This window comes from Saccharothrix mutabilis subsp. mutabilis, from assembly GCF_039521145.1.
Lineage (GTDB): Bacteria > Actinomycetota > Actinomycetes > Mycobacteriales > Pseudonocardiaceae > Actinosynnema > Actinosynnema mutabilis.
In genome coordinates this window covers 55,993-164,954 of the sequence record NZ_BAAABU010000017.1, presented here as the reverse complement: position 1 = coordinate 164,954, position 108,962 = coordinate 55,993, and the positions used below count along the sequence as shown (strand labels likewise).

95 protein-coding genes and 1 pseudogene are annotated in these 108,962 nt (G+C 73.0%); 50 read left to right on the top strand and 46 right to left on the bottom strand.

The window, feature by feature from the left end:
* Positions 1-120 precede the first annotated feature (120 nt).
* The 4 genes from ABD126_RS28670 to ABD126_RS28655 form a co-directional block, all read right to left on the bottom strand.
* Positions 121-1,104, bottom strand: coding sequence for an aldo/keto reductase (locus tag ABD126_RS28670; RefSeq protein WP_343937082.1), 984 nt, complete (start codon positions 1,102-1,104; stop codon positions 121-123).
* Positions 1,105-1,135: 31 nt separating this feature from the next.
* Positions 1,136-2,260, bottom strand: a complete 1,125-nt coding sequence (locus ABD126_RS28665; protein WP_343937081.1) for a cytochrome P450 family protein — start codon at positions 2,258-2,260, stop codon at positions 1,136-1,138.
* The gene (locus tag ABD126_RS28660) at positions 2,257-5,616 is read right to left on the bottom strand and encodes a non-ribosomal peptide synthetase (RefSeq protein ID WP_343937080.1); all 3,360 of its coding nucleotides are present in this window, start codon (positions 5,614-5,616) and stop codon (positions 2,257-2,259) included. The genes ABD126_RS28665 and ABD126_RS28660 overlap by 4 nt, the downstream gene beginning before the upstream one ends.
* 408 nt (positions 5,617-6,024) lie before the next feature.
* Positions 6,025-6,255, bottom strand: coding sequence for a DUF2268 domain-containing putative Zn-dependent protease (locus ABD126_RS28655; RefSeq protein ID WP_343937079.1), 231 nt, complete (start codon positions 6,253-6,255; stop codon positions 6,025-6,027).
* 204 nt (positions 6,256-6,459) lie between these two features.
* On the opposite strand from ABD126_RS28655, the gene ABD126_RS28650 reads away from it, so the two are divergent.
* Positions 6,460-6,879, top strand: coding sequence for a hypothetical protein (locus ABD126_RS28650; RefSeq protein ID WP_343937078.1), 420 nt, complete (start codon positions 6,460-6,462; stop codon positions 6,877-6,879).
* A 52-nt stretch (positions 6,880-6,931) separates the two neighbouring features.
* Positions 6,932-7,354 (top strand): hypothetical protein, encoded by a 423-nt coding sequence (locus ABD126_RS28645; protein WP_343937077.1) that lies wholly within the window; start codon positions 6,932-6,934, stop codon positions 7,352-7,354.
* Positions 7,355-7,525: 171 nt separating this feature from the next.
* Here the strand turns inward: ABD126_RS28645 and ABD126_RS28640 are convergent, their stop codons facing one another.
* On the bottom strand, positions 7,526-8,473 hold the full coding sequence (locus tag ABD126_RS28640) for a DMT family transporter (RefSeq protein WP_343937076.1): 948 nt from the start codon (positions 8,471-8,473) through the stop codon (positions 7,526-7,528).
* On the opposite strand from ABD126_RS28640, the gene ABD126_RS28635 reads away from it, so the two are divergent.
* The gene (locus ABD126_RS28635) at positions 8,472-9,878 is read left to right on the top strand and encodes an aminotransferase-like domain-containing protein (protein ID WP_343937075.1); all 1,407 of its coding nucleotides are present in this window, start codon (positions 8,472-8,474) and stop codon (positions 9,876-9,878) included. The two genes, ABD126_RS28640 and ABD126_RS28635, sit on opposite strands and share 2 nt — an antisense overlap.
* Positions 9,879-9,926: 48 nt before the next feature.
* Here ABD126_RS28635 and ABD126_RS28630 read toward each other — a convergent pair whose 3' ends face one another.
* Both ABD126_RS28630 and ABD126_RS28625 read right to left on the bottom strand, forming a co-directional pair.
* Positions 9,927-10,349 carry an SSI family serine proteinase inhibitor gene (locus ABD126_RS28630; protein ID WP_343937074.1) on the bottom strand — a complete coding sequence of 141 codons (423 nt, stop codon included), beginning with the start codon at positions 10,347-10,349 and terminating at the stop codon, positions 9,927-9,929.
* Positions 10,350-10,560: 211 nt separating this feature from the next.
* Entirely contained in the window at positions 10,561-11,517 is a 957-nt protein-coding gene (locus ABD126_RS28625; RefSeq protein WP_343937073.1) for an EamA family transporter, read from the bottom strand.
* A 48-nt stretch (positions 11,518-11,565) separates the two neighbouring features.
* On the opposite strand from ABD126_RS28625, the gene ABD126_RS28620 reads away from it, so the two are divergent.
* Positions 11,566-12,096 (top strand): CGNR zinc finger domain-containing protein, encoded by a 531-nt coding sequence (locus ABD126_RS28620; RefSeq protein ID WP_343937072.1) that lies wholly within the window; start codon positions 11,566-11,568, stop codon positions 12,094-12,096.
* A gap of 101 nt (positions 12,097-12,197) precedes the next feature.
* Complete coding sequence (locus tag ABD126_RS28615; protein ID WP_343937071.1) at positions 12,198-12,848, top strand: hypothetical protein; 651 nt, start codon at positions 12,198-12,200, stop codon at positions 12,846-12,848.
* Here the strand turns inward: ABD126_RS28615 and ABD126_RS28610 are convergent.
* The 14 genes from ABD126_RS28610 to ABD126_RS28545 form a co-directional block, all read right to left on the bottom strand.
* A complete protein-coding gene (locus tag ABD126_RS28610) occupies positions 12,845-13,528 on the bottom strand; it encodes a Crp/Fnr family transcriptional regulator (RefSeq protein ID WP_343937070.1) in 684 nt (227 codons plus the stop codon). The genes ABD126_RS28615 and ABD126_RS28610 overlap by 4 nt on opposite strands.
* A gap of 254 nt (positions 13,529-13,782) precedes the next feature.
* The gene (locus ABD126_RS28605) at positions 13,783-15,138 is read right to left on the bottom strand and encodes a permease prefix domain 1-containing protein (RefSeq protein ID WP_343937069.1); all 1,356 of its coding nucleotides are present in this window, start codon (positions 15,136-15,138) and stop codon (positions 13,783-13,785) included.
* Positions 15,135-15,494, bottom strand: a complete 360-nt coding sequence (locus ABD126_RS28600; RefSeq protein WP_343937068.1) for a PadR family transcriptional regulator — start codon at positions 15,492-15,494, stop codon at positions 15,135-15,137. The genes ABD126_RS28605 and ABD126_RS28600 overlap by 4 nt, the downstream gene beginning before the upstream one ends.
* A 400-nt stretch (positions 15,495-15,894) precedes the next feature.
* A complete protein-coding gene (locus tag ABD126_RS28595) occupies positions 15,895-18,588 on the bottom strand; it encodes an RICIN domain-containing protein (RefSeq protein ID WP_343937067.1) in 2,694 nt (897 codons plus the stop codon).
* 162 nt (positions 18,589-18,750) lie between these two features.
* Positions 18,751-19,350: a hypothetical protein gene (locus ABD126_RS28590; protein ID WP_343937066.1), complete on the bottom strand. Its 600-nt coding sequence runs from the start codon at positions 19,348-19,350 to the stop codon at positions 18,751-18,753.
* Entirely contained in the window at positions 19,347-19,877 is a 531-nt protein-coding gene (locus tag ABD126_RS28585; protein ID WP_343937065.1) for a hypothetical protein, read from the bottom strand. Before ABD126_RS28585 ends, ABD126_RS28590 begins: the two co-directional genes overlap by 4 nt.
* The gene (locus ABD126_RS28580) at positions 19,874-21,169 is read right to left on the bottom strand and encodes a hypothetical protein (RefSeq protein ID WP_343937064.1); all 1,296 of its coding nucleotides are present in this window, start codon (positions 21,167-21,169) and stop codon (positions 19,874-19,876) included. The genes ABD126_RS28585 and ABD126_RS28580 overlap by 4 nt, the downstream gene beginning before the upstream one ends.
* The gene (locus tag ABD126_RS28575; RefSeq protein WP_343937063.1) at positions 21,166-23,304 is read right to left on the bottom strand and encodes a hypothetical protein; all 2,139 of its coding nucleotides are present in this window, start codon (positions 23,302-23,304) and stop codon (positions 21,166-21,168) included. Before ABD126_RS28575 ends, ABD126_RS28580 begins: the two co-directional genes overlap by 4 nt.
* Complete coding sequence (locus ABD126_RS28570; protein ID WP_343937062.1) at positions 23,301-25,010, bottom strand: hypothetical protein; 1,710 nt, start codon at positions 25,008-25,010, stop codon at positions 23,301-23,303. Before ABD126_RS28570 ends, ABD126_RS28575 begins: the two co-directional genes overlap by 4 nt.
* A gap of 7 nt (positions 25,011-25,017) precedes the next feature.
* Positions 25,018-25,329 (bottom strand): hypothetical protein, encoded by a 312-nt coding sequence (locus tag ABD126_RS28565; RefSeq protein ID WP_343937061.1) that lies wholly within the window; start codon positions 25,327-25,329, stop codon positions 25,018-25,020.
* Positions 25,326-27,425: a hypothetical protein gene (locus tag ABD126_RS28560; RefSeq protein WP_343937060.1), complete on the bottom strand. Its 2,100-nt coding sequence runs from the start codon at positions 27,423-27,425 to the stop codon at positions 25,326-25,328. Before ABD126_RS28560 ends, ABD126_RS28565 begins: the two co-directional genes overlap by 4 nt.
* Before the next feature lie 15 nt (positions 27,426-27,440).
* On the bottom strand, positions 27,441-30,923 hold the full coding sequence (locus ABD126_RS28555; RefSeq protein ID WP_343937059.1) for a penicillin-binding transpeptidase domain-containing protein: 3,483 nt from the start codon (positions 30,921-30,923) through the stop codon (positions 27,441-27,443).
* A gap of 777 nt (positions 30,924-31,700) precedes the next feature.
* The gene (gene ligA, locus ABD126_RS28550; protein WP_343937058.1) at positions 31,701-33,686 is read right to left on the bottom strand and encodes an NAD-dependent DNA ligase LigA; all 1,986 of its coding nucleotides are present in this window, start codon (positions 33,684-33,686) and stop codon (positions 31,701-31,703) included.
* 122 nt (positions 33,687-33,808) lie between these two features.
* Positions 33,809-34,774 carry a glutathione S-transferase family protein gene (locus ABD126_RS28545; protein ID WP_343937086.1) on the bottom strand — a complete coding sequence of 322 codons (966 nt, stop codon included), beginning with the start codon at positions 34,772-34,774 and terminating at the stop codon, positions 33,809-33,811.
* Positions 34,775-34,994: 220 nt separating this feature from the next.
* Between ABD126_RS28545 and ABD126_RS28540 the strand changes: the two genes are divergently transcribed.
* From ABD126_RS28540 to sph, 5 genes are all read left to right on the top strand, one after another.
* Positions 34,995-35,321: a DUF6204 family protein gene (locus ABD126_RS28540; protein WP_343937057.1), complete on the top strand. Its 327-nt coding sequence runs from the start codon at positions 34,995-34,997 to the stop codon at positions 35,319-35,321.
* Between the two features lie 201 nt (positions 35,322-35,522).
* Positions 35,523-38,171 carry a helix-turn-helix transcriptional regulator gene (locus ABD126_RS28535; protein ID WP_343937056.1) on the top strand — a complete coding sequence of 883 codons (2,649 nt, stop codon included), beginning with the start codon at positions 35,523-35,525 and terminating at the stop codon, positions 38,169-38,171.
* A gap of 44 nt (positions 38,172-38,215) precedes the next feature.
* Positions 38,216-38,890 carry a S1 family peptidase gene (locus ABD126_RS28530; protein WP_343937055.1) on the top strand — a complete coding sequence of 225 codons (675 nt, stop codon included), beginning with the start codon at positions 38,216-38,218 and terminating at the stop codon, positions 38,888-38,890.
* A 148-nt stretch (positions 38,891-39,038) separates the two neighbouring features.
* Positions 39,039-39,926 (top strand): trypsin-like serine peptidase, encoded by an 888-nt coding sequence (locus tag ABD126_RS28525; RefSeq protein ID WP_343937054.1) that lies wholly within the window; start codon positions 39,039-39,041, stop codon positions 39,924-39,926.
* Between the two features lie 212 nt (positions 39,927-40,138).
* On the top strand, positions 40,139-41,071 hold the full coding sequence (gene sph / locus ABD126_RS28520) for a sphingomyelin phosphodiesterase (RefSeq protein ID WP_343937053.1): 933 nt from the start codon (positions 40,139-40,141) through the stop codon (positions 41,069-41,071).
* Between the two features lie 3 nt (positions 41,072-41,074).
* On the opposite strand, the gene ABD126_RS28515 is transcribed toward sph, so the two are convergent.
* Positions 41,075-42,595 (bottom strand): AbfB domain-containing protein, encoded by a 1,521-nt coding sequence (locus ABD126_RS28515; protein ID WP_343937052.1) that lies wholly within the window; start codon positions 42,593-42,595, stop codon positions 41,075-41,077.
* 391 nt (positions 42,596-42,986) lie between these two features.
* Positions 42,987-43,538: pseudogene (locus tag ABD126_RS28510) on the bottom strand (sugar-binding domain-containing protein); the annotation flags it as partial.
* A gap of 524 nt (positions 43,539-44,062) precedes the next feature.
* Between ABD126_RS28510 and ABD126_RS28505 the strand changes: the two are divergent.
* The 3 genes from ABD126_RS28505 to ABD126_RS28495 all read left to right on the top strand — a co-directional run bounded on the left by ABD126_RS28505 (position 44,063) and on the right by ABD126_RS28495 (position 46,615).
* Positions 44,063-45,052, top strand: a complete 990-nt coding sequence (locus ABD126_RS28505; RefSeq protein WP_343937051.1) for a LacI family DNA-binding transcriptional regulator — start codon at positions 44,063-44,065, stop codon at positions 45,050-45,052.
* A gap of 18 nt (positions 45,053-45,070) precedes the next feature.
* The gene (locus tag ABD126_RS28500) at positions 45,071-45,820 is read left to right on the top strand and encodes a class I SAM-dependent methyltransferase (protein ID WP_343937050.1); all 750 of its coding nucleotides are present in this window, start codon (positions 45,071-45,073) and stop codon (positions 45,818-45,820) included.
* Positions 45,821-45,937: 117 nt separating this feature from the next.
* Positions 45,938-46,615 carry a Crp/Fnr family transcriptional regulator gene (locus ABD126_RS28495; protein WP_343937049.1) on the top strand — a complete coding sequence of 226 codons (678 nt, stop codon included), beginning with the start codon at positions 45,938-45,940 and terminating at the stop codon, positions 46,613-46,615.
* 6 nt (positions 46,616-46,621) lie between these two features.
* Here ABD126_RS28495 and ABD126_RS28490 read toward each other — a convergent pair whose 3' ends face one another.
* Positions 46,622-46,828, bottom strand: coding sequence for a hypothetical protein (locus ABD126_RS28490; RefSeq protein ID WP_343937048.1), 207 nt, complete (start codon positions 46,826-46,828; stop codon positions 46,622-46,624).
* 289 nt (positions 46,829-47,117) lie between these two features.
* On the opposite strand from ABD126_RS28490, the gene ABD126_RS28485 reads away from it, so the two are divergent.
* Positions 47,118-47,801: a S1 family peptidase gene (locus ABD126_RS28485; RefSeq protein WP_343937047.1), complete on the top strand. Its 684-nt coding sequence runs from the start codon at positions 47,118-47,120 to the stop codon at positions 47,799-47,801.
* Positions 47,802-47,838: 37 nt separating this feature from the next.
* Here ABD126_RS28485 and ABD126_RS28480 read toward each other — a convergent pair whose 3' ends face one another.
* Complete coding sequence (locus ABD126_RS28480) at positions 47,839-48,501, bottom strand: response regulator (protein WP_343937046.1); 663 nt, start codon at positions 48,499-48,501, stop codon at positions 47,839-47,841.
* Complete coding sequence (locus ABD126_RS28475; RefSeq protein WP_343937045.1) at positions 48,498-49,601, bottom strand: sensor histidine kinase; 1,104 nt, start codon at positions 49,599-49,601, stop codon at positions 48,498-48,500. Before ABD126_RS28475 ends, ABD126_RS28480 begins: the two co-directional genes overlap by 4 nt.
* A gap of 129 nt (positions 49,602-49,730) precedes the next feature.
* Here ABD126_RS28475 and ABD126_RS28470 point away from each other — a divergent pair, with 129 nt between their 5' ends.
* The 5 genes from ABD126_RS28470 to ABD126_RS28450 all read left to right on the top strand — a co-directional run bounded on the left by ABD126_RS28470 (position 49,731) and on the right by ABD126_RS28450 (position 52,689).
* Complete coding sequence (locus tag ABD126_RS28470) at positions 49,731-50,120, top strand: hypothetical protein (RefSeq protein WP_343937044.1); 390 nt, start codon at positions 49,731-49,733, stop codon at positions 50,118-50,120.
* Positions 50,121-50,202: 82 nt separating this feature from the next.
* Positions 50,203-50,484 carry a DUF4287 domain-containing protein gene (locus tag ABD126_RS28465; RefSeq protein ID WP_343937043.1) on the top strand — a complete coding sequence of 94 codons (282 nt, stop codon included), beginning with the start codon at positions 50,203-50,205 and terminating at the stop codon, positions 50,482-50,484.
* 27 nt (positions 50,485-50,511) lie between these two features.
* Positions 50,512-50,835, top strand: coding sequence for a Cd(II)/Pb(II)-sensing metalloregulatory transcriptional regulator CmtR (gene cmtR, locus ABD126_RS28460; RefSeq protein ID WP_343937042.1), 324 nt, complete (start codon positions 50,512-50,514; stop codon positions 50,833-50,835).
* Positions 50,832-51,473, top strand: a complete 642-nt coding sequence (locus ABD126_RS28455) for a cation efflux transmembrane domain-containing protein (protein WP_343937041.1) — start codon at positions 50,832-50,834, stop codon at positions 51,471-51,473. The genes cmtR and ABD126_RS28455 overlap by 4 nt, the downstream gene beginning before the upstream one ends.
* 76 nt (positions 51,474-51,549) lie before the next feature.
* A complete protein-coding gene (locus tag ABD126_RS28450) occupies positions 51,550-52,689 on the top strand; it encodes a serine hydrolase domain-containing protein (RefSeq protein ID WP_343937040.1) in 1,140 nt (379 codons plus the stop codon).
* A gap of 77 nt (positions 52,690-52,766) precedes the next feature.
* On the opposite strand, the gene ABD126_RS28445 is transcribed toward ABD126_RS28450, so the two are convergent.
* Positions 52,767-53,339, bottom strand: a complete 573-nt coding sequence (locus tag ABD126_RS28445; RefSeq protein ID WP_343937039.1) for a TetR/AcrR family transcriptional regulator — start codon at positions 53,337-53,339, stop codon at positions 52,767-52,769.
* A gap of 70 nt (positions 53,340-53,409) precedes the next feature.
* On the opposite strand from ABD126_RS28445, the gene ABD126_RS28440 reads away from it, so the two are divergent.
* Together ABD126_RS28440 and ABD126_RS28435 are read left to right on the top strand one after the other, a co-directional pair.
* Positions 53,410-53,565 (top strand): hypothetical protein, encoded by a 156-nt coding sequence (locus tag ABD126_RS28440; protein WP_343937038.1) that lies wholly within the window; start codon positions 53,410-53,412, stop codon positions 53,563-53,565.
* A 171-nt stretch (positions 53,566-53,736) separates the two neighbouring features.
* Positions 53,737-54,378 carry a class I SAM-dependent methyltransferase gene (locus tag ABD126_RS28435; protein WP_343937037.1) on the top strand — a complete coding sequence of 214 codons (642 nt, stop codon included), beginning with the start codon at positions 53,737-53,739 and terminating at the stop codon, positions 54,376-54,378.
* A 52-nt stretch (positions 54,379-54,430) separates the two neighbouring features.
* Here the strand turns inward: ABD126_RS28435 and ABD126_RS28430 are convergent, their stop codons facing one another.
* The 3 genes from ABD126_RS28430 to ABD126_RS28420 form a co-directional block, all read right to left on the bottom strand.
* Positions 54,431-55,126 (bottom strand): helix-turn-helix domain-containing protein, encoded by a 696-nt coding sequence (locus ABD126_RS28430; protein WP_343937036.1) that lies wholly within the window; start codon positions 55,124-55,126, stop codon positions 54,431-54,433.
* Positions 55,127-55,239: 113 nt separating this feature from the next.
* Positions 55,240-55,557, bottom strand: a complete 318-nt coding sequence (locus ABD126_RS28425) for a winged helix-turn-helix domain-containing protein (protein WP_343937035.1) — start codon at positions 55,555-55,557, stop codon at positions 55,240-55,242.
* Positions 55,554-56,528, bottom strand: a complete 975-nt coding sequence (locus ABD126_RS28420; RefSeq protein WP_343937034.1) for a hypothetical protein — start codon at positions 56,526-56,528, stop codon at positions 55,554-55,556. The genes ABD126_RS28425 and ABD126_RS28420 overlap by 4 nt, the downstream gene beginning before the upstream one ends.
* Before the next feature lie 185 nt (positions 56,529-56,713).
* Between ABD126_RS28420 and lanKC the strand changes: the two genes are divergently transcribed.
* From lanKC to ABD126_RS28405, 3 genes are all read left to right on the top strand, one after another.
* A complete protein-coding gene (lanKC, locus tag ABD126_RS28415; protein WP_343937033.1) occupies positions 56,714-59,293 on the top strand; it encodes a class III lanthionine synthetase LanKC in 2,580 nt (859 codons plus the stop codon).
* A gap of 304 nt (positions 59,294-59,597) precedes the next feature.
* On the top strand, positions 59,598-60,140 hold the full coding sequence (locus tag ABD126_RS28410) for an RNA polymerase sigma factor (RefSeq protein ID WP_343937032.1): 543 nt from the start codon (positions 59,598-59,600) through the stop codon (positions 60,138-60,140).
* A gap of 70 nt (positions 60,141-60,210) precedes the next feature.
* Positions 60,211-60,960 carry a tetratricopeptide repeat protein gene (locus ABD126_RS28405; protein ID WP_343937031.1) on the top strand — a complete coding sequence of 250 codons (750 nt, stop codon included), beginning with the start codon at positions 60,211-60,213 and terminating at the stop codon, positions 60,958-60,960.
* On the opposite strand, the gene ABD126_RS28400 is transcribed toward ABD126_RS28405, so the two are convergent.
* From ABD126_RS28400 to ABD126_RS28375, 6 genes are all read right to left on the bottom strand, one after another.
* A complete protein-coding gene (locus ABD126_RS28400) occupies positions 60,939-61,535 on the bottom strand; it encodes a TetR/AcrR family transcriptional regulator (protein ID WP_343937030.1) in 597 nt (198 codons plus the stop codon). The genes ABD126_RS28405 and ABD126_RS28400 overlap by 22 nt on opposite strands.
* A gap of 2 nt (positions 61,536-61,537) precedes the next feature.
* Positions 61,538-62,356 (bottom strand): ATP-binding cassette domain-containing protein, encoded by an 819-nt coding sequence (locus ABD126_RS28395; protein ID WP_343937029.1) that lies wholly within the window; start codon positions 62,354-62,356, stop codon positions 61,538-61,540.
* Positions 62,353-64,137: a dipeptide/oligopeptide/nickel ABC transporter permease/ATP-binding protein gene (locus ABD126_RS28390; protein WP_343937028.1), complete on the bottom strand. Its 1,785-nt coding sequence runs from the start codon at positions 64,135-64,137 to the stop codon at positions 62,353-62,355. Before ABD126_RS28390 ends, ABD126_RS28395 begins: the two co-directional genes overlap by 4 nt.
* A complete protein-coding gene (locus ABD126_RS28385) occupies positions 64,134-65,075 on the bottom strand; it encodes an ABC transporter permease (protein WP_343937027.1) in 942 nt (313 codons plus the stop codon). The genes ABD126_RS28390 and ABD126_RS28385 overlap by 4 nt, the downstream gene beginning before the upstream one ends.
* Before the next feature lie 57 nt (positions 65,076-65,132).
* A complete protein-coding gene (locus ABD126_RS28380; RefSeq protein ID WP_343937026.1) occupies positions 65,133-66,662 on the bottom strand; it encodes an ABC transporter substrate-binding protein in 1,530 nt (509 codons plus the stop codon).
* Positions 66,663-67,118: 456 nt separating this feature from the next.
* Positions 67,119-68,090, bottom strand: a complete 972-nt coding sequence (locus tag ABD126_RS28375) for a methyltransferase family protein (protein ID WP_343937025.1) — start codon at positions 68,088-68,090, stop codon at positions 67,119-67,121.
* A 144-nt stretch (positions 68,091-68,234) separates the two neighbouring features.
* Here ABD126_RS28375 and ABD126_RS28370 point away from each other — a divergent pair, with 144 nt between their 5' ends.
* Genes ABD126_RS28370 through ABD126_RS28345 form a run of 6 tightly spaced genes read left to right on the top strand, consistent with a single transcriptional unit; the run spans position 68,235 to position 74,147 of the window.
* A complete protein-coding gene (locus ABD126_RS28370) occupies positions 68,235-68,945 on the top strand; it encodes an SDR family NAD(P)-dependent oxidoreductase (RefSeq protein WP_343937024.1) in 711 nt (236 codons plus the stop codon).
* 34 nt (positions 68,946-68,979) lie between these two features.
* Positions 68,980-70,077 carry a zinc-binding dehydrogenase gene (locus tag ABD126_RS28365; RefSeq protein WP_343937023.1) on the top strand — a complete coding sequence of 366 codons (1,098 nt, stop codon included), beginning with the start codon at positions 68,980-68,982 and terminating at the stop codon, positions 70,075-70,077.
* Positions 70,078-70,094: 17 nt separating this feature from the next.
* Positions 70,095-71,051 (top strand): aldo/keto reductase, encoded by a 957-nt coding sequence (locus ABD126_RS28360; RefSeq protein ID WP_343937022.1) that lies wholly within the window; start codon positions 70,095-70,097, stop codon positions 71,049-71,051.
* 5 nt (positions 71,052-71,056) lie between these two features.
* Positions 71,057-72,022 carry an alpha/beta hydrolase gene (locus ABD126_RS28355; protein ID WP_343937085.1) on the top strand — a complete coding sequence of 322 codons (966 nt, stop codon included), beginning with the start codon at positions 71,057-71,059 and terminating at the stop codon, positions 72,020-72,022.
* A complete protein-coding gene (locus ABD126_RS28350) occupies positions 72,019-72,981 on the top strand; it encodes an alpha/beta hydrolase (protein ID WP_343937021.1) in 963 nt (320 codons plus the stop codon). The genes ABD126_RS28355 and ABD126_RS28350 overlap by 4 nt, the downstream gene beginning before the upstream one ends.
* Complete coding sequence (locus ABD126_RS28345) at positions 72,978-74,147, top strand: multidrug effflux MFS transporter (RefSeq protein ID WP_343937020.1); 1,170 nt, start codon at positions 72,978-72,980, stop codon at positions 74,145-74,147. The genes ABD126_RS28350 and ABD126_RS28345 overlap by 4 nt, the downstream gene beginning before the upstream one ends.
* Here ABD126_RS28345 and ABD126_RS28340 read toward each other — a convergent pair.
* Complete coding sequence (locus ABD126_RS28340) at positions 74,144-75,091, bottom strand: NAD(P)-dependent alcohol dehydrogenase (RefSeq protein ID WP_343937019.1); 948 nt, start codon at positions 75,089-75,091, stop codon at positions 74,144-74,146. The genes ABD126_RS28345 and ABD126_RS28340 overlap by 4 nt on opposite strands.
* A 69-nt stretch (positions 75,092-75,160) precedes the next feature.
* Between ABD126_RS28340 and ABD126_RS28335 the strand changes: the two genes are divergently transcribed.
* On the top strand, positions 75,161-75,799 hold the full coding sequence (locus ABD126_RS28335; RefSeq protein ID WP_343937018.1) for a TetR/AcrR family transcriptional regulator: 639 nt from the start codon (positions 75,161-75,163) through the stop codon (positions 75,797-75,799).
* Between the two features lie 10 nt (positions 75,800-75,809).
* Here the strand turns inward: ABD126_RS28335 and helR are convergent, their stop codons facing one another.
* Positions 75,810-77,978 carry an RNA polymerase recycling motor ATPase HelR gene (gene helR / locus ABD126_RS28330; protein ID WP_343937017.1) on the bottom strand — a complete coding sequence of 723 codons (2,169 nt, stop codon included), beginning with the start codon at positions 77,976-77,978 and terminating at the stop codon, positions 75,810-75,812.
* Between the two features lie 868 nt (positions 77,979-78,846).
* Here helR and ABD126_RS28325 point away from each other — a divergent pair.
* A complete protein-coding gene (locus ABD126_RS28325) occupies positions 78,847-80,955 on the top strand; it encodes a M6 family metalloprotease domain-containing protein (protein WP_343937016.1) in 2,109 nt (702 codons plus the stop codon).
* Between the two features lie 32 nt (positions 80,956-80,987).
* Here the strand turns inward: ABD126_RS28325 and ABD126_RS28320 are convergent, their stop codons facing one another.
* Positions 80,988-81,767 (bottom strand): LysR family transcriptional regulator, encoded by a 780-nt coding sequence (locus tag ABD126_RS28320; protein WP_343937015.1) that lies wholly within the window; start codon positions 81,765-81,767, stop codon positions 80,988-80,990.
* Between the two features lie 69 nt (positions 81,768-81,836).
* On the opposite strand from ABD126_RS28320, the gene ABD126_RS28315 reads away from it, so the two are divergent.
* A complete protein-coding gene (locus ABD126_RS28315; RefSeq protein WP_343937014.1) occupies positions 81,837-82,577 on the top strand; it encodes a CTP synthase C-terminal region-related (seleno)protein in 741 nt (246 codons plus the stop codon).
* Here ABD126_RS28315 and ABD126_RS28310 read toward each other — a convergent pair.
* Together ABD126_RS28310 and ABD126_RS28305 are read right to left on the bottom strand one after the other, a co-directional pair.
* On the bottom strand, positions 82,498-82,884 hold the full coding sequence (locus tag ABD126_RS28310; protein WP_343937013.1) for a DUF4345 domain-containing protein: 387 nt from the start codon (positions 82,882-82,884) through the stop codon (positions 82,498-82,500). The two genes, ABD126_RS28315 and ABD126_RS28310, sit on opposite strands and share 80 nt — an antisense overlap.
* A gap of 59 nt (positions 82,885-82,943) precedes the next feature.
* Positions 82,944-84,116: a thiolase family protein gene (locus ABD126_RS28305; RefSeq protein WP_343937084.1), complete on the bottom strand. Its 1,173-nt coding sequence runs from the start codon at positions 84,114-84,116 to the stop codon at positions 82,944-82,946.
* Positions 84,117-84,543: 427 nt separating this feature from the next.
* Between ABD126_RS28305 and ABD126_RS28300 the strand changes: the two genes are divergently transcribed.
* The 12 genes from ABD126_RS28300 to ABD126_RS28245 all read left to right on the top strand — a co-directional run bounded on the left by ABD126_RS28300 (position 84,544) and on the right by ABD126_RS28245 (position 95,630).
* Positions 84,544-85,032, top strand: coding sequence for a MarR family winged helix-turn-helix transcriptional regulator (locus tag ABD126_RS28300; RefSeq protein ID WP_343937012.1), 489 nt, complete (start codon positions 84,544-84,546; stop codon positions 85,030-85,032).
* Positions 85,033-85,130: 98 nt separating this feature from the next.
* On the top strand, positions 85,131-86,603 hold the full coding sequence (locus ABD126_RS28295) for an MFS transporter (protein WP_343937011.1): 1,473 nt from the start codon (positions 85,131-85,133) through the stop codon (positions 86,601-86,603).
* A gap of 34 nt (positions 86,604-86,637) precedes the next feature.
* Positions 86,638-87,006, top strand: coding sequence for a pyridoxamine 5'-phosphate oxidase family protein (locus ABD126_RS28290; RefSeq protein ID WP_343937010.1), 369 nt, complete (start codon positions 86,638-86,640; stop codon positions 87,004-87,006).
* Between the two features lie 159 nt (positions 87,007-87,165).
* Positions 87,166-87,840 carry a glycoside hydrolase family 11 protein gene (locus ABD126_RS28285; RefSeq protein ID WP_343937009.1) on the top strand — a complete coding sequence of 225 codons (675 nt, stop codon included), beginning with the start codon at positions 87,166-87,168 and terminating at the stop codon, positions 87,838-87,840.
* Positions 87,841-88,166: 326 nt separating this feature from the next.
* A complete protein-coding gene (locus ABD126_RS28280; RefSeq protein WP_343937008.1) occupies positions 88,167-89,303 on the top strand; it encodes a branched-chain amino acid ABC transporter substrate-binding protein in 1,137 nt (378 codons plus the stop codon).
* Entirely contained in the window at positions 89,300-90,190 is an 891-nt protein-coding gene (locus tag ABD126_RS28275; protein WP_343937007.1) for a branched-chain amino acid ABC transporter permease, read from the top strand. Before ABD126_RS28280 ends, ABD126_RS28275 begins: the two co-directional genes overlap by 4 nt.
* A gap of 2 nt (positions 90,191-90,192) precedes the next feature.
* Positions 90,193-91,128, top strand: a complete 936-nt coding sequence (locus ABD126_RS28270) for a branched-chain amino acid ABC transporter permease (protein WP_343937006.1) — start codon at positions 90,193-90,195, stop codon at positions 91,126-91,128.
* Entirely contained in the window at positions 91,125-91,889 is a 765-nt protein-coding gene (locus tag ABD126_RS28265) for an ABC transporter ATP-binding protein (protein ID WP_343937005.1), read from the top strand. Before ABD126_RS28270 ends, ABD126_RS28265 begins: the two co-directional genes overlap by 4 nt.
* Positions 91,886-92,590 (top strand): ABC transporter ATP-binding protein, encoded by a 705-nt coding sequence (locus ABD126_RS28260; RefSeq protein WP_425542896.1) that lies wholly within the window; start codon positions 91,886-91,888, stop codon positions 92,588-92,590. Before ABD126_RS28265 ends, ABD126_RS28260 begins: the two co-directional genes overlap by 4 nt.
* Before the next feature lie 58 nt (positions 92,591-92,648).
* Entirely contained in the window at positions 92,649-93,551 is a 903-nt protein-coding gene (locus ABD126_RS28255) for a dihydrodipicolinate synthase family protein (protein WP_343937003.1), read from the top strand.
* On the top strand, positions 93,548-94,948 hold the full coding sequence (locus ABD126_RS28250; protein ID WP_343937002.1) for an aldehyde dehydrogenase (NADP(+)): 1,401 nt from the start codon (positions 93,548-93,550) through the stop codon (positions 94,946-94,948). The genes ABD126_RS28255 and ABD126_RS28250 overlap by 4 nt, the downstream gene beginning before the upstream one ends.
* A 25-nt stretch (positions 94,949-94,973) precedes the next feature.
* Positions 94,974-95,630 (top strand): GntR family transcriptional regulator, encoded by a 657-nt coding sequence (locus tag ABD126_RS28245; protein ID WP_343937001.1) that lies wholly within the window; start codon positions 94,974-94,976, stop codon positions 95,628-95,630.
* A gap of 257 nt (positions 95,631-95,887) precedes the next feature.
* On the opposite strand, the gene ABD126_RS28240 is transcribed toward ABD126_RS28245, so the two are convergent.
* On the bottom strand, positions 95,888-96,838 hold the full coding sequence (locus tag ABD126_RS28240) for a LysR family transcriptional regulator (protein WP_343937000.1): 951 nt from the start codon (positions 96,836-96,838) through the stop codon (positions 95,888-95,890).
* Positions 96,839-96,902: 64 nt separating this feature from the next.
* Between ABD126_RS28240 and ABD126_RS28235 the strand changes: the two genes are divergently transcribed.
* From ABD126_RS28235 to ABD126_RS28215, 5 genes are read left to right on the top strand one after another with little or no spacing between them, the layout of a single operon-like run.
* On the top strand, positions 96,903-98,582 hold the full coding sequence (locus tag ABD126_RS28235; RefSeq protein WP_343936999.1) for an ABC transporter substrate-binding protein: 1,680 nt from the start codon (positions 96,903-96,905) through the stop codon (positions 98,580-98,582).
* The gene (locus ABD126_RS28230) at positions 98,579-99,490 is read left to right on the top strand and encodes an ABC transporter permease (protein ID WP_343936998.1); all 912 of its coding nucleotides are present in this window, start codon (positions 98,579-98,581) and stop codon (positions 99,488-99,490) included. The genes ABD126_RS28235 and ABD126_RS28230 overlap by 4 nt, the downstream gene beginning before the upstream one ends.
* Positions 99,487-100,464 (top strand): ABC transporter permease, encoded by a 978-nt coding sequence (locus ABD126_RS28225; protein ID WP_343936997.1) that lies wholly within the window; start codon positions 99,487-99,489, stop codon positions 100,462-100,464. The genes ABD126_RS28230 and ABD126_RS28225 overlap by 4 nt, the downstream gene beginning before the upstream one ends.
* Positions 100,461-101,270, top strand: a complete 810-nt coding sequence (locus ABD126_RS28220) for an ABC transporter ATP-binding protein (RefSeq protein WP_343936996.1) — start codon at positions 100,461-100,463, stop codon at positions 101,268-101,270. Before ABD126_RS28225 ends, ABD126_RS28220 begins: the two co-directional genes overlap by 4 nt.
* Before the next feature lie 41 nt (positions 101,271-101,311).
* Positions 101,312-102,307 (top strand): ABC transporter ATP-binding protein, encoded by a 996-nt coding sequence (locus ABD126_RS28215; protein ID WP_425542894.1) that lies wholly within the window; start codon positions 101,312-101,314, stop codon positions 102,305-102,307.
* A gap of 144 nt (positions 102,308-102,451) precedes the next feature.
* On the opposite strand, the gene ABD126_RS28210 is transcribed toward ABD126_RS28215, so the two are convergent.
* From ABD126_RS28210 to ccrA, 4 genes are all read right to left on the bottom strand, one after another.
* The gene (locus ABD126_RS28210) at positions 102,452-105,298 is read right to left on the bottom strand and encodes a LuxR C-terminal-related transcriptional regulator (RefSeq protein ID WP_343936994.1); all 2,847 of its coding nucleotides are present in this window, start codon (positions 105,296-105,298) and stop codon (positions 102,452-102,454) included.
* 225 nt (positions 105,299-105,523) lie between these two features.
* A complete protein-coding gene (locus ABD126_RS28205) occupies positions 105,524-106,384 on the bottom strand; it encodes a 3-hydroxybutyryl-CoA dehydrogenase (protein ID WP_343936993.1) in 861 nt (286 codons plus the stop codon).
* A complete protein-coding gene (locus tag ABD126_RS28200) occupies positions 106,381-107,364 on the bottom strand; it encodes a 3-oxoacyl-ACP synthase III family protein (RefSeq protein ID WP_343936992.1) in 984 nt (327 codons plus the stop codon). The genes ABD126_RS28205 and ABD126_RS28200 overlap by 4 nt, the downstream gene beginning before the upstream one ends.
* A 5-nt stretch (positions 107,365-107,369) precedes the next feature.
* On the bottom strand, positions 107,370-108,704 hold the full coding sequence (ccrA, locus tag ABD126_RS28195) for a crotonyl-CoA carboxylase/reductase (protein WP_343936991.1): 1,335 nt from the start codon (positions 108,702-108,704) through the stop codon (positions 107,370-107,372).
* Positions 108,705-108,962: the final 258 nt, after the last annotated feature.

Sequence of the window (108,962 nt, the reverse complement as noted above, 5' to 3'; positions counted from 1 at the left end):
AAACTTTTTGGCCCAACCCCGGGAAAATGTGGTAGCCCTTCGGGCGGGCCATACGGAGATGACACAAGCAAGAAGCCCGGCTTGGGTTGTGTCCCCTTCGGTGGACTGCCCGCTTGGCGGCTAGTGTGCCGAGTCCAGGTGGGTGCGTTGGTCTTCGGTGAGGGTTAGGTCTACTGCTTCCAGGCTTTCGTTGAGTTGTGCTGTTGAGGATGCGCCGATCAGCGGGATGACCGGGAGGTCGCCGCCGATCATCCAGGACAGGACTACCTGGTTGGCTGTTGCTCCTGTTTCGCGTACGACCTCGTTGAGGGCAGCCAGGCGGGCCTTGGTGCCGGCGTGGTCGTGTAGTTCGCCCAGTGGGCGGTCCTTGCGGACGTAGGCGCCGGAGAGCAAGGGGGTGTACGCGACCAGGGTCAGGTCTGGACGGTCGCGTAGGTAGGTCATCAGTTCCGCGCTGAACAGGCCCTGGTCGCCGTCCTTCGAGCGGCGGCCTGGGATGTCGGCTCGGGCTCGGAGGTAGGTGTGGTGGTATTGCAGTACCTCGTAGGAGGGCAGGTTGGCGGCGGCGGCCAAGGTGCGCCAGCGTTCCAGGCGCCACGACCAGTGGTTGGACGCCCCCAGCATGGCCACCTCGCCGTTCGCCACCAGCTCGGCGAACGTCCTGACGATCTCCTCCTGCGGCACGGTCAGGTCGTCGGTGTGGGCGTAGAGCAGGTCCAGGCGGTCCACGCCCAGGTTTTCCCGGCTGCGGGCCGCGGACGTGCGGATCGCCTCCGGGGTCAGGCCCTCCAGGTTGAAGAAGTCCCGGCCCGGGACCTTCGGCCGGCCGCCGAGCTTGGTGGCGATCACGACCTCGTCGGTGATGCCCCGGCTGCGCCGCCACCGGCCCAGCAGGGCCTCGCTCTCGCCGCCCTGCGTGCCGTTGACCCAGAACGCGTAGTTGTTCGCCGTGTCCAGGAACGTGCCGCCGGCCTCGACGAAACGGTCCAGCACCGCGAAGGACCGCTCCTCGTCGACGACCGTGCCGAACAGCATCGCGCCTAACGCCAGCACGCTGACTTCGCGCTGGTGCTGCGGATCTGTGCCGATCTTCCGATACTTCATGGTCTCCCCTGTGCGCATGAACGGTCGCCGATCATGGTGCCGGGTTTCCGTCCACGGCCAAAAACAAGTGGTCCAGGCCCACGTACGCGAGGTTCGGGCCCCATTCCACGGCGTTGTCCGCCAGGGCCGCGTGCGGGAAGCGCCGCACGAAGCGCCGGAGCACGGTGGCCGCCTCCAGCCTGGCCAGGGGCGCGCCGACGCAGTAGTGGGCGCCGTGGCCGAAGACCAGGTGGCGGTCGGCTCGTTCGGCGACCGGGGCCAGGTCGTTCAGGTCCGCGTCGAACAGGCCGCCGCCGGCCAGGGAGACCAGGACGAGGTCGCCTTCGTTGAGGGACAGGCCCTCGAACTCGAACGTCTCCGCGACCACCCGGCCGACGTTGCGCAGCGGTGGGCGTTTCTCCAGCACGGACTCGACCAGGGACTCGACCTCGCCCGGACGGTCCGCTGCCACCCGGTCCCACAGCGCGCGGTCGTCCAGCACCGCCAGCAGGCAGGAGCCGATCAGGGACGCGGTGGTCTCCAGGCCGCCGAACAGGATCATCGACCAGGTCGCCGTGGTGCGGGCGCGGTCTTCCTCGGTGTCGCGGGGGAAGCCGTCCAGGGCGGGTGACGCGGCGAGGGCCCCGGTCATCTCCAGCATCACCCGGTGGGCGGCTTCGGCGTGGTCGCGGCGGTACATCGCCGCGATGAAGCCCGACAGCGTCTTCGACCACGTGTGCAGCACGGCCGGTTCCTGCGGCACGCCGACGATGTGGCCCATCACCCGCCCGGACACGCCCTCGGCCACGGTCGGCACGGCGTCGTGCGCCGGGTCGGCGGCCAGGTCCTCCAGGCACGCGTCCACGATCTCCTCGACGCGCCCGGCCAGCGAGCGCGTGAAGGACGCGGAGAACAGCCGCTGCATGGGTTTGCGCAGCGCCGCGTGCTCCTCGCCGTCGGTGTGCACGAACCACAGGCGCAGGAACTCCGTCAGCGCCCGGTGCTCCCGCCGCGACTCCTCGGTCATGTACAGCTCGCCCAGCCGCTTGGACGTCTGCGACGAGAACCCCGGGTGGTTGAGCACGACGCGGGCCACGGCCGGGTCGGAGACGACCCAGCACTCCAGCCCGTCGTCCCACTCCATGCCGCGCACGTCGTCGCGGACGGCCCCGGTCACGACTTCGCCGCCTCGATGAGCTTGTTCAGCCCGGCCGGGGTGGGCGCGAGCAGGAAGTCCCGCAGCCGCACGGACACGCCCAGCTCGTCGCGGATCAGCCGGAGCAGCTTCACCGCGCCCATCGAGTTGCCGCCGACGGTGAAGAAGTCGGTCTCGCCGGTCAGCTCGACGGGCTTGTCCAGCACCCGCGCGAACAGCGACGGCGCGGTGCCCAGCGGGTTGGCCGCGGGGGCGGCGGCGCGCTGCCCGGCCGGGGCGGCGACGGCGGCCAGCGCGCGGCGGTCCACCTTGCCGTTGCCGGTCACCGGCAGCCGGTCCACCACCGCCCACAGGGTGGGCACCATGTAGGCGGGCAGCCGGTCGGCGACCAGGTCGCGCAGCTCGTCGGTGCCGACGGGGCCGGCGGGCACGATCGCCGCGAGCAGCCGCTTGTCGGCGCTGTCCCCGTCGGTGACGACCACGGCCGCGTCGCGCACCCGCGGGTCGGTGGTCAACACGTCGGCGATGGCGGACAGCTCGATGCGGAACCCGCGCAGCTTCACCTGGTCGTCGCGGCGGCCGAGGAAGCGCAGGCGGCCGGCGCGGTCGACGCGCACCAGGTCGCCGGTGCGGTAGAGGCGGTCGGGGACGTCCGGGGAGAAGTGGCCGAACCCGCGCGCCGACTCGGCTTCGTCGTCCACGTACCCGTGCGCCAGGCCCTCGCCGGCCGCGTACAGCTCGCCCACCGCGCCCGGCGGCACGACGCGGTGCCGGCGGTCCAGGACGTGCACGCGCGTGCCGGGCAGCGGGGTGCCGATGGGCAGCGGGCCGTCCACCTCCGCCGGGGACGTCACCGAGTGGGTCGTGGTGAACGTGGTGTTCTCGGTGGGGCCGTAGCCGTTGGTCACGACGATGCCGGGGTGGCGCTCCAGCACCCGCGCGACGTGGGCGTGCGGCACCACGTCGCCGCCGGTGACGAGCTGCCGCAACCCGCCCAGCCCGGCCGGCGCGAACTCCTCGACCAGCCGGAACAGGCCCGCGGTGAGCCACGCGACGGTGACGCCGCGCTCCAGCAGGAACCCGCTCAGCTCGCTGGGCGAGGGCAGGCCGGCGGGGTGCACCTCCAGCGCCGCGCCGCCCGCGAGCGGCCCCCACAGCTCCAGCGTGGAGGCGTCGAAGGCCAGCGGGGACAGCCGCAGCACCCGGTCCTCGGGTCCTAAGTGGACGAAGTCGGGCTCGTGCACCAGGCGCACGACCGCCCGGTGCGGCACGGCGACGCCCTTGGGCAGGCCGGTGGAGCCGGAGGTGAAGGCGATGTAGGCCAGGTCGTCCGGCCCGGTCGCGGTCGGCTCGGCGGCCGACGCTTCCCAGGACGGTTCCCAGGTCGCGCAGGCCGGCACGCCCAGGTGGGAGACGTCCTTGGTGGCCAGGACGGCCTTCGGCGCGGCCTTGGCCAGGATGTGGCGGACCTGCGCCTCGGGCTGGGCCAGGTCCACGCCGACGTACGCCGCGCCCGCCCACGCGATGCCCAGCACGCCCACGACCTCGGCGATCGACCGGTCCAGCGCGACCAGCACCCGGTCGCCGCGGCCGACGCCCAGCTCCCGCAACCGCCGCGCCTGCTCGGCCGCCGCGCCGGCGAGCTGCGCGTAGGTCAGCTCCAGGTCGCCCTCGCGCACGGCGACGGCGTCCGGGGTGCGTCGCGCGGCGGCGCGGAACAGGCCGTCCGCGGTGGTCGCCGGGAACTCCCGCCGGGTCCGGTTGACCGCGTCGAGCACGGCCCTGCGCTCGGCGGACAGGCAGCGCAGGTCCTCGACCTTGCCGGTGGCCGTGGCCAGTTCCCGCACGGCGGTGGTGTAGTCGTCCAGGAACGCCCGCGCGTCGGCGGCGTCCCACAACGCGGTCGCGAACTCCAGCTGCGCGCCCAGCGTCGGACGGGAGCGGCCGAACAGCAGCGACAGGTCGAACTGCGCGCCGCCGCCGTGGCCCTCCTCGACGCGCAGCACCACGTCGCCGGCCTCGATCCGCTGCGGCACGAGCTGGTCGTGCATGCCGAAGGACACCTGCACCAACGGGTGCGCGCTCAGCCCGCGCTCCACGCCCAGGCGGGTGACCAGCTCGTCGAACGGCAGCGCGCCCGCCTCGATGCTGCGCGCCAGCGAGTCCTGCACCGCGCGCAGGTAGTCCGCCGCGGGCGCGTCGTCGTCCACCTCCACCAGCACCGGGACGAGGTTGCCCGCGACCGCGATCAGGTCGGCCAGCTCGGCGGTGTCGCGGCCGTAGAGGGACACGCCGACCAGCAGCCGGTCCACGCCCGTCCACCGGCTCAGCGCGAGGCCGTAGGAGGCCAGGAGCAGGGCGAAGGTCGTGATGCCGAGGTCGTGGGCGCGGGTCTCGGCCAGGGTGGTCAGCTCGGCGTCGAGGTCGAGCGGGATGCGCTCGCCCGCCGGGTCCTGCACGGTCGGGCGCGGCGCGTCGGTGGGCACCTCCAGCACGGTCGGCACGCCGTCGAGGTGCTTGAGCCAGAACTCGGCGAGGCGGTCCCACTCGCCGCTCGCGCGGTCCTGCTCGTGTCGGCGCAGCAACGCTTCCGTGGTGGGCGCGGGCGTCGTCCTGACCGGCTCGCCGGCGCTGAGCGCCCGGTAGTTGGTGAACAGCTCGTCCAGCAGCAGGCCGACCGCCCAGCCGTCGAGCAGGACGTGGTGGGCGACCAGCACGACGGCCTGCCGGTCGGCGCCGGTGACGAACAGGTAGCGCAGCGGGGGCGCGGCGGTGAGGTCGAACGGGATCCGGCCGTGCTCGGCGGCGGTGGCGCGGACGAACCCCTCGAAGTCCGGGCCGTCGTGGGCGATGTCGAGGATGTCCGGGGTGACCCGGTCCAGCACGACCGGCTTGACCTCGCCGTCCTGTTCGCGCAGGAGGGTGCGGAGGGTGGCGTGGCGGTCGGCGGCGGCCTGCGCGGCGCGGGCGAACACCGCGCGGTCCAGCGTGCCGCTGTCCACGTGGGAGGTGAAGACCAGGTTGTAGGTCGAGCCGCCGAGGACGTTCTCGATCAGCCACATGCCGCGCTGCGTCGGGGTCAGGGTCGCCGCCGGCGGCGCGTCGCCGGTCGTGGTGGCGCCGTTGGCGGTCGGGCCGTCGCCGTTGGTGGTGCCGCCGGCGCCGTTGGTGGTGGCGCCGGCGAGGACCGTGGCCAGCGGGGTGGACGACAGCAACTCCGCCACGGACAGCCGCAGCCCGAGCCGTTCCTGGGCCAGCGCGGTCAACCGCATGGCGCGCAGCGAGTCACCGCCCAGGGCGATGAAGCTGCGGTTGGCGAACCCCGCCCTGTCCGTCGCCGGTCCGAGGACCGAGAGCGCGTACTCGTCCAGTGACATGCCGACCTCCGGGTCTTGAGTGGAACTGCTGCCGGGCGAGAACCGCGCGGTCACCCACGCGGGGAATGCGCCGATAACGGCGCCGCGGCACCCCGACGGCAGTGGGCGCGGGAGGAGGGAGTTCCCCGAAGGTGACCGAAAACCCGAGGCCACGAGCCCGTGCGGCGGCCGTGTTCCGGTGTACGCGCCATTGCGCAATGTCCCCTAGCGAGTCACACAACTCCCCCGATGTCAACGACTCTAAAAGCGCTCTCCGAAGGGTGTCAACACTGCCCGTTCGGCCCGGCGAAGCATTCTCGGCAGGCAGGAATTCCACGTGACGGACGAATGTGTGAAAAGTATCCCGTACGGACTCCCGAACATTGTCGAATGCGTTCTCGCGCGAATACCAGGAATGGCCGGCGGACCTCAACGCCGACCTTCGTGAAGGCGCAGCCGCAGCGCGGTGTCGATCACGTCCCGGCTGTCGGCCGGCAGCGCCTGCGCCGCGGTCCGGCCGGTGGCGGCGAGGTAGGCGTCCACGAGCCGGTTGCCGGCCGCGCAGCCCGCGCCGGTGGGCAGGCCGACGGGGGTGCCGCCGTAGCGCAGGGCGGTCTCGTCACCGTGCACCCAGGCGGTGAAGTTCCGCGTGCCGGTCACGTCGAGTCCGGTTAGGACTTTCGCGACACCGCGTCATCCGTCAGGTGCGGCACACCGATGCGGGCGAAGCTGGACCGTTCAGTCGCCGCAGGCTCAAGCCCGTTGTGGACGGTCGGGTGTGCCGCAGGCCACAGCCGCCGGCTGTCACGTCCGACGCCCGCTCCCCGGTCCCTTGTCGTGACCGGACTCGGGAAGGAGCGGACGATGCCCAACGGTGTGATCGTCAAGTCGGTGGTGGTGCTGGGCGCGGTGACGATGCTGGCCGCCGGCGTCTGGGGCCGCGTGGACCCGGCGGGTTTCGCCCGGTTCACCGGTTGGCCCAACCACGAGCACTTCCTGCACGACGCTGGGGTGTTCCAGATCGGGATCGGGCTGATGATGCTGTCGGCGCTGTGGTGGCGGGACGTGATCGCGGTCGTGCTGGCCGGTTTCTGGGTGACCAGCGCCCTGCACGCGCACAACCACGCGGTGGACCTGGACCTGGGTGGCAAGCCCACCGACCCGTGGCTGCTCGCGGGTCTGGCGGTGCTGGGGCTGGCGGCCTGGGTGGCGCGCGTGCGGCGCCTGCGGCGGGAAAGGGCGGCGGGAGAGGGCGGTGTGAGCGGGCACGTCACAGCGCGGTAACGGTTCGCGCGGCGGGGCCCGGCGCTTCGGTCGCCGATGTTTGCTGTGCGCCATGAACAAGAAGGTCACGTCCGTGCTGCTGGCCCTGGGCTGCGCCGCCTCGCTGGCGGCGTGCTCCAGCAGCGACGACAAGTTCGTCGAGGAGCTGAAGGCCGCCGGCTTCAGCAACGTCGGCGAGCCGCGCAGCGAGTCCGACAGCAAGAAGAAGAAGTCCAAGAAGGTCGGCAAGCGGACGGTCAAGACGTCCGACAAGGTCCTTGAGGCGACCGTGCGGGTCAAGGGCTGCGACCTGGAGTTCGAGAAGGTGGCCGGGCAGTCCGGCTACTGGCTGGACGAGCTGCACGTCAACGGGCAGGAGCCGGACTGGCCGGGTTACCCGGAGAACCTGAAGCAGGCCGACGTGGTGGCGCTGCTGGCGGGCAACCAGCCCAAGCCGGACGGGTTCAAGGACTGCTACAAGCCCAACGAGGCCTGACCCGCACGGGGCTCGGCCGCTCGCCGGCGGTCGGACGGCCGCCGGGGTCGGACGACCGCCGGGGTCGGCCGCGCTCGGCGAGGCGTTCGCTCGCCGCCGGGGCGATCGCGAAGGTGGCGCAGTTCCAGCTCGGGCATCGCGCTCCTCGGTCCCCCGCGGCGGCGGGCGAGCCTATGCCGCCGCCCGTGGGCCGACCAACACCGGTTCGTCCTTTGTGGACACTCGACGGCGCACGGCCGTCCCCGCGCACACCACGACGACCAGGCCGCCCAGCACGGTCGGCCAGGTCAGCTCCTCCCCGAGCAGCCACGCCGCCCACGAGATGGTCAGCACCGGCTGCACCAGCTGCACCTGGCTGACCCGCGCCATCGGCCCGATCGCCAGCCCCCGGTACCAGGCGAAGAACCCCAGGAACATGCTGACCACCGACAGGTACGCGAACGCGGCCCACTCGACCGGCGTCCCCACCGGCGGGTGCCGCACCGCCGACACCGCGGTCAGCACGAGCATCAGCGGCGCGGACAGCACCAGCGCCCACGACACCGTCTGCCACGACCCCAGTTCGCGGGACAGCAGCCCGCCCTCGGCGTACCCGATGGCGGCGGCGAGGACCGCGCCGAACAGCAACGCGTCCGACCAGTGCAGCCGCCCGAAACCCCCGCCCTGGACCGACGCGAACCCCACCGCGGCCAGCGCGCCGAGCCCGGCGGTGACCCAGAACGACACCGGCGGGCGCTCCCGGCCCCGCACGACGGCCAGGACCGCGGTCGCCGCCGGGAGCAACGCGATCACCACCGCGCCGTGACTGGCCGGGGACGTGGTCAGCGCGTAGGAGGTCAGCAGCGGGAACCCGGCCACCACGCCGCCCGCGACGACGGCCAGCCGCGCCCACTGCCGTCCCGTGGGCAGCCGCTGGCCGGTCAGCGCGAGCGCGCCCGCCGCGAGCACCGCCGCCACGACCGCCCGGCCCGCGCCGATGAACAGCGGCGAGAACGCGCCGACGGCGATGCGGGTGAACGGGACGGTGAACGAGAACGCCGCCACGCCGAGCAGTCCCCACCACGGACCGGTGGATAGCGGTGTCGTTCGGTCCAGAGTAGCGCTACTGTTCCCTGACATGTCCAACGATAGCACCGGTCGGATCGTCGCCGGCCTGCGCGCGTGGATCGCCCAGGCGCCGCCGGGCGCGCGGTTGCCGTCCACGCGGGCGCTGGTGGCCGAGTACGGGGCGAGCCCGGTGACCGTCCAGAAGGCGCTGCGCGCGCTGGGCGCGTCCGGCCTGGTGGAGAGCAGGCCGGGGGTCGGGACGTTCGTCCGCGCGGCGCGCACCGCCCGTCCGCCGGACTTCGGTTGGCAGACCGGCGCTCTGCGCGCCCCGCACGCCCGCATCCCGACCCGGTCGGCCGCGCTGCGGACCGGCCCGGCCGACGCCATCGCCCTGCACTCCGGCTACCCGGACCGCGCCCTGCTGCCCGAACGGCTGGTCCGCGCCGCGCTCGCCCGCGCCGCCCGGGGTGAGGCGGCGCTGGCCCGGTCCGACGCCGCCGGGCACCCCGAGCTGCGGGCGTGGTTCGCCACCGAGCTGGGTGCCGCTACTCCGGTCGGGGTCACGCCGCCCGCGGCGCGCGACGTCGTGGTGCTGCCCGGCAGCCAGAGCGGTCTCAGCTCGGTCTTCCGCGCGCTGGCGGGGTTCGGGCAGCCGGTGCTGGTGGAGTCGCCGACCTACTGGGGCGCGATCCTGGCCGCCGCGCAGGCGGGCGTGCGGGTGGTGCCGGTGCCCGGCGGACCGGCCGGGCCGAACCCGGACGAGCTGGCGCGGGCGTTCGAGGAGACCGGGGCGCGGCTGTTCTACGCGCAGCCGAACTATGCCAACCCGACCGGCGCCCAGTGGTCGCCCGAGGTGGCCGCGCGGGTCCTGGACGTGGTCCGGGCGCGCGCGGCGTTCCTGGTGGAGGACGACTGGGCGCACGACTTCGGCATCGACACCACGGCGCGGCCGGTCGCGGCGCACGACGACGCCGGCCACGTGGTGTACCTGCGGTCGTTGACCAAGAACGTGTCGCCGTCGGTCCGGGTCGCCGCCGTGGTCGCCCGGGGGCCGGCGCGCGACCGCGTCCTGGCCGACCGGGGCGCGCAGTCCCTGTACGTGAGCGGGTTCCTGCAAGCAGCCGCCTTGGACGTGGTCACGAACCCGGGGTGGCGCACCCACCTGCGGTCGTTGCGGCACCAACTGCGCGCCCGTCGCGACCTGATGGTGGAGAGCCTGGCCGCGCACGTGCCGCGGGCGCACCTGGACCACGTGCCGCCCGGCGGCCTGAACCTGTGGGTGCGGCTGCCCGACGAGACCGACCTCGACCGGTTGACCGCCGACTGCGAGGCGGCGGGCGTGCTGATCGCGGCGGGCACGGAGTGGTTCCCGGCGGAACCGTCGGGGAGTTACCTCCGCCTGAACTTCGCGGGACCCGATCCGGAACGTTTCCCCGATGGCGCCCGCGTGATCGGTCGGGCGCTTTCGCGAATGTGACGCCGCGAGGGCCCCGCCCTTACCCGGGACCCCCGCCGGTAAACTCCGTCAGATGTTCCACACTTCTCCGGCAGTTGCCGCGAAGACGCAGTGATTGCCGTAGGTGTTCTTGTACCTGACCGGCTCGTCGCCGTACCAGCCGACCGCGCGGACCGTGACGGGCGCGTACTCCAACGTGCACGCGACGCCGCTCTCGTGGTCGGTCGCGCTCAGGTCGCCGTCGGCGGCGGCCAGCTCCGCGCACGCCTCGACGGGGTTGTCGTGCTTGCCGCCGACGGGGTCGCAGGTCAGGTAGCCGAAGCGCGTGCCGGAGTGCACGGGGTCGGCGTCGGAGAAGGTGACGCTCAACAGCAGCCGCACCTCCGGCGCGGTGGTGGAGCCGGGGGTGGCGGCGGACGCCGCGGCCGGCATGGACACGCCGGCCAGTGCCGCGGCGGTGGTCGCGAGCACGGCTAGCAGCTTGCGGGACATGGTTCTCCCTCGAACGGATTCGGCGTTCTTCTCGACTCGACCGGTCGGGCCGGGTCCGAAATCGAGCCTAGAAATACGAACAACCGCGCTCAAGGTGAGCAAACTCGCACGCCACACCATCGGACCACCCGTTGCTGTGAAATCCGTGAAGTACACCGACCGGTGGCGGGACGCATTGCCCGGAACGGCTCAACGAGCAGGTTTTCCCATTTTAGGTTTCCTTGATGTGTGAATCACCGGTGGTTTGGGTGGGGCGTTCGCCGAGCCGGACGGTGACCACGCCGAGCAGGGTCAGCACGCCGCCCGCCAGCTGCACCGGGCGCGGCGCCTGGGCCAGCAGCAGCCACGCGAACACCAGCGCCATCAGGACCTCGGTCAACGCCACGAACGACGCCAGCCGCGACCCCAGCCGCCGGGTCGCCGCGATGCCGGTGACGTAGCCGAGCGCGGCCGTGACGACGCCCAGCACGAGCACGGGCGCCCACCACGGCGCGGTGAACCCGTCGAACGCCACGGACCGGGTGGTGGCGGTCAGCGGGACGACGCCCAGCGCGCCGGCCAGCAGCAGCACCACCCCGCCGAGCAGCAGGCCGCCCGCCGCCAGCGCGGTCCCCGGCAGGCCGTCCCGGTCGTGCGCGGACAGCACGAAGTACGCGGCCGCGCCGACCATCGCGCCGAGCGCCCACAGCACGCCGGCGGTGTCCACGTCCGCGCCCGAGAGCAGGTCGAGCACGAGGACAAGCCCGCCGAGCGCGAGCGCCGCGCCCAGGACGGTCAACCGGCCGGGCCGCTGGCCGTGGCGCAACCACAGCCACACCACGACGGCGACCGGGGCGGTGTACTCGACCAGCAGGGCGACGCCGACGTCCATGCGCGCCACGGCGTTGAAGTAGGCCAGCTGGCACCCGGCGACCGCGACCAGGCCGTACCCCGTGACCAGCGGGAGGTTGCGGCGCACCAGCCGCCAGTCGCCACGCAGTTGGACCAGCGCGGCGGGCAGCAGCACCACGCCCGCGAGCAGCACCCGGACCGCCACGGCGGCGGCGGAACTCCAGCCCGCCTCCATGAGCCCGCGCCCCATCGGTCCCGACAGGCCGAACGACGCCGCGGACAGCACCGCGAGGCCGATCCCGGGGCCGAGCCGGGCGGCGCTTCTGTCATGGGTCATGGTGGCCATGACTCATGACCGTATGGACCGCCCTGGTAATCTGTCAACGTGGTCTTCGCCCATGACACGGTGGCGTCGCTGCTCGCGGCGGTCGAGCTGGTGAACACGGCGGTCGAACCGGACACCCTGACCGAGCAGGACCAGGTGGACGCGTTCTTCGCCCGCCACGGCTACACGGGCGCGCGCACGAGGGACGCGGCGGAGCTGGCCGCCGTCCGAGCCCTGCGGGCCCCGCTGCGCCGGCTGTTGACCAGCGACCGCGACACGGCGGCGAGGCTGGTCAACGAGACCCTGGCCGCCCACCGCGCCGTGCCGCAGCTGGTGCGCCACGACGGGCTGGACTACCACATCCACGTGGTGCACCCGGACACGCCGTTCGCGGACCGCATCGCCGCCGAGACGGCCATGGCGATGATCGACGTGATCAGGTCCGACGAGCTGAGCCGCCTGGCCGTGTGCGCGGACGACACGTGCGACGGCATCGTCCTGGACCTCTCCCGCAACCGCTCCCGCCGCTACTGCAGCACGGCCTGCGGCAACCGGGTCGCCGTGGCCGCGTACCGGGCCCGCAAGAAGTAGCCCGGGTGTCGCATAGTCGCCATGTGCGGTCTTCGCCCTGTTGAAGCTTCCCCGTCCGGTGCAGGCTGTTCGGTGACCTGTCCCGACCGGAGCGAGGTGTCGTGGCCAAGACCGTCAAGCGCCCGGAACCGACCTGGAAGCCCGCCGCCGCCGGCGCGGTGACCGCGTTCGTGCTCGGCGTGGCCGTGGCGTTCCTGCTGGGCGCGTGGACGTCGGGCCCGGACGCGACCGAGCGCCGGATCGCCGAACTGCGGGAGGCGGAGGCCCAGCGGGACGTGGCGCAGATCGGCGCGCTGACCGACCTGGCCCGGGGCACCCGCGACCGGCTGACCCCGGTCCTGACCGGCATGGCCGAGGCGGCTCCGGCGGACGCCTCCACCGGCGTGGTGCCCGGCGCGGAGGAGGTCGCCGGGTGGCGTGACGTGGTGGCGGCCGAGCTGCGCCGGTACTCCGAGACGCCGTCGGCCGGCAACGGCGTGAACGTCGCCCGGACCGCGCTGGCCACCTCCGTCCGGCAACTGGCGGTCGCGGTGGGCGGGTTCGAAGCGGCGTTGACCGCCCCCGACCCGCTTCGCGGCCGGCTGGTCGGGCTGGCGTCGGAACAGCGCACCCTCGCGCTCGGCACGTGGTCGGTCGGCGCCCTGCAGCTCGACGTGATCAACATCGAGGCGGGCAAGGGGCACGTCCACGTGCAGCTCGACCCCCGCTCCGCACCGCTGGACGCCGAACCCGAGGGCAGCGCCCGCCGCTAGGCCGGCGAGTCGGCGAAGTCGTGCAGCCGGCCCAGGTCCGGGATCAGGACGCCCCGCCGCGGGCTGGTCTCGACCACGCCGGCCGTGCGCAGCTCCGAGAACGCCTTCTCCGCCGTGCGCGGCTTCATCCCCGCGATCGACGCCAGCTCGATCTTGGTCAGCGGGTACCCCAGCGCCCAGCCCCGGGGCGTGTGCAGGCCGTGCAGCCCGACCAGGTGCAACAGCACGCGCGCCACCCGCGCCCCCGCCGGCAGCGACATCTCGCGGCGCAGCTCGTTGGCCCAGCGCAACTGCTCGTTGCCGATGCGGACCAGTTCGACCAGGACCTCGTCGTGCCGGCTCAGGAAGCGGGTCAGCTCGTCGGGCGGGATGCGCCGGCCGTCCACCGGCCCGGTGGTCACCACGCCCGCCGACCTGGGCTTGCCGTCCAGCGCGGCCATCTCGCCGACCAGGTCGCCGCGCCCCTTGACGGCCAGGAGCCCGGTGTCGCCGCCGGCGTCGGTGGCCACGACCTTGACCGCGCCGTCGAGCACCAGCACCGCGAAGCCGTCCCGGTCGCCCTCCCGGATCACCAGGTGGTTGGCCGGGTAGGTGACGGGCGCGCCCAGGGCGAGCACCAGTCGGCGCGTGCCTTCGGTGAGCCGGCCCAGGAGGCTGCGGCTCGGCCAGGTGTCCCCCATCGGCTCGGGCTCCGTCGTGGTCAGTCGATGTCGCGTGGCAACTCTCGCACAGCCCGGGGCCTGTTGTCGCCGGTGTGACGGGGGTGGGAGCCGGGCCGACCCCCAGCCGGCCCGACCCCCGGGACGGCCGGCCCGCCCGAGCGCACCCGTCCCCCCTGAGAAGAGCGAAGTGCGCTCGCCCGAGTACACCGGCCACCCGATCGGGTGCCACCCGGCGGTGGCCCGCCGGGTGGCCGCGGGGTCGGTCCCCCCCTTCAGAGGTAGCCGAACACCGGCGGGAAGATCAGCACCACGACCCACGCCCACACCGCGAACACGGGGAGGTAGTTGGTCTGCCAGCGCTCCACCGCCGCGAACGGCGCCTTGCGCCGGACCAGGCCCAGCACCAGCCACGCCGACCAGGCGAGGTTGGCCAGCAGGATGACGTTCTCGCCCAACGCCGCCGCCTTGTTCGGCGTGGTGCCGAACTCGGTGATCCGGCCGGTGATCTCCAGCAGCACCAGCACGTCGATGAGCAGCGCGCTGACCACCAGCGCCAGTTGCAGCTTGTCGAACAGGCCGGCCGGGGCCAGCGGGTCGCGCGCCGAGATCGAGTAGAGCAGCAGCGCCAGCACCACGACCAGCAGCAGGTCGAACAGGATCAGCGCCTCGCGCTCGACGTCGATGCCGGACGTGGTCACCACGAGCGTGACGAGGAACCCGAGCAGCACCGCGGTGAACAGCGGCGTGAACAGCCGCCCCAGCACCGGCGCGATGTTCTCCACCACGCTCTGCTTGGCCTCGACCAGCCACCCGGCCACGACCGCCGCCGCGGCGGCGCCGCACGGTGCCAGCCACTGCGAGACGAAGGTCTCCGGGGAGGTCCCGATCGCCTCGAACGTGCCGAACACGAAGGCGATCAGCACGCCGCCGCCCAGCCCGATCAGCACGTAGTAGACGAACCACTCCCCGGTGAACCGCACGAAGTCCATCCGCCGGCGCGGCGAACGCGGGTCGTCGGACACGTAGGCCACGCCGACCGCGAACCACAGCGCGATGGGCAGGTGGATGGCGGTCAGCACGACGGACTGGGAGTTCTCGGCCAACGGGTAGGCGTTGGCCGCCACCGCGCCCACCGCGAACAGCCCGACCAGCACCCCGACCACCGCAAGGCCCGCCCGCCGTCGCCAGGCCAGGAACCCGGCCAGCCAGGGCAGGGCGAACAGGCTCGCGTTGGTGGCGTAGAAGGCGGCGTCCTCGTCCAGGCCGGCCCCGAACAGCGCGGGCAGCTTGACCGACAGCGCCGCGCCGACGGCACAGGCCACCAGCACCAGCAGCTCACGCCGCTTGCCGGGGTCCGCGGGGTCCTGGGAGTCCCCGGTGAGCACGAGCTGCTTCCACAGCCGTTCGGAGTGCTCGCGGGCGAACTCGCGGGACAGCTCGTCCAGGCTGCCCATCCGCTTGACCGCCACCAGGAACGCCTCGTCGTCGCGCAGGCCGGCGGCGGTGAGCTCCTCGACGGACCCGCGCAGGTGGTCCTCCAACTCCTCGACGTCGGCCCCGCGCAGCTCACGCCGGCGCCGCACGTAGGAGCGCCACTGGGCGAACTGGGCCTCCAGCTCGTCGCTCATGCCGGCACCCCCGCGACGAACGGCCGGGAGTCCCCGCGCCAGATCTCCTTGAGGGTGTCCACCACGGTGTCCCACTGCCGCCGTTGCTCAGCCAACTCAGCCAACCCGCTCTCGGTGATCCGGTAGTACTTCCGCCGCCGCTCACCGGCCACGGACTGCCAACTCGACTCCACGTGCCCCAGCCGTTCGAGGCGGTGCAGGAGGGGGTAGAGCAGCCCCTCGGTCCAGTCGAGCTCCCCACCGGACAACTCGCTGATCCGCCGGAGGATCGCGTACCCGTAACTGTCCGCCTCGGCCAGGATCCCCAGGACCATCGGCGTGGCCGAGGCGGCCACAAGATCTTTGGCGACTTTCACCGCACCTCCACCCTAGATGTGCGATGCATAGTAGTTCTAGGTATCGCCGGGCCGCAACGCACCCCCTGCGGCTGGGGCTTGCGGGGCACGGCTTTTCGGCTGCCGGCGGCGCGGGTGCGGCGGCTGCGCTGGGAGTGCGGCGGGCCGAGGTTGCGGCGGCCGGGTCGGGCGGCGGGCGGCAGGCCGGGGATGCGGCGGCCGAGTCGGGCGGCGGGCCGCGCGAGGCGGCGCGGGGCCGGCCCGGGGCGGGCGGCGGCCGGGTTGAGCGGGCATTGCGGCTGGCGGCAGGGCGGAGTGGGCTCGCTGTGGACAGCGCAACGCCCGCCACGGCGGGTGGCGGGCGTTGCGCACTCGACGGGCCGACGACGGACGGGCAGGGGGCCGTCCGCCGTCGGGGTCATCACCGCAGGGTCCACCTCTGCAGCGCCGCACCCGTGTCGACGACCTGCACGAGCCCGTTCGCCGACCCGGTCCCCGTGGGCGCCAGGCTCAACCCGCTGTGCTTGGCCGTGAACGCGTACCCGTCCGCCGTCCCGCTCACCCGCCACCGCTGGCTGTCCGCACCGCTGCACGTCTGCTGGGCCACCACCGCCCCCGCCGACGTCGAACTCCCGGCCATCCCGGCGCACAACCCGTTCCCGACGTTGCGGATCTCGTAGGTCCCGTCCGCCTGCGCCGTCAACTGGAACCGCTGGTTGTTGCCACCGTGGTAGGAGTACTGGATCAGCTGCGTCCCCACCGTGGTCGAGCTGGCCGGCACGTCCACCACCAACCCCGACCCGTTGTTGGACAGCGTGTAGATCCCGTTGGCCGGCGGCTGGGGCGCCGGGATCGCCTGCGGCGTCGGCAACGTGGCGCCCGTGGCCGTCACCGTGAACGCGGCGGCCGTCGACTGCGCACCGGTCCGCACGTGCAGCACCCCACCGCTGAAGTGCCACCCGGTCGCCGCCGCGTCGTAGTCCGCCTGGCTGGTGTACCGGGTCAACGCGCACGACCCCAGCGTCACCGACGACGGCGCGCCGGCCACGTGCACGGCCAGCTCGTACCCGCGCGACGACGGCTTCCCGGTGTAGCTCCCGTTCGAAGCCCCCACCGTCACGGTCACGTTCCCGCTCCCGCCGGTCGGCGCGGACACGGTCACGTTCTGCTTCGCGTAGGCCCCCGAGGCGAACTGCCGCGTCACGCCGTCGTCCTCGTACAGCTCGAACGACGAGTTCCCGCGCGGGTACACGTCGAACGTGATGGGCGTGCGCGGCTTCTCGCCGCTGTGGTTCATCTGCGGCCACATCGGCACGATCGCGCCGCCCTTGACGAACAGCGGCAGCCGGTCCAGTGGTGCGCTGTAGCCGTCGAACGTCCCCGGTCCCTGGTACACCGTCCCGGTCCAGTAGTCCGTCCACGTCCCGGCCGGCAGGTAGATCCCGCTGCGCGTGGTCCCCGCCGACGTCACCGGCGCGACCAGGAACGCGTCACCGGCCATGAACTGCTGGCTGGTCTGGTTCCCGCGCGCCACCGGGTCGTTCGGGTATTCCAGCACCATCGCCCGCGTGGTCGGCACGCCGGTCTCGTGCGCCACCCGCGACATCGTGTAGAAGTACGGCATCAGGCGCATCTTCAGCTTCAGGTACTTCCGGTTGACCGCCTGGTGCGCCGCGTCGAACCGCCACGGCTGCTTGTCGTGGTACCCCGCCGACGGGTTGGTGTTGCCCCACCCCGACATCGACATCATGACCGGCGTGAACGCCTTCCACTGGAGGTCGCGCGAGTACGTGTCCGGGCTGCCGGCGTAGATGCCGTCCACGTCCCCGGCCGCGTAGTTCAGCGCCGACAGGCCCGCGCCGGCGATCGACGGGACGTGGAAGCGCATGTTGTTCCAGTCGCCCTCGGTGTCACCGGTCCACACCACGGCGTTGCGCTGCGTCCCGGCCCAGCCGTCGACGGTCCAGACGAACCGCCGCGCGTCGCTGTTGCCCTCGATGCCCGCCACCGCCGACGCCACGCCGTCGAACGCGCCCTGGTAGCCGCCGCCGACCCACGCCACGTCCGTCTTGACCATCCGGGTGCCGGCGGTGCCGACCTCCCAGGCGATGTCGGACAGCGACCGCTGCGTCCACAACCCGGTCTGGAAACCCCTGCTCTTCAACGCGGTCACGGTCTGCGGCAGGTCCACGTACTCGCAGCCGTAGCCGTCGTTGGGCAGGAACCAGCCCGACGGCATGTCCGCCGCCCGCGCCTGGTCGGCGTACTTCACCACGTCCGGCGTGCGCACGTGGTCGAGCCGGTTCTTGGTGCCGGTGTAGGTGGGGCTGCTTGAGTTCCAGCAGTCCGCGTGCCCCATCTCGAAGCCGTAGATCGGGGCCAGGAACGGCTTCCCGGTGACGTCGGTGTACCGGTCGAGGACGTCCTTGAGCCCGCCCGCGAAGTACACCGCGTCGAACCGGTTCTCGTTGTGCGTGGTCTGGACGGTCGGGCCGAACGCGTAGCTGCCCGGGGCCCACGTGTTGCGCACGACGCCGTAACCGTTGGTGGACATGTAGAACGGGGCGGGGCTGGCGTTGTCGCCCTCGTTCCAGTGGTTGTCGATGGCGACCGGGACGGTCAGGTCGCGCAGCGCCCAGCTGCCCAGCCGCAGGCCGGTGCCGTAGAACTGCTCGTCGGCCTGCCGGGTCAGGCGTTGGCGCGCCTGCCCGTCACCCCACGACAGGCCGGACGACTCGGCCCAGACGAGTGTCGTGTTGTCCTTTTTGTACAGTGCGAACTTCAGCGGGCTCTTGTAGGCGCGCAGGACGACCGCGGAGGTCTCGATCTTCTGGTACGTGCCGGCGTCGCTGACCGTGACCGGGACCGTGCCGAAGTTGGTGCCGGTGAGGATCTTGCCGTTGCCGGGGTCGGTGTAGGAGCCGCCGGGGGCGAGGTGGAGGCGGAAGACGTCCGGTTGCAGGAAGCTGACGCGGACCTGGTCGGCGCCGGCGGTCAGGGTCACCGTGGCACCGGTTTGACTGGTGCCGGTCAGGTTGCCGATCGTCGTGGTGGCGGCTTGCGCGCCCGGCGCGTGGAGACCGAGCGCGAGCAGGGGCGCGACCAGGGCGGTCACGAGGAGTCGTCTGGGCGACTGAAGTCCCATCACACTGTTTCCGATCATTCTGTGGCAGGGGGATGAGCAGAAGTGCACGAAAACAGGGTGAACTGTACTCAAACTTCCACCCCCGCACCCAGAGCCCGCGCGGCGGGATCGATTTGGCGGATGACCCGATGTCTAGGTGAGCGCCGCGCGCAGGTGCACGGCGGCGACGACCGAGCGCGCCCCGGACCAGCGGTGCCCGTCCAGGCGGACGGCCAGCGTGTGGACGTGGTGCGGGTCGAGGGTGCCGACCTGCGTGCACACGTCGGGCAGGGAGATGCCGTCCACGTCGTGGTGGGTGGGCGCGTGCACCAGGCGACGGAGGGCGGCGCTGCGGGCGCGGGCGGCGGACCCGTCGTCGGGGTGGCGGGCGCGTTCGCGGGCCCAGGCGGTGCCGAGCAGGAGCGGCGCGGCGTTCCAGGCGGTCACCGCCGACTCGGTGGTCACCCGGGGCGCGGACAGCTCCACCCGGTCCTGGGCCAGCGCCGCCCACACCAGCACGACCCCGGTCCGGAACGACGCCACCATCGACGGGTCGGCCGCCACCGAGCCCAGCGTGGACAGCGCGCTGTGGGTGACGTCCTCTACCCGCCGGGCGCGCAGCGGCAGCACCACCACCAGGAGGTCGAACCCGGCCGTGACCTCCGTCGGCGCGGCGGCGCGGGCGTCCGGGCCCAGCGCGGCGACGACCCGGCCGGCCAGCGGCCCGCCGTAGGCGTCCAGGACCCCGATCACCCGGTCCCCGTCATCAGGAACAGCTCGACCTTGACCGTCCCCGGCCCACCCTCGTCACCGAGGAACGGCCGGATCTGCTGCTCCCGGGGCAACTTCGGCACGTGCCCGACGACGGCTCGCATGAGTTCGCGCGACACGTCCGGTCCGCTCGTCCCGCCCCGGGGCACGCCGAACAGCTGCACCAGCCCGACGCGCTGGTTGGGCAGCACGCGGGCGTCCAGCTCACCGCGGAACGCGTCGAGCACACCCGCGCCGCCCGGCGGGACGGCCACGAAGAACACCACCGACTCCAGCACCAGCCCTTCCTGCTGCACCCCCGACGGCGGCGCGGTGGGCGAACTCGGCGAGGACGAGGACGAGGACGACGGCGAGGGCGAGGGCGAGGGCGAGGGCGTGGGCACGGCGGAGCGGGACGGGTGCGGCTCCGAGCCGAACGCGATCACCACGAGCACCAACGCCAACTCGGCGAACAACCACCCCGCCGCGCCCAGCCCGCCGTCCCCCTCGCGCCGGTGCCGCCGCCTCACGCGGGACGCTCCCCGACCGGCACCTCCGCGACCGGCACCTTCGCGACCGGCACCTCCGCGGCTGGCACCTCCGCGGCCGACACCTGGGCAGCCGGCGTCCCCGCGGTCGGCTCCTCCCGCGGGAACTCGTCGGCTCCGTGCGGTCCGCCGTTGGTCGCGCGCAGGCCGTCCACCACCATCGCCATCCAGTTGGCCTCGCGGATGGCCGTCCGCAGCTGCTTGCCGGCCTCGTGCAGGGTCCCGGTCGCCGCGCCGAGGTCGCGGGCCGCCGACTCCACCCGCGCCGCCGCCTCGGCGAAGGGCTGCTCCGCCGTCCCGACGGCCGCCCGCTGCTCCGCCGTCACCGCGGCCACCTGCCGCGCCTGCCCCGCCACGACATCGGCCCGCGCCAGCACGTCCTCCGCCCGCACCACCGCCGCACCCGCCGACGACACCGCCCGCCCGACCTCGTCCACCAGCTCGGTCACCGACCGGACCGCGACCTCCAGCACCTCCGCGCCCCGCCCGATCCGCTGCTCGACGTCGGCCAACCGGGTCACGTGGGCACCCAGGTGCGGCAGGCCGTCGAGCAGCCGGGACACCGCGTCACCCAGCTGTTCCACCGTCACCACCGCCGCGTCCAGCCGCTCGGCCGCCCCGCCGAACCGGCGCGCCGCCGACGTCAGCTCCACCGCGAGCCGCCGGGTCTGCTCGCCCTGGTCGGTCACCGGGCGCGCGGCCCACAACGTCGCCAGCGGCTCGACCAGGTCCGCTTCCAGCCGGTGCACGACCCGGTCCGCGCGGTCGGCGCGGCGGCGCGCGCGGGCGGGCTTGACGTAGCGGACCATCAGCACGGCCACGGTCACCACGATCAGCACCGACAGCAGCAACGGGCTCAGCGGGGGCGGCAGGCTCAGCCAGTAGGCGAAGAACGGTGGCCGCTCCCCCAGGTCCGCGCTGAGGTCGCCGGCCAGGTACATCGCCTCGGCCACGCCCAGCAGGCCCCACGTGATCGCGACGGGCAGCAACGCCAGCACGCCGCCGGGCTGCGCCACCGGCACGTCGCACACCGCCCGCAGCAACCCGGGTTCCCGCAACCGCCACAGCTCGGCGTCCCGCTCCACCAGGGGACTGCCGTTGACCACCGCCCACGCCTGCCGCTTGGCGACGTCGAACAACGCCACCAGGTGCGCCAGGTGCGGGGGCCGCACGCCGGACGCCCCGTGCACCCCGGTCAACTCGATCACGGCCCGGTCGGTGAGGTGTTCGACCTGTTGCGCGGCCTCGGTGGCGTTCATGGTCCCCCGGCTCATCGGTGGAACATCTGCTGCACGGCCAGGGCCAGGCTCACCAGCAGCGTCAGGAACACGACGAAGGCGAGGACGACACCGGCGTTGCGCTGCCACAGCAACCGGCGGCCGTGGTCCACGGCGTGCCTGCCGCTGCGCTCCTCGGCGTCGACTTCCCGCTCCCCGGCGTCGGCCCGCCGCTCCTGGACCCCAACTTCGCGTTCCCGGACCTCGGCTTCCCGCTCCCGAGCCCCGGCTTCGCGCTCCCGGGCCTCGGCCTTGCGCTCCCGGGCTTCGGCCTTCCGCTTCGCGCCGCGCGCGCCGTCCCGCCCGAGCAGCGCGCGGTGGTCCCGGTGCAGTTCGCGGTACTCGCGTTCCCAGTGCTCGGCGGCCTCGCGCGCCGCCGCCTCGGCGGCCCGCCACCGGTCGCGGTCGGCCCGTTCCCGGTGCGTCTCGCCGACCGCGGCGCGCACGACGTCCAGGAAGACCGCGAAGCAGCTCGCCGGCTCGGCCGACCGCGCCGCGATCCCCACGCACAGCGACGACAGCTCCAGCGAGGGCGGCTCCCCTGGCCCGAACGCGCCGGCCCCCAGCGAGGCGACCACGTCCCGAACGCCACCGTCCTCTGTGGACCGCAACGCGTCGAGCAGCCACCCGGACGCCTGCCCGGCGAACCGCTGCCGCCCCAGCACGGCCCGGAACAGCTGCCGCCGCTCGGACTCGGCGCCCACCCGCCCGAGCCAGGCCACCGCCACCCCGGCCGACAGCGGCGGCACGGCCGCCACCAACCGGAGCAGGACCTCTGCGGGCTCCGCGGACCCGGACAGCAGCCGCTCCCCCCGCGGCCCGAGGTCGCCGAGCGCCGTGACCTCCTCGACCACGGCCGCCTCGGTCACCGGGAACAGGTCGGCCAGGTCGGCGTCGCGGGAGTCCAGGCCCAACGCCTCGAACCACGGCCCCAGCGCGCGCACGTCACCGGTCAGCGACCGCGCGAGCTTGACCCGCTCGTCCCGCGTCGGGCACAGCCGCCGCGCCAGCTCCGCCGACCGGTCGAACCACACCGGGTCGTCGGTCGGCAGCCCGAGCCCGTCGGGGTTCTCCCGCACCAGCAGCCGGAAGACGGTGTCGGCGAACTCCCCGGCCAGTCCCATCGCGGTGCCGCACAGCCACTCCACGGCCCGCGACGGGTTCACCAGCAGCCACGACACCAGCTGCGGCTCGTTCTCCGCCCGCAGCACCCGCTCCTCACCCCGTTGCAGCGCCGGCCACACCTGGCCGGCTTCCAGCCGCCACAGCTCGTTCTCCACCACCGCGGACACCAGCGCGCCGATCGTCGGCAACGGCCGGTAGCGGTCCACGGCGGCCGGCTCGCGCACGCGGGCCGCCAACCACCGCACGGCGGCGGCGGTGTCGTCGTACTCGTCGTCCACAGTGGACGGCAGCGCCAGCTTCCGGTCCAGCCACCGGTCGACCCGGTCGGCCGTGGCGGTGCCGCGCAGCGCCGCGGGCCACGCGCCGGTGACCCGGGGCAGCCGCGGGTTGCCCGGCGCCGCCGCCAGGAACGTCGTCCACACCCGCTCCCGCGCCACCGCGTGCGGCAGCACCCGCAGCGCGCCCGCGATGGCGGCGGCGACCTCGGTCTCGGCACCGTCCACGCGCACGGCGTCGTGCCCCTCGACCAGGCCGGTGAGCACCCGCACCAGGGTCACGGCGTCGGCGGCGCCGCCCAGCGGTTTGGCGTCGGCGGCGCCCACCGGCTCGGGGTCGGCGGGCAGGCCCGCGGTCGCGAGCCCCCACGGCAGCAGCCCGTCCCCGGAGGCCACCGCCGCCACGCAGCTCTCCCACAGCCGCCACGCGTCGGTGCCGTCCGCCGGGGCGAACAGGAACTGGCACACCCCGGTCCGCCCGAACCGCCCGCCGCACACCTGCACCGAGAAGCACCACCACGACCCCGACCCGGGCACCGGCACCACCCGCAGCCCCAGCGCCGAGCGGGCGTCCAGGTCCGGCGTCGGCTGCGGCACGCCGTCGGGCGCGTGCACCAGGTCCTGCGCCACCGACCGGAACGGGCCGGGCGCGCGGCGCAGCCCGCCGTCGTCGACCGGGCTGAACCCGCCGCCCGCCACCCCGCCCCACTGCACCAGCTCCACCGGGATCACAGCTGCACCCCCGCGAGCAGGCCCAGCTTGAGCTGGGTGAGCGCGGCCGACGGGTCGCCGGCCGCCGGGAACTCGTGGCCGCCGTCGAGCTCGAACCGGTCCAGCGTACCCGGCGAGAGCACCGGCACGTCCCCGAACGGCGAGCACAGGTAGAACCGGACCTCCCGCCACCGCTGCTCGAACAGCTGCCGCACGGTCTGCCCCATGCCCAGCCCGTAGACCAGGCCGCAGGTCAGCGCCGACATCACCAGGTCGCGCCGGCGCAGCAACCCGCCCTCGCCGGGCGTGAGCGACGCGGCGACGTGCTGGTCGATCGAGGGCACCGGGATCCGGCGGGTCAGCTCGGTCTCCGAACCGCCCGCGTCCACGGTGATCCGGTCCTGGCCGCCGTCGTGGATGAGGTTCCACAGCCGTTCGCCGTCGCTGTAGTGCGCGACCAGCTCGCGCGCCACGTGCCGGGCGATCTCCTCGCGGATCTCGGGCACGTCCAGGTCCTGGGTCAGGTCGCGGACCAGCGCGGTCCACGCCGCCTGCTCCACCACCGCCTCGTGCCCGATCGGCCCGGCGCACCGGTTGGACACGTCCACCAGGTAGTCGGCCACCCCGGTGACCACGGCGTCGGTCCGGCCCAGCTCGGTGAGCCGCCTGCCCTGCCGGACCGCGTGGGTGATCAGGTCGGCCTTGGTCAGGCACACCAGCAGCTTGCGGGTCGCGCCGTCGTCCTTGCCGAAGTCGCCCTGGGCGGTGAGCCGGTCGGCGATGTCGCGTTGCTGCACCCGCCGCCGGGACCGGGCGCGGGCGACGTCGCCGAGGGTCTCGTGGTCGGGGCGGATGCTGCTGCGGGTCAGCCGGTCGGCGTCGCCGGGCGGCAGGAACCGGGTGAAGGAGCCCTCCACGACCGGGTCGATCGTCCACAGCAGGCTGTCGTACTTGGCCAGGGCGCGCTGCCGGTACTCCTGGTCGTAGGTCTCGGCCTTGAAGAACTCGCCGGGCAGGTCGGCCACGGAGGTGATGACGACCCGGCCGCGCACGCTGTAGCGCTGCACGATCGGCTGGCGCACCACCGCGCCCCAGCGGTCGGGGCTGGCGCCGAGCAGCTCGGTGTGGATCTGCCGGATCTGCGACACCAGGTCCTCGCCCAGGACGTCCCAGAGGAACTGCGCGGGCACCATCTCCTGCAGGCTGGTGGGGTCCAGCGGCACGTTGTCGTAGACGGTGGAGTCGTACTCGCGGCGCAGCGCCTTCATCGGCCGCTCCTCGAAGGCGGTGCCGCTCATCTTCACCGGCGGCGCGCCGGTGCGGGAGTCGCGGCCCGCCGGCGGCAGCGACAGGTCCTGGTTGAGGGTGCGCAGCAGCAGGTAGCTCTTGCCCGCGGCGACCGCGCCGACCGCCGCCGCGCTGCCGAACCGGTCGATGCGGGCGGTGGTGCGGCGCACGCCCTGGAGGTGGTGGTCGAAGAACAGGTGGCCGTCGCCGCACAGCCAGTAGACGTCCTGCGCCTGCGTCGGGTCGTACCCCGGGGACTGCCAGTGCTTGCCGGGGCCGCCGTGGTCGTCGAACAGGCTCAGCCGCCACTGCGGTCGCCCGCCGGGTCCGGGCGCGACGGCCAGGTGCAGGCTGGGCGGTCCCTGGGTGGGCGCGACGCCGAAGTCGTGGCCGCACGCCGGGCAGGCGTCGAACGGGGCGAGGTTGCGCGGTTCGGTCATCGCGGGGTCATCCGATCTCGGGCAGCAGCAGGGCGAGGAGCACGAGCACCGCGGCGACCGGGACGGCGTGCAGCAGCCCGACCCGCAGGCCGTGCCGGCGCCCCGCGGCCTCCGCGCGCGCCAGGTGCCCGCGCAGGTAGGGCTCGGCGACGGGTTTGGCCCGGCGGCTCTGCGGCTGGGCGTAGGAACCCCAGTCCGCGACCAGCACGGGCAGGTTCTCGTGCTCGGCGCTGTCGGCGACGGTGTCGCCGTGCCACACCGGCCGCATCCGCGCGCGCAGCCCCCGGGGCAGGGACGCCGCGACCTCCGGGTCGCTCACAGGACCCCTCCCGTCTTCAGGCTGACCACCAGGATCAGCACCAGCGCGGTCGCCACCGCCAGCACCGAGCGGGACGCGTTGCGGTAGGCGGCCAGCGCCAGCGCGGCCTGTTCCGCCCGCAGTTCGCGGATGAGCGCCTCCCGCGCGCCGACGGCGATGTTGTGCCGGCTGCGCACGCCCTCCCGGATGCGGCGCAGCTCCCGGTCGTGGGGCGGGGCGTAGTGGTCGTCCTCGGGCACGACCCGGGCGCACGCGTCCACCGGGCACGTCGGGTGCCCGCAGCCGGGGCCCGGCCGGTCGTGCTCGGCGATCAGCCGCTCGATCCACTCCGCCAGCCGGAACTCCGGGTCGGCGAACACGCCCCCGCCGAACGGGGCCGCGAGCTGTTCGGCGAACGGCCGCCAGCGCGGCTCCCGCGACCACCAGTTGGTCAGGTACTCGACCACCCGCGGGTGGGAGTCCACGACCCGCTCCCGGCCGCCCTGCTTGTCCAGCAGGCCGCGCAGCCGGTCCGGGCTGGCCACGGCGGCGATGGTGACCAGGACGAACCCGAAGCGGTCCAACGCCCGCAGGTCCACCCAGTCGCCGCGCTCCCACTGGGCGCGGTAGTCGGCGGAGGTGTACTCGTCGGTGGCGCGGGCGTCGCGCGCCGGGCAGCGCACCGGGCCGAGGGAGTCACCGTCGATGAGCACGTAGCCGTCGTGGCCGTCGGCGCGGGCCAGGCGGCGCACGTTGGCGGGCTTGATGTCGCCGTGCGCGATGCCCAGCGAGGCGTGCATGAGGTCCAGGCCGCGGGCCAGCCGGCGCAGGTCCTCCAGCGGGCCGCGACCGGGCACCGGGCGCTTCTCCTGGCCCAGCCAGCCGACCTCGTCCACCCACGGCGAGGCGACCAGCACGCACGTGTCGGCGTCGGGCTGGTCGGCGACGCCGAACCACGCGGCCAGCCGGGCGGCCACCCCGCCGGGGATGCGGTCGCCCGCGTCGACCAGGTTGGTCCGGGCCGGCGCGGGCAGCGCCAGGGACAGCAGGTGCACCGGGGCGATCACCCACGGCGGCACCCGGTTCGACCCGCCGACCGCCCCGTTGGCGCGTTCGACGTTGCCGATCTGGGCTTCCAGGAACGCGCGCAGCATCGCCGCGTCCTCGGGGGTGTCGCAGCGGTAGACCTTGACGTGCCACACCTCCTCGCCGCCGGGCTCCAGCGACTCGGCGCGGGTGTAGAGGACGCGCACGCGCAGCTGGTGCGGCTCGCCGCTCGGGGAGCGGCCGGTGAACTCGCGCGCGCCGGCCACGAGACCCGCCGGCGGCGCGGCGACGTGGACCCGCCGGAACGCGCCGCCGCCGGTGACCCACGCCGCGACGCCCGTGCCGTCGCCGGTGTCGGTGGCCCCGCCGGTGCGCAGCTCGGCGAACCGGTCGTGCAGCTCGTAGTCGATGGCGGCCACGGCGTCGCCGGTCGCCTCGCGGACCACGATCCGGCCGCGCGGCGGGACGCCGGCGCCGGTCGGCCGGCCGTGCTCGACGCGCTGGCCGCCCACCGCGACGATGTAGCGGCGGTCGTGGCCGGTGCGCCGCACGTGCAGGGTGCCGCGGACGTTGCGCAGCTCGACCAGCGCCGCCCGCGGCACGGCCTGGGCCTCGTCGGGGAAGACGATGCCGCCGGGCCCGTTGCGCGACACCGGCACCCAGCCCGCCGACGGGCGCAGCAGGTGCGGGAAGGTGAACCGGCCCAACTTGAGGGTGAGGACCAGTTGGTCCTCGTCCTGGTCCTCGTCGGGCTCCTCCTCGGCGAGGGGCGCGCTGGGCTCCTCACCGGCCGCGTCGACGACCGGCACGACCTCGACGGTGAAGCCGGGGTCGGGCAGGTCGCGGTCCACGGTCACGGCCAGGCGCGGGATCGCGCCGGGGTACTCGCGGCGCTGGTCGTCCACCGAGGCGCGCAGCTCCTGCTCGGCCACGGCGGAGGGCGACCAGGCCACCCGGACCACCACGTCCACCGCCGTCGGCGCGCCGGTGGCGTGCCCGGCCAACCACCTGCTCAGCTCCCGCCGCACCGCGCGGCCCAGTGCCGCCTCCCGCCGGTCGTCGTCACTCATCGCGCGCACCGCCGCTCATCCGCGTCCCTCCACGATCGCGCCGATCACCGCGTCGGCGAGCCACCGGGCCCGCGCCGCGCCCCGCGCCTCGTCCGCCGTCTCCACCGCCACCGCGAAGGCCACCGGGCCGCGCGCGGTCGTCACCGAACCCACCAGCCACGCGATCTGGCGGGCGAACTCGCCGGGCGGCGCGTCCCCGCCGCCGTGCAGGTCGTGCGTGCCGGTCTTGACCCGCAGGTCGTGGCCGGGCCGCCGGGTCAATTGGTCTGCCGTGCCGAACTCGACCGTGCCCGCGAGGCCGTCGGTCAGCTCCCGCGCCTGCTCGGGCGAGAGGACCCGGCGGACTTCCGGGACGACCTCCGTGCGGGGGCGGCCGTGGGGCTGGGTCGTGGCGTCGACCAGGCGGGGTTGGACGAGTTCGCCGCCGTTGGCGATGCCGCCCAGCACGGCGGCCAGGTGCAGCGGGGTGCCCTCGACGTGCCCGCCGCCCAGGACGCTGTTGGCCAGGTCCGCGCCCGAGGACTCGCGCGGCACGCGGGAGTCCACGCCCAGCGCCGTGCCGGCCACCCACGCCGGGCCGCGCTCGGCGTCGACCGGGACGGCGGCGAACCCGAAGTCCGCGGCGGTGTCCCGGATCAGCGACCACGGCAGGTCCATCGCCAACCGCACGAACGCGGTGTTGCACGACACGGCCAGCGCGTCGGCCACCGTGATCACGCCGGACCCGCCGCGCTCGCACGTCCCGCGCGGCGAGTTCTTCACCGGTTCGGCGCGGCCGGGGACGGGCAGTTCGGCGGGGGCCGCGACGCGGTCGGTGATGTGCTTGCCGGGCTGGCGCAGGTAGGCCGCGGCCACGACGACCTTGAACGTCGAGCCGAGGCCGTAGTTGCGGCTCAGCGCCCGGTTGTCCGACCGGGACGGCAGGGCGACGTCCGCGCGGCGGTCCACGTACCGCAGGCGGTCGGCCCGCGACTCGGCCGACTCCGGCGCGGGGCCGGGCAGCAGGCGCCAGTCCCAGCACCTGTTGTCCACCTCGTCGTCGGGCCGGCACTCGGCCGCGCGACCTTCGTCGATGCCCTGGTCGGTGAGGGGACCGGGTTGGTGCTGCTGCTCGAACCGGGTGCGCTGGGCGGCGTCCGGTTCGCGGTTCGGGGCCTCGGGTTCTTCGAAGGGTCCGGGGGCGGTCGCGGCGGCGAGCACGCGGCCGGTCACGGGGTCGAGCACCACGATCCCGCCCGCGAGCCGTTCGTCGCCGTCGTGCAGCGCGGACGCGGCGGCGCGCTGGAGGCCCGGTTCGACGGTCAGCTCCACGACACCCGGCTCCGCCTCGCCCGCGGGGAGCAGGGGGTTGGCCAGGCCGCTGCTGCCGTCGACCAGGTCGCCCAACGCGCCGTCCACCGCGCCCGCCCGGTCACCGGCCTGGACCAGGCCGCCGAGGTCGGCCAGCGAGATCACGGGGTCGCCGATGGGCGTCCACGCGGAGTTCTCGCGGTCGCGCCGGTACTGCGGGACGCCGCCGACGCTCAGGACGACGGTGGTGCGGCGCATCGCGATCCGGTCGGTGGAGCACCGTTCGGGGTCTTCGCGCGGCTGCTCGGCGCGGCAGTAGGGACGGTCGGTGGCGTGCCCGCGGTACGGCCACGCGGTGATCGCGGCGCCACCCACCAGGCACACCACCGCGACCAGGACGACCGGCGCCGACAACGCCCGCCCCGGCGCGGCGGACCGGCCCGGCACCGCCGACCACGATCCACTCGGGACCCCGGCTGTCTTTCCGCGGTCGGCACCGGAGGTCAGGCGGTAGCTCGACCACAGCGCGAGGACCACCGCCGCACCCAGCGCCAGCGTGGACTGCCCGCCGCGCGACAGGAACGGCGCGGTGAACCCCGAGTGCGGCACCCACGCGATGGTGGCGAGGAAGACGTACCCGAACTGCACCACCAGCAGCGCCGCCAGCCCGATCGCGAACAGCCGCGCCGCCGTGGGTCCCCGCGCGCCGGACCGCTGTTCCGCCTCGCGCGCCACGCGGGCCAGCGCGGTCGCGAGCAGCGCCAGCAGCACGCCGAGCAGCAGCACCACGACGCCGCCGAGCTTGGCCCACACCACCGCGATCACCAGGTCGCTCTCCCCCAGCGGCACCTGGCCGGACGCGGTGTCGGGCAGGCCCCGCCCCCACAGGCCGCCGTCGGCGATGGCGGCCATGCCCTGCGCGATCTGCGACCGCCGGTTGGCCGCCGCGCCGTCGAGCGGGAGCCGGCACACCGCCGCGCCGTCCGGCGTGCCCGCGACGACCGTGCCCGCAGGCGGCTCGACGCACGTGTTCGTCCACCCGTACTCCCACGGGTGGGCCATCGCCTCGACCCGGTCGGTGGCCTTGTCCACGACGGTCAGCGCCAGCACTCCGACCAGCACGGTGCCCGCGAGCGCCACCAGGTACCAGCGGGTGTGCACGGCCAGTTCCGCCCAGCGCCGCACCCCCCGGTGCCGCGGCGACGAGCGGCGGACGCCGTCGGCGACCAGGAACAGCATCAGCACCAGGGTCGCCGCGAACAGGCCGATCAACGGCCCGAGGTCGCTGCGCAGCACGCTGCCCAGGCACACCGCGACGAACAGCGCGACCGGGTAGACGAGGTGCTCCCGACCGCGCAGGTGCTGCCCGGGCCGCCCGAACCGGTGCGCGAACCCGGCCAGCACGACCGCGAGCAGCCCGAGGTAGGCGACCTTGCCGTACTCCGACACCGCGATCCCCCGGAACGCCAGGCGGTCCGGCCGGTCGAACCAGGCCACGAAGAACACCGCGAACACCAGGCCGACCGCGGTCCACCAGCGCACCGGCGCGGGCACGGGCACGGGCACGGGCGGCACCCACCCGGCCACCTTCGCCGCCGCTCGACCGACCACCCGCCGCGGCCCGGCCACCCGCCGCACCGCGGACAGCCGGTCCAGCGCGAGCGGCACGGCCACCAGGGCGAGCAACAGCACCAGGGGCAACAGCACGGCCCCGCGCGCCTCGACGAACGCGTCGCGCGCGAAGGACGCGCCGAACCCGGCCGCCGGGTTCGGCAGCACGACCAGGCGGACGGTCAGCAGCAGCCCGAACTCCAGCACCAACGCGCCCGCCAGCACCGCGGCCAAGGCCACCGAGGACACCTCGTGATCGCCACGCCGGCCATGCGCCCGTCGCAGCAACCGCACCGCGCACACCACGAGCAGCGCCACCGCGACACCGACGGTCAGCCCGTAGACGACGTTCAGCGTGTCGGAAGCGACCCAGAACCCCAGCCACACCAGGAACAACGGCCACACCAACGCCCGAGCCGGCCCCGCCACCCACCGCCGCCACCAGGCCGCCTCGGGGTCGGTCGCCGGCACCACCGCCACCCGCACCGACCCGCGCAGCAGCCCGACCACGCCCACCACGCCGAGCACGAGCCCGGCCGACAGCAGCAGCCGGCTGATCCCGCCCGTGCCGAACACAGCGGACAAGGCACCACCCATGAAAAGGATTCCTCCGCGGCGGTCGTGCGAACGCTGGAAAACCCCGCGCCGTCGAATTCGGCGGCCGGTGATCACCCAGCCTGTCGTTCCCGCGCGGCCCCACGTTACCGGAACCGGAGACCCATTTTCGAGCCAGCCCTGCCAGCGGAAACCGTTGCGGCGACAGGAATCCACATTAATGCGGACAGGGTCGCGGAAAACCCTGCTATCGCGCGAGGAAATATCACCGTCCTATGTATTCGCCGGAGAAGGACTTGGCCGCCGGCCGCCGACGGCGGACCATTCATGCGGTCGAGGGGGAGAGCACATGCTCGTCTTCGTGTGCGCGCTGCGGCGCGACGCTGACCGCTCCCGTGTCGCGCTCCCGGCGCACGCGCACCAGGAGTTCGGGCACGAGTTGCTGCCCTCGTTGGTCGAGCCCGGGACCTACGCCGTGGAGCCGGCGCACTCGGGCGCGCCGTGGCGGCGGTGGGAGGGCGGGTGGGCATCCCGCCGGTCGACCCGAAAGGCCGCTGGGACCCGCGGTGGGAGGCGGCGGTCGGGGCGGCCCTGGCGCACTTGCCGGTCGCGTCGGAGGGCCGGCCGGTCGGCGTTCCGGACGGCCTGATCACGACCACGTTCGGCCCCGCGCTCGCCGCGTTGCTGCCGAAGGGACCGCCGGAGCGGAACTGGACCTGGTCGGGCCCGGCCTCACCGACCGCGAGCCGGACAGTGGCTGCGCCGGACCTACGACCGCGTGCGGGAGCGCCCGTACTCGCCCCCGTTCTAGACCGCCCGCTACACGATGCCGGCGGCGATCAGCTGCTGCCAGATCTCGCCCTGGTCGACCACCGCCACCCCCAGCTTCTCCGCCTTGGTCAGCTTGCTCGCGCCCACGTCCGCCCCGGTGATCAGCAGGTCCGTGTTCGCCGACACCGAGGACGCCGTGGTCGCGCCGGCCTTCTCGCACAGGCGCTGGAAGGTCGGGCGCGGGACCTTCTCGCCCGAGCGCGGGTCGTTGATCGCGCCCGTGACCACGACCGTCTTGCCGGCCAGGGGCGCGTCCGAGGCGACCACCGGCGGCAGGTCCTCCTCGCGCACGTCGAGCGAGACGCCGCGCTCGCGCAGGCGTTCCAGCTCCGGGCGCAGGCGGGTGAGGTGCTCGTGCAGGGACGCCGCGACCTTCGGGCCGATGTCCTCCACCGCCACCAACTGCTCCTCGGACGCGTCCGCGACCTCCTCCAGCGAGCCGAAACCCGCTCGGCACAGGCGGGTCGCGGTGCCCTCGGACGCCATCGGGATCGCCAGGCCGATCAGCGCCCGCCGCAGGCCGACCCCGCGGCTGGCGTCGATCGACTCGACCATGCGCGCCGCGGACACCTCGCCGATGCGGTCGAACTCCAGCAACTGCTCCTGGGTCAACCGGTAGAAGTCCGACGGGTGCTCCAGCAGACCGGCCTCGGCCAGCCGTTCGATCCACTTCGGACCGACGGCCTCGATGTCCGCCGCCGCGCGCGAGGCCCAGTGCACCAGCCGCCGCACGGTCTGCGCCGGGCAAGCGAGGTTGGTGCAGAACAACTCCCGGCTGTTGCCCTGCTCGACCACGGCCTGGCCGCACGACGGGCACGCCACCGGCGGCACGATCTCCCGCTCCGCCCCTGTCCGCGCGGACTCGTCCAGCACGCCCGCCACGAACGGGATCACGTCGCCCGCGCGGCGCACCAGCACCGTGTCGCCGATCCTGATGCCGCGCGCCCGGATCACCTCCTGGTTGGCCAGGGTGGCGCGGGTGACCGTGGTGCCGCCGACGAACACCGGCTCCAGCACCGCGACCGGGGCGATCTTGCCGGTCTTGCCGACGTCCCACACCACGTCGGCCAGCACCGTGGTCTTCTCCTCGGCGGCGAACTTGTAGGCCAGCGCGCCGCGCGGCGAGCTGGACCGGGTCCCGGCGGCGGCGTAGGCGTCCCGGTCGGCCAGCCGCAGCACCGCGCCGTCGAGGTCGTAGTCGAGGTCGTTGCGCTGCTGCTCGATCTCGGCGATGACCGCCTGCGCGGCCTCGGCGTCGGAGCAGTGCCGCATGTCGGCGACGGCGAACCCGAGTGTTCGCAGGCCCTGTTCGAGGTCGGTGGCGGCGGTGCCGGCGTCGAGGTCGAAGGAGAAGAACCGGAGGCGGCGCTCGGCGACGGTGGCCGGGTCCTTGGCGCGCAGGGTGCCGGCGGCGGCGTTGCGCGGGTTGATCAGCGGCCGGTCCGGGTGGGCGGTGTTGAAGGCGGCGAAGGTGGAGCGCAGCATCACGGCCTCGCCGCGCACCTCCACCCGGCCGGGCGCGTCGATCCGCTCGGGCACGCCGTCGACCAGCGCGCGGACCAGCACCGTCACGTCGTCACCAGTCGTGCCGTCGCCCCGGGTGACCGCCCGCGCGAGCCGCCCGTCCTCGTAGACCACGGCCAACGACAGGCCGTCGAGCTTGGGCATCACCACGACCGGCTGGCCGGGGAACCGGTCGAAGAAGGCGGCCACCTGCTCGGGCTTGGTCGCCTTCTCCAGCGACAGCATCGGCCGCGAGTGCCGGACCGGCGCGTGCAGCACCGCCGGCGCGCCGACCTGGTCCAGCGGGTTGGGGTCGGGCGCGAACTCGGGGTGCGCCTGCACCAGCTCCCGCAACTCGTCCTCGATCGCGTCGTACTCCGCGTCCGCCACCTTGGGCGAACCCCGGTAGTACGCGTCCCGCAGCACCACGACCTGGTCAGCGAGTTCCTGAATGCGCTCCCGAACGTCCACGGGCAAGACGCTACCGGGCACCACCGACAATTCCGGGCCGAACGCCCCGACCGGGTCGCGTGTGGACGGCGCGGCGGCGGCTCGGGGCGGAGGGGTGGCTCGGGGCGGGTCGGGGCGGAGGGTCAGGAGGGCGTGGCGGTCGTCAGCCCGGTCGGCACGCGCTCGCCGTCGCGCACCGGGCCGGGCGGGGTGCCGTCGCCGAACGGTCGCCCGCCCAGCGCCTCGCGCCCGTGCGGGGTCGTCCAGCCGGACAGGTCGGGGCCCTTGGGGACGATCCCGGACGGGTTGATGTCCTTGTGCACCACGTAGTAGTGCTGCTTGATCTGCTCGAAGTCCACGGTGTCGCCGAAGCCCGGCGTCTGGAACAGGTCGCGCGCGTAGCCCCACAGGTTCGGCATCTCGGCGAGCTTGTTCCGGTTGCACTTGAAGTGGCCGTGGTAGACCGGGTCGAAGCGGACCAGCGTGGTGAACAGCCGCACGTCGGCCTCGGTGATCGTGTCGCCGACCAGGTAGCGCTGCCCCGCCAGGCGCTCCTCCAGCCAGTCCAGCGCGGTCCACAGCCGGTCGTAGGCCTCGTCGTAGGCCTCCTGGCTGCCGGCGAAGCCGCACCGGTAGACACCGTTGTTGACCTCGGTGAACACCCGCTGGTTGACCTCGTCGATCTCGTCGCGGCGGTCCTCGGGCAGCAGGTCGGGCGCGCCCTCGCGGTGGAACTCGCGCCACTCGGTGGACAGGTCCAGGGTGATCTGGGCGAAGTCGTTGGTGACCACCGCGCCGGTCGTGGTGTCCACGACGGCGGGCACGGTGATGCCGCGCGGGTACTCCGGGTCGCGCTTGAAGTAGGCCTCCTGGAGGCGTTCGATGCCCAGCACCGGGTCCCGGCCGCCGGGGTCGAGGTCGAACGTCCACGAGCGCGCGTCGTGCGTGGGGCCGGGCAGGCCGAGCGAGATCGCGTCCTCCAGGCCGAGCAGCCGCCGCACGATGATCGACCGGTTGGCCCACGGGCACGCCCGCGCGGCGACCAGCCGGTACCGGCCCGGCTGCACCGGGAACCCGTCGCGGCCGTCGGCGGTGATCCGGGTCGTGATGTAGCGGGTGTCCCGGGTGAAGGCCTTGCCCTTGACCGAGTAGGTGCCGCCGGTCGCGTGCTCGGGGTGGTCGTTCGTCTCGCTCACGAATCCGAGCCTACGCGGTTCCGCGCGGCTCCACCCGGCGGCGCGGGGTGTGCTCGGCGGCCCTCCGCACGCCCGCGTGAACACGCGGATTCTCGTTTGCGGTGGGCCGGTCGGTTCGCCGACGATCACGGCCATGCCCGAGCACACCTACCGCGTGCTGGTGCGCGGCCGGTTCACCGACCTGGACGACGCCGGCCGCGCCCGCCTCCTCGCCGCCGCCGACCGGCACAACGTGCTGACCGGCGGGTTCAGCGCGGAAGGCGCGCTGTCCTACGACCGGAGGCTGGACTTCTTCAGCTACCGGGTCCAACTGCGCGCGGAGGTCCGCGACACCGACCGCGAGGTGTGCGCGGAGGGCATGCGCCGGGCCGCCCAGGCGGTGGAGGCCTACGAAGTCGACTTCCGCGACCTCAAAGCCACCGCCACCGACATGGACCAGATGAAGATCCGCCGCCGCTGACCGACCGCCACTGATCGGTCGCCACCGACCGACCGCCACCGACCGCTACCAGTGACCGGCCGCCACCGACCGACCGCCACCGACCGCTACCAGTGACCGGCCGCCGCCAACCGACCGCCGCCGGCTCGCCCGCTTTTGTCGGTCCCCCGTGGGACAATGGTGACGGGGGCCGGAGGCCGCGACCGGTACCGTCGAGAAGCCATGGACCTCCTCGGCCGTGACGACCTCCTCGCCACCGCGCGGGCCGCACTCGCGCGGGGCGGTGTCGTGCTGCACGGACCGCTCGGCATCGGCAAGTCCGCCGTCCTGGAAGCCCTGCTCCCCCACGACGCCCCGGTCCTGCGCAGCGCCCCCGCCCGAGCCGACCGCGACGTCCCCTACCTGGTCTTGGCCGACCTGCTCACCAGCTACCCGAGCACCGACGCCGGCACCGACCCGGGCACCGCCGGCACGGACCCGGGCACCGCCGTGGACCTGCCGCCGCCGCAACGCCGAGCCCTCGACCGCGCCCTGCGCCGCCGCACCGGTGAACCGGACCCGCTCGCCCTCCGCCAAGCCGTCCTGACCGTCCTCCGCGCCCGCCACCCCCTGGTCGTCCTCGACAACGCGCAGTGGGTGGACCCCGCCTCGGCAGCCGTCCTGACCTACGCGACCGCCCGCGCCGGAACCCGCCTGCTCGTCGCCACCCGCGACCCCGCCCGGTGGGACGGCGAGGCGATCGAGGTGCCGCCGCTGTCCACCGCCGCGACCGCCGAACTGATGTCCCGCCACGGCCACGTGGACACCCACCTCGCCGCCGGCAACCCGTTGTACGCCATCGAACTCGCCAAATCACACGGCACGATCTCCACCCGTATCAACCACCTCGTCCGCGAACAGCTCGACGGACAGCCCACCTCCACCCTCCTCGTCGCCGCCCTGCTCGACCGCCCGACCGAACGCCTCCTGGTCCACTGTGGACAGGACCACGACCTCCGCGACTGCCCCCTGACCCGCGTGGAAGCCGACGGCGAGATCACCTTCCGGCACCCGCTCATCCCCGCCGCCCTCCCCGAAGTCCTGCCACCCGAGGAGGTCCGCGCCGCCCACGCCCGCCTGGCCGACCTGGTGACCGACCCCGTCCAACGCGCCCGGCACCGCGCGCACGCCGTCACCGGCTTCCACGAACCCACCGCCGTGGACCTGCTGCGCGCCGCCGGCACCGCCCGCCGCCGGGGCAGGCCCGACCAGGCCGCCGAACTGGGCCGCCTCGCCGCCGACCGCACCCCGCCCACGCCACCGGCCCGCGCGACCGGCCGCAAGCTGCGCGCCGCGCGGGACGCCCTCCGGGCCGGGTGCCCCGACCTGGCCACGGACCTGGCCCGCGAGGTGCTGCGCTCCCCGGACGCGCCCCGCCCGCACCGGGTCCGCGCCCGGCTGGTCATGGTCGACGCGGTCGGCTACGCCCGCACGGCCGTCGCCGCGATCATGGGCGAGGCGCTCACCCACGCCCGTGGCGACGCCGCCCTGGAAGCACCGGCCGAGTACCGGTTCGCGGTGCACTCGGCCGCCGGCGGCGACTTCCGGACCGCCGCCCGGCACCTCGCCGACGCCGTCCTGCTCGCCCGCACCGCCGGGGACGTGCCCACCGAGGTCATGTCCCTGTGCTCGCTCACCCTGTGCCAGGCCGCCCTGGGCGACACCACCGCCGCCGGCACCCTCGACCTGGCCCGCCGGATCGCGCCCGAACGGCTGGTGACCGCGCACGTCGGCACGCGGTGGGCCACCGCCCGCCTCGACCTTTTCGCCGACCGCCTGGACGCGGCTGAGGAGCACCTGACGGCGCTGCTGGACCACGCGGCCGACCGCGGCACCCGGTCGGAGGTGGTCGGCATGACGTGGGCCGCCGTGGAGGTGTGGGTCGCCCTGGGCCGCTGCCGGCAGGCCCGCCACCGCGCCGGCGAGGTGCTGCGGCTGGCCGAGGAGCTGGGCTGCGACCTCGCCGTCGCCTACTACGGGGCCGCGCTCGCGGAGGCGCACGGCGGTGACCCGGCCGTCGCGGACGCCCTCGCCCGCAAGGGCGCGTCCCGGGCCGAGGCCGACGGCGACCACTCCTTCCTCGCGCGCAACCTGCACGTCCGGGGGCTGGCCGCGTTGACCGCGGGACACCCGGAGCAGGCGGTGGACCCGTTGCACCGGGCGGTGGAACTCGAACTGGGCATGGGTGTCGTGGACCCGGCCGTCTTCGCGGTCCGGCCGGACCTCGCCGAAGCCCTGGCCCTGTCCGGTCGCCTGCCGGAGGCGGCGGGGCTGATCGGCGGCGCGCGGGCGTGCGCGGTGCGGCTGGGCCGGCGGGGCGTGGTGGCCGCGCTCGACCGGGCCGACGGCCTGCTCCGGTTGGCGCTCAGGGACCACGCGGGCGCGGAGGTGTCGCTGAAGCGGGCCGTCGAAGCGCACGAGGACCTCGGGCAACCGGTCCAGCTGGGGCGCAGCCTGCTGGCCCTGGCCGTCGCCGAACGCCGCCGCAGGCGTCGGGGGTCCGCCCGCCGGCTGCTCGACCGGGCGCGGCTGGTGTTCGCCGGGTGCGGCGCGCCGAGCTGGGCCGACCGCGCGGCGGCGCTGCTGGGCGACACCCCGGACGGACCGACGCTGACCGGGTTCGAGACGCGGATCGCCCGCCTGGTCGCCGGCGGCGCGAGCAACCCGGAGGTGGCCGCGCGGCTGACCATCAGCGTCAAGACCGTCGAGGGGGCGCTGACCCGGATCTACCGCAAGCTCGACGTCCACAACCGCACCCACCTGGCCGCGAAGCTCACCGCGCGGGAGCGGGAATCCCCCGTTTCCGGGTCGGGGGTCGAGCCGCCACCCTGACCCTCGCCTGTCCCACCCTGCCCAGCGGACGAGGAGATCCCTGCATGCGTCCCTTCCTCCTGGCCTGCGCGCTGATCTGCGCGGTCTTCACGCCACCGGCGAGCGCCGCCCCGAGCGGCGACGTCGAACCGATGATCATCGGCGGCTCGTACGTCACCTCGGCCCCGTGGGCCGCCGCGGTCTACCGCAACGGCTCCTTCACCTGCTCCGGCACGATCATCTCGGCCCAGTGGGTGCTCACCGCCAAGCACTGCGTCGGCTCGGGCCTGACCGTCCGCGTCGGCAACGTCCACCGCGCCCAGGGCACGCCCAGCTCGGTCAGCCAGTACGTCAACCACCCGCAGGCCGACCAGTCCCTGCTCCGGCTCTCGACGCCCGTCCAGACCAGCCAGTACTCGCGGCTGGCCGACGCCAACCCGCCGACCGGGTCCACCAACCAGATCTACGGCTGGGGCTACACCAGCCGCTCGGGCCCGGTGTCGTCGCAGCTCAAGACCGCCGACGTGCGGCTGACCTCGATCTGCCGCGACTACTACGGCGGCCAGGCGCTGTGCAGCAGCCGCATCACCGGCAACGCGTGGTCCGGCGACTCCGGCGGCCCGCAGATGTACAACGGCCTACAGGTCGGCGTCGCCTCCACGGCGGACGGCACCTCGACGCAGCAGTACAGCAGCGTCTCGGCCACCCGCGCCTGGATCCGCTCCACCTCGGGCGTCTGAGCCCGCTCCCGCGACCCCCGGTGTCCACTGTGGACACCGGGGGTCGCGGGCGTTGTCACCCGTTCGCCGGAGCCCCACCCGCGCGGTCTTGAGTAATTTTCACGTCACGGTCCCCTGCCGTTGATCGACCCACGAGAGGTGGAAGATCATGAACCGTGCCGTGAAACGCCTGCTCACGCTCGCGGGCGCGTTGACCCTGTCCCTGGCCGCCGTGCCCGCCGCGCAGTCCGCGCCCGGCACCTACTGGACGCCGGAACGGATGCGCTCCGCCGTCCCGCTCGACACCCTCACCGTCAGCCCGGCCAAGCTGCGCGGCGTCGTCCCGACGGGCGCGCCCACCGCGGTCGAACCGCTCGCCTTCCCCAACGGCGGCACGGCGTGGACCGGCGGCGGAGCCGTCGTCAAGACCGCCGGCCGGGTGTTCTTCACCTACCAGGGCCGCAACGCCTCGTGCAGCGGCAACGCCGTGACCAGCGGCAACAAGAGCACGGTGATCACCGCCGGGCACTGCGTGAAGCTCGACGGCGCGTACCACACCAACGTCGCCTTCGTGCCCGCCTACGACAACGGCAACACCCCGTACGGCACGTGGAACGCCCGCGCCACCTTCGCGACCCCGCAGTGGGACGCCTCCGAGGACATCAACTACGACATCGGCGCGATCGTCGTCGGCCAGGTCGGCGGGCAGTACCTGACCGACGTGGTGGGCGCCCAGGGCATCGCGTTCAACCAGGCCAAGGCGGACAACATGTACGCCTACGGCTACCCCGCCGCCTCCCCGTACGACGGCAGCAAGCTCATCTACTGCAGCGGCCGGACGTTCAACGCGTTCCTGAGCAACGGCATCGGCATGACCTGCAACATGACCGGCGGCGCGAGCGGCGGCCCGTGGTTCAAGACCTTCTCCGAGGCGACCGGCACCGGCACCCTCAACTCCGTGAACAGCTACAAGATCAACCTTTTCCCGAACTGGATGTTCGGCCCGTACTTCGGCACCGACGCCCAGAACCTCTACACCAAGGCGCAGGCCGCCTGAGCGCGTAGACCGGTCGCCCTCCCTCCACACCGGGATCGCCGCGTGGAGGGAGGGCGACCGCGAACCGGGGGCCACTCGAATGGCCGCCGACCCGAAACTCCCGCGAGGTGCGACAGGAGCACGCGCTGCCGTTGATCAAGAGCTGAACACCCGACGACAGGCTCCCCAACGCCCTTGTGCGGCCCGAGCCCGGCCGTGCACGATCACCGACCATGAAGACGCGAATCCTGCTCACGTCTTGCCTCGTGGCGGCCCTGGCCGCGACCGGCACCCCGGCGACGGCAGCGCCGACCGCGCCCAAGATCGCCTCCTACAACGTGTTCATGCTGTCCCGGGCCCTCTACCCGAACTGGGGCCAGACGACCCGCGCGGACCTGATCGACCGGCAGGACGTCCTGGCCGGTCAGGACGTCGTGGTCCTCCAGGAGCTGTTCGACAACACCGCCGGCGACCGCCTGCTGACCAACCTGTCCGACACCTACCCGCACCGGACCCCGACGGTCGGCCGCACCCGGTCGGGCTGGGACGCCACGGTGGGCGGCTACCGCGACTCGGCGGCCGAGGACGGCGGGGTCGCGATCGTCAGCCGGTGGCCCATCACCCGCCGCGTCCAGCACCTGTACCGGGACGGCTGCGGGGCCGACTGGATGGCCAACAAGGGCTTCGCCTACGTCCGGCTGGCCTCCCCGAGCGGCCCGGTGCACGTCATCGGCACCCACATGCAGTCCGAGGACCCGGGCTGCACCACCTCGGCCGCAGCGGTCCGCGCCCGCCAACGGGCCGAGATCGCGGCCTTCGTCACGGCCGAACGCATCCCCGCCGGCGAGCCGCTGTACGTGGCGGGCGACCTGAACGTCATCAAGGGCACCCCGGAGTACTCGGCGATGCTGACCGACCTCAAGGCGGCGGCACCGACCCACACCGGCCACCCGTACTCGTGGGACTGCGCGGACAACAGCGTGTGCCGCGACCAGTACGGCGCGGAGTACGCCTCGGAGCACTTGGACTACGTGCTCACCGTCCAGGGACCGGCACTCGCCAACGAGACCCGGCGGGTCAAGAGTCCCGTGTGGACGGTGACCTCCTGGTTCGAGACGTACTCCTACACCGACTACTCGGACCACTACCCCGTGTTCGCCTACTGACGGCTACGGGGCCCAGGGCGGGGCGACGGCCCAGCTGCTGTCCGCGGTCAGGGTCTGCGGGCGGTTGAACTCCGCGCCGTCGCCCGAGGCGATGTGGACCGCCGCGTTGAAGTGCCGCAGGTACCACCCGACCAGGTTGATCGACTCGAACGTCACGCCCGTGCCGCCGAGCCCGGGCCGGGCGCAGAAGGTGGCGTCGGCCTTGAACAGGGCCGAACCGTCGTCTGGCGAGTTCCGCACCCGGGAGTCGGCGTGCCGCAGGTACTGGCCCGGGTAGTTGACCGACTCGAACGAGTAGCACGACGAGTCCGCCAGGCCCCGCCGCACGGTGTAGGTGGCGTCGGCCTTCAGCAAAGCGCTGCTGCCGGCGTCCACCACCTCCGTGTACGCCAGGCTGCCCGAGTGCCGCAGGTACCGGTCGGTGTAACCCCAGGTCGTCACCCGCAGCGACTGCCGGGCGTCCGTGGCGAGCAGCACCGAGCTGCGCCACAGGGCGGGCGCGGCGGTCTCCCACGTGGCGTCGGCGGCGAAGCTCGTGGCGGTGTCCCAGGGGTTCGGGCCCCCGCTGCGCGCGAGGTACACGTCCTCCGCGTAGTGGCGCAGGTAAGCACCCGGGTTGTTCAGGGACTCGAACGACGCGCCGCCCGCGGCCAGGCCGGGACGTGCGCACCAGGTGGCGTCGGCGCGGAAGGTGCCGCCGGTGTCGCTGTCGGTGCGCACCCGTCCCGCCGCGTGCCGCAGGTAGCGGCCCGGGAAGTTGACCGATTCGAACGAGTGGCACCGCGGGTCGGCCAGCCCGACGACGGTCCGGTAGGACGCGTCCTGCCGCGCGCCGTCGGGACTGGCCGCGGTGAGGACGTCCGTGCGCGCCAGCGAGTTCGCGTGGCGCAGGTAGCGGTCGGTGTAGCCCGGCGTGGTCACGCGGAACGAGCGGACGTGGCCCGCGGTGAGCCGCACCGGGGAGTTCAGGTTGCGGGACGCGCCGATCAGGTCCCGGTGGGCGGCGCGGACCTGGGCCGTGTCCACCTTCTGCACCCGCCGGTCGTAGGTGACCAGGCCGTTGTACTCGCCCTCCACGTCCGTGATCTCGGTGTAGACGTAAGCCGAGACGCCCTTGGTGGTCATCAAGTGCCGCACGTCCCGGACCATGCCGGTGTACCGGTCGTTGAGCTGCGCCGCGCTGAAGACCTGCTCGTAGGCGAAGAACCGGCCGTTGGGGCTGTGCTCGTGGCCGGGGTTGCGCAGGCCGATGCCGCCGAACTCGCCCAGCGCGGACACCCTGGTCGCCGACGGGCGCGGGGCGTCGGGGCCGGTGTAGACGTGCCAGTCGATGATGTCGCCGGTGCCCGGGTCGCCCTTGGAGGCGCAGCAGTTGTAGCCGCTGTGCGCGTTCATCAGCCGGGTCGGGTCCTGGCTCTCCAGCGCCGTGGTGACCCGCCGGGTGTCGTCCAGGTTCCACTCGCCCCAGCCCTCGTTGAACGGGACGTAGGCGATCACCGCCGGGGAGAAGCGGTGCTCGTCCACGATCTCGCGGGCCTCGGTCTCGAACTGCGCGATCTGGGCGGGCGTGCGGGTGGGGTCGCCGGGTCGGGGTGGACGGGATGTCCTGCCACACCAGCAGGCCCAGCCGGTCGGCGTGGTGGTACCAGCGCGCCGGTTCGACCTTGATGTGCTTGCGGACCATGTTGAAGCCCAGGTCCTTGTGCTTCCGCAGGTCGAACGCCAGCGCGGCGTCGGTGGGCGCGGTGTAGAGGCCGTCGGGCCAGAAGCCCTGGTCCAGGGTGCCGACCTGGAAGACGAACTCGCCGTTCAGCGTCGGCCGCAGCACGCCGTCGACCACCTTCGCGCCGACCTCGCGCATGCCGAAGTAGCCCACCACCTGGTCCACGGTGGCGCCGCCGGCCTCGCGCAGCGAGACGCGCAGGTCGTAGAGGTACGGGTCGTCGGGCGACCAGCGCCGGGCGTTGGGCACGGGCACGGTGAACTCGGTGAACCCGCCGGAGGCGCTGCCCACGACGGTCGTGCCCGCCACGGCTTCGGCGAACACGCTGTGCCCGCTGACGTTCCCGCGGGTGAAGACCCGCACGCGGGCGGTGTTGTCGGACAGGTTCGGGCGGATGTCCACGGATAAGACCGACGATGTCGGCGTGGGTTCCAGCCACACGGTCTGCCAGATGCCCGAGGACGGCGTGTAGAAGATGCCGCCGGGGTTGTCGACCTGCTTGCCGACCGGCTGCTTCTCGCCGCGCCCGTCGGTCGGGTCGTACACGCGCACGACCAGTTCGTTGGCGCCGCCGCGCAGCTGGGCGGTGATGTCCACCTCGAACCGGTCGTAGCCGCCCCGGTGGGTGGTGACCTGGGCGCCGTTGACCCACACCGTGGCCTCGTAGTCCACCGCGCCGAAGTGCAGTTGGACGCGGCGGCCGGTCCAGGCGGCCGGGACGGTGAAGGTGCGGCGGTAGAACATCAGGTCGCGGTTGTCGTTGCGCATGATGCCCGACAGGCCGGACTCGATCGGGTAGGGCACGAGCACGCGTTCGGGCAGGGTCCGGCCCAGCGGTGGGGCGGCGTAGCGGTCGACGTTGCCGGCGGCGTCGGTGGCGGGGTTGAGGAACTCCCACTCGCCGTTGAGCGACTGCCAGTCCGGGCGCGTGAGCTGCGGGCGCGGGTACTCGGGCAGCGGGTCGGTGGTGGACACCTGGCCGGTCCACGGCGTGGTCAGCGGCGGCGGTTTCGGGACCACGGCGGCGGAGGCGGTCGGGGCGACGAGCCCGGTGACCAGTGCGGCCACCGTCAACGCGATGAAGCGACGCATCGGACTCCTCTCGATGCAGGGTGGAGGGTCGCTCGCGGGCGTGCGGGGAGCGTTGGAGCAGGAACGCGCGAGCGTGACTCACGTCACTCAATTCGTTCTTACATCGTTGGTACAACGTTGTAAAGGCCTGTCGGGCGGGTACCATCGGGGCCGCTCAACAACCGGGAGGCAGTGGGTTGGCCACGCTGAAGGACGTCGCCGAGCTCGCCGGCGTGTCGGTCAAGACCGTGTCGAACGTGGTCAACGGCCACGCCTTCGTCAAGCCGGAGAACCGGCGGCGGGTGGAGGAGGCGTTGGCCGCCACCGGGTACCGCCCCAACCTGGGCGCGCGCAACCTGCGCCGGGGCCGCACCGGGTTCCTCGCCCTGGTGCTGCCGGAGTTGGGCATCCCGTACTTCTCCGAGCTGGCCGGGCTGGTGCTGCGCGCGGCGCAGGCGCACGAGTGGAACGTGCTGATCGAGCAGACGCTGGGCACGCGCGACGGGGAGCGGGCGGCGCTGGCCTCGCTGGGCGCGCACCTGGTGGACGGCGCGATCGTGAGCCCGGAAGCGTTGCTGGAGGGCGATTTCGCGGACCTGGCGCTGCCGGTGGTGATGCTCGGCGAGCACACCGTGGACCTGCCCATCGACCGGGTGGGCATCGACAACGTGCGGGCGGCGGAGGAGGCCGTGCGGCACCTGGTGGCGTCGGGGCGCACGCGGATCGCGGCGATCGGCGCGCACCCGGCGCGCGGCACGGCGGCGTTGCGCCTCAAGGGTTACCGGGCGGCGTTGGCGGCGGCGGGGTTGCCGTTCGACGAGTCGTTGGTGGCCACGACCCTGCACTACCACCGCGCCGAGGGCGCCGCCGCGACGAAGGCCCTGCTGGCGCTGCCCGAGCCGCCGGACGCGGTGTTCTGCTTCAACGACCTGCTGGCCGTCGGCGCGCTGCGCACGGCGGCCGACCACGGCCTGCGGGTGCCGGAGGACCTGGCCGTGGTGGGGTTCGACAACAACGAGGAAGGCGCCTACCACCGCCCGTCGCTGACCACCGTGGCCCCGGACAAGGCGGCCATCGCCGAGGCGGCCGTCACCCTGCTGCGCCACCGCGTGGAGACGCCGGACCGGCCACCCGAACAGGTGCAGACGCCGTTCCGGCTGGAAATCCGCGAGAGCACAGCCCGGTGATCGGCCACCATGGCCCCCATGCGCACGTTCGAGGACCTGGTCGCCGAAGCGGCGGCGGTGGACGTCTCCGGGTGGGACTTCGGCTGGCTCGACGGCCGGGCGACCGAGGAGCACCCGCCGTGGGGCTACCTCCGGCTGCTGTCCCAGCGGCTCCCCCGCGCCACGGCCGCGCTGGACGTCGACACCGGCGGCGGCGAGGTGCTGTCGGAGGTGCCGTCGTTCCCCGCGCGCATGTGCGTGACCGAGGGGTGGGCGCCCAACGCCGAGCGCGCCAAGGCCCTGCTGGGGCCGCGTGGGGTGGAGGTCGTCCGGACGCCGCCCGACTCGGGGCTGCCGTTCCCGGACGGGTCGTTCGACCTGGTGGTCAGCCGCCACCCGGTGCGCCCGGACTGGCCGGAGATCGCCCGCGTCCTGGCGCCCGGCGGCCACTACTTCGCCCAGCACGTCGGCCCCGGCTCGGCGCTGGAGCTGACGGAGTACTTCCTGGGCGAGCGGTCGGGCCCGGACGGCCGCGACCCGCACACCGAGGCGGCGCAGGCCGAAGCGGCGGGCTTGCGCGTGGAGGACCTGCGCGTCGCCCGGTGCCGCATGGAGTTCTTCGACATCGGCGCGGTGGTCTACATCCTGCGCAAGTGCGTGTGGTGGGTCCCGGACTTCAGCGTGGACCGCTACACCGACGCGTTGCGCCGCATGGACGCCCAGATCCGCGCGGACGGCAGCTTCGTCGCCCACTCGACCCGCCACCTGTTCGACCTGCGCCGAGCCTGAGCGGTCCGCGAAGACCGGTCAGTGACCACCCCTTGGCCCTCCGCAGGGCGGCGGAATGGTGAGATGGTCGTGCCGACGACGCGAAGTGGACTGGATTTCGGTGCGGGGGACGCGGGGATGAGCGGTGTGAGCTTGCTGGAGCGGCTGTCGGACCGGGTGGCGGGGGCGCTGCTCGAACTCGGCGGGCCGGTGGGGTACGGGTCGGGCGAGATCGTGTTCAGCGAGGGCGGTGAGGACGGGCACGCCGTGCTGGTGCTGACCGGCGCGGTCAAGGTGCGGGCCACCGACGAGGCCGGGGACTCGGCGCTGCTGGCGGTGCTGTCGGCGGGCAACCTGGTCGGCGAGATGGCGGCGCTGGACGGGCAGCCCCGGTCGGCGACGGTGGTGGCGTGCGGCGCGGTGACCGGGCGGCTGATCCCGCAGCACCAGTTGCTGGACTTCGTCGACTTCCACCGCGAGGTGCTGGTGGAGCTGTTCCGGGTGCGCGCCGACCAGGTCCGCTGGGCCAACGAGCTGCGCCGCGCCATGCCCCACCACGCGGCCACCCGCATCGCGCGGGTGCTGGGCCACCTCGTGCGCCACCACGGTTCCCGCACGACCGCCGGGTGGACGCTGGACCTGCCGCTGACCAACGTGGAGCTGGCGTCCATCGCCGGCATGAAGTCCCGCACGGCGGAGAAGGCGTTCAGCCGCCTGCGCGACGCCGGCGTGGTGCTGACCAGCACGCGCCGGGCCGTCCTGGTCCCCGACCTGCCCCGCCTGGACCTGATCGCCGCCGGCCACGACCTGCCGTAGCGGTCCTCACGCCCGGCGGGCGCGGCGCTTGGCGACGTGCGGCAGCGCGAACATGTAGAGGCCGGTGAAGAACAGGACCGCGAGCGGCAACAGCGGCAGGTAGGACACCCACACCAGCGGTTCCGCCTGCGCCAGCGCCACGACGGTGGCCAGCACGGTGACCGTGAAAGCCATCGACACCCAGCGGTGGACGCGCCGTACCCACTTGTTCATGCTCTTGCTCCTTGCTCGGGCGGCTGACCTCCAGCCGGTGTGCGGACCACGCTAGGTCCGGCCGCCGAGCCGGCGCTTCTCGATTCGTGACCGGTTCCGCGCCGCTCAAGGCGATGCGATCGACGATGCGCGCGGTGTGCCACGACGGGCGGCGACAATACCGTTGCCGCAAGGCTTTCAGAGGTTTTCCAGCGGGTTCCCGACCGCGCGTTGACACCGCGGAGCCGCGTTCGTGACGATCGCCGGGTCAGTGATTCCCCTCCGTTTACCCTGCAATGGAGAGTGGCCTGTGCGTGTTCGGATTCTGGTCGCGGCCACCGCCGCGGCCCTCGGTCTGGTCAGCGGGACCGCGTCGACCGCCACCGCGGACGACGTGGCGCCCTACATCATCGGTGGTGGCACGGTGTCGTCCGCGCCCTGGGCGGCGGCGGTGTTCCAGAGCGGGCGGTTCGCCTGTTCCGGGACGATCATCTCGCCCGAGTGGGTGCTCACCGCCCGGCACTGCCTGTCGTCGAGCATGTCGGTGCGGGTGGGCAGCGTCTACAAGTCCTCCGGCGGCACCACGGCGGGTGTCGTCCGCCAGGTCGCCAGTTCGCGCTCGGACTTCGCGTTGCTGCGGCTGAGCCGCTCGGTCGCCACCACCTACGTGACCCTCGCGTCGGCTGACCCGGCGGTCGACTCGACCAACAGCATCTACGGGTGGGGTCGGACCAGCTACGACGGTTCGGCGTCCGAGCAGCTCAAGACGGCGAGCGTGCGGGTCACGTCCACGTCGTGCAGCGACTACATCGGCGGCCGGGCGATCTGCTCGGTCGGGATCGACGGCAACGCCTGGAAGGGCGACTCCGGCGGCCCGCAGATGGCCAACGGCGTCCAGGTCGGCGTGGCGTCCACGGCGGACGGGCGCAGCCGCCAGACCTACGGCAGCGTGGCGGCCAACCGGAGCTGGATCCGCACGGTCACCGGCGTCTGACCGAGGCCGGCCCGCCCTCCCGCGCGGGAGGGCGGGCCTACCCGCCGCCCGGGATCACCAGGCCGGACTCGTAGGCCAGCACGACCAGTTGCGCGCGGTCACGGGCGTGCAGCTTGGTCATGGCGCGGTTGACGTGGGTCTTGGCGGTCAGCGGCGTGATGACCATGTGGTCGGCGATCTCGTCGTTGGACAGGCCCCGGGCGACCAGGGCGACGGCCTCGCGCTCGCGGTTGGTGAGCTGGTCGAGCGCGGCGCCGCCGGTCGGGCGCGGCGGCTGGGTGACGTACCGGTCGATCAGCTTGCGGGTGATCGACGGGGCGAGCAGCGCGTCACCGCGGGCCGCGACCCGGACCGCGTGCAGGAAGTCCTCCGGTTCGACGTCCTTGACCAGGAACCCGGCGGCCCCGGCGCGCAGCGCGTTGAACACGTGCTCGTCCAGGCCGTAGTTGGTGAGGATGACGACGTGGGTGCCGGCCAGGTCCGGGTCGGCGGCGACGCGGCGGGTGGTCTCGACGCCGTCGAGGACGGGCATCTGGATGTCCACCAGCGCGATGTCCGGGCGCAGTGCGCGGACGCGGTCGAGGGCCTCGCGGCCGTTGGCGGCCTCGGCGACGACCTCGATGTCGTCCTCGGCGTCGAGCAGCGCGCGGAAGCCGCTGCGGATGAGCGGCTGGTCGTCCACGAGCAGGACCTTGATCACGGGGTGCGCTCCACGGGGAGTTCGGCGTGGACGGTGAAACCACCGCCGGCGCGGGGTTCGGCCCGCAGGCGCCCGCCGAGCGCGGTGACGCGTTCGCGCATGCCGAGCAGGCCGACGCCGGGGGTGGGGTCGGCGGGGGTGGCGGCGCCGTCGTCCTCGACGCGGATGTCGAGGGTGCCGTCGCGGAAGCCGATGCGGACCTCGGCGCTGGCGGCGGCGGCGTGGCGGGTGATGTTGGTCAGCGACTCCTGGACGATCCGGTAGGCGGTGCGCTCGACGGCCGCCGGGACGTCGAGCCGGGGGCCCTCGATGGTCAGGGTGAGGTCGAGGCCGGTGGAACGGACCTGGTCGACCAGCCCGGTGACGTGGTCGATGCCGCGCGGCGGTGACACGTCGTCGTCGCGCAGCGCGCCGAGGGTGGCGCGCAGTTCGCGGGTGGCTTCGCGGCCGGCGTCCCGGATCGCCAGCAGGGCCGGCGGCACCTCTTCCCCGCGTTTGCGGGCCAGGTGGACCGCCGCCTCGGCCTGGACCTTGATGACCGAGATCTGGTGGGTCAGCGAGTCGTGCAACTCGCGCGCGATGTGCAGGCGTTCCTCGTCGGCCCGGCGTCGGGCGGTCTCCTCGCGGGTCCGCTCGGCCTCGTCGGCGCGCCGCTCGGCCTGCCGCAACGCCTCCCCCGCGCCGGCGACCCCGACCAGCCACCCGATCTCCAGCACGCCCCGGGCGTGGGCGAAGGACTCGGCGGCGGCCCCGCCGGGTTCGGCGAGCATGTCCGCGAACGGCAGGGTGAGCAGCAGGGCGACCGACGCGCCGACCACGACCCACCGGCGCCCGGCGCGCATGGCGGTGTAGACGGCGACCAGGTACGCCACGGCCGGCAGGTCCAGCCCGGCGGCCTGCGCCCCGACCGCGCACACGCCGGTGACCGCCAGCACGGCGCGGGGCGCGAGCCGGCGGGCGATGAGCGCCAGCCCTCCGGCCGCGGGCAACAGGTACGCGGCCGGCGCGACCCCGGGCGCGGACCAGCCGGTGATCACCAGGACGGCGGCGACGCCGACGCCGATGCCCCAGTCCCAGACGCCCACCCGCCCCGTTCGCATGGCGGGAACCCTAACCACCCGGCCCCCGCGACGGAGTCCTCCCGGTGGAGCAGACCCGGCCTACCACGACCGCGGTAGGCGGTCCCGCGGAGCCGGGGCCGTTCGGGGGCCATCGCTTAGGCTGGTCGCATGATCTTCTACTCGGACGACGAGAGCCGCGCGCTGCGCACCGCCGTGTTCGGCGTGATGGTCCTGGTCTCCCACGCCGACCCGGGGCCCGTGATCCAGGAGCGCTACGCCGGGCTCAGAGCGCTGACCAACCTGTCCCCCGAGCTGCGGGTCGTCCTGCACGCCGCCCGGTTCGACCTCTCCTCGCTGTCCGACGCGGAGTTGGAGAGCCAGGTCCTGGAAGCGCTGCGGACGTCGGTGAAGGTGCTGGAGGCGAAGAACCCGGCCGAGGCCGCCGCGTTCCCGCGGGCCGTCGAGGCGATCTGCCACGAGGTCGCCGCCGCGGACGGCCAGGTCGTCGAGGTCGAGGAAGCGGTGATCGCCAAGGTGCGGGAGGCGCTCAAGGGCTGAGGAGCACACCGAAAAGAAAAGTTGTCCAGACAGGCCTTCTTGTCATAGGCTGGTCCCGACGACGACGCAAGGAGACAACGCCATGTCCTTCCAGGCCTACCTCGACGCCATCGAGAACAAGACCGGCAAGACCCCCGCCGAACTCCTCGCCGAGGCGGCCGACCGGGGCTTCGACGCCACCACGAAGACCGCCGTGGTCCTCGACTGGCTCAAGAACGACTACGACCTGGGCCGCGGCCACGGCATGGCGTTGTTCCACGTGCTGAAGAACGGCACCGAGATCAGCGCGAAGCACGTCGGCGCCACCGGCAGCCACCGCGACGAGTCCACGACCCTGCGCATCGACGGACTCGCGAACCGGTAGTTCAGCCGCTGCTGTACAGTTCGGCCCGTGCTGAAGTGTGAGACGCGGGAGGACGCGCTGGCCCGCCTCGGGAGGGCGCTCGCCGACCCGACCCGGTGCCGCATCCTCGTGGCGCTGCTGGACGGCGTGCACTACCCGGCGCGCCTGGCCGACCACCTCGGCCTGACCCGGTCGAACGTCTCCAACCACCTGTCGTGCCTGCGGGGCTGCGGGCTGGTGGTGGCCACCTACGAAGGCCGTCAGGTCCGCTACGCCCTGGCCGACGCGCACCTGGAGCGGGCGTTGGGCGAGCTGGTCAAAGTCGTGCTCGCGGTGGACACCGCCGAGCCGTGCGTGGACGAACCCGCATGAGCGCCTGCGGGGACGACTGCTGCGGCGCGACCCCGGACGTCGGCGTCGAGCGGCGAGCGGCGCTGACCCGGCGCGTGCGGTGGCTGGTGGCGGCGACCATCACCTACAACGTCGTCGAGGCCGTCGTCGCGATCACCGCCGGCGCGATCGCGTCCTCCACCGCCCTGATCGGGTTCGGCCTGGACTCGGTCATCGAGGTCGCCTCGGCCGTCGCGGTGGCGTGGCAGTTCTCCGGCGCGGACCCCGAGGCGCGCGAGCGGACGGCGTTGAAGGTGATCGCCGTGTCGTTCTTCGCGCTGGCCGCGTACGTCACGGTCGAGGCCGCGCGGTCGTTGCTGGGTGCGGAGCCCGCCGAGCACTCGACGGTGGGCATCGTCCTGGCGGCCGTGTCGCTGGTCGTGATGCCGGTGCTGTCGCTGGCGCAGCGCCGCGCCGGGCGGGAGCTGGGGTCGGCCAGCGCGGTGGCGGACTCCAAGCAGACCTTGTTGTGCACGTACCTGTCCGGGGTGCTGCTGGTTGGTCTGCTGCTGAACTCGTTGTTCGGCTGGTACTGGGCCGATCCGGTGGTGGCGCTGGTGATCGCCGGGGTGGCGGTGCGCGAGGGGCGCACGGCGTGGCGCGGTGAGCACTGCTGCTGATCGGACCGTGGTCCGACCTCGTCGGCCCGACCCCGGTCCGATGTGCCGGGGGCGGCGGTCCGACAGCCTTGTGGGCATGCGATTTCCGTACAAGAGCGTGGCGGTGGCGCTGTCGTTGAGCCTCACCGCCACCGCGCAGGCGGCCGAACCGGTCGGGTACCCGCGGGCCGAACTCCAGCGGGACGTGGACGCGTTGCAGCGGCGCGGGGTGGTCGGGGTGCAGGCGCGGGTGGTCACCGGGCGCGGCGCCGGGTGGGCGGTGACCAGCGGCGTGGCGGACGTCCGGACCGGGCGGCCGGTGCCCGCGCAGGGCCACTACCGCATCGCCAGCAACACCAAGAGCTTCGTCGCCGCCGTCGTGCTGCAACTGGTCGGCGAGGGCGCGCTGGGGCTGGACGACCCCGTCGAGCGGCACCTGCCGGGGCTGATCCGGGGCAACGGGCACGACGGCGCGGCGATCACCGTCCGCCACCTGCTCCAGCACACCAGCGGCCTGCCCGAGTACCACGCGGTGCTGCCCGGCGAGGGGCGCGCGGGTTTCGAGCGGCACCGGTTCGACCACTACGAACCCGGGCAACTGGTCGCGCTGGCCCTGTCCCGGCCGCCGGACTTCGCGCCGGGCACCGACTGGCGTTACAGCAACACCGGGTACGTCGTGGCGGGGATGGTGGTCGAGGCGGTCACCGGGAACAGCTGGCGGACCGAGGTCGAGCGGCGGATCATCCGGCCGTTGCGGCTGACCGACACCCGCGTGCCGGCCGACGACCACCGCCTCCCCCACCCGCACGCCCGCGCGTACCAGCAGTGGGAGTTCGGCGGCGAGCTGTCCGACACGACGGAGTTCAACCCGACCGTGAGCGACGCGGCCGGCGCGATCACCAGCACGACCCGGGACGTGAGCCGCTTCTTCCGGGCGTTGCTGGGCGGCGAACTGCTCAAGCCGGCGCAGCAGGCGGAACTGGTGCGGACCGTCCCGGCCGACGACGGCTTGGAGCACGGGTTGGGCCTGTACCGCAAACCCCTGTCGTGCGGCGGTTTCTACTACGACCACGGCGGCAACACGGCCGGCGTGATCAGCCGGGGCGGCGTGTCGCCGGACGGGCGACGCAGCATCGCCATGGCGTTCACCGGCGCGCACGGCGACAGCAGGGACGACATCGCCGAACTGGCGGCCACCTCGGACCGGATCGTGGACCGCACCTTCTGCGACCGCTGAGGTTCCGGGCGGGGTCGATCGCCACGCGGTGACGCGCCGAACCGGCGACCGCGCCGGCCCCGCCAAGGCACCCGGCTCTAGGCCCGCCGCACGGTGCTCAACACGGTCGCCTCCACGACGTCCGCCGCATCCTTGGGCTTGAGCCGGCCGGCGGCGATCTCGTCCGCCGCCAGGTGGATCACGCTGTAGAACACCGACACCAGCCACTTCTGCGGCAGGTCGGTGCGGAACGCGCCCTCCTCGCACCCCCGCGCGATCAGCTTCTCCACCCGTTGCAGCACGACCTTGTGGTAAGCGCGCACCTGCCGAGGGCTCAGCACCGCCGAAGCGGCCGTCATCAGGTTGCGGTACCCGGCCAGCACGCGCCACCCCGACCGAACCAAGCGGGACAACGCCTCAGCGGCCGGGCCCTCGTCCAGCGACTCCGCGTCCAGCACCTCCGCCGCGCCGGACACCGCGCGGTCCAGCGCGCGGGCCACCAGGTCCTCGCGGGACGGGAAGTGGGCGTACAGGGTGACCCGGCTGACGCCCGCCGCCTTCGCGATCGCCGTCATGCTCGCGTCGGGCTGCTCGCTGAAGCACCCCACGGCCGCGTCCACGATCGCCTCGATGTTGCGCTCCGCGTCGGCCCGCCGCCTGTCCCCGGTCATGCACGCATGCTCCCACGGCCGCCGGCCACTCTTTACAGCGCCGTCAAGACTCCGGGGTGAGGCGGAGCTGGTGGGCCAGCAGCGCGACCTGCACGCGGTTGTCCAGGCCCAGTTTCGACAGGGTCCGGCGGTCAGGGCGTCGATCATCAACTGGTCGTCGTTGAACGTGGTCAGCGCCAGCACGTGCGGCGGGTCGGGGTCCTTCTTCAGCTGGGCCGAGCGCTGACGCGGCTCCCACTGGCGCGCCTCCTCGGCGAAACCGGCGGCCAACTCCGCGAGGCGCGCAGCGAGCGGGACGCCCTCCGCCGGGGCCGCGCCGGACGGAGTTCCACACGCCGCGCCGGCCACGAGCGGTTCGTTCAAGACCCCGGCCGACCGGACCGCCGAAGCTGACCGGGTGACCGAGAACGCCTTCACCCCCGCCCTCGGGCGGCTCGCCCCGGCCCGCTTCTACGACCACGCCATCGCCCTGACCCGCGAACGCCTGTGGCGCGCCCTCACCGCCCTGCACGTCGCGCCCCGTCCCGACGAGCTGATCGTCGATGTCGGCTGCGGCACCGGTTCCCTGGCCCTGCGGCTGCACCGCCTCGAACCCCGCGCCCGGATCGTCGGCGTGGACCCGGACCCCGAGGTGCTCGCGTTGGCCCGGCGCAAGGCCCCGGGCGTGCGGTGGGAGGTCGGCCTGGGCGACCGGGTGGCCGAGATCGTCGGGGCGGGCGCGGCGGACACGGTCGTGTCCAGCCTCGTGCTCCACCAGTGCCCGCTGCCGGTGAAACGCGCCATCCTCACCGCCGTGGCCGACACCCTGCGCCCCGGCGGCAAGCTGGTCCTCACCGACTACGGCCGGCAGCGGACCCCGTTGATGCGCCTGGCGTTCCGGGTCGTCCAACTCGCCGACGGCAAGCAGGACACCCAGCCCAACGCCGACGGCGCGCTGCCCGGCCTGATCGCCGACGCCGGGTTCACCGACGTCCGCGAGGTCGAGGTGGTGCCGACCGCCACCGGCTCGATCTCGGTCTACCGCGCACGCCGAGCCTGACCGGGCAGCACCTCACCGGGCGGCACCTCACCGGGCTGCACCTCGCCGGACCTCACCGCGCCGCCCCCGGCCGCCGCACCTCACCGCGCAGCACCGGCAGCACGGCGGCGGGCGTCAGGCCCAGCATCTCCCGCATCCGCCGGGTCAGGTGCGCCTGGTCGGCGAACCCGGCCACGACCGCCGCCTCCGCCGGCGACCGCCCGCCCCGCAACGCCTCCGCGGCCCGCCGCAACCCCACCCACACCCGCCAGCGCGGCAACGGCATCCCCACCTGCGCCCGCGCCAACGCCCGCAGCCGTTGCGGCGACAGCCCGACCGAAGCGGCCACTTCGGACATCCCGACCGCGCGCTCCTTCACCACGTCCAACGCCGCCACCAGCCGCGGGTCGAGCCGTTCCGACGCACGCACGGGGATGTCCTCCTCCCGCAGCCCGCGCAACTCGGGCGCCACCGTGATCCCGGCCCCGCTCCGGCTGCGCAGCCGATCGGCGAACACGCAGTGCGGCTCGACGTAGAACGTGAGCAGGTCGGTGGTGGCGAGGATGCGGTGCTCCACCATCGGCGGCACGAGCAGCGCCGGTCCCCCGTGCACTGTCCCGCCGGCGTCCACCATGGACACCTGCGCGCCGATGGCGATCTGGAAGGCCGCGTGCCGGTGGTAGGTGGTGTCCGTCGTCGGCCCCCGGTACACCGCGTACCCGTCGCCGACGGCGAAGTAGGGCGTCGGCTCGTCCACCTCCGAGATCATGCCAGGCGCCGTGGAGCAGGATCACACTTTCGGGTGACACTGAAGTTATTGACAAGGACGAAACACGTGCTGGAGGTCCCCGGCTCCTCCCCCTTGAAAGAGCCGGGGACCGGTCAGGACGGCGGGTTCTCGTGCCGGGTGAGCAGGGCGCGCAGCGCGGCCATCTCCTCGGCCAGGGCGGTGCGCCCCGGGCCGGTGATGCTGACCCACGTCTTGGGCCGGCGGCCGTCGTAGCCCTTGTCCACCTCCACCAGCCCGGCCTCCTCCAGCACGCTGATGTGCCGCGAGAGGTTGCCCGCCGTGAGGTCCAGGGTGGAGCGCAGGTAGCCGAACTCGACCCGCTTGGCCTCCGCCGCGATGGTCAGGATGCCGAGCCGGTGCCGCTGGTGGACGACGTCGTCGAGCCCGCTGGTCGGGTGCGGTCCGGTCACCCGGCCGCCCGCCCGTTCGCCCACCGGTGACCGATCAGCGCCACCACTCCCCCGATGATCAGCACGGCGCCCGGCAGCACCACGTCCTTGCCGTTGAACAGCAGGTTCGTCTCCTCCGGCCCGATCTGCCAGCCCAAGCGGTAGAAGATCGTACCCATGTACGAGGCGTTGGCCAGCAGGGTGAACCCGGTGAAGGCCAGGACGACCAGCGCGCACCACACGCTGCGCTCGACCAGCGCCAGGGTCAGCAGGCCGATCGCCAGCAGCATCAACCCGCCGACCTTGTGCATGACGGCCGCCGCCAGGACCGACACGACCACCACCGTCGCGGCCACGCCCAACCCGATCAGCACCCGCCGCCGACGGCTGGTCGCGCCCCCCGATCGCGACAGCCGCATGGCCACCAGCACCGCCCCCAGCGAGACCGCGACCAGCACGACGCTCGCGATGCGCTGGGTCCACCCGCCGAGCCACAGCAGCCGCCCGCCGACGGCGCTGATCAGCGGCACCAGCAGCAACACCCCCAGCCCGCACACCGTGACCTGCGCGTAGATGCGGGTGGAGGTCTCGACCCCGACCCGCGACGCCCGCCACCGGTACCACCACACCGTGGCGAGGAACCCGAGCACCAGCACGCCCAGCCAGTACAGGCCCAGCGCGAGCGGGTGGGCGACGGGTCCGAGGTACCCGGTGTTGAACACCCCGAGCGGGTCGATCCGCCCGAACCCGGGGACCTCGAACGCGGTGCTGGGCGACTGGTCGACGCACGAGCGCACCCGCCCGTCCGGCCCGTGCTCGCAGCGCCTGGTCGGCGAGTTGCGCCAGTCGAAGGGGCGCAGCAACGGCATGGACCCGAGCGTGAGCACGCCGAACAGCAGCAACGGGAACCAGTACCCGTGCCGCACCCGCCGCGTCCGGCGCCGCAGGTCGCTCATCTCGTCGATCAGACCGGCGGTGGCCGAGTCGCCCATCGCTCCCCCTGGGGTTCTGTCTCACAATCAGGTTTGCACTGCAAACCTGGTGCCGTCAAGTCCCCGCCGCCGCGCATTGGGCGCAGTTCGGGATCGGCCATCCCGACCAGGGACCGAAGCGTCCACAACGGACAGTCCGGGTGGCCGTATTGACTCTTCCCACAACCCTTTGACACCTTGGCCCGATGGCCGTGGACATGTCGTTCCTGCTAGCCGACGACGACTTCTACGCGCCGTGGGACCTCGGCGACCACGGGGTCCCGTTCGAGGCCGGGCCGGTGCCGTCCGGATGGCGGCGGGCGGCTGCCGGCGCTTGGGTGCACTGGGGTGCGCCCGGCGGGCCGTTGCCCGACCAGGGGTGGAAGGTGCACGTGTCCGCCTCGCTCGACAACGCACCACACGTGCTGGCCGTGGTCACCGGTGTCTGCGTGGAGCTGGAGGTGTCGTTCAAGCACCTCGCCGGGCGGCGGACGTTCCTGCTCGCGCACGACAAGCACGCGCATCGGGTGCAGAGCGGCAAGTTCTGCACCCTCTACCCGTGCGACCAGGAACACGCGTTACGGGTGTTGCGGCGGTTGGAGAGCGCGCTCGCCGGTGTCGAGGGGCCGTACGTCCTCACCGATCGGCGGTTCGGCGACAGCACGTGCGTCTCCTACCGGTACGGCGCGTTCCGCGGGCGCAGCGTGGTCGACGCCGAAGGCCACCACGTCGACCGGATGACCGCGCCCGACGGCACCGAGGTGGACGACCCGCGCCGGCCCGAGTTCCGGTTGCCGCCCGGCGTCGTGGACCCGTTCCGCACGGCCGAGAAGCCGGTCGGCAACGGGCCGGTGGCCCTGAACGGCTACACGTTCGAGGCCGTGTTGCAGCACAGCAACGCCGGCGGCGCGTACCGGTTCGGCAAGGACGGCGAGCCGGTGTTCGTCAAGGAAGCCCGCGCGCACAACGGGTACACCGCCGACGAGTCCGCCGCCAAGACCCGGCTCACCGCCGAGTACCTGGCGCTGCGCGCGATCCACGACCGCGCCCCCGGCCTGTGCCCGCGCCCGGTCGAGCTGTTCCACCACTGGGAGCACACCTACCTGGTCACCGAACTGGTCCCCGGCATGTCCCTCTACCGGTGGATGGTCACCAACAACCCGGCCGTGCGCACCAACGCCGACCCGGCGGACTTCGCCGACTACCACCGCCGCTGCCAGGCCCTGGTGGACGACCTGCGCGCGCAGCTGGACCGCCTGCACGACCTCGGCTGGGTCTACGTCGACCTGAGCCCGACCAACGTCCTGGTGGCCGACGACGACCGCGTCCGACTGGTCGACTTCGAGGCCGCGCAACGGATCGCCGACGTCCGCCGCGTCATGGGCACCCCCGGCTACCTGCACCCCGACCCGCGGACCACCGCCCGCACCGACCCCCTCGAACTCGACCGGTACGGGCTGTCGGCGCTGGCGCTGCTCCTGCTCTTCCCGTTGCACGAAACGGTCGAACGCAACCCCGAAGCGCTCGACCACCTGCACGCCGACCTCAGCGAGCAGGCACCGGTCCCCCGACGCCTGTGGCGGCTGGCCACCCGCGACCACGAACCCCGCACCGAAGAACCCGACCGCGTCCGCGCCGACACCCTCAACGCGTTGCGGGACCTCGCCGAGCGCACCGCCGACCACCTGGAAACGCTGGCCCAGCCGGACCACCCCGACCGCGTCTACCCGACCATCCCGCTGGGCTACGAGACGAACACCCGTGCCCTCGCCGCCGGCACCGCGGGCGTCCTACACGCCTTGCACCGCTTCGGACGCCCCTGCGACCCGGCCACCGTCAGGAGGCTGCGCGACGACTCCCTCGCCCGGGTCGAGGACACCGCGCCCGGCTTCCTGGTCGGCACCGCGGGCATCGCCGGCGTCCTGGCCGAACTGGGCGAGGTCGACGCCGCCGAGACGCTGCTCACCGCCGCCGCACGCCACCCGCTCAACACCACGTCCGCGACGCTGAACGGTGGCGCGGCGGGCACGGCGCTCGCCCTGCTCGCCCACCACCGCCGCACCGGCGACCCGCGCCGGCTGGACCAGGCCGAACGCCTGCTCGACGCCGTCCCCGACGACCTCACCGGCCACCTCAGCCGCACCAACCGGTCCGGGCTGGTCGGCGGGCGGACCGGCGTGGCCCTGGCGCTGCTGCACCTGCACCGGACGACCGGCGACCGGCGTCCGTTCGACCGCGGGATGCGGTTGCTCGGCGAGGAACTGGCCTACGCGCAACCGCTGCCCGTCGACGGCCTGGGGTTCAAGATCGGCCTCAAGGACCGCCGCGTCTTCCCGTACCTGTTCGCGGGCAGCGCCGGCTACGCCGCCGTCCTGTCCCGCTTCCTCGCGCGCCACCCGGACGCCGAGTTCCCCGTGCCCACCGACCACAGCCCCGCCGAGGCGTTGGAACGCTCGTTGAAGGCTTGCACGGTCCGGTTCGCCGTGTTCCCCGGGCTGTTCACCGGCTTGGCGGGCCTGGCCGCCGTGCTGGCCGACACGGGACGTCGGCTGCGGCGACCGGACCTGGTGGAAGCGGCCGTCGTCGGCGCCCGCGGCCTGTTCCGGTCGGCGGTCCCGCGGCCCGGGGGCGTGGGGTGGCTCGGCGAGCCCGGCCAACGCCTGTCCGCGGACCTGTGGTCGGGTTCGGCCGGCGTGCTGCTCGCCCTGCGGACCGTGCTCGACAGCGCACCACCCGGAGTAGAGAGGAGTGATCGGCATGGAAGAAGTCCTGCGACTGCAGGCTGAGGACGTCGACGAGGAGGAGCTGGCCTGCACGCACGTGCTCACCACGAGCAGCCGGGGCAGCATCTGCGCCTGACGCACGAGGAAGCCCCGGCCGTCCCCGGCCGGGGCATGTCCTTCACCTGTTTCCTCCCCTTCAGGTGTCGGTTGGAACTGGACGTGATCGACGGTAAGCGCCCGGTGACGATCCGCTGCCGGTCGTTCGACCCACACCGGTTCCTTCGATCCCGGTGAATCCTTTCGGGCTCGGCGCGCCTCTCATGGGCACCGGATAGCTTGTCGGGGGTTTCCATGCTCGGGAGGACTCGTGGGTAAGGCGTTCGTGTGGCCGACCGAGGCGCTGGTGGTTGCCGCGCGCGACGGGGACGAGGCGTCGATCGCCGCTCTGGTCTCCGGCGCGCACCCGCACGTGCGGCGATTCGCGTTCACGTTGTGCGCGAGCGACCAGGACGCCGAGGACGCCGCCCAGGAGGCGATGATCGTCCTGTTCCGCCGGATCGGGACGCTGCGGGCGGCCACCGCGCTGGCGTCGTGGATGTTCCGGATCGTGCGCAACGAGTGCCTGCGGCGGACCAGGGCGACCCTGGCCGGGCTGGGCGCGGCGGCTCCCGTGGACACCACCGCGTCCGCCGAGGACGACGTGCTGGAGCGCTTGGAGCGGGAACGGGTGGCCGCGGCCATCGCCGCGCTGCCCGACGACCAGCGCCGCGTCCTGGTCATGCGGGACGTGCAGGGCCTGTCGGGCGGCGAGGTGGCACGCGCGCTCGGCCTGAGCGTCGCCGCCATGAAGTCCCGCCTGCACCGGGCACGCGCGGCCGTGCGCGCCCGGCTCGACGGGTCCGACGCCTGACCCTGCGTCACCCGTCCGTGGCCGCAGTTTTGCGCACAGCGCGTCACGGAACTGCCGGACACTCGACACCGTGCGTGATTCCCAGGGCGGGCAGTGGGCGTGGGCGTCCCACGGCGGCAGCGTCTACCAGGCCCATCGCGACGTGCACGTCAACCACCTGCCGCTGCCGGCCCCGCCCGGCACCGACCCGGCGTCCCTGGCCGCCCGGCGCCGCCAGGCCGACGCGATGGCCGACTCCGCCCGCGTCGAGGAGGCGCGGGCGGCGTACGCCGACATGCTCGACGCCCACCGCCAGGTGCTCGGCCCGGACCACGACGACACGCTGGACGTGCTCGGCAGCCTCGCCTGGTGCAACGAGGTCCTCAACGCCCACGTGCACGCCCTGGACCAGTACGTCGAACTCCACCGGCGGTGCACGATCCGGTGGGGGCCGCGGCACAAGCAGACCCTCTGGGCGCAGCAGGGGCTGATGAACACCGTCGGGGTCACCCGCGGCCCCGCCGAGGCCTGTCAGCTCGGGGCCGACCTGCTCGACGGTTGCCGCTCCACGCACGGCGTGGCCGCCACGCCCACCCTGGACGCGATGCGCGGCTACGCCTGGTGGCTGTGGTCGGCGGGCCGGGCCACCGAGGCCCGGGACCTGTACGCCGACCTCTACCACGCCCTGCCGACCCACCACCCGGCCCGCACGGCGGCCGAGGCCGAGTACCACCGGTGGCGGGCGGTGGTGTCGTACCCGCGCCGGATGAACCGCCTGCCCGACCGGGTCCGCCGGTACAGCCGCTCCGCGCAGCAGGCCTACCGCGACGGGTACACCTGAGCCAGCCGGCGCACCACCGACTCGACGTAGGCGTGGTAGCGGTCCACCAGCTCACCCACCGGGTGCATCAGGCTGGCCACGTTCGCGCCGATCGTCGCGGAGATGATCTCGTCCGCCAGCACCTCCACCTCCGCCCGCGACGCCGCGGTCCAGGCGGCCGTGATGCGGGCGACCAGCTCCGCCCGCCACGTCGTCAGCAGGTCGCGGTAGCGGCGGGCGAGGTCGGGGTTGGCGACCGAGTGCTCCCACAGCACCAGCAGCACGCGCGCCGAGGTGATGCGGTGGGCGTCCAGCGGCATGACGGCCTCGATGAACCCGCGCAGCGCGTCGAGGGGGCTGGCCGGGACGTCCATCGTGGACAGCTGCTCGGCGGTCTCCTGGAGCACGCTGTCGAACGTCGCCGCGATGATCTCGTCCTTGCCCGCGAAGTAGTGCTTGAGCGCACCGTTGGCGAAGCCCGCCGCCGTCACGATGCTGCGCATGGTGGCCGCCTCGAAACCGCCCTCCGCGATCAGCCGCTTGGCCACCTCGATGATCTCGCGGCGGCGCTGGTCGTGGTCGATGACCTTCGGCATGGTCAGGCCGTGTCGCGCAGGGCGAGCCACGCGGCGCGCCGCTCGGCCTGGCGGACGGGGTCGGCGACCGGGGCGGCCAGCAGCAGCCGCCGGGTGTAGGGGTGCTCGGGCTCGCGGGTGACCGTGCGGGCGTCGCCGGACTCCACGATCTCGCCCTGGTACATCACCGACACCCGGTGGCACACCCGCCGCACCACCCCCAGGTCGTGCGACACGAACAGGTACGACACCCCGGTCTCCCGCTGGAGGTCCAGGAACAGGTCCAGCACGGTGGCCTGCGTGGTGAGGTCCAGGGCGCTGACCGGCTCGTCGCACACGATCAGCCGGGGCCGGCGGACCAGCGCCCGCGCGATGGCGATCCGCTGCCGCTGCCCGCCGGAGAACTCGCTGGGGTAGCGGTGCACCGAGTCCGCGGGCAGCCGCACGTGGTCGAGCATCTCGGCCACCACCGCGCGGGCCTCGCGCGCACCGGCCGCCACCAGCGGTTCCGCCAGCACCTCGCCCACGGTCATCGTCGGGTCGAGCGAGCCGTAGGGGTCCTGGAAGACCACCTGGATGTCGTTGGCCAGCCGACGACGGGCCGCGCCCCGCGCGTGGGTGATGTCCACCCCGTCGAACGTGATCCGCCCCGAGGTGACGGCCGCGAGCCCCAGCACGGCCTTGCCCAGCGTCGACTTGCCCGACCCGCTCTCCCCCACCAGCCCGACGCACTCCCCCGCGCCCACGGACAGCGACACGCCCTTCAACGCGCGCAGGTTGAGCTTGCGGTGCAGGCGGTAGTCGACCACCAGGTCCTCGACGTCCAGCAGTGCGGCGGTCATCGCGCCTCGTCCTCCCCACCCACGCGGGCCAACTCGTCCAGCTCGTGCCGCCCCTCGGTGTCGTCCAGGGACGCGCTGATCAACTCCGCCGTGTACGGGTCGGCGGGCCGGCGGAAGATCTGCTCCACCGGACCGGTCTCCACGATCCGGCCGTCCTTCATCACCACGACCCGGTCGCAGATGTCCGCCACGACGCCGAAGTTGTGCGTGACGATCACCAGGGCCATGCCGTACTCCTCCTGCAACTCGCGCAGCAGCTCCAGCACCTCCGCCTGCACGGTGACGTCCAACGCGGTCGTCGGCTCGTCGGCGACCAGCAGCGCCGGCCGGCCCGCCACCGCACCCGCGATCAGCACGCGTTGCGCCATGCCGCCGGAGATCTGGTGCGGGTACGAGCGCAGCACCCGGTCGGGGTCGGTGATGCCCACCCGCACCAGCACCTCCCGCGCCCGCGCCCGCGCGTCGGCCTTGGACAGGCCGTGGACGTGCCGCAACGGCTCCACCAGCTGGTGCTCGATCGTGTAGCACGGGTCGAGGTTGCTCATCGGCTCCTGCGGCACGTACCCGATGGACCGGCCCAGCGCGCCGCGGTCCACCTCCTCGCCGGAGAGCAGGATGCGGTCGGCGACCGCCGTCCCGCCCGCCGGCAGCAGGTCCAGCACGGCGAAGACGGTCTGCGACTTGCCCGAGCCCGACTCCCCGACGATGCCGAGCACCTCGCCGGGCGCGGCGTCCAGCGACACCCCGCGCACGACCTCCTTCACCCCCGACTGCGTCGCGTACCCGACCCGCAGGTTCTCCACGCGCAGCACGCAGCCGGCCGGGTCGTGCTCGTGCCCGCCGCTCGCGGGCCGCGTGGACGCGGCCAGCTCCCGCCGCACCACGCCGCGCGAGCGCCGGGACGGCTGGTCGGAGCGCACGCTGACCAGGTCGGCCAGCGTCGAGCCGATGAACGCGAGCGCGGCGATCGTGACGCCCAGCGCGATCGACGGCCACAGCAGGATCAACGGCTGGGTCAGCATGGTCTGGAAGCCGTCGTTCATCATCTGGCCCCAGCTCGGCGTGGACGCCGACCCGATGCCGAGGAACTGCAACCCCGCCTGCATGCCGACCGCGATGCCCGCAGTCAACGCGGTCTGCACGACGATCGGCGCGTACACCGCGCGCAGCATGTGGGTGCGCAGGATGCGGGCGTTGGTCACGCCGGCCACACGGGCGGCGTCGATGTACGGCTCGCGCCGCACGGCCAGCGCCCGCGCCCGCGTGATCCGGTAGTAGCCGGGGGCGAGGAACACGCCCAGCGCCACCATCAGCACGGTGAAGTCCTGCCCGGTGCCCGCGGCGACCACCAGCAGCACGATCATGCCCGGCACGGACTGCAACGCGTCGCTGATCCACGAGCACACCCGGTCGGTGACCCCGCCGAAGTACCCGGCCGCCACGCCCGTCGGCACGCCCAGCAGCAGCCCCGCCGCGCACGTGATCACCGCGCCGTACAGCGTGGTGCGCGCCCCGTGCAGCAGCCGGGACAGGATGTCGCGGCCCGCCGAGTCGCCGCCGAGCGGGTGCTCGCCGCCCGGCGCGGCCCGGGTGATCCGGAAGTCGACCAGGTTCGGGTCGAACGGCGCGAGCCACGGCGCGAGCACCGCGATCACCACCACGACCGCGAACACGGCCAGGGCGGCCACGCCCAGCGGGCGGCGCAGGTACCGCCGCCACAGCGAGATCCGCTTCGCGGACGCCAACGGGATCGGTGCCACGGGGGCCGGTACTGCGGTCATCGGTCGCGCACCTTCGGGTTGACCCACCCGAGCACGAGGTCGAGCAGGAAGTTGACGATCACGACGAACACCACCGTGACGGCGGTCAGGCCCAGCAGCACCGGGATGTCCCCGATCTGCGACGCGGACTGGGTCAGGCTGCCGATGCCGGGCAGGTTGAACACGATCTCCACCACGATCGCCCCGCCCAGCAGCCCCACGAACAGCAGCGCCAGCACGGTGAGGGCGGCGGGCGAGGCGTTGCGCAGCACGTGCGCGGTGACCCGGCGGTCGGACAGGCCGCGCGCCCGCAGCGTGCGGACGAAGTCCTGGCCGGCGACCTGGAGGAAGCCGTTGCGCAACTGCTCGGCCACCATGACGATCGCGCCCAGCGCCAGCGACACCGACGGCAGCGTGATCGACCGCAGCCAGCCGCCGACCGACTCCTCCGGCGAGACGTACCCGATGGCCGGGAACCACCGCAGGTCGATTGCGAACCAGGTCACCAGCACGAGGCTGACCCAGAACCCGGGCAGCGCGAACAGCACCACGGACGCGAGCTTGAGCCCCCGGTCCAGCAGGCCGCCGGGCCGCAGCCCGCACACGATCCCCACGGCCACGCCGACCACCGCCGCGAGCACGGTCGCGACCGCCACGACCGACAGCGTCACGGGGACGCGCAGCGCCAGCTGGTCGTTGACCGGCTGGAAGTTGCGCCACGACGTGCCGAAGTCACCGGTGGCGGCGTGGGAGAACCAGTTCCAGAACTGGACCAGCAGGGGCTGGTCGTAGCCGATCCGGGCGCGCAGCGCGGCCTGCTGCGCGGGGGTGGCGCTGTTGCCGAGCAGGCCGGGGGTCGGGTCGCCCACGGCCAGGTGCGCCAGGAAGAACGTGCCGCTGGTGACGACCACGAGCAGCAGCAGCCCGGACATCAGGCGTTTCGCGATGAAAGACAGCATCGTCGGCTCCTCGCCGGCGGGTCCGCCGTGGACGGACCCGCCGGTCGCACGGGCGCGTCAGCCGCGCTGGATGAACCGCAGCGTCGGGAACATCATGCCGGTGACCGGCGTGACGGTGATCCCCTTGACGCTGAAGTAGGTGTTGTCGGCCTGGTACCAGACGCTCCACCAGGCCTCGTCGACCAGTTCGGCGTTGAGCTTCTTGAGCAGCTCGGTCTGCGCCGCGCCCGGCTCCGCCTTCTCGACCTGCTCGACCAGCGCCTTGACCTCGGGGTAGGCGTCGACCGAAGGGTTGGGGTTGTACCACTGGGCGGTGGTCACCTGGTCGGTCAGGGTGGCCATGTCGTTGCCCGCCAACGCGATCACCGCGAGGAACATCGGGTAGGTGGGCGCGTTCTTCTGGTAGTCGGGCATGGCCATGTCCTGCCACTCGACCTTGATGCCCAGCTCGCCGAAGGTCTGGTTGGCGGCGGGCTGCCAGGCGGCGAAGATCGGCGACATCGGCATCTTGACGGTGAAGCCGTCCGGGTAGCCCGCTTCGGCGAGCAGCGCCTTGGCCTTGGCCATGTCGGTCTTGTACTTGTCGTTCATCGACTTGTCGTAGACCTGGGCGTCGACGGAGAAGACCTGGTTGGTGACCGTGCCGGAGCCGTTGCCGACCGCGTTGAGGATGCCCGCGGCGTCGAAGGCGTGGCTGATGGCCTGGCGGACCCGCTTGTCCCCCAACGCCTTGACCTGGGCGCCGGTGCGGTCGGCGTACTGGACGCCGACCCAGCTCGCGGCGCGGCTGGCGATGTTCCAGCCGTTCTCCTTGGCCTTGGGCAGGTTGGCCGCGTTGGCGAACTGGACGTTGAGCTGGCCGGAGAGCATGGCGTTGAAGCTCGCGGTCTGGTCGGTGATCGGGAACAGGCGCACGGTCGGGAACGGGTAGGTGCCGGTGTCCCAGTGCTCCTGCTTCTTGGTGAAGACGTACTGGGACTGCGGGGTCGAGCCGGCCTTGTCGTAGGTGTACGGGCCGGACCCGACGGGCCCGTTGGCGAGGGCGCCGGACTGGATCGCGGCGGGCGAGGCCATCCAGCTGCGGCCCAGGCCCATCTGGTAGAGCAGGGCGTCGTCGCGCTTGGACAGCTTGATCTCGATGGTGTCGGCGTCCTTGGCGGAGGCGGACGCGACGTTGAGGTAGGCCTGGCCGGAGCGGACGCCGGACTTGAGGTGCTGGATGTTGGCCACGGCCGCGGCGGCGTCGAACTTCTGGCCGTCCTCGAACGAGACCCCTTGGCGCAGGTCGGCGGTGAGGGTGAGCCGGTCGGCCGACCACTCCCAGGAGGTGGCCAGCGCGGGGATCGGCTTGCCGTCCTTGTCGAGCGCGACCAGCGGGTCGTAGACGGCCGACAGGTAGGGTCCGTCGAAGCCGATGTCGGCGCTCGCGGGGTCCCACGACGTGATGTCGAGGAACACGCCGGCCTTCAACTCGCCGGTGTCGGTGGTGGCGACCGTGCCGCCACCACCGGCCCCGGTGCATCCGGCGAGCGCGGTGGCCGCCGCGGCAGCCGCCGCGACCAGTGCCGATGTCCGTCTCCTGGTCATCGAGTCCTTCTCTCGGGGGGTGCTGGGACTGCTGGGGAGTCACGCGCCGCTGCCGGCCGGCCACACCTGGAGCGTGTCGGTGAAGTGAGACCTGGCTCACTGCGATGGCGGTTAGTCTACGGTCGTCGGCAAAAAATGCAACGCCCGAGCAACCTGCTGTTCGCCCTGGGACAACCCGGGTGGCGAAGTTCTACAAATGTAGGAAATCGTATTCGATCCGGCCGCCGGCGAGCGGCGCCGGTGGGTGCGGCAGGCAGGGGCGGCGAGCAGGCAGGCGGCAGGTGGCGGGCGCACCGCAGCTAGCGGGGGCGGGCACGCGCAGACAGGGCAGGCAAGGCGGCGGGCGAGCGGCAAACAGGGCAGGCAGGGCAGCGGGCGGGCGACAGGCAGGGGCGACAGGCAGGGGCGACAGGCAGGGGCGCGCGCTACGCACTCGCAGCCCGCGCCCCCTCCCGGTCACACAGCGTCGGCGACCAGCACCCGCGGGCTACCGGGCAGCGCCAGCACGTCACGCACCCGCCACCCGGCCGCCTCCAACCACCCGCGCACCTGCGCCTCCGGGTACACCACGGTCCCGTCGATGACGAAGTACTCCCCCGCGTGCAACGCGTCGATCCGCCGCTGCCGCGCGTCGTCGTCCAGGAAGAAGTCCAGCAACAGCAACGTGCCCCCGTCCGCCGCCGCCGCCCGGGCGTTCCTCAGGATGACCTCGTTCTGCTCGGCCGTGAACCGGTGCACCACGTGGTTGACCATCACCAGGTCGTGGTCGCCACCGGGCGCGGCGCTCTCCGTCTCCGCGGGCTCGATCGACGCCCGGTCGGTCAGCCCGGCCGCCGCCAGGGCGTCCTCGATCCCCTGCGTCGCCATCGGCGCGAACACGAACCGGGCCGTCAGCGACGGGTTCGCGCGCAGCGCCCCCACCGCGAACTCGGGTGACAACCCGCCCAGGTCCAGCATCGACCGGTACGGCGTGAAGTCGAAGTCGCGCGCCAGCATCGCCGCGTGCAGCGCGTTGTACCGCATGACACCGGCCATGAACGTCGCCCACCGGCCCTCGTCCATCTTCAGGTCGCCGGGCGTGGTCGTGTCCACCGTCGTGTCGAACTGCAACCAGTGGCCGTAGCTGATCTCGTTCAGGAACGTCAGGAACGGCCCCAGGTCGTTCTCGCCGGCCAGGTACTCGGCGGCGTCGGGGGCCAGGGAGTACCGGCCCTCCGCCCTGTCCAGCAGGCCCTCGGCGTTCATCGCGTCGGCCAGGACGCGGACCAGCTGCTCGCTCACGCCCGTCTCGGCGGCGATCTCGGCCACCGTGCGCGGACCACCGGCCAGCGCCCGGAACAGGCCCACGCGGGACGCGGCGAACAGTTGCTTCGCGCCCATGTAACCGATGGCGAGGTCGACGATGCGGTCCGGTGCGGGTCCGGTCATTGCGGCTCCTCCAAGGCAACCCGGGGTTCAAGTGGGTCGAGAGTCTACGCATGTTGACTAAAAACGCCAGACCCCTTGCGGCGGCGTGAATTTTTTTTCTACGCTCGTAGCCTCAACGCCCCGAGGTGACGGAGGAAACCCCTGATGGCCCGGACCGTGCTGGTCACCGGCGGAGCGGGCGGCATCGGCCGCGCCATCGCCACCGCGTTCACCGCCGCGGGTGACACCGTGGTGCTCACCGACCTCGCCGGCGCGCAGGAGGCCGCCGCCGGGCTCGGCGTCCGCGCCGTCACCGCGGACATCACCGACGAGGACTCGGTCGTGCGCGCCCTGGACGAGGTCGGCCCGGTCGACGTGCTGGTCAACAACGCCGGCCTGCTCAGCGTCCACGGCCGCCTGCTCGACCTGCCCGGCGCCGACCTGCACGCGATCCTGCGCACCAACGTCCTGGGCACCTTCCTGATGACCCAGCACGTCGCCCACCGCATGGTCCAGCGCGGCACCCGCGGCGCGATCGTCAACCTGTCCTCCATCGGCGGCCGGCAGCCGACCCCCGGCATGGGCGGCTACGAGAGCAGCAAGGCCGCCGTGGACGCGCTCACCCGCTGGGCCGCGGTCGAACTGGCCGAGCACGGCATCCGCGTCAACGCCGTCGCGCCCGGCCCCGTGCTGACCCCGATGCTGGCCGCCGGCCTGCCCGAGGGCTCCCCCGCCCGCAAGGCCTGGCTGGACCGCATCCCGTTGCGCCAGTTGGCTTCCGTCGAAGCCGTCGCCGCCGCCGTGGTGTTCCTCGCGGGCGCGGAGCACGTCACCGGCACGAGCCTGCCCGTCGACGGCGGCCAACTCCTGACCTGAGCCCCCCGAGCCCACCCACGCGACAAGGAACCCGATGCCCTCCTCCACCCGGGCGGCGGTGCTGACCGAGCACGGCGCGCCGCTGCACCTCACCGAACTCCCCCTGCCCGCCGACCTCGAACCCGGCGCGGCGCTGGTGCGGGTCTCCTGCGCCACCCTGTGCGGCACGGACGTCGAGATCTGGTCCGGCCGCATGAGCTTCCCCGGCATGCTGCCGATGGTGCTGGGCCACGAGATGGTCGGCGAGGTCGTCGCCGTCGGCGCGGACACCCGGGACGCCCTGGGCCGCGACATCCCCCTCGGCGCGCGCATCGGCTGGTCGGAGTCCACCTGCGGCGAGTGCCACGGCTGCGTCGTCCTGCGCCAGCCGGTGGCCTGCGCCAAGCGCGGTTACGGCTTCCTCCAGCGCTCCGACGTCCACCCGTACGCCACCGCCGGGCTGTGCGAGTACGCCTACGTCGTGCCGCGCGCGGCCAAGCTGCTGCTGCCCGACAAGGTCCCGGACACGTGGGCCGCGATGGCCGGGTGCGCGGCCAAGACCGTGTTGCGCGCGTTCGACGGCATCGGCGGGGTGCGGACCGGGTCCACCGTCGTCGTCCAGGGCTCCGGCGCGCTCGGCCTGTTCGCCTCCGCCGTGGCCCGCATCTCCGGCGCGGGCAGGGTGATCACCGTCGGCGCGCCGCCCTCCCGCCTCGACCTGGCCCGCGAGTTCGGCGCGGACGCCACCGTGGACATCGCCGAGGGCACCACCGTCGAACAGGTCCTCGACCTCACCGGCGGGCGCGGCGCGGACCTCGTCATGGACTTCGCCGGCGCGCCGTCGGTGGGCGCGGAGGCCGTGGCGATGGCCGCCCAGGGCGGTCGGATCGTGATCGTCGGCACCACCGGCCCCGGCAGCGACCCGCTCCCGCTCGGCGCGGTCATGGGCAAGGAGCTGACCGTGCGCGGCTCGCTGAACGGCGACATCGCCGACTACCACCACGCCATCGAATTCTTCCAGGCCTTCGCCGACCGCATGCCGTGGGACCGCCTGTTCGGCGCCCCGGTGGGCCTGTCGGCCGCCCACGACCGGATCGAGGCCATGCACCGGCTGGACGAGGTCAAGGCCGTCATCGACCCCCGACTCCCCTGACCGACTAGGAGCGCACCGTGTCCCCCTTGCCCCGCCGCCGCCTCGGCACGTCAGACCTGGAGGTCTCGGCGCTGTCCCTGGGTTCGTGGCACACCTACGACCGCATGGACTTCGCCGACGCGGTCACCATGGTCCGCGCGGCCGTGGACGCCGGCGTCAACCTGTTCGACGTGGGCGTCTACGGCGCGCCCGGCATGCCGCCGGTGTTCACCGACGTCATCTGGAGCGCGATCATGCGCGCCGCGCGCATCCCGCGCGACCGGTACCTGGTTTCCGCCAAGCTCTGGCTCGAAGGCTTCGGCGACCAGGGCTTCCGGCCCCAGCTGGAGAACGCCTTCCTGCGCGGCGGCTTCGACGTCGCCGACCTGGTCATCCTGGGCGACCTGCGCCGCGACGACATCGCGCTGGAAGACCTGGTGGACGACCTGGCCGCGCTGACCCGGGAAGGCCTGATCCGCGCGTGGGGCGTCAACAACTGGTCCGCCTCCAACATCCGCGCGTTGCAGGACATCGCCGCCGTCAAGCGCGTGCCCGGCCCGCGGATCGCCCAGCTCAAGTACAGCATCGGCCGCCGCGCCATCCCCGACGGCGAGCCGTTCGGCCGGCTGTTCGCCGACGGGTTCGCCATGCAGGCCTCGGACGTGCTCGAAGGCGGCATCCTGGCGGGCAACACCGGCCAGTCCCGCGAGATCGGGCGCGACCCCGGCGGCATCCGCGAGGAGATCAAGCGGCACGCCGCCGGCGTCGCCGAGGTCGCCCGCGAGCTGGGCACGAGCGCCGCCCGGCTCGCCGTCGCCTTCACCCTCACCCACCCCGCCAACGCCACCACGCTGTTCGGCGCGACCAAGCTCGCCCAGCTCGAAGACAACCTCGCCGCCGTCGACCTGGTCGAACGGGTCGGCGCCGCCGAGATCCGCGCGCTGGTCGAGCCGTTCTGGGCCGACCGCGGTGTGATCGACCCCGAAGGGCCGTGATCGACGTGCCGCACACCCCCGTCCCGTTCGACCCCGAGATCGAGCCCGCGCTGGCCGAGATCGTCCAGCCCGACGCCCCGCCGTTCACCCCCGAGACCATCCCCGGGATGCGCGCGGCGATGGCGTCGATGTTCCCGCCCGCCGCCGAGGTGGTCGGCGACGCGCCCGTGGACGTCGTGGAACGCACGTTCCCCGGCCCCGCCGGCGAGCTGGAGGTCACGATCCTCTCGCCGCGCGGCCTCGACGGCCCGGTCCCGGGCCTCTACAACATCCACGGCGGCGGCATGATGGTCGGCCACCGCAACATGGACACCGGCCGGCTGCTCGCGCTCGTGCTGGAGCACAACGTGGTCGCGGTCAACGTCGACTACCGGCTGGCGCCCGAGCACCCGCACCCCGCGCCCGTCGAGGACTGCTACGCGGGCCTGGTGTGGCTGGCGGACAACGCCGCCGAACTCGGCGTGGACCCCGAGCGGATCGTCGTCATGGGCGGCAGCGCCGGCGGCGGCCTGTCGGCGGCCGTGGCGCTGATGGCCCGCGACCGGGGTGGCCCGAAGCTCGTCGGGCAGCTGCTGCTGTGCCCGATGATCGACGACACCAACACCACCGTGTCCAGCCACCAGTACCCCGACACCGGCACGTGGACGCGCGAGACGAACCTCGCCGGCTGGCGGTCCCTGCTCGGCGACGCCGCAGGCGGCCCGGACGTGTCCCCGTACGCGGCGCCCGCCCGCGCCACCGACCTCTCCGGCCTGCCGCCGGCGTTCATCGAGGTGGGCAGCGCGGAGCCGTTCCGCGACGAGGACACCGAGTACGCGCTGCGGATCTGGGCCACCGGCGGCCAGGCGGAGCTGCACGTGTGGAGCGGCGCGTTCCACGGGTTCGACATGTACGTGCCCGACTGGCACGTCAGCCGGACCGCCCTGGCCACGCGCGACTCGTGGCTGCGCCGCGTGCTGGGGACGCGGTGAAGCCCGTCCCGTACGACCCGGAGCTGGAACCCGGCCTCGCGGCGTTCCTGGACCTGGTCGAGCGCATCCCGCTGCGGGCGGACACGATCCTGGTCAACCGCGCGCACTTCGCCACCATCGTGCCGCCGGTCGAGCAGGTCGTGGGCGACCGGCCGGTGGAGGTCGAGGACCGCACGGTCCCCGGCCCGCCGGGCGAACCGGACATCGTGGTCACGGTGGTGCGTCCACGCGGAGGGGTCGTGGACGCGCCGGCGATCTACAGCATCCACGGCGGCGGGATGGTGCTGGGCAACCGGTTCTTCGGCCTGGACGGGCTGATCTCCGACGTGCTGGAGTTCGGCGCGGTCGGCGTGTCCGTCGAGTACCGGCTGGCGCCCGAGCACCCCGCGCCCGCCGCCGTCGAGGACTGCTACGCGGGCCTGGTGTGGCTGGCCGCCCACGCCGCCGAACTCGGCGTGGACCCGGGGAAGGTCGTGGTGACCGGGGCGAGCGCCGGCGGCGGGCTCTCGGCCGGGGTCGCCCTGCTGGCCCGCGACCGCGGCGGGCCGGCGCTGGCCGGGCAGGTGCTGCTGTGCCCGATGCTCGACGACCGCAACGAGACCGTGTCCACCCGGCAGTACGACGGGCTGGGCGCGTGGGACCGCAACAACAACGACACCGCGTGGGACGCGATCCTGGGGCCGCTGCGGTTCACCGACCAGGCCTCGCCGTACCAGGTCCCGGCGCGCATGGCCGACCTGTCCGGGCTGCCGCCCGCGTTCGTGGACGTCGGCGCGGCGGAGATCTTCCGCGACGAGGCCGTCGGGTACGCGTCGCGGATCTGGGCCACCGGCGGGCAGGCGGAGCTGCACGTGTGGGCGGGCGGGTACCACGGGTTCGCCGGGTTCTCGCCGACCGCCGAGGTGTCCCGCACGGCGGAGGCGGCGCGGTTGTCGTTCCTGCGGCGCGTCCTGCGGTGAACCTGCGGCGGGTCGCCGTCGTCCTGGGGTTGCTGGAGACCTTCGGGCCGATCTCGATGGACCTCTACCTGCCCCTGCTGCCGCGCCTGGCCGCCGACCTGGGCACCTCCGAGAGCCTGGCGCAGGCGACGATGTCGGCGTGCATGCTGGGGTTGGCGCTGGGCCAGCTGGTCGTGGGGCCGCTCAGCGACCGGCTGGGCCGGCGGCGGCCCCTGGTCGTGGGCGTCGGCGGGTTCACCCTGCTGTCGCTGGTGTGCGCGGTGACGCCGTCGATCGAGCTGTTGCTGGCGGCCAGGTTCCTCCAGGGGTTGTGCGGGTCGGCCGGGATCGTGATCGCCCTGGCCGTCGCGCGCGACCTCACCGAGGGCGTGGAGCTGGTGCGGTTGCTGGCGATGCTGACCACGGTCGGGGCGCTGGCCCCGATCGTGGCGCCGGTGGTCGGCGGGCAGCTCGCGGCGGTGATGGGGTGGCGCGGGATCTTCCTGGTGCTGGCCGGGATCGGCGCGCTGTTGTTCGTGTTGGCGCTGACCGCCTTGCCGGAGAGCCTGCCTCCGCCGGCGCGGCGCGTCACCGGCATGTTCCAGGACGTGGGTGTCCTGCTGCGTGACCGGCTGTTCCTGTGCTTCCTGGCGGTCGGGGCGTGTGGTGGTACGGCGTTCTTCACCTACCTGGCGTCGATCAGCTTCGTGGTGCAGGGCAGTTTCGCGTTGAGCCCGCAGTGGTTCAGCGTGTGCTTCGCGGCCAACGCGGTCATGTCGGTGGTGGGCGCGCAGATCAACCGGGCCGTGGTGCGGCGCGCCGGGCCTGCGCGCATGTACGTCATCACCACGACGTGCACCGCCGTGGCGGCTCTGGCCATGCTGGGGACGGCCGGTCTGGGCCTGGTCATGCTGGTCCCGCTGGCGCTGGTGATGCTGATCAGCGGCGGCTCGACCTCGAACGGGTCGGCGCTGGCGCTGGCCGCGCACGGCACCCGGGCCGGCACCGCCGCCGCGCTGTTGGGCACGTCGGCGTTCGCGGTGGGTCCCGTGGTCGCGCCGCTGGTGTCGTTGAACGGGACCAGCCCGTGGTCGATGGCCCTGACGATGGCGGCGGCACACGCCTGCGCCGCCGCGCTCGTCTGGCTGGCGGTGCGCCCGAGGCTGCGCGCACCGGTCCGCGTCTAGGGCCGGACGACGACGTTGCCCACCTTCCGGCCGCTGTCGACCCGGCGGTGGGCGGCGGTGATGTCGGCCAGGTCGTGCACCTGGTCGAGCACGACGGTCAGGGCGGACCGGGCGGCCAGGTCCAGCAGGAACTCGAAGTCCTCCGGGCGTTCGGGGGCCGGGCCCGCGGCGACGTCGCCGCGGGCCCGGATCGTGTCGCCCAGTCCGGCCACCGGGAGCAGGAGGGTGCCGCCGTCGGCCAGCAGGCGGCGGCCCGACTTGACGGACAGCGTGCCGACGGTGTCCATCACGACGTCGAACCGGTCCCGCGTGCGGTCCAGCGCGCCGGTCGTGTAGTCGAGCACGTGGTCGGCGCCCAGGTCGTGGACCAGTTGGGCGTTGGCCGCGCTGGTCACCCCGGTGACGACCGCGCCGAAGTGCTTGGCCAGCTGGACGGCGTTCGTGCCGAGCGCGCCGGACGCCCCGATCACCAGCACGGTCTGGCCCGCCCGCAGCTTCCCCTTGTCGCGCAGGAAGTGCAGCGAGGTCGAGCCGCCGAACAGCAGGCCGGCGGCGTCCTCGTGCGACACCTGCGGCGGCTTGCGGACCACCTTGGCACCGGCCACCGCCACGTACTCGGCGTGCGCCCCGAGCCGCACGCCGGTCATGCCGCACACGTCGTCACCCGGCGCGAACCCGGCGACCTGCGCCCCGACGGCCTCGACCACTCCGGAGAACGAGCCGCCCAGCACCGGCTTGCGCGGCCGGAGCACCCCGAACGCCAAGCGCCCGAACACCCCGAACCCGGACGGGAACCGGGCGGCCCGGATCCGCGCGTCCCCCGAGGTCACGGCGACCGCCCGCACCCGCACCAACACCTCGTCCGCTCTGGGCACGGGCCGGGGGACCTCCGCGACCCGCACCACCTCCGGCGCGCCGTACCTGTCGACCACCGCTGCACGCATGACCCATCTCCCTTACACCTGTAAGCCGGACGGTAGCCTTACAGGTGTAAGAGCGCAAGGAGGTCACCCGTGCCCCGCCTGACCCACGCCCGCGTCGTCGACGCCGCCGCCCGCGTCGCCGACCGCGGCGGCCTGACCGGGGTGAGCATGCGCAACGTCGGCAAGGAGCTGGGCGTCGAGGCGATGTCGCTCTACCACCACGTCAAGGGCAAGGAAGCCCTCCTGGACGCGCTCGCCGACTGGATCTTCGTCCGCATCGAGCTGCCCGACCCGGCCACGCCGTGGCGCGCCGCGATGACCGCCCGAGCCACGTCGGCCCGCGCCGTGCTGTCCGAGCACACGTGGGGCCTGGGCCTGGTCGAGTCCCGCCGCTCCCCCGGCCCGGCGTCGCTGCGCCACCACGACGCCGTGCTGGGTTGCCTGCGGCACAACGGTTTCCCGGTGGCGTTGGCGGCCAGCGCGTTCTCCGTGCTGGACGCCTACGTGTACGGGTTCGTGCTGACCGAGCTGAACCTGCCCTTCCAGGCGGGCGAGAGCGCGGAGGAGTTCGTCGCCCAGGTGGACCTGCCCGCCGACCGGTACCCGCACCTGACCGAGATGGTCGCCGAACAGGTCCTCGCCCGCGACTACTCCTACGGCGACGAGTTCGCCCGCGGCCTGGACCTGATCCTCGACAGCCTGGAGGCCCGCTTGGCGGCGGCGCGGTGATCACCCGCCCTCACCGCGCGACCAGCCCGGTCAGGGACGCCGGCAACGGGTCGCGGTGCAGCACGCCCAGGCGCTGGGTGGCCCGGGTGAGCGCCACGTACAGCTCCGCCGCCCCGCGCGGCCCGTCGGCCAGGATGCGGTCGGGGTCCACCACCAGCACGGCGTCGAACTCCAACCCCTTGGTCTCCGACGCCGGCACCGCGCCCGGCACGTCCGGCGGCCCGATCACCACGCTGGTCCCCTCCCGACCGGCCTCCTCCCGCACGAACTCCTCGACCGCCGCGGCGACCTCCTCGTCCGACACCTGCCGCGACCACGGCGCGACACCGCAGGCCCGCACCGACTCCGGGGCCTGCGTCTCGGGCGAGAACTCGGCCAGCACCCCGGCGGCCACGGCCATGATCTCCGCGGGCGTCCGGTAGTTCACCGTCAGCGACCGGTACGCCCAACGCCCCGGCACGTACGGCTCCAGCACGGCGTCCCACGACCGCGCCCCCGCCGGCGACCGCCGCTGCGCGAGGTCCCCGACCACGGTGAACGAGCGTCCCGGGCAGCGCCGCATGAGCACCCGCCAGTCCATTGCGGACAGTTCCTGCGCCTCGTCCACCACGACGTGCCGGTAGGTCCAGTCCCGGTCGGCGGCGGCCCGCTCGACCAGCTCCCGCGTGTCCTGCTCCACGAACCGCTCCGCCAGGTCCTCGGCGTGGAGCAGGTCGGTGGCGTACAGGTGGTCCTCGTCGTCCATCGAGTCCTGGCGGCCGACGAGCTGGTCCAGCACGCCGGCGGCGAACTCGACCTGCTTCCCGCGCTCCCGTTCGGCGGCGGCCTGTTCGGCGGACTTGTCCCGGCCCAGCAGGTCCACCAGCTCGTCCAGCAGCGGCACGTCGGAGACGGTCCAGGCCGCGCCGTCGGCCCGGCGCAGCGCGAGGTCCGCGCCGGCGGCCCGCAACCGTTCCTCCGACTCGTACAGCCGCGCCAGCAACGACTCCGGCGTCAGCACCGGCCACATCCCGTCCACGGCGGCGGCGAACCCCTCGTCCGCCGCCAACTCCTTCACCAGGTCGGCCCGCAGCCGCTCCCACCCGTCGCGGTCGTCCCGGGTGAGCCACCCGCGCCCGATGCGCGCGATCGCCCGCTCGGTGAGCACGTAGGTGACGACGTCGAGGAACACCGCCCGCGCCTCGTTGTGCGGCAACCCGCTCTGCCGCGCCTCGTCCCGTGCCCACTCGGCGGTCGCGGCGTCGATGCGCACCGTGACGTCCGCGAGGTCGATCAGCACCGGCTCCTCCGGCAACCGCTGCCGATCCGCGACCGCCGCCTTGAGCACGTCCACCATCTTCAGCGACCCCTTGATCCGGGCGGCCTCCGGCGCGTCCTCGGCGGTGACGCGCAACCCGGGCACAAGACCACCGGGCGTCATGAACACCACGTCGGACTCGCCCAACGACGGCAGGACGCGGCTGATGTGGTTGAGGAACGCCGGGTTGGGGCCCACCACCAGCACCCCGTGCCGCTCCATCCGCTCCCGTTGCGTGTAGAGCAGGTAGGCGACGCGGTGCAACGCCACGACGGTCTTGCCGGTGCCCGGTCCCCCTTCGATCACCACCACCCCGGGGTGGTCGAGCCGGATGATCTCGTCCTGCTCGGCCTGGATGGTCGCGACGATGTCGCGCATCCCCTCCCCACGCGGCGCGTTGACCGCCGCGAGCAGGGCCGCGTCCCCGCGCTCCCCACCTTCGGGCCGCCCCAACACCTCGTCGGTGAACTCCAGCACCCGACGTCCCCGCGTGTGGAACTGCCGACGCCGCCGCATCCCTTCCGGCCGCGCGCCGGTGGCGGTGTAGAACGGCCGAGCGGCCGGCGCGCGCCAGTCGAGCAGAAGGGGTTCGTACTCGTCATCCTGCTCGAACAACCCGATGCGCCCGATGTAGGACGCCCTGCCGTCAACGCTGTCCAGCCGGCCGAAGCACAACCCGTTGTCGGCCACATCGAGCCGCCGAGCCTCCTTGCCCAACGCCCGAACCTCGAAGTCCCGCTCCATCGGCGTCCCACCAGTCCCCAACAGGGCCCCTTGAAACGCCTCCTTCACCCGAGCCCGCTCGGCATCAAGCCGCGAATAAAGCCCAGCCACGTACTCCCGCTCGGGCCCCAGCTCCCGACGGTAACCCTCAGTAGACACAAGCCCCCGATCAAGCACTTCCCCGTTACGGTCGGCAAGTGTGCGCCACCCCCGGGGCCTTGCGGCAAGGCCCCCTGTGCGCTATATGTTGGACATGGCGGGGAGTACCCTCGTCCTTCCCGCGCACAGCGCGCAGCTCTCAGGGCGCGCAGCGCCCCCGCTTTTGGGCTTTTCCGTCCTCCCCGTATGGCCTGCCCGAAGGGCTACCACATTTTCCCGGGGGTTGGGCCAAAAAGTTTTGCGAGGAACGAGCAAAAGTTTTTCGACCAACCCCGGGAAAATGTGGTCGGCTCCGCCAGGCCATACGGGGAGGACGGAAAAGCCCCCTCTTTTGCTCTTCCTCCCCGGCGGCCTGCCCGCCGGCGAGGCTCTTTTACGCTTTGAACCGAACGCTGACGCTCTCACGCCCCCGCTTCGCGGGTCCTCACGCGACGCGCTCCGCGCTCTCAAGCTCGGACGCGCTTCGCGCTTAGGAGCGCGAAGCGCTCTCAAGATCGAAAGCGAAAAGCAAAAAGCGAAAGCGAAAGCGAAGAGCGAAAGATCAAAGCGAAAAGCGGCGCTCGCCGCGCGGCAGGCCCCCGGGGGTGGAAGGGCGTCGGTTCGTTCCCCGTACGGCCTGCCGGAGGCAACCACCCTTTGGTCTTCTGTGCAACCGGTGAAGCGTGGTTGCACAGAAGACCAAAGCGCGGTTGGGCTGCGCCCAGGCCGTACGGGGAACGAACCGAGGCCCTTCCTTGGGCTAAATAGCCCATCAAAAGCGCGCCTGCGGCGCGAAAGCTGCGTGCGGTTGGGCTGTGCGTCAACTGACAACGTGGGCGCAAGTCGCTCCGCCGGTTAGCGTGAGGTGGATCATCCTCACGGAGGTGGTATGGACCACACACGTGTTCGTCGCGGGCATCGGCGTCCTGTCCTCGTGCTCGCCGCTCTCTGCTCGGCCGCCGCGCTGACCGCCGGTGGCACCGGGGCGCTCGCCGCGCCGCCCGCCGAGCCGCCGCACCCCTGGCAGTACGACCACTGGCCCCAGCAGCAGCCCTGGCAGCAGGGCCGGGACAGCGCCCGGGTCGCCGCGCAGGCCGGGTTCCCCGGGCCGATCGACCCGCAGAACTGGGTCAACCCCGACCACATGACGTGGGAGCGGGACTACAAGAAGGTGCCCGGCACCAACTGGGCCGATCCGTCGGTCAAGGGGTCCGTGCGCAACTTCAAGGGCGCGCTCGTCCTCCTCGACTACCCGAACCAGCCGTTCGTGGTGACGCAGCCCAAGCACTCCACCGTCTTCAACAACCCCAGCTCCGAGGCGCACGGCGTGCCGCGCGAGCAGGTCGCGCAGTTCTACCAGGACTTCCTCAACAAGCCCAACGCGCTCAACCGGGGCCACACCGTCCACGAGTACTGGATGGAGGACTCCGGCGGGCGCTACGGCGTCGACCTCACCGCGTTCGGCCCGTACACCATGCCGGGCAAGGACCACGAGTACGCCATGGAGTTCCAGGCCGGCACCGCGTGCCCGGCCGGGGACACCTGCACCCGCGACATCCGGACCGACGGGCGGGCCGCGTGGGTGGCCGACGTCGGCGCCCAGGTGCCGGCCGGGTTCGACTTCGTCTACTTCCTGTCCGCCGGGCAGGACGAGTCGGGCACGTGGCAGGAGTTCGGGATGATGAAGTTCCCGACCAAGGAGGACGTGCCCGACGCGTTCGGCCCGCCCGACGACGCCCTGCCGAACTGGTCGCGCACCCGGTATGTGGACTGGACGTCGTGGGCCGCCGGGTCGAGCCTGTGGCCCAACGCCGGCGGCGGGTCGTCCACGCAGGCCGAGAGTTCCGGCCAGGGCGTGTACGCGCACGAGCTGAGCCACCTGCTGGGCATCGGCGACAACTACAACAACCCGTACTCCAACCCGCCGCGTCGCGCGTACACCGGCATCTGGGACATGCTGTCGCGGGGCTCGTTCAACGGTCCCGGCGGTCCGCACTCGCGGTGGGTCATCCCGGCGACCGCGGGCGGGTCGATGGGCGCGCAGCACGTGCTGCGCAACAAGATGAAGCTCGGGATCGTGGACGAGCGCAACGTGCTGCGGCTCTCGCGCGAGGCGCTGGACGAGTCCGGGCTGGTGATCGCCAAGGTCACCGCGCGGACCGTGCAGCCGGGGCCGAACGGCCTCGCGGGCATCAACGTCGAGCTGGGCGCAGGCGACCTGTCCCCCGCCTGCGACGTCCGCACCGACCCGCTGTGCGACGGCGGCGGCTACCAGAACTACACCGTCGAGGTCGTGGACCGGATGGGGTCGGACTCGTTCACGCCGGACGCGGGCGTCCTGCTGGCCAAGACCAAGAACGAGGACCGCGCGCCGTTCGCGTGGGTGGTCGACGCCAACCCGCAGGACATCGGCATGACCGACTACGTCCTGCCGGACGGGCGCGAGGTGCCCATCACGGTCGGCGACTACCGGCAGCTGTCGGACGCCCTGTTCCACGCGGGTACGAACTCCGGCAGCGAGTACGAGCACGTCGACCCGGCCAACCGGCTGCACTTCTACGTCCTGGACGTGAAGCGCGACCACCGGGGCGTGCTGTCCTACACGGTGGCCATCCGGTCCCTGGACGGCAAGGGCCCGCAGCAACGCGGCGTCCGCGTCCTGCCCACCGCCGGCGCGGCGGGGTCGGACGGCGTGGCGACGTGCCGCTTCCCCCTGTTCAACACCGGCCGCACCGCGGCACCGGGCGGGGAGCACCCGGAGGACGTGAGCCGGTACCTCGACGGTGACGTCTACCGCGTGTCGGCGACGACGTCGTCGGGCTGGACGGTGTCCGTGCCCAACGCCCTGGCGACGGCGGAGTTCGGCGGCCAGACCCGGGTCCCGGTCCACGCCAAGCGCGACGGCGGCCCCCTGGTCGGCAAGATCACCCTGACCGCCACCTCGGAAAGCGACCCGACCAAGACCTCGACCGCGTCCTGCACGGTCCTCGGGCGCTAGACCCCGGCCACCTCGGCTGGACCCGGCCGGGTTCAGCCGAGGTGCAGGCGTTCGACGCGGTGGACCAGGTTCGGGGTGAGCAGGGGCACGCCGTCGGCGCCGGGCAGGACCGCCAGGCCGTGGCCGGCGGCGACCAGGGCCCGCAGGGTGGCCGTGTCCGTGCCCCGGTACGCGGTGGCCGCGCGGAAACCCGTGGCGCCGACGGCTTTGCGCAGGTCTTCCAGCGGCACGGCCGCGTCCGGGGCGTCGATCCACCTCGCGTCGACCAGGTCGTCCAGGCGCAGGCCCTTCCGCCGCGCCAACGGGTGCCCCGGCGGGAGGGCCACCACCAGCGGGTGTTCGGCGACCACCGACGCCTTCACGCCGACCGGCAGGTGCAGCGGGTCGCTTCGCGCGACCACGCCGTCCACGAAACCCACGTCGAACTCGCCGGTCGCCACGCCCGCGACCACCTCCGCACGCGCCACCACGTGCAACGCGCCCCGGACCTCCGCCGCCGCCGCCGAGGAGGCCAACGGCGACGCCGCCACCACGACCCGCTCCGGTGGCGGGGCGGCGGCTCGGCGGACGTCGGCCCGCGCCGCGTCCAGGCGCAGCAGCAACGGTGTCGCGTGGTCGAGGAGGCGTTCGCCGGCGCCGGTCGGGGCGACCGGCCGGCGACTCAGGAGTGCCACGCCCAGGTCGTGTTCGAGCGCCGCGATGTGCTGGGACACCGCCGACTGCGTGTAGCCCAGCTCCGCCGCGGCGGCGGAGAACGAACCCAGGCGGACGACCGTCGTGAACGTCTTGAGCAGGTGCGGGTCCACGTGCATCAGTATCACTTATCCACAGTGCACGGATCATCGTTGGACGTGAACCACCCCGCCGCCGAGGATCGACGCATGACGACTCCACGCCTCGCCCTCGTCGGCGACCGGTCCCCGCACGTCCGTTCGCACACCCGCATCCCGGGCCTCCTCCAGGCCTTGCGCGAACGCGACCGCCTCGACCTCGACGCGTACTGGGTGCGCACCGACGACATCACCGAGCCGGACGACCTCGCCGGGTTCGACGCGGTCTGGTTGTTGCCCGGAAGTCCTTACGCGTCAGAGGAAGGCGCGCTCGCCGCCGTGGCGCACGCCCGGCTGCACGGCGTCCCGTTCCTGGGCACGTGCGGCGGGTTCCAGCACGCCCTGTTGGAGTTCGCGCGCACGGTGTGCGGGCTGAGCACCGCCGCCCACGCCGAGGTGGACCCGGACGCCGCCGACCCGCTCGTGGCGCTGCTCGCCTGTTCCCTGGTCGGCCACGAGGGCGCGGTGCACCTGGTCCCGGGCACGCTGGCCGAGCGCGTGCTGGCGGCGGACCGGACCGTCGAGCGCTACCACTGCGACTACGGCCTCAACCCCCGCCACCTGGACCTGCTGCGCGAGCACGGCATGGTCTTCAGCGGCCACGACGCGGACGGCGAGGTCCGGGTGGCCGAGCTGCCCGACCACCCGTTCTTCCTGGCCACCCTCTTCCAACCGGAACTCGCGGGCGACGGCACCCGCCCGCACCCGGTGATCACGGCGTTCGCGCGGGCCGCGTCAGCGTCCACTGCCACCACACCAGCAGCGGCGGCAGGACCAGCTCGATCCCGATGAACACGACCATCAGGACGTGCGGCGTGCCGACCGAGACCAGCGAGACGATCCGCGCGAGCCCACCCATGAACACCGCCGCGCACACGTACCGCAACACCCCGGTGGCCTCCCGAACCCGCCGCACCACCGACAACACCGCCACCCCGAGGAACAACCACAGGGTCGCGAAGAACCGGTAGTGGCTGTCCAACGTGGGCTCGGCGGACGGCCCGCCGGGCAGCAACGCGGGCCCGACGATGACGTCCAACAGCCCCGTGACCAGCATGAACAGCCCCACCACGACCAGGACGCCCTGGAACACCCTCATGTCTCCCCCTCGTGTTCGAGCCGAGTGTCGCAGGCCCTTGCTGAGAGCGGGCGAGACCGTCAGGTCAGGTTCTCCACGATCGTCGCGTTGGCCAGGCCACCCGCCTCGCACATGGTTTGCAGTCCGTAGCGCCCGCCCCGGGCGCGCAGGGCGTGCACCAGCGTCGTCATCAGCCGCGCGCCGCTCGCGCCGAGCGGGTGGCCCAACGCGATCGCCCCACCGTGCACGTTGACCTTCGCCGGGTCGGCCCCGGTCTCGGCCAGCCAGGCCAACACCACCGACGCGAACGCCTCGTTGACCTCGAACAGGTCGATGTCCCCCAACGACAGCCCGGACCGCCGCAGCACCTGTTCGGTGGCCGGGATGACGCCGGTCAGCATCAGCATCGGGTCGGACCCGGTCACCGCGAAGGAGTGCAACCGGGCCAACGGCCGCAGCCCGTGCCGCGCAGCCGCCTCGGCACTCATGATCAGCACAGCCGCCGCGCCGTCGTTGATCGGACTGCTGTTCCCCGCCGTGACCGACCACTCGATCTCGGGGAACCGCTCCCTGAACACGGCATCCTCGAACGCCGGCCGCAACCCCGCCAACACCGACACCGAACTGCCCGGCCGCACAGACTCGTCGCGCCCCACGGTCCCCAGCGGCACGACCTCGGCGTCGAACAGCCCGGCGTCCCAAGCGGCAGCCGCCTTGCGATGCGACTCCACCGCGAACCGGTCCAGCTCACCCCGGCTCAACGACCACTTGCCGGCGATGAGTTCGGCACTGACCCCCTGCGGCACGAGCCCGTCGGGATACCGAGCAGCCACCGAGGGCCCGAACGGATCCGCCCCGGCCGGCACGTTCGACCACATCGGCACCCGACTCATCGACTCGACACCACAAGCGATCACCACGTCGTAAACCCCGGCCATGACGCCTTGCGCGGCAAAGTGCACAGCCTGCTGAGACGACCCGCACTGCCGGTCCACAGTGGTGGCGGGCACCGACTCGGGAAACCCGGCGGCGAGCACGGCGTACCGGGTGGTGTTCATCGCCTGCTCGCCAACCTGATCAACACACCCCCCGATCACATCGTCAACCACCCCGGCCTCAACCCCGGCACGCTCCACAACGGCCCGAAGCACATGGGCAAGCAGGTCCACCGGATGCACCCCGGCCAACGCCCCACCAACCTTGCCCTTCCCAATAGGCGACCGAACCGCCGAAACCACCACCGCATCCCGCACCACAACCTCCTGACTATAGACACCAATAGCCAGCCCCAACGTAGCTGACTACAACCCCCCAAAGCCAGTAGGACCCCCATCACACCCACACCCAGACCACCCTCCGCGCCGCAGGCGCGCCAACGGGCTGCCAAGCCACAGGAAGGGCCTCGGTTCGTTCCCCGTACGGCCTGGGCGCAGCCCAACCGCGCTTTGGTCTTCCCCGCAACCAGCTTTACCGGTTGCGGGGAAGACCAAAGGGTGGTTGCCTCCGGCAGGCCGTACGGGGAACGAACCGACGCCCTTCCACCCCCGGGGGCCTGCCGCGCGGCGAGCGCCGCTTTTCATCTTGAGAGCGCGCCAGCGCGTCCAGCCTTTCGCTTTTGATCTTGAAAGCCCAGTACGCGCAAAAGAGTCCGTGACGGATAATCCGGTTACCATCGAACGCATGGCAGCCCTGGCCCCGTCCCGCACCGAGTCCGACCTCTCCTTCCTCCTCGACCACACCAGCCACGTCCTCCGCACCAAGATGGCCGCCGCCCTGGCCGAGATCGGCCTCACCGCGCGCATGCACTGCGTCCTGGTCCACGCCCTGGAAGCCGAACGCACCCAGATCCAGCTGGCCGAACTCGGCGACATGGACAAGACCACGATGGTCGTCACCATCGACGCCCTGGAAAAGGCGGGCCTGGCCGAGCGCCGCCCGTCCAGCACCGACCGGCGGGCGCGGATCATCGCCGTCACCGAGAAGGGCGCGGAACTGGCCGAGCAGAGCCAGCGGATCGTCGACGACGTCCACCGCACCGCCCTGAACTCCCTCCCCCAGAAGGACCGAGACGCCCTCCTCCACGCCCTGAACCTCCTGGTCACGAACCACCTCGCCACCCCCTCCCCCGCCCCGGCGGGCGGTCGCCGCGCCCGGGAGAGCAGCAAGTGAACCCGTAAGAGATTGTCCGTAACGAAACTATCCGCTACGGTTCCTCCTGTCGGCACCGGCAGCCACGCCGCCGCCTGCACCACAGACAGGAGCCCCTCGTGCCCACCCCCGCGACAAACCCGCCCACCCCCGCGACAAACGCCACGACAGCCCCACTGGACTCCACACCCGACACACCACGCCAGGGCCGTTGGGCCGCGCTGGCCGTGCTGTCCGCCGCGATGCTCATGACGATCCTCGACGGCAGCATCGTCACCGTGGCCATGCCCGCCATCCAGCACGACCTGGGCTTCTCCCCCGCCGGCCTGAGCTGGACGGTCAACGCCTACCTCATCGCGTTCGGCGGTCTGCTCCTGCTGTCCGGCCGCCTCGGCGACCTGATCGGCCGGCGAACGGTCTTCCTCGCCGGCAACGCGCTGTTCACCGCCGCCTCGCTGCTCGCGGGCCTCGCCACCACCCCCGGCCTCCTCATCGCCGCCCGCTTCCTGCAGGGCGCGGGCAGCGCGTTGGCCTCGGCGGTGGTCCTGGGCATCCTGGTCACCCTGTTCACCGACCCGGCCGAGCGCGCCAAGGCGATCGGCGTCTTCAGCTTCACCGGCGCGGCCGGGGCGTCCATCGGCCAGGTCCTCGGCGGCGTCCTCACCGACGCGCTCAGCTGGCACTGGATCTTCTTCATCAACCTGCCGATCGGCGCAGCCACCATCCTGTTCGCGCTGCGCACCCTCCCCGCCGACCGCGGCTCGGGCCTGTCCGCCGGTGCGGACATCCTGGGTGCCGCCCTGGTCACCTCCGGCCTGATGCTCGGCATCTACACCGTGGTCAAGGTCGAGGAACACGGCTGGCTCACCGCGCACACCCTCCTCCTCGGCGCGCTCTCGCTGGCCCTCCTCGCCGCCTTCGCCCTGCGCCAGCACACCGCCCGCACCCCGCTCATGCCCCTGCGACTCCTGCGCGACCGCACCGTCATCGGTGCCAACACCGTTCAGGTCCTGACCCTGTCCGCGATGTTCGCCTTCCAGATAATCGTCGCGCTCTACATGCAGAAAGTCCTGTCCTACAACGCTTCGCAGACCGGTCTGGCCATGCTCCCCGCGGCCGTGACGATCGGTGGCGTCTCGCTCTTCTTCTCCGCCCGCCTCAACACGAGGTTCGGCGAGCGTGCCGTCCTGACCACGGGCCTGGTCCTGCTCCTGGCCGCGATGCTCAAGCTCACCACCGTCCCGGTCGACGCCGACTACGTCACCGACCTGCTCCCGGTCATGCTGCTCATCGCCGGCGGCGGCCTGGTCCTGCCCGCCTTGGCGAGCCTGGGCATGTCCACCGCCAAGCCGGACGACGCCGGCCTGGTCTCGGGCCTGTTCAACACCACCCAGCAGGTCGGCATGGCACTGGGCGTCGCCGTACTGTCCACTTTGGCCGCGTCAACCACCCGAACCCACCAGTCCTCCGGAACTCCAGAACCCGCCGCCCTCACCGCCGGCTACCACACCGCCTTCACCACCGCCGCGGTCCTCCTGGCCGCCGCCATCGCGGTCACCCTCACCGTCCTGCGCAAGTCCCGCCACTCCTGAAACCAACCACTCCTGTAAACCGGAGGAACACACCATGTCCGGCGCACCTCCCCGCTCCCTCACCGAATCCGAAGTCAGCGACCTCCTGACCCACCAGCGGTTCGGCGCACTGGCCACCGTCAAGCGCAGCGGCCACCCCCACCTGTCCACCGTCCTGTACCAGTGGTCCCCCGACACCCGGACGATCCGCGTCTCCACCACCGCCGACCGGCTGAAGACCCGCCAGATCCAGGCCAACCCGCACGTGGCGCTGCACGTGAACGGCCCGGACGTGTGGTCCTTCGCCGTGGTGGAGGGCGAAGCCGAGATCACCGAGGACACCCTGGACACCACCGCCCCCGACCGCCGCGTCACCATCACGCTCAAAGCCACCCGCCTCTACGGCACCGCGCTGGACGTGTGACCCCGCACAGCAACGGCACCGCGCCCGACGTCCGACCCGCGACAGCACCCGCAGACTTTCGAAGGGTTGCGAAAACCGTTGACCGCCGCGCGCCACCGCCCAAAACTCGGGGAATCCGCCGCCACCATTCCATCCTCAGCGACGAGGGGAAGAACTCCCGTGATCAAGTTCAAGGTCGGCCGCAGGCGCGGCCTGCTCCGCACCCTCATCGGCGGCGCCTGCGCGGTGCTGGTGACCGCGCTGGTGCCCGGTGGCGTGGCCAGCGCGGCGGTGTGCTCGAACCAGACCGGCACGCACAACGGCTACTACTACTCGTGGTGGAGCGACGGCGGCGGGTCGGCGTGCATCGAGTTGGGGTCGGGCGGCAACTACAGCACGTCGTGGCGCAACACCGGCAACTTCGTCGGTGGCAAGGGGTGGAGCAACGGGTCGCGCCGCACGGTGTCGTACTCCGGCTCCTTCAACCCGTCCGGCAACGCGTACCTCACCCTGTACGGCTGGACGTCCAACCCGCTGGTGGAGTACTACATCGTCGACAACTGGGGCACCTACCGCCCCACCGGCCAGTACAAGGGCACGGTGACCACCGACGGCGGCACGTACGACATCTACCAGACCATGCGCTACAACGCCCCGTCCGTCGAGGGCACCAAGACGTTCCCGCAGTTCTGGAGCGTCCGGCAGCAGAAGAGGACCGGCGGCACCATCACCACCGGCAACCACTTCGACGCCTGGTCCCGCGCGGGCATGCGCCTGGGCAACTTCAGCTACTACATGATCATGGCCACGGAGGGCTACCAGAGCAGCGGCAACTCCAACATCACCGTCCGCTGACCTCGACGCCGGTGGGGCTCCTCGCGCCCCACCGGCTCGGGCCGCCCAGCCGCTAGCCACCCAGCCGCCACCGCCACCGCGACCGCGACCGCGACCGCGACCGCGACCGCGAGGATCACACCGCCGAGCCCCGGCTCGGCCAAGCCGGCCGCCAAGCCGCTCGCCTCAGCCAGTTCGCCCCACCAAGTTCGCCCTCACCCAGTCCGCCCTCACCCAGTCCGCCCTCACCCAGTTCGCCCTCACCCAACCCTTGTCAGTGCAATTGCAATGTGACATGGTGTGCGCCACCTCGCTCACGAAAGTGGTCCTCACCTGCGGAGAAGCGCATGCAACGGTTGGTAGTCGTCGCCCTGTCGGCGGCACTCGCGATGTCACTCTCGGCCTGCGGCGGCGGGTTGCTCGGGTCGGACAGCGCCACCGAAGGGCCCATCCGGATCGGGATGGCGGTGCCGCTGTCCGGGTCCAGCGCGCCCATCGGGCCGAACATGAAGAACGGCGCCCAGCTCGCCGTGGACGAGATCAACGCCCAGGGCGGGCTCCTCGGCCGCCAGGTCGAACTCGACGTCGAGGACGAGGCCTGTGACGCCACCTCCGCCGTCGCCGCCGCGAACAAGCTGGTCAGCGCGGGGGCCGTGGTCTCGGTCGGCGGCTACTGCTCCAGCGCCACCCTGCCCACCCTGCCCGTGTTCGACCGGGCCGGCATCCCGATGGTCATCCCCGCCGCCAACTCCGAGCAGCTCGTCGGGCAGAAGCTGCGCTCGGTCTTCCTGATCAACCCCACCGGGGCGCAGCAGTCCGAGGCCGCCATCCAGTGGATCCGCAAGCGGCAGGCCAAGACCGTCGCCGTGCTGGACGACAACACCAGCTACTCCACCGACATCGCCAAGCGGACCGCGGAACTGGTCGAGCAGGCCGGGCTCGCGGTCACCACCACGTCCGTCACCCCGGGCGAGAGCGACTACGGCTCGACCGTCACCAAGGTCCTCCAGGGCAACCCCGACTTCGTCTACTGGACCGGCTACTTCCAGGAGGGCGGCCTCCTGGTCGACCAGTTCCGCCGCGCCGGGTACGCCAAGGACTTCATGGTCGCCGACGGCAGCGTGGACCCGTCCCTGGCCTCCATCGCGGGCGGCGCGGACGGGGTGTTCGCCACCATGACCCAGACCCCGGACACGATCGAGGGCGCGGGTGACTGGATCGCCAAGTACCGCAAGGCCTTCAACGCCGAACCCGGCCCGTACTCGACCCAGTCCTACGACGCCGTCCGGGTCGCCGCCGAAGCGATCAAGAAGGCCCAGACGACCGACGGCAAGAAGGTCGTGGAGGCGCTCGAAGGCCTCAGGGACTTCCCGATCTTCTCCGGCCCCCTGACCTTCGACGACCGCCACACCCTCTCGCAGGGCGGCTTCCAGATCCTGGTGGTCAAGGGCGGCAAGTTCGTGCTCCAGGACTCCCTGCGATGATCCAACTCGTCTGGGACGGCCTGTTCGTCGGCTCGTTCTACGCCCTCGTCGCGCTGGGCTACTCGATGGTCTACGGCATCATCAAGCTGCTCAACTTCGCGCACGGCGACATCTACATGCTCGGCGCGTTCGCCGGGTTCGTGGTGCTGTCCGGAGTGGGCGGGGTGTCGGCGGCGTTCTCGGTCGTCGCGCTGGTCGGCGCGCTGGTGGCGGCGATGGCCGTCACCGGCGGGCTCGGGGTGCTGGTGGAACGCATCGCCTACCGGCCGTTGCGCGGGTCGCCGCGGCTGGCCGTGCTGATCACGGCGGTGGGTGTGTCGTTCACGCTGGAGTACGGCGTGGCGGCGGCCGGCGCGAACCCCCGCGTGTTCCCGGTGCGGGTCGAGAGCGAAGCGCTGCACGTGCTCGGCGTGCGGATCACGGTGGCCCAACTGGCGTTGATGGCCATCGCGGTCGGCCTGATGGTCGCCCTCGACCGGTACGTCAACCGCACCTCGACCGGACGGGCCATGCGCGCCATCGCGTTGGACCCCAAGGGCGCGCTGCTGATGGGCGTCAACGTCAACGCGGTCATCTCGCGGACGTTCTTCATCGGTTCGGCCCTGGCGGGCGCGGCGGGCGTGATGGCGGGCGCCTACTACGGGAAGATCGAGTTCCTGATGGGCTTCCTCATCGGCCTCAAGGCGTTCACCGCCGCCGTGATGGGCGGCATCGGCAACATCCGGGGCGCGATGCTCGGCGGCCTGCTGCTCGGCCTGCTGGAGGCGTTCGGCGCGCACGTGCTCGGCGGCGAGTGGCGGGACGTGTTCACCTTCGCCGTCCTCATCCTCTTCCTGTCCGTGAAGCCCACCGGGCTGCTCGGCGAACGCGTCTCGGAACGGGTGTGACCATGGGCAGGTGGGTGGGGCCGGCGGGCCTCCTGGTCGCGGTGGCGGCGCCGTTCGTGGACGCCTCGCCGTACACGCTGAACGTGCTGACGACCGCGGCGATCTTCGTGATGCTCGCGGCCGGGTTGAACATCGTGGTGGGCTACTGCGGTCTGCTGGACCTGGGTTACGTCGCCTTCATGGCCGTGGGCGCGTACACGTCGGGCATCCTCTCCACGGCGTTCGAGATGCCCCTGCTCTACACGGTCCCGGCCGTGCTGGTGGTGGCGGTGTTGGCGGCCCTGGTGATCGGCGCGCCGACGCTGCGGCTGCGCAGCGACTACCTGGCGATCGTGACGCTGGGGTTCGGCGAGATCATCCGGATCACGGCGACCAACCTCGACTTCACCGGCGGTCCGACGGGCATCTTCGGCATCCCCGGGATCGACGTGGGCGGTCCGGCGGGGTTCTACTTCCTCTGCGTCGCCGTGGTCGCGTTGGCGGTGCTCGGGTCCGCTCGGCTGGAGCGGTCGCGGCTGGGCCGGGCGTGGATGTTCATCCGCGAGGACGAGGACGCCGCCGAGGCCATGGGCGTCAACACCTACCGCGTGAAACTGCTCGCGTACGTGTTCGGCGCGGTCTGGGGCGCGTTGGCGGGGGTGCTGTTCGCCGCGCACCTGTCGGCGGTGTCGCCGCAGAGCTTCGTGTTCCTCCAGTCCGCGCTGGTGTTGATGGCGGTGGTGCTGGGCGGCATGGGCAGCACGCGGGGCGTGGTCGTGGGCGCGGTGGTGATCAGCGTGGTGCCCGAGGTGCTGCGGGACCTGGGCGCGTTCCGGTACGTGTTCTTCGGGGTGGTGCTGGTCGTGGTGATGGTGTTGCGCCCGCGGGGCCTGTGGCCGGTGCGGCGGCGGGAACCGGAGCGCGTGGCCGCGCCGGAGCGGGAAGGGGCGCGGGTGTGACCGCCTTGCTGGAGGTGCGCGATCTCGGGATCTCCTTCGGTGGCGTGCGGGCCGTCGACGGGTTGACGTTCTCGGTCGGGCACGGCGAGATCGTGTCGGTGATCGGCCCCAACGGGGCGGGCAAGACCTCGGCGTTCAACTGCGTGACCGGCTTCTACAAGCCCTCACGGGGCCGGGTTCTGTTGGACGGCGGGGACATCACCGGCTGGAGCCCGTTCGCCGTCGCGGCGGCGGGGGTGGCGCGGACGTTCCAGAACCTGCGGCTGTTCCCCGACCTGACCGTGCTGGACAACGTCCGGGCCGGGATGCACCTGCGCGGCGGGCAGAACGCGTTCGACGCGCTGCTGCGCACACCCCGGTTCAAGCGGGCGGAACGGACGCTGACCGACGAAGCCCACCGGTGGCTGGACTTCGTCGGCTACGGGGGTCCGCGCGGCGGGGCCGTGCGCGACCTGCCCTACGGGCGGCAGCGGCAGGTGGAGATCGCCCGCGCGCTGGCCCGCGAAGCGCCCCTGGTGCTGCTGGACGAGCCGGGCGCGGGCCTCAACCACGGCGAGAAGACCGCGCTGCTCGGGCTGATCCGCCGGATCCGGGACCTCGGCCGAACGGTCGTGCTGATCGAGCACGACATGGGCCTGGTCATGGAGGTCTCCGAGCGGGTCGTGGTGCTCGACCACGGCCGCGAGATCGCCGACGGCACGCCCGCGCAGGTCAAGGCGGACCCGGCGGTGGTCGAGGCGTACCTGGGACGGGAGGGCTGATGCTGGAGTTCACCGACGTGCACGTGCGCTACGGGCACGTGCAGGCCTTGCGGGGCGTCAGCCTGCGCGTGGAGCGGGGCGAGGTCGTGGCGCTGCTGGGCAACAACGGGGCGGGCAAGTCCACCACGCTGTGCGCCGCGTCCGCCCTGGTCCCCCTCGCGCGGGGCACGATCACGTTCGACGGGGAGCCGTTGCCCGACAAGCCGTGGCACGTCGTGCGGCGCGGCCTGGTGCACGTCCCCGAGGGCCGGCGGGTGTTCAGCACCCTCACCGTCCTGGAGAACCTCCAGCTCGGCGGCTTCACCCACCCGGACAAGGCCGCGGTCGCCCGGCGCATCGACGCCGTGTTCGACCTCCTGCCGCTCCTGGCCAAGCGCCGTGCCCAGCAGGGCGGCACGCTGTCGGGCGGCGAGCAGCAACTGGTGGCGATCGGCCGGGCGCTGGTCGCCGAACCGCGGGTGCTGATGCTGGACGAGCCGTCCATGGGGCTCGCGCCGCTGATGGTGGCGGCCGTGATGGACGTGGTCCGGCGGATCGGCGCGGAGGGCACCACCGTGCTGCTGGTCGAGCAGAACGCGCGAGCCGCGCTGGGGATCACCCACCGCGGCTACGTGCTGGAGAACGGCGTGGTGACCCTCTCCGGCCCGGCGTCCGTGCTCGCCGAGGACCCCCGGGTGGTGGAGGCGTACCTCGGTTCCTGACCGGCACCCCCCGAACGGGGGTCTCGCGCCAACCAGTGCAATATCACATACTACATCCGTGAACGGAGACTTCGTGAACCACCCCTGGCGCGGCATCCACGTCGCCACCGCCCTGCCCTTCCGCGACGACCTGAGCGTCGACTTCGACGCCTACGCCGCCCACGTGGCCTGGCTGGCCGCGAACGGCATGGACGGCGTCACGCCCAACGGCTCGCTGGGCGAGTACCAGACCCTGACCCCCGACGAGCGGGCCCGGGTGGTGCGCACGGCCGTCGAGGCCGCGCCCGACGGGTTCCGGGTGATGCCCGGCGTCGCGGCGTACGGGTCGGGCGAGGCGGTGCGGTGGGTCGAGCAGGCCGCCGAGGCGGGCGCCCGGTCGGTCCTGTTGCTGCCGCCCAACGCCTACCGGGCCGACCGGGCGACCGTCGTCGCGCACTACCGGGAGGCGGCCAAGGTCGGCGTGCCGGTCGTGGCCTACAACAACCCCTACGACACCAAGGTGGACCTGACCGCCGACGTGCTGGCCGAGCTGCACGGCGAGGGCCTGATCGTGGCCGTCAAGGAGTTCTCCGGCGACGTGCGGCGGGCCTACGAGATCCGCGAGGCCGCACCCGGACTGGACCTGCTGATCGGCACCGACGACGTCCTGCTGGAACTGGCGCTCGCGGGCGCGGTCGGCTGGATCGCCGGCTACCCCAACGCGCTGCCCGCCGCGTGCGGCGAGCTGTACCGCCTGGCGGTCGCGCGGAACCTGGATGCGGCCCTGCCGCTGTACCGGGACCTGCACTCGCTGCTGCGCTGGGATTCGAAGACCGAGTTCGTGCAGGCCATCAAGCTGTCGATGGACCTGGCCGGCCGCCCCGGCGGCCCATGCCGCCCACCCCGCCTGCCGCTGACCCCGGAACAGGCCGCGCGCATCACGGCGGACACGGAAGCCGCGCTGGCGAAGGGCTACCGGTGACCCGGGAGACCCCGCTCCAAGACGTCCACCAGGCGGTCGAGGCGGCCGACCGGACGTGCTGGGCCGGTTTCGACCCGGTCACGGTGCTGACCACGATCGCCGACCGCCTCGACGACGCCGACCTGATCGGCGTCGCGCAACGCGAGACCCGACTGCCCCCGGCGCGACTGCGCGGGGAGCTCACCCGCACCACCTTCCAGCTCAGGCTGTTCGCGGAACTGGTCGAGACGGGCGCTCACCTGGGTGTGCGGATCGACCACGCGGACCCGGACTGGCCGATGGGCGCACCCCGCCCGGACCTGCGGCGGGTGCTCCAGCCGATCGGTCCGGTGGTGGTGTTCCCGGCCGGCAACTTCCCGTTCGCGTTCGGGGTGGCCGGCGGCGACACGGCGTCCGCACTGGCCGCCGGCTGCCCGGTCGTGGTGAAGGCGCACCCCGGTCACCCGGAACTGTCCGACCTGACCGGTGAGCTGCTGCGGGACCTGGGTGTCCTCACAGTGATCCACGGCGAGGAGGCCGGGCGGGCGGCGTTGACGCACCCGCTGGTGAAGGCAGGGGCCTTCACGGGGTCGCTGCGAGGCGGCCGGGCGCTGTTCGACCTGGCGGCGGCCCGGCCGGAACCGATCCCGTTCTACGGCGAGCTGGGCAGCGTGAACCCGGTCGTCGTGGCCCGCGACGCGGCGGCCAACCGGCCCCGGCGGATCGCCGAGGAGGCGGCAGCGTCCTTCACGCTGGGCGCAGGCCAGTTCTGCACCAAACCCGGCCTCCTCCTGGTCCCGCAGGACAGCACGATCCCGCAGGAGTTGGCGGCACTGGACCTGCCCACCGCGCCAATGCTGAGCCGGCGCGTCGAGGACGCCTACCGGGGCGCCGTGGCGGCGATCCCGAGGGACGGCGTCGCCGAGCTGGCCGGAGCCGACGGGCCGGTGGTGCTCATGACCGAGCTGCGGCGGGTGTTGGCGGACTTGGAGGCGTTCACGCGGGAGTGCTTCGGGCCGTTCCTGCTGGTCGTCACCTACGCGGACGACGCGGACGTGGTCGAGTTCGCCCGCAGGCTGGAAGGGCAGCTCACCGCGACCGTGATCGCCGACCAGCCGTCCGACTGGATCACCCACCTCACCCGGCTGCTGGCACGCCGGTGCGGGCGGCTGCTGTGGAACCAGTGGCCCACCGGGGTCTCGGTCACGCACGCCCAACACCACGGCGGCCCGTACCCGGCGACGACGGCAGTGGCCAGCACGTCGGTCGGCACGGCGGCGGTGGAACGCTTCCTGCGCCCGGTCGCGTACCAGAACTTCCCGCCGGCGCTGCTCCCGGCCGCCGTGCGCGACGACACGCGCGTGCCCGCCCTGGTGAACGGCCGGTTGACGGAGGGAGCCCTTACGATGCGGTGGTGACCACCGAGACCAGGAGACCGCGCTGGTGAACATCCCGAGCATCGGCCCGGTCGAGAAGGTCAGCCTGCGCGACCGCGTGGCGCACGCCCTGCGAGCGGCGGTGATCTCCGGCGAGATGGAGCCGGGCGTCGTCTACTCGGCCCCGTCCCTGGGCGCCCGCTTCGGGGTGTCCGCCACGCCGGTCCGCGAGGCGATGCTCGACCTGGTGCGCGAGAACCTCGTGACCATCGTGCCCAACAAGGGCTTCCGGGTCACCGAGGTGAGCGAGAAGGACCTGGACGACATCACCCAGGTCCGGATGCTGATCGAGCCGCCGGTCGTGCGCGACGTGACCCCGTTGATCCCGGCGGAGGACTTCCGGGGCCTGCGGGAGATGGCACAACGCATCGTGGACGGCGCGGCGGCCGGGGACCTGGTCGAGTACACCGAGGCGGACCGCCGCTTCCACCTGGCGTTGCTGGCCTACGCGAACAACCCGAGGATCACCGACCTGGTGTCGGACCTGCGGGCGCACACCCGCCTGTACGGCCTGGCGACGCTGCTGGAACAGGGCGAACTGGAGGCGGTGGCCCGCGAACACCTGACCATCGTGGACACCATCGAATCCCGAGACGCCACAGCGGTCGAAGAACTCCTGAAGACCCACATCAGCCAAACCCGCGGCCGATGGGCCAAGCCCTAACCAACGGCAAAGGCGCCAACGGGCTATCAGCCACAGGAAGGGCCTCGGTTCGTTCCCCGTACGGCCTGGGCGCAGCCCAACCGCGCTTTGGGGTTCTCCGCAACCAGCTTTTCCGGTTGCGGAGAACCCCAAAGGGTGGTTGCCTCAGGCAGGCCGTACGGGGGACGAACCGACGCCCTTCCACCCCCGGGGGCCTGCCGCGCGGCGAGCGCCGCTTTCAGCTCTTCGCTTTTGACCTTCCGCTTTGACCTTCGACTTCACCTTGACAACGCGCGACGCGACTCCCGCCACCTGCGGTAGACCGGGGACCGATCCCTGGCCTCCTCGTACGACTGGGTGACCAGACAAGCGATCCTCTCCCCCGTCGCCGCCATCGGCCCATCCCGGTGCCACGCCAACACATGCCTGAAGTGGATCGGGTCGCCAACGATAGGCCGAACCGCGATCCCCGGCACCTCATCGAACGTCGGCTGCACCAAGCTCACCGCGTGCCCGTGGCGCACGACTTCGACCAGCAGCCTGCCCTCCGCCTCGTACCGGATCCGCATCCGCCTCCCCACGCCCAGCGCCACCCGCGCCCAGTACTCCGGCGTGCGGTCCTCCGGCCTGGGCACGGCCCAGTCCTGCTCCAGCAGGTCCGCCAGCTCGACCTCCTCCCGATCCGCCAGCCAATGTGCAGCCGGCACGATCGCGAAGACCGGTTCGGTGACGATCGGACGCAACACCACGCCAGGCGACGCGGGAAGCTCGTAGCCGGGGCTGTCACCGACGATCACGGCCTCCAAACGACCGCCGGCCACGTCGTCCAGCAACGGTTGCGGTGTGTGGTGCCCCCTCGACGACACGTCCGCGCCCGGATGGACCTCCCGCACCGCGCTGATCAGGCCACCCAGCAAGGGAGCCGGCGCGGAACCGAGGCGGAAGCGCTCAGCTCCCGCCTTCCGAGGAGCCACCGCGGCGGTGTTCATCAGGTCGTCCAAGGTGGGCAGAACCGCCTGTGCGCGAGCCAGGACCACCTCACCGAACGACGTGGGCACGACCCCGTTCTGCCCGCGCTCGAACAACGTGCCACCGAGCATGGTCTCGATGCGGCGCAGTTGGGCGCTCAACCCGGGCTGGGTCTGGTGCAGGGCCGCCGCCGCGCGGGTCAGGCTGCCGGTCTCCGCGATGGCGCAGATCGCGCGCAGGTGCCGCACCTCCAGCTCCATAACGCGATGTTAGTGGGATGTGGGAGGTTCCCGGCCCGATCCGGGCGAGGAACTCTTCTGTACCATGTCACAGTGCACTAGAGTCGGGCTGGTCGCGGTGGTGGGGTTGCTCGCCCTCACCGCGTGCAACGGGAGCACGGCGCAGGGCGGGTCCACCGGCGAGGCGGTGCGGGGCGGGACGCTGCACGTCCTGGCCGGCACGGACCTCGAACACCTCGACCCCGCGCGCAACTACGTCACGTCCTCGCAGAACGTGGCCCGGCTGATCTACCGGACGCTCACCACGGTCGCGCCCAAGCCCGGCCAGGCCGGCGGGGAGATCGTGCCCGACCTCGCCACCGACACCGGCAGGCCCAGCGACGGCGCGAAGACGTGGACCTTCACGCTCAAGGACGGCGTCAAGTTCGAGGACGGGCAGCCGATCACCAGTCGGGACGTCAAGTACGGCGTAGAACGCTCCTTCGCGCCGGACCTGCCGGAAGGCGCGCCCTACGCGCGGATGTGGCTGGTGGGCGGTGATCGTTACAAGGGTCCTTACGAGGATCCGGGCGGACTGCCCTCCATCGAAACCCCGGACGACAAGACGATCGTGTTCCGGCTCAACCGGCCGGTCGCGGACTTCGGGTCCGCCGCGTCCCTCCCGCTGTTCGCGCCCGTCCCCCAAGAACAGGACACCGGCGTCGGGTACGACGGCCGGCCCGTGTCGTCCGGCCCGTACAAGATCGAGGAGTTCGAACCCAAGAAACGCCTCGAACTGGTCCGCAATCCGCACTGGGACCCGAAAACCGACGAAGTTCGCAAGGGACTGCCGGACCGGGTGGTCCTCGAACTCAACCTCGACCCCGCCGTGGTGGACCAGCGCTTGGTGGCCGGGCAGGGCGCGGACGCCGAGGCGATCGCGATGGAGCCGATCGGCGCGGCGACCGTGGGCCGCGTGGTCAACGACCCGGCGTTGAAGAACCGGCTGATCACCGGCGAGTCCGTCAACACCCGCTTCCTCACCCTCAACACCCGCCGCGCACCGCTGGACAACGTCAAGGTGCGCCAAGCGATCGCGTTCGCCCTGGACAAGGACGCGCTGCGGACCGTGCGCGGCGGGCCGATCGCGGGCGACCTGGCCACCACGCTCCTGCCGCCCGGCCTGGCCGGACACGCCCCCGACGACCAGTTCCCCAGCCCGGACGGCAAGGGCGACGTGGCCAAGGCCAAGGCGCTGCTCGCCGAAGCCGGTCTGGCGCAGGGCTTCGCGGTCACCCTCGACGCGCCCTCGACCGCCGGCGGCAAGGCGCAGGGCGAGGCGGTGCAGGCGGCCCTGAGCCGGGTCGGGATCACGGTCACCATCAACGCCATCGGCCCGTCGGCGTTCTACAGCACCATCGCCAACACCGCGCAGATCCACGACATGGCCATCGACGGCTGGACCCCGGACTGGGCCGGCCCCTCGACCTACCTGCCGCTGATCTTCGACAGCCGGCTGATCACCAGCGAGGGCAACAACAACCACTCCCAGTACCACTCCGACGCGGTGAACAAGCGGTTCGACGAGATCGCCGCGCTGTCCGACCCGGCCGCCGCCGCCACCGCGTACGGGGAACTGTCCCGGCAGATCGCGCGGGACGTGCCGGTGGTGCCGTTCCTGTGGGACAAGGCCGCCATCCTGGTCGGGCCGAAGGTCGCGGGGGCTTACGGGCACGTGGCGTACGTCGGGCGCGTGGACCTGGCCACGGTGGGGCTGCGTCGATGACGAACGCCGCTGGGACCGCGGTAGCTGTGCCGGCCAGCGGGCCGCTGCGCAGCCTCCTACGCCAACCCTCCGCCACTATCGCACTAGCCGTCGTGCTCCTGCTCGTCTTCATGGCGATCGCCGCGCCGCTGCTGGTATGGACATCCCCGACCGACTTCGACTCCGCAGCCGTCGACCCAACCCTGGGCGGACTGCCGCGAGGCGCGTTCGGCGGGATCAGCGCCGAGCACCCGTTGGGCGTCGAGCCGGTCAGCGGGCGGGACGTGCTGGCCCGGATCGTCCACGGGGCACGGGTTTCCCTGCTGATCGCGGTGCTCGCCACGCTCGTGTCCGTCGTCGTGGGCACCGCGCTGGGGCTGGTCGCCGGGTTCTTCGGCGGGGTCGTGGACGCGGTCGTCGGGCGGCTGATGGACCTGCTGATGTCCTTCCCCAGCCTCATCTTCATGATCGCGCTGATCTCGGCGCTGCCGAACGCGAACCGCGAGGCGTTGCTCGTGCTCGTGCTGGGCGGGTTCGGCTGGCCCTACGTCGGTCGGATCGTGCGCGGGCAGGCGATGGTGCTGGCGCGGGGCGAGTTCGTGGCCGCCGCGCGGGCCCTGGGTGCTCCCCGGAGGGCTCTGCTGCTCAGGGAAGTCCTGCCGAACCTGACCGCGCCCGTGCTCGTCGTGGCGACCATGTCGATCCCGGGGTACATCGCGACCGAGGCGGGGTTGTCCTTCCTCGGCGTCGGGGTCCGGCCGCCGACGCCGTCGTGGGGGCAGATGATCGCCTCCGCCGTCCCCTGGTACGCGGCCGACCCGGCGTACTTTCTAATCCCCGGCGGTTTCCTGTTCGTCACCGTGCTGGCGTTCAACGTCCTCGGTGACGCCGTGCGGGACGTGCTCGACCCGAGGAGCGTGCGACGGTGATCCTCTACACGGCACGGCGGCTGGTCGGCGCGGCGGGCATCCTGCTGGTGATCTGCGCGTCGACGTTCGCCGTGTTCTACCTGATGCCCGCCGACCCGGCGCAGGGCGCGTGCGGCAAGGCGTGCAGCCCGGAGCGGATCGCGCAGATCCGCGCCACGCTCGGCCTCGACCAGCCGTTGCCGACCCAGTTCGCCGCCTACCTCGGCGGGATCGTCGCGGGCCGGACGTACGGGTCGCTGGAGTGCGGCTTCCCGTGCCTGGGCTTCAGCTTCCAGACCAACCAGCCCGTGTGGGACGCGCTGACCGGCCGGTTGCCGACGAGCGTTTCCATCGCGGCGGGCGCGGCGGTGCTGTGGCTGCTGGTCGGCTGCACGGCCGGCGTGGTCGCGGCGCTGCGGCGCGGCACGGTGTGGGACCGGGCGGCGATGGTCGCCGCGCTGGGCGGGGTGTCGCTGCCGATCTACCTGACCGCCCTGCTGTCGCAGTACGTCCTGGTCGTGCGGCTGGGGTGGCTGCCCTACCCGCGCGAAGTGGCGCTGACCGACGACCCGGTGGGCTGGTTCCAGTCGATGCTCATGCCGTGGTGCACGCTGGCCATGCTCTACGCGGGCGTGTACGCGCGGATCACGCGCGGCGAGGTGCTGGAGAACCTCGGGCGCGACTACGTCCGCACGGCCCGCGCCAAGGGGTTGCCCGAGGTGACGGTGCTGCGGCGGCACGCGTTGCGGCCGGCGTTGATGCCCGTGGTGACGATCTTCGGCATGGACCTCGGCGCGCTGCTGGGCGGGGCGCTGATCACCGAGTCCGTCTACGGGCTGCCCGGCGTGGGCAAGCTCGCCGCGGACGCGATCAACTCCGCCGACCAGCCGGTGATCCTGGGCGTGACGCTGTTCGCGGCGGCGTTCGTGGTGCTCGCGAACGTGGCGGTGGACCTCGTCTACGCCCTGCTCGACCCGAGGGCGAGGACGGCATGAGCCTGCTGTCGGTGCGGGACCTGACCGTGGACTTCCACTCCGGGGTGCGGGCCGTGGACGGGCTGGACCTCGACGTCGGGGCCGGGCGGGTGCTGGGCGTGGTCGGCGAGTCGGGCAGCGGCAAGTCCGTGACCAGCCTCGCCGTGCTCGGGCTGCTCCGGGGCGCCGGCGTGTCGGGGCGGGTCGAGTTCGCCGGGCGGGACCTGTTGTCGCTGAGCCCCAAGGCGTTGCGGGCGTTGCGCGGCGACCGGATCGCGATGGTGTTCCAGGACCCGCTGTCGTGCCTGAACCCCTACTACCCGGTGGCGTTCCAGATCGCCGAGGCCTACCGGGCGCACCGCCGCGCCTCGCGCCGGGCCGCGCACGCCCTCGCGGTGTCGATGCTGGAACGCGTCGGCATCCCCGAGGCGGGGCGGCGGGCCCGTTCCTACCCGCACGAGTTCTCCGGCGGGATGCGGCAGCGGGTGATGATCGCCATGGCGCTGTGCCTGGAACCGGACCTGCTGGTGGCCGACGAGCCGACCACCGCGTTGGACGTGACCGTGCAGGCGCAGGTGCTGGACCTGTTGCGAGACCTGCGGGAGCGGTCCGGCACGGCGATCCTGCTGATCACGCACGACATGGGCGTGGTGGCGGGGCTGGCCGACGACGTCGTGGTGATGCACGGCGGCAAGCGCGTCGAGGCGGGACCGGTGCGCGAGGTCTTCCACTCCCCCGCCACCGCCTACACGCGCGGCCTGCTCGACTGCGTCCCGCGCGTGGACGGGCCGGTGCCGCACCGGCTGCCGACCGTGGAGGTCCCGTGAGCCTGCCAGGAACTACGAGCCTGCCAAGAACTGCGAGCCCGATGGAAACCGTGAGCCTGCTGGAAACCGTGAGCCTGCTGGAAGCCACCGACCTGGTGAAGCGCTACCCCGTGCGGCACCGGCTGACCCGCCGCCGGATCGGCGAGGTCAGCGCGGTGGACGGGGTGGACCTGGCGGTCGACCGGGGCGAGACGCTGGGCCTGGTCGGCGAGTCCGGGTGCGGCAAGTCGACCGTGGGCCGGCTGCTCACCCGGCTGGACACGCCGACGTCGGGCACGGTCCGGTTCGACGGCCGGGACATCGGGCCGTTGCGCGAGGACGAACTGCGGCCGGTGCGGCGCGACCTCCAGATCGTCTTCCAGGACCCGTTCTCCTCGCTCAACCCCCGCCACACCGTGCGGCAGTTGCTGTCCGCGCCGTTCCGCTACCAGGGGCTGGAGCCCACCGAACCGGTGGAGGACCTGCTCAAACGGGTCGGGCTCAAGCCCGAGCACGCTTCCCGCTACCCGCACGAGTTCTCCGGCGGGCAGGCGCAGCGCATCGGCATCGCGCGGGCGCTCGCGCTGCGGCCCAAGGTCGTCGTGTGCGACGAGCCCGTGTCGGCGCTGGACGTGTCGGTGCAGGCGCAGATCCTCAACCTGCTGCGCGACCTCCAGGACGAACTGGGCCTGAGCTACGTGTTCATCGCCCACGACCTGGGCGCGGTGCGGCAGGTGAGCACCCGCGTCGCCGTGATGTACCTGGGCGTGGTCGTCGAGACCGCCGACCGGGACGCGTTGTTCGGGCACGCCGCCCACCCGTACACGCACGCGCTGCTGTCCGCGGTGCCGGTGCCCGACCCGGACCGGGAACGCGGCCGGGAGCGGATCGTGCTGCGCGGCGACCCGCCGAGCCCGATGGACCCGCCCAGCGGGTGCCGGTTCCGCACCCGGTGCCCGAAGGCGGCCGACGTGTGCGCCGCGGAACGCCCGGTGTTGCGCGAGATCGCCCCCGGCCACCGCGTGGCCTGCCACTTCCCCGAGGAGAGGACCCCATGAGCCCGTTGCACGAGCCGCGCCGCACGTACGCCCTGCCCGGGATCAGGGTGCGCGGAGCACGACGGCATCTCCGCCTCGGGCGACCGCGTGCTCGCCCGACTGTTCGACATGACGACCGGCGTCGGGTGACGGGAGAGCCCGCGGTCAGGCCGGTTCGGCGACCGGGCTCAGCCGGGGCGGCAGGGCGTCGCGGCCGGTGACCTTGAGCTTGCGGTAGGCCTTGGTCAGGTGCTGTTCGACCGTGCTGACCGTGACGTAGAGCCGTTCGGCGATCTCGCGGTTGGTCAGGCCGCGCGCGGCCAGGGCGCTGACCCGCAGTTCGGCGTCGCTGAGCACCCGGGCCGGGTCGGGGGTGCGGCGCGCGAGGGCCAGGCGCGGCGGGGACGGGTCCGCGCCGCACTGGCGGGCCAGGTGCCACGCGCGGCGCTCGACGGTCCGGGCCCGTTCGGGGTGGCCCGCCGCGTGGTGGGCCTGGGCCAGGTCGTGCAGGACGCGGGCGAGTTCGAGCCGCGCGCCGCACGCGTCGAGCACCTCGCGGGCCTCGGTGAGCAGGGCGGCCCGGTCGCGGGCGGGTGCGGTGGCGGCCAGCAGGCGCAGGGCGGTGCCGCGGGCGCGGGACGGGGTGCGCGGGGCCTTGGCCAGTTGCTGCTCGGCGTAGCGGCGGGCCAGGCGGGGGTTGCCGTGGCGCAGGTGCAGGGCGGCCAGGTCGGTGCGCCACGGCGCCAGCGGGGCGAGGTCCACGCGCAGGCGGCGGGCCAGGTGGCCGGAGACCTCGAAGTCGCGGCGGGCGTCGCGCAGCCGCCCGGTGGCCAGGTGGTGGTGGCCGCGGGCGTGCAGGTGGAACAGGCCGCCCACGGTGTCGAACAGCTCCGGCGGGACGGGCCGGTCCACCAGGGCGGCGGCGTCGTCGTGCCGCCCCATGGCCGTGTGCGCCAACACCAGCGCCGCGCGCGGCCCGCCGACCCGCACACCCCACTCCGCTTCGCCGAGGTGGGACAGCGCCGCGTGCCCGTGCTCGACGCACGCGGCCAGGTCGCCGGCGCGCAACGCGACCACCGACCGCAGGTACGCGAACTCGGCCCGCCACGTCGGCGAAACCCGCACGGCCGGTTCCGCGCTCACCCGGTCCACCGCGGCGGCGGCCTCCACCAACCGGTCCGCCGCCAGCAACGCCTGCACACCGGCCACCACGGAGTCCACAGTGGACTCGTCAACGGCGGTGGCCTCCAGCATCCGCTCGACCTCCGCGACCAGGACGTCCGACGCCCCGTCCGCCAACACCCGCCGCAGCAACGAGAAGGCCTCCAGGTGCGGCGCGGCGGCGACGGTGGCGGGCTCCGCCGGCAACACCGCCCGGACCCCCGCGCGCAGCAGGGCGGGGTGGAGGTGGTCCAGCAGCAGCCGCAACCGGCTCAACTCGGCCGGGCACTCCGGCCCACGCCGCCGCACGTCCTCGACCAGCCGTTCCAGGACGTCCCGCGCCTGGCGCACCCGGTCCATCCGCAACAACAGGGTGACAAGGGTCGTGGCCACCGCCTGCGACAACTCCCCGGCCCGCTGCGCCTCGACCAGCCCACCCAGCCGCCGGTACGCGGCCAACGGACTGGACCGCCACTCGACCTCCGCCAACCGAGCCGTGACGAGGTGGCGAGCACCGGCATCTCGCGCACAACGCCCAGCGGCCTCCAGGAACTCGACAGCCCGCTCCAGCCGCCCAGCCCCGACCTCCGCCGCCGCCGCGCCCGTCAACACGCCCACGACCCAGGGTTCGGCACGCACCCCGGCCGCCACCACGTGCGGCGCGACCCGCGAAGCACTATGCCCGGCCTCGAACAGCCCCCGAGCAGCCGCCCACTCCACCCGCACCCGCTCGCCGGCCGACAAACCCCCCAGGATCGCCCGAGGCACGGCGGGATCCCGAAACCCACCACCGACCAGCAGCCCGGACTCCTCCAACCCCCGCACCACGACATCCACGGCCCCCACCCCGGCCACCGCACCCACCACCCCGGCCACCGCGCCGACCACCCCGCGGCCGAGCACGCCGTGGCCGAGCACGCCGGGAATGTCGGTCCCTCGTGCGACAATGGAAGCGGGGGCCGGAGGCCGCGCCAAGCCATCACGAACCGCCGCGCCCAAGCCATCACGAACCGCCGCGCCCAAGCCATCACCCGCCGGCGCAGCGACGCCATCGCGACCCGCCGCGCCCAAGCCATCACCCGCCAGCGCAGCGACGCCATCGCGAACCGCGGCGCCCAAGCCATCACCCGCAGACGCGGTCAAGCCATCGCGAGCCCCCAGCCCGGCCGAGCCATCACCCGCCGGCGCGGAGGCGCTCAACACCGCCAAAGCCTTCAACACCGCCGCCGTCTCGGGATCGCAGCGCCCCAGGTACTCCCGCACCGCCTCCCCGAACCGCCGCCCCGGCCCGACCACCCCCGTCTCCCGGAAGTCCCCGATCAGGGCGTCCAGCAACAGCAGGTTCCCGCCACTCACCCGGTGGAACTCGCCCGCCGCCCCCTCCACCCCGTGCCGCCCCAGCAGCTCCACCACCGCACAAAAGTCCAAAGTGGACAGACGAACCGCCCGCGCGTGCGGCAACCGCCCCAACTGCGCCTCGAACCGCCGGTAGTAGTCGTCCCCACCCCCGGCCGCCAGCACCACCCGCAACGACCGCGCCCCCGCCCGCCGCGCCGCGTAAGCCAAGCACCGCAACGAAAGCCGGTCCGCGTGCTGCGCGTCGTCCACGCACACCAGCACCGGCCCACCGGCCGCGAGGTCGAGCAACGCCTCCCCGGCCTCGCCCACGACCCGCGGGTCCCCCGGGTCCGCGCCCCGCCACCCCGGCAGCAACTGTCCCACGACCCCCAGCGGCAGGCCGCTTTCCTCGGCCGACGCCGATGCGCTGCGCACCTCCCCCGACCACGTCGCGGCCAGGCCGTGCAGGAGCGTGCTCTTGCCGGTCACCGGTCCGCCGTGGACGAGGACCACCTCTCCGCACCCACCGGAGACCGACGCCCGCGCACGACCCACCCACCCGCTCGACCGCAACTGTTCTCCCCCGAGAAAGCGAAAGGACCCCAGAGCGGCAACACCGCCGCCGGATCGACCCTCGCACGGCCGTCGCCGGAACTCGATGCGGAGTTCCGACGACTTCCCGGGGTTACCCGCGGTTCCACCCGAACGGGAAACCGCGACTACGGACAGTGAAAGCGGTCAGGGGTAGGGGAAGAAGCCCTCCCCGGTCTTGCGGCCCAGGTAACCGCCCTCGACCATGCGCAGCAGCAACGCGGGCGGCGCGTGCAGCGGCTCCTTGGTCTCGGCGTACATCGCCTCGCCCACCGCCGCGATGGTGTCCAGCCCGATCAGGTCGATCAACCGCAGCGGCCCCATCGGGTGACCGCACCCGGCCGTCATCCCGCGGTCGACGTCCTCCGCCGACGCCACCCCCGACTCCACCAGCCGCACGGCCGCGAGCAGGTACGGCACGAGCAGCGAGTTCACCACGAACCCCGCCCGGTCCTTGGCCCGCACGACCTCCTTGCCCAGCACGTCCTCCAGGAACGCGCGGGCGCGCTCGGCGGTCGCCGGACCGGTCGCCAGCGACGAGATCAGCTCGACCAGCGGCATCACCCGCACCGGGTTGAACAGGTGCACGCCCACCACCCGCGCCGGGTCGCGGGTCGCCCGCGCCAGCTTCATGATCGGCAGCGCGGACGTCGTGGACGCCAGCACCGCGTCCCCGTCGGACACCACCTCGTCCAGCGCGGCGAACACGGCGAGCTTGCGGTCCAGGTCCTCCGGCGTCGCCTCCAGCACGAACTCGCGGTCGGCCAGGTCGGCGAGGTCCCAGGAGAACGTGATGCGCGCCAGCGTCCCGGCCCGCTCGTCGGCGCTGAGCTTCCCCTTGCCCACCAACCTCTCCAGCGAGTTCTCCAGCCGCTGCCGGCCCCGCGCGGCCGACGCCTCGCCGGAAGCCACGACCACCACGTCCGTCCCGGCCCGCGCGCACACCTCGGCGAACCCGCACCCCATCTGGCCGGGCCCGACGACCCCGACCCGCGTCACGGCGCTCACGCCGACCACCGCACCAGGCCGGTGCCCACCGACATGCCGCCGCCGAACGCCGACAGCAGGACCAGGTCACCGGGGCGGACGTGCCCGGAGTTCACGGCGTCGTCCAACGCCACCGGCACCGACGCGCTGCCCAGGTTGCCGTACCGGTCCACCACCAGGTGCGTGTGCGCGTCGGCCAGCCCGCAGCGCGCCGCCAGCTCGCGCAGCAGCACGCCGTTGGCCTGGTGCGGCACGAAGCAGTCCACGTCGGCGACGGACAGACCAAGGTCGGTGACCAGCTCGTCCACCAGCTTCGGCACGTTCTCCAGCACGAAGTCGCGCACGCCCCGGCCCTGCATGGTGAAGTGGTGCCCGCCGGCCGCCACGGTCGCCGCCGACGTCGGCACCCGGCTGCCGCCCGCCACCACCTTGATCAGGTCCTGGGCGTCGCCGCGGCTGCCGAGGTCCACGCGCAGGATGCCGCCGTCGGGCACCTCGCCGACGACCGCCGCGCCCGCGCCGTCGCCCAGCAGCACGGCCGTGCGCCGGTCGGTGAAGTCGAGGATGCGCGAGTACACGTCCGCCCCGACGACCAGGGCGCGCGTGCCCGGCCGGGCGGTGGTCAGCGCGTGGGCCAGCTCGACGCCGTAGACGAAACCGGCGCACACGGCGTTGACGTCGAAGCACGCCGCGTCCCGCGCGCCGATCAGGTCCTGCACCAGGCACGCCGTGGGCGGCTGCGGGAAGTCGCCGGTGGAGGTGGACACGATCAGGTAGTCGATCTGACCCGGGGTCAGCCGCGCCGCGTCGAGCGCGCGCAGCGCCGCCCCGGCCGCGAGGTCGGAGGTGGCCTCGTCCGGCGCGGCCCACCGGCGGGTCGCGATGCCGGTCTTGGCCAGCACCCACTCGGCGGTGGCGTCGGTGACCAGCTCGGCGATCTCGTCGTTGGTGACGACGCGGTCGGGCAGGTACGAGCCGGTGCCCAGGAACCCGATGGCCATCCGGGTCACCGCCCCGACCGCAGCGGCGTGATGCGGTCCGCGCCGAGCCGGGCGCGCAGTTCGGGGTCGGTCACCCCGAGGCCGGGTTCGGGGGCCATGCACAGCACGGCGACCTTGCCGACGTGCCGGTTCTCCTGCACCAGCCGCACCGCCTCGGCGACCTCGGCCAGCGGGTACACCTCGGTCATGGTGGTGGCGATCGCGCCGGAGGCGATGAGCTGGTTGGTCTCCCACTGCTCCTGCAGGTTCGCGACGTGGCTGCCGATGACCCGCTTGAGCTTCATCCACAGGTACCGGTTGTCGTAGACGTGCTGGTAGCCGGTGCTGGACCCGCACGTCACCACGACGCCGCCGCGCCGCACGACGAACACGGAGATGCCGAAGGTGGCGCGGCCGACGTGCTCGAAGACGATGTCGGGGTCGCGGCCGACCTTGTCCCGGATGATCCGCCCGAGCCGGCGGCCGATCTCCAGCACCCGGTCGGGGTCGTCGGACGGGTCGTCGGCCAGGCCGAACTCCGACCGGTCGATGACGATCTCGCAGCCCAGCTTGCGCAGCAGCTCGGCCTTGGCGGGCGAGCCGACGATCCCGATCGGGATGCCGCCGCCGTTGCGCACGAACTGCACGGCGTACCCGCCCAGGCCACCGGCCGCGCCCCACACCAGGACCACGTCACCCTGCTTCATGCGCGCGCCGCGGTCGCTGACCAGCATCCGGTAGGCGGTGCCCGCGCACAGGGTGTTGCAGGCGGCCTCCTCCCACGTCAGGTGGGCGGGCTTGGGGACGAGCTGGCTCGCGCGCACCACCGTGTACTCGGCCAGGCCGCCGAAGTTGGTCTCGAACCCCCAGGCCCGCTGCTCCGCGCCGAGCATGCCGTCGGCGTGCGAGGCGGGCTCCTGGTCGTCCACGTAGGCGGGGCTGATCACGACGTGGTCGCCGACCTTCCACCGCCGCACCCCGGACCCGAGCCGCACGACGACACCCGCGCCGTCCGAGCCGACGACCTGGTAGGGCAGGTCGTGCCGGGTGGCCCACCCGCCCTGGCGGGCGAAGTTCTCCAGGAACCGGAAGGTGGAGACCGGCTCGAACATCGCCGACCACACGGTGTTGTAGTTGACCGAGCTGGCCATGACCGCGACGACCACCTCGTCCGGCGCGGGCTCGGGCACGGGCACCCGGCCGACCCGCAGGGACTTGCGCACGTCCTTGTCGGCCACCCCGAGGAACATGTCCTGGTCCTCGGCCCGCAGGTGCGCGGCGACGTGCTCGTCCGGCAGCGGCAGCCGCTCGATCTCCGCGGGCGGGGCGCCCGCGAGCAGCGCATCAGCCAAAGCGCTCATGTTTCCCCCAATGCGCGGATTCACCACGAAATTCGGCCGATCAGACCGACGACAACGCCTTCGGACACTAACCGCGGCACCCGCGCTCAAGCACCCCCAGCCAACCCCAGCTCCCCCGCCCCATCCCCCAGGGTCGGCACATCGCCGCAGGTAGAGCGCCTGCCACCGGGAACAGTGATCCACACACCCGCAATGGGACTGCGAATTCCCGATCAGCCGCGACATTTCCGCGCCGATTTCCGATCGACCGCGCTCGCG

Bases quoted from the DNA above. Each gene is read 5' to 3' on its own strand.
- ABD126_RS28220 (WP_343936996.1), top strand. From the start codon at position 100,461: ATGAGCCTGCTGTCGGTGCGGGACCTGACCGTGGACTTCCACTCCGGG.
- ABD126_RS28375 (WP_343937025.1), bottom strand. From the start codon at position 68,090: ATGACCGGACCCGCACCGGACCGCATCGTCGACCTCGCCATCGGTTAC.
- ABD126_RS28310 (WP_343937013.1), bottom strand. From the start codon at position 82,884: ATGAGGGTGTTCCAGGGCGTCCTGGTCGTGGTGGGGCTGTTCATGCTG.
- ABD126_RS28340 (WP_343937019.1), bottom strand. From the start codon at position 75,091: ATGCGTGCAGCGGTGGTCGACAGGTACGGCGCGCCGGAGGTGGTGCGG.
- ccrA (WP_343936991.1), bottom strand. From the start codon at position 108,704: ATGAGCGCTTTGGCTGATGCGCTGCTCGCGGGCGCCCCGCCCGCGGAG.
- ABD126_RS28570 (WP_343937062.1), bottom strand. From the start codon at position 25,010: ATGACCGAACCGCGCAACCTCGCCCCGTTCGACGCCTGCCCGGCGTGC.
- ABD126_RS28290 (WP_343937010.1), top strand. From the start codon at position 86,638: ATGTCCGGCGCACCTCCCCGCTCCCTCACCGAATCCGAAGTCAGCGAC.
- ABD126_RS28530 (WP_343937055.1), top strand. From the start codon at position 38,216: ATGCGTCCCTTCCTCCTGGCCTGCGCGCTGATCTGCGCGGTCTTCACG.
- ABD126_RS28660 (WP_343937080.1), bottom strand. From the start codon at position 5,616: ATGTCACTGGACGAGTACGCGCTCTCGGTCCTCGGACCGGCGACGGAC.
- ABD126_RS28540 (WP_343937057.1), top strand. From the start codon at position 34,995: ATGCCCGAGCACACCTACCGCGTGCTGGTGCGCGGCCGGTTCACCGAC.
- ABD126_RS28465 (WP_343937043.1), top strand. From the start codon at position 50,203: ATGTCCTTCCAGGCCTACCTCGACGCCATCGAGAACAAGACCGGCAAG.
- ABD126_RS28450 (WP_343937040.1), top strand. From the start codon at position 51,550: ATGCGATTTCCGTACAAGAGCGTGGCGGTGGCGCTGTCGTTGAGCCTC.
- ABD126_RS28555 (WP_343937059.1), bottom strand. From the start codon at position 30,923: ATGGGTGGTGCCTTGTCCGCTGTGTTCGGCACGGGCGGGATCAGCCGG.
- ABD126_RS28475 (WP_343937045.1), bottom strand. From the start codon at position 49,601: ATGCGAACGGGGCGGGTGGGCGTCTGGGACTGGGGCATCGGCGTCGGC.
- ABD126_RS28670 (WP_343937082.1), bottom strand. From the start codon at position 1,104: ATGAAGTATCGGAAGATCGGCACAGATCCGCAGCACCAGCGCGAAGTC.
- ABD126_RS28275 (WP_343937007.1), top strand. From the start codon at position 89,300: ATGATCCAACTCGTCTGGGACGGCCTGTTCGTCGGCTCGTTCTACGCC.
- ABD126_RS28370 (WP_343937024.1), top strand. From the start codon at position 68,235: ATGGCCCGGACCGTGCTGGTCACCGGCGGAGCGGGCGGCATCGGCCGC.
- ABD126_RS28390 (WP_343937028.1), bottom strand. From the start codon at position 64,137: ATGACCGCAGTACCGGCCCCCGTGGCACCGATCCCGTTGGCGTCCGCG.
- ABD126_RS28635 (WP_343937075.1), top strand. From the start codon at position 8,472: ATGTCCAACGATAGCACCGGTCGGATCGTCGCCGGCCTGCGCGCGTGG.
- ABD126_RS28400 (WP_343937030.1), bottom strand. From the start codon at position 61,535: ATGCCGAAGGTCATCGACCACGACCAGCGCCGCCGCGAGATCATCGAG.
- ABD126_RS28610 (WP_343937070.1), bottom strand. From the start codon at position 13,528: ATGGGGGACACCTGGCCGAGCCGCAGCCTCCTGGGCCGGCTCACCGAA.
- ABD126_RS28270 (WP_343937006.1), top strand. From the start codon at position 90,193: ATGGGCAGGTGGGTGGGGCCGGCGGGCCTCCTGGTCGCGGTGGCGGCG.
- ABD126_RS28280 (WP_343937008.1), top strand. From the start codon at position 88,167: ATGCAACGGTTGGTAGTCGTCGCCCTGTCGGCGGCACTCGCGATGTCA.
- ABD126_RS28215 (WP_425542894.1), top strand. From the start codon at position 101,312: ATGGAAACCGTGAGCCTGCTGGAAACCGTGAGCCTGCTGGAAGCCACC.
- ABD126_RS28200 (WP_343936992.1), bottom strand. From the start codon at position 107,364: ATGGCCATCGGGTTCCTGGGCACCGGCTCGTACCTGCCCGACCGCGTC.
- ABD126_RS28455 (WP_343937041.1), top strand. From the start codon at position 50,832: ATGAGCGCCTGCGGGGACGACTGCTGCGGCGCGACCCCGGACGTCGGC.
- ABD126_RS28650 (WP_343937078.1), top strand. From the start codon at position 6,460: ATGCCCAACGGTGTGATCGTCAAGTCGGTGGTGGTGCTGGGCGCGGTG.
- ABD126_RS28645 (WP_343937077.1), top strand. From the start codon at position 6,932: ATGAACAAGAAGGTCACGTCCGTGCTGCTGGCCCTGGGCTGCGCCGCC.
- ABD126_RS28230 (WP_343936998.1), top strand. From the start codon at position 98,579: ATGACGAACGCCGCTGGGACCGCGGTAGCTGTGCCGGCCAGCGGGCCG.
- ABD126_RS28490 (WP_343937048.1), bottom strand. From the start codon at position 46,828: ATGAACAAGTGGGTACGGCGCGTCCACCGCTGGGTGTCGATGGCTTTC.
- ABD126_RS28235 (WP_343936999.1), top strand. From the start codon at position 96,903: ATGTCACAGTGCACTAGAGTCGGGCTGGTCGCGGTGGTGGGGTTGCTC.
- ABD126_RS28315 (WP_343937014.1), top strand. From the start codon at position 81,837: ATGACGACTCCACGCCTCGCCCTCGTCGGCGACCGGTCCCCGCACGTC.
- ABD126_RS28380 (WP_343937026.1), bottom strand. From the start codon at position 66,662: ATGACCAGGAGACGGACATCGGCACTGGTCGCGGCGGCTGCCGCGGCG.
- ABD126_RS28500 (WP_343937050.1), top strand. From the start codon at position 45,071: ATGCGCACGTTCGAGGACCTGGTCGCCGAAGCGGCGGCGGTGGACGTC.
- ABD126_RS28365 (WP_343937023.1), top strand. From the start codon at position 68,980: ATGCCCTCCTCCACCCGGGCGGCGGTGCTGACCGAGCACGGCGCGCCG.
- ABD126_RS28430 (WP_343937036.1), bottom strand. From the start codon at position 55,126: ATGATCTCGGAGGTGGACGAGCCGACGCCCTACTTCGCCGTCGGCGAC.
- ABD126_RS28300 (WP_343937012.1), top strand. From the start codon at position 84,544: ATGGCAGCCCTGGCCCCGTCCCGCACCGAGTCCGACCTCTCCTTCCTC.
- sph (WP_343937053.1), top strand. From the start codon at position 40,139: ATGAAGACGCGAATCCTGCTCACGTCTTGCCTCGTGGCGGCCCTGGCC.
- ABD126_RS28385 (WP_343937027.1), bottom strand. From the start codon at position 65,075: ATGCTGTCTTTCATCGCGAAACGCCTGATGTCCGGGCTGCTGCTGCTC.
- ABD126_RS28495 (WP_343937049.1), top strand. From the start codon at position 45,938: ATGAGCGGTGTGAGCTTGCTGGAGCGGCTGTCGGACCGGGTGGCGGGG.
- ABD126_RS28320 (WP_343937015.1), bottom strand. From the start codon at position 81,767: ATGCACGTGGACCCGCACCTGCTCAAGACGTTCACGACGGTCGTCCGC.
- ABD126_RS28640 (WP_343937076.1), bottom strand. From the start codon at position 8,473: ATGTCAGGGAACAGTAGCGCTACTCTGGACCGAACGACACCGCTATCC.
- ABD126_RS28395 (WP_343937029.1), bottom strand. From the start codon at position 62,356: ATGACCGCCGCACTGCTGGACGTCGAGGACCTGGTGGTCGACTACCGC.
- ABD126_RS28625 (WP_343937073.1), bottom strand. From the start codon at position 11,517: ATGACCCATGACAGAAGCGCCGCCCGGCTCGGCCCCGGGATCGGCCTC.
- ABD126_RS28605 (WP_343937069.1), bottom strand. From the start codon at position 15,138: ATGAGCGACGAGCTGGAGGCCCAGTTCGCCCAGTGGCGCTCCTACGTG.
- ABD126_RS28535 (WP_343937056.1), top strand. From the start codon at position 35,523: ATGGACCTCCTCGGCCGTGACGACCTCCTCGCCACCGCGCGGGCCGCA.
- ABD126_RS28560 (WP_343937060.1), bottom strand. From the start codon at position 27,425: ATGAGTGACGACGACCGGCGGGAGGCGGCACTGGGCCGCGCGGTGCGG.
- ABD126_RS28420 (WP_343937034.1), bottom strand. From the start codon at position 56,528: ATGGGCGACTCGGCCACCGCCGGTCTGATCGACGAGATGAGCGACCTG.
- ABD126_RS28325 (WP_343937016.1), top strand. From the start codon at position 78,847: ATGGACCACACACGTGTTCGTCGCGGGCATCGGCGTCCTGTCCTCGTG.
- ABD126_RS28580 (WP_343937064.1), bottom strand. From the start codon at position 21,169: ATGAGCCGGGGGACCATGAACGCCACCGAGGCCGCGCAACAGGTCGAA.
- ABD126_RS28470 (WP_343937044.1), top strand. From the start codon at position 49,731: ATGATCTTCTACTCGGACGACGAGAGCCGCGCGCTGCGCACCGCCGTG.
- lanKC (WP_343937033.1), top strand. From the start codon at position 56,714: ATGGCCGTGGACATGTCGTTCCTGCTAGCCGACGACGACTTCTACGCG.
- ABD126_RS28630 (WP_343937074.1), bottom strand. From the start codon at position 10,349: ATGTCCCGCAAGCTGCTAGCCGTGCTCGCGACCACCGCCGCGGCACTG.
- ABD126_RS28445 (WP_343937039.1), bottom strand. From the start codon at position 53,339: ATGACCGGGGACAGGCGGCGGGCCGACGCGGAGCGCAACATCGAGGCG.
- ABD126_RS28240 (WP_343937000.1), bottom strand. From the start codon at position 96,838: ATGGAGCTGGAGGTGCGGCACCTGCGCGCGATCTGCGCCATCGCGGAG.
- ABD126_RS28525 (WP_343937054.1), top strand. From the start codon at position 39,039: ATGAACCGTGCCGTGAAACGCCTGCTCACGCTCGCGGGCGCGTTGACC.